At 39.6% G+C, this 115,343-nt stretch carries 101 protein-coding genes, 1 tRNA gene and 1 pseudogene (2 of these 103 running past the window's edge); 71 read left to right on the top strand and 32 right to left on the bottom strand.

Annotation, left to right across the window (positions count from 1 at the left end; genetic code table 11):
- The 9 genes from MED217_RS08670 to pelA all read left to right on the top strand — a co-directional run.
- Positions 1-3,289 carry the 3' portion of a SusC/RagA family TonB-linked outer membrane protein gene (locus tag MED217_RS08670; protein ID WP_009780131.1) on the top strand. Its footprint begins 32 nt before the window's first position, so only the last 3,289 of its 3,321 coding nucleotides appear in the window; its start codon lies beyond the left edge, outside the window; it ends in the stop codon at positions 3,287-3,289.
- Positions 3,290-3,312: 23 nt separating this feature from the next.
- Positions 3,313-5,427 carry a RagB/SusD family nutrient uptake outer membrane protein gene (locus MED217_RS08675; RefSeq protein WP_009780132.1) on the top strand — a complete coding sequence of 705 codons (2,115 nt, stop codon included), beginning with the start codon at positions 3,313-3,315 and terminating at the stop codon, positions 5,425-5,427.
- Between the two features lie 14 nt (positions 5,428-5,441).
- Entirely contained in the window at positions 5,442-6,680 is a 1,239-nt protein-coding gene (locus MED217_RS08680; RefSeq protein ID WP_009780133.1) for a glycoside hydrolase family 88/105 protein, read from the top strand.
- A gap of 49 nt (positions 6,681-6,729) precedes the next feature.
- A complete protein-coding gene (locus MED217_RS08685; protein WP_009780134.1) occupies positions 6,730-8,352 on the top strand; it encodes a glycoside hydrolase family 43 protein in 1,623 nt (540 codons plus the stop codon).
- A 1-nt stretch (position 8,353) separates the two neighbouring features.
- The gene (locus tag MED217_RS18750) at positions 8,354-10,222 is read left to right on the top strand and encodes a pectinesterase family protein (RefSeq protein WP_009780135.1); all 1,869 of its coding nucleotides are present in this window, start codon (positions 8,354-8,356) and stop codon (positions 10,220-10,222) included.
- A gap of 22 nt (positions 10,223-10,244) precedes the next feature.
- The gene (locus MED217_RS08700) at positions 10,245-11,876 is read left to right on the top strand and encodes a glycoside hydrolase family 28 protein (protein WP_230199252.1); all 1,632 of its coding nucleotides are present in this window, start codon (positions 10,245-10,247) and stop codon (positions 11,874-11,876) included.
- A 7-nt stretch (positions 11,877-11,883) separates the two neighbouring features.
- On the top strand, positions 11,884-14,505 hold the full coding sequence (locus tag MED217_RS08705; protein WP_009780137.1) for a glycoside hydrolase family 3 C-terminal domain-containing protein: 2,622 nt from the start codon (positions 11,884-11,886) through the stop codon (positions 14,503-14,505).
- Between the two features lie 121 nt (positions 14,506-14,626).
- Entirely contained in the window at positions 14,627-15,586 is a 960-nt protein-coding gene (locus MED217_RS08710) for a pectinesterase family protein (RefSeq protein ID WP_088124383.1), read from the top strand.
- Positions 15,586-16,668, top strand: a complete 1,083-nt coding sequence (gene pelA / locus MED217_RS08715) for a pectate lyase (RefSeq protein ID WP_009780139.1) — start codon at positions 15,586-15,588, stop codon at positions 16,666-16,668. The genes MED217_RS08710 and pelA overlap by 1 nt, the downstream gene beginning before the upstream one ends.
- A gap of 82 nt (positions 16,669-16,750) precedes the next feature.
- Here the strand turns inward: pelA and MED217_RS08720 are convergent.
- Positions 16,751-16,825 (bottom strand) — tRNA-Pro (locus MED217_RS08720).
- A gap of 232 nt (positions 16,826-17,057) precedes the next feature.
- Between MED217_RS08720 and MED217_RS08725 the strand changes: the two genes are divergently transcribed.
- Complete coding sequence (locus MED217_RS08725) at positions 17,058-17,504, top strand: hypothetical protein (protein WP_009780140.1); 447 nt, start codon at positions 17,058-17,060, stop codon at positions 17,502-17,504.
- Here MED217_RS08725 and MED217_RS08730 read toward each other — a convergent pair whose 3' ends face one another.
- A complete protein-coding gene (locus MED217_RS08730) occupies positions 17,505-17,960 on the bottom strand; it encodes a c-type cytochrome (protein WP_009780141.1) in 456 nt (151 codons plus the stop codon).
- On the bottom strand, positions 17,957-19,087 hold the full coding sequence (locus tag MED217_RS08735) for a PQQ-dependent sugar dehydrogenase (RefSeq protein WP_009780142.1): 1,131 nt from the start codon (positions 19,085-19,087) through the stop codon (positions 17,957-17,959). The genes MED217_RS08730 and MED217_RS08735 overlap by 4 nt, the downstream gene beginning before the upstream one ends.
- A 214-nt stretch (positions 19,088-19,301) precedes the next feature.
- Between MED217_RS08735 and trxB the strand changes: the two genes are divergently transcribed.
- A complete protein-coding gene (gene trxB, locus MED217_RS08740) occupies positions 19,302-20,258 on the top strand; it encodes a thioredoxin-disulfide reductase (protein WP_009780143.1) in 957 nt (318 codons plus the stop codon).
- Positions 20,259-20,428: 170 nt separating this feature from the next.
- Here the strand turns inward: trxB and MED217_RS08745 are convergent, their stop codons facing one another.
- Both MED217_RS08745 and aroB read right to left on the bottom strand, forming a co-directional pair.
- Positions 20,429-20,752, bottom strand: a complete 324-nt coding sequence (locus tag MED217_RS08745) for a hypothetical protein (protein ID WP_009780144.1) — start codon at positions 20,750-20,752, stop codon at positions 20,429-20,431.
- Between the two features lie 75 nt (positions 20,753-20,827).
- Positions 20,828-21,907 (bottom strand): 3-dehydroquinate synthase, encoded by a 1,080-nt coding sequence (aroB, locus tag MED217_RS08750; protein ID WP_009780145.1) that lies wholly within the window; start codon positions 21,905-21,907, stop codon positions 20,828-20,830.
- Positions 21,908-21,994: 87 nt separating this feature from the next.
- Here aroB and MED217_RS08755 point away from each other — a divergent pair, with 87 nt between their 5' ends.
- A complete protein-coding gene (locus MED217_RS08755) occupies positions 21,995-23,170 on the top strand; it encodes a proline dehydrogenase family protein (RefSeq protein WP_009780146.1) in 1,176 nt (391 codons plus the stop codon).
- Between the two features lie 102 nt (positions 23,171-23,272).
- Here the strand turns inward: MED217_RS08755 and MED217_RS08760 are convergent, their stop codons facing one another.
- From MED217_RS08760 to porX, 6 genes are all read right to left on the bottom strand, one after another.
- Positions 23,273-23,656: a DUF4258 domain-containing protein gene (locus MED217_RS08760; RefSeq protein WP_009780147.1), complete on the bottom strand. Its 384-nt coding sequence runs from the start codon at positions 23,654-23,656 to the stop codon at positions 23,273-23,275.
- A 15-nt stretch (positions 23,657-23,671) separates the two neighbouring features.
- Positions 23,672-24,868, bottom strand: a complete 1,197-nt coding sequence (locus MED217_RS08765) for an alanine dehydrogenase (protein ID WP_009780148.1) — start codon at positions 24,866-24,868, stop codon at positions 23,672-23,674.
- Between the two features lie 120 nt (positions 24,869-24,988).
- Entirely contained in the window at positions 24,989-25,561 is a 573-nt protein-coding gene (locus tag MED217_RS08770; RefSeq protein ID WP_195891558.1) for a hypothetical protein, read from the bottom strand.
- Positions 25,509-25,646, bottom strand: coding sequence for a hypothetical protein (locus MED217_RS19120; RefSeq protein WP_009780150.1), 138 nt, complete (start codon positions 25,644-25,646; stop codon positions 25,509-25,511). Before MED217_RS19120 ends, MED217_RS08770 begins: the two co-directional genes overlap by 53 nt.
- 255 nt (positions 25,647-25,901) lie before the next feature.
- Complete coding sequence (gene tsaE / locus MED217_RS08775; RefSeq protein ID WP_009780151.1) at positions 25,902-26,309, bottom strand: tRNA (adenosine(37)-N6)-threonylcarbamoyltransferase complex ATPase subunit type 1 TsaE; 408 nt, start codon at positions 26,307-26,309, stop codon at positions 25,902-25,904.
- Between the two features lie 15 nt (positions 26,310-26,324).
- Positions 26,325-27,878: a T9SS response regulator signal transducer PorX gene (gene porX / locus MED217_RS08780; protein ID WP_009780152.1), complete on the bottom strand. Its 1,554-nt coding sequence runs from the start codon at positions 27,876-27,878 to the stop codon at positions 26,325-26,327.
- A gap of 82 nt (positions 27,879-27,960) precedes the next feature.
- Between porX and MED217_RS08785 the strand changes: the two genes are divergently transcribed.
- The 16 genes from MED217_RS08785 (at position 27,961) to MED217_RS08860 (ending at position 44,940) form a co-directional block, all read left to right on the top strand.
- Entirely contained in the window at positions 27,961-29,190 is a 1,230-nt protein-coding gene (locus MED217_RS08785; protein WP_009780153.1) for an HD domain-containing protein, read from the top strand.
- A 25-nt stretch (positions 29,191-29,215) separates the two neighbouring features.
- Positions 29,216-30,244: a UDP-3-O-(3-hydroxymyristoyl)glucosamine N-acyltransferase gene (gene lpxD, locus MED217_RS08790; protein WP_009780154.1), complete on the top strand. Its 1,029-nt coding sequence runs from the start codon at positions 29,216-29,218 to the stop codon at positions 30,242-30,244.
- Entirely contained in the window at positions 30,234-31,643 is a 1,410-nt protein-coding gene (locus tag MED217_RS08795; protein ID WP_009780155.1) for a bifunctional UDP-3-O-[3-hydroxymyristoyl] N-acetylglucosamine deacetylase/3-hydroxyacyl-ACP dehydratase, read from the top strand. Before lpxD ends, MED217_RS08795 begins: the two co-directional genes overlap by 11 nt.
- Positions 31,644-31,647: 4 nt before the next feature.
- Positions 31,648-32,433 carry an acyl-ACP--UDP-N-acetylglucosamine O-acyltransferase gene (gene lpxA, locus MED217_RS08800; RefSeq protein WP_009780156.1) on the top strand — a complete coding sequence of 262 codons (786 nt, stop codon included), beginning with the start codon at positions 31,648-31,650 and terminating at the stop codon, positions 32,431-32,433.
- Between the two features lie 31 nt (positions 32,434-32,464).
- Positions 32,465-33,031 (top strand): elongation factor P, encoded by a 567-nt coding sequence (gene efp, locus MED217_RS08805; protein WP_009780157.1) that lies wholly within the window; start codon positions 32,465-32,467, stop codon positions 33,029-33,031.
- Between the two features lie 4 nt (positions 33,032-33,035).
- A complete protein-coding gene (locus tag MED217_RS08810) occupies positions 33,036-33,968 on the top strand; it encodes a UDP-3-O-(3-hydroxymyristoyl)glucosamine N-acyltransferase (RefSeq protein ID WP_009780158.1) in 933 nt (310 codons plus the stop codon).
- Between the two features lies 1 nt (position 33,969).
- On the top strand, positions 33,970-34,383 hold the full coding sequence (locus tag MED217_RS08815) for a nuclear transport factor 2 family protein (protein ID WP_009780159.1): 414 nt from the start codon (positions 33,970-33,972) through the stop codon (positions 34,381-34,383).
- Positions 34,384-34,443: 60 nt separating this feature from the next.
- Positions 34,444-35,316, top strand: coding sequence for a succinate--CoA ligase subunit alpha (gene sucD / locus MED217_RS08820; RefSeq protein WP_009780160.1), 873 nt, complete (start codon positions 34,444-34,446; stop codon positions 35,314-35,316).
- 162 nt (positions 35,317-35,478) lie between these two features.
- Positions 35,479-38,178, top strand: a complete 2,700-nt coding sequence (locus MED217_RS18510) for a DUF2846 domain-containing protein (protein WP_009780161.1) — start codon at positions 35,479-35,481, stop codon at positions 38,176-38,178.
- Positions 38,179-38,186: 8 nt separating this feature from the next.
- Complete coding sequence (locus tag MED217_RS08830; RefSeq protein ID WP_009780162.1) at positions 38,187-38,717, top strand: hypothetical protein; 531 nt, start codon at positions 38,187-38,189, stop codon at positions 38,715-38,717.
- 10 nt (positions 38,718-38,727) lie between these two features.
- Positions 38,728-39,219, top strand: coding sequence for a hypothetical protein (locus MED217_RS08835; protein WP_040532688.1), 492 nt, complete (start codon positions 38,728-38,730; stop codon positions 39,217-39,219).
- A 1-nt stretch (position 39,220) separates the two neighbouring features.
- Positions 39,221-40,180: a DUF6175 family protein gene (locus tag MED217_RS08840; RefSeq protein ID WP_009780164.1), complete on the top strand. Its 960-nt coding sequence runs from the start codon at positions 39,221-39,223 to the stop codon at positions 40,178-40,180.
- A gap of 7 nt (positions 40,181-40,187) precedes the next feature.
- Positions 40,188-41,168: a hypothetical protein gene (locus MED217_RS08845; RefSeq protein WP_009780165.1), complete on the top strand. Its 981-nt coding sequence runs from the start codon at positions 40,188-40,190 to the stop codon at positions 41,166-41,168.
- Positions 41,169-41,295: 127 nt separating this feature from the next.
- Positions 41,296-42,042: a 3-oxoacyl-[acyl-carrier-protein] reductase gene (gene fabG / locus MED217_RS08850; RefSeq protein ID WP_009780166.1), complete on the top strand. Its 747-nt coding sequence runs from the start codon at positions 41,296-41,298 to the stop codon at positions 42,040-42,042.
- A 27-nt stretch (positions 42,043-42,069) separates the two neighbouring features.
- The gene (locus tag MED217_RS08855; protein ID WP_009780167.1) at positions 42,070-44,106 is read left to right on the top strand and encodes a vWA domain-containing protein; all 2,037 of its coding nucleotides are present in this window, start codon (positions 42,070-42,072) and stop codon (positions 44,104-44,106) included.
- Between the two features lie 18 nt (positions 44,107-44,124).
- On the top strand, positions 44,125-44,940 hold the full coding sequence (locus MED217_RS08860; protein ID WP_009780168.1) for a prohibitin family protein: 816 nt from the start codon (positions 44,125-44,127) through the stop codon (positions 44,938-44,940).
- Between the two features lie 51 nt (positions 44,941-44,991).
- On the opposite strand, the gene MED217_RS18515 is transcribed toward MED217_RS08860, so the two are convergent.
- Entirely contained in the window at positions 44,992-45,579 is a 588-nt protein-coding gene (locus MED217_RS18515) for an NADH dehydrogenase-like protein (protein ID WP_009780169.1), read from the bottom strand.
- Positions 45,579-46,298: an OmpA family protein gene (locus MED217_RS08870; RefSeq protein WP_009780170.1), complete on the bottom strand. Its 720-nt coding sequence runs from the start codon at positions 46,296-46,298 to the stop codon at positions 45,579-45,581. Before MED217_RS08870 ends, MED217_RS18515 begins: the two co-directional genes overlap by 1 nt.
- Before the next feature lie 274 nt (positions 46,299-46,572).
- Between MED217_RS08870 and hisG the strand changes: the two genes are divergently transcribed.
- The 10 genes and pseudogenes from hisG (at position 46,573) to MED217_RS08920 (ending at position 55,613) form a co-directional block, all read left to right on the top strand.
- Positions 46,573-47,433, top strand: coding sequence for an ATP phosphoribosyltransferase (gene hisG, locus MED217_RS08875; RefSeq protein WP_009780171.1), 861 nt, complete (start codon positions 46,573-46,575; stop codon positions 47,431-47,433).
- A gap of 26 nt (positions 47,434-47,459) precedes the next feature.
- A complete protein-coding gene (gene hisD, locus MED217_RS08880) occupies positions 47,460-48,746 on the top strand; it encodes a histidinol dehydrogenase (RefSeq protein ID WP_009780172.1) in 1,287 nt (428 codons plus the stop codon).
- A gap of 3 nt (positions 48,747-48,749) precedes the next feature.
- Positions 48,750-49,802, top strand: a complete 1,053-nt coding sequence (hisC, locus tag MED217_RS08885; RefSeq protein WP_009780173.1) for a histidinol-phosphate transaminase — start codon at positions 48,750-48,752, stop codon at positions 49,800-49,802.
- Between the two features lie 9 nt (positions 49,803-49,811).
- Positions 49,812-50,969, top strand: a complete 1,158-nt coding sequence (hisB, locus tag MED217_RS08890; RefSeq protein ID WP_009780174.1) for a bifunctional histidinol-phosphatase/imidazoleglycerol-phosphate dehydratase HisB — start codon at positions 49,812-49,814, stop codon at positions 50,967-50,969.
- Between the two features lie 4 nt (positions 50,970-50,973).
- Positions 50,974-51,555 (top strand): imidazole glycerol phosphate synthase subunit HisH, encoded by a 582-nt coding sequence (hisH, locus tag MED217_RS08895; RefSeq protein ID WP_009780175.1) that lies wholly within the window; start codon positions 50,974-50,976, stop codon positions 51,553-51,555.
- Positions 51,556-51,588: 33 nt separating this feature from the next.
- Positions 51,589-51,804: pseudogene (locus MED217_RS19220) on the top strand (GIY-YIG nuclease family protein); the annotation flags it as partial.
- A 90-nt stretch (positions 51,805-51,894) separates the two neighbouring features.
- Positions 51,895-52,689 carry a 1-(5-phosphoribosyl)-5-[(5-phosphoribosylamino)methylideneamino]imidazole-4-carboxamide isomerase gene (gene hisA, locus MED217_RS08900; protein WP_050759354.1) on the top strand — a complete coding sequence of 265 codons (795 nt, stop codon included), beginning with the start codon at positions 51,895-51,897 and terminating at the stop codon, positions 52,687-52,689.
- A gap of 369 nt (positions 52,690-53,058) precedes the next feature.
- The gene (gene hisF, locus MED217_RS08910; RefSeq protein ID WP_040532690.1) at positions 53,059-53,814 is read left to right on the top strand and encodes an imidazole glycerol phosphate synthase subunit HisF; all 756 of its coding nucleotides are present in this window, start codon (positions 53,059-53,061) and stop codon (positions 53,812-53,814) included.
- Positions 53,815-53,838: 24 nt separating this feature from the next.
- The gene (gene hisIE / locus MED217_RS08915; protein WP_456237218.1) at positions 53,839-54,438 is read left to right on the top strand and encodes a bifunctional phosphoribosyl-AMP cyclohydrolase/phosphoribosyl-ATP diphosphatase HisIE; all 600 of its coding nucleotides are present in this window, start codon (positions 53,839-53,841) and stop codon (positions 54,436-54,438) included.
- A gap of 479 nt (positions 54,439-54,917) precedes the next feature.
- Positions 54,918-55,613, top strand: a complete 696-nt coding sequence (locus MED217_RS08920) for a C1q-like domain-containing protein (RefSeq protein WP_009780180.1) — start codon at positions 54,918-54,920, stop codon at positions 55,611-55,613.
- Here the strand turns inward: MED217_RS08920 and recQ are convergent, their stop codons facing one another.
- Positions 55,614-57,728: a DNA helicase RecQ gene (recQ, locus tag MED217_RS08925; RefSeq protein ID WP_009780181.1), complete on the bottom strand. Its 2,115-nt coding sequence runs from the start codon at positions 57,726-57,728 to the stop codon at positions 55,614-55,616. It abuts the gene before it with no gap.
- Between the two features lie 244 nt (positions 57,729-57,972).
- Between recQ and MED217_RS08930 the strand changes: the two genes are divergently transcribed.
- From MED217_RS08930 to MED217_RS08950, 5 genes are all read left to right on the top strand, one after another.
- Positions 57,973-58,860 carry a carbon-nitrogen hydrolase gene (locus MED217_RS08930; RefSeq protein ID WP_009780182.1) on the top strand — a complete coding sequence of 296 codons (888 nt, stop codon included), beginning with the start codon at positions 57,973-57,975 and terminating at the stop codon, positions 58,858-58,860.
- Between the two features lie 3 nt (positions 58,861-58,863).
- Positions 58,864-59,901 (top strand): agmatine deiminase family protein, encoded by a 1,038-nt coding sequence (locus MED217_RS08935; protein ID WP_009780183.1) that lies wholly within the window; start codon positions 58,864-58,866, stop codon positions 59,899-59,901.
- An 81-nt stretch (positions 59,902-59,982) separates the two neighbouring features.
- The gene (locus tag MED217_RS08940; protein ID WP_009780184.1) at positions 59,983-61,332 is read left to right on the top strand and encodes a DEAD/DEAH box helicase; all 1,350 of its coding nucleotides are present in this window, start codon (positions 59,983-59,985) and stop codon (positions 61,330-61,332) included.
- Between the two features lie 106 nt (positions 61,333-61,438).
- On the top strand, positions 61,439-62,008 hold the full coding sequence (locus MED217_RS08945; protein ID WP_009780185.1) for a gluconate 2-dehydrogenase subunit 3 family protein: 570 nt from the start codon (positions 61,439-61,441) through the stop codon (positions 62,006-62,008).
- Complete coding sequence (locus MED217_RS08950) at positions 62,005-63,714, top strand: GMC oxidoreductase (protein WP_009780186.1); 1,710 nt, start codon at positions 62,005-62,007, stop codon at positions 63,712-63,714. The genes MED217_RS08945 and MED217_RS08950 overlap by 4 nt, the downstream gene beginning before the upstream one ends.
- 52 nt (positions 63,715-63,766) lie before the next feature.
- Here MED217_RS08950 and MED217_RS08955 read toward each other — a convergent pair whose 3' ends face one another.
- Positions 63,767-64,345, bottom strand: coding sequence for a pseudouridine synthase (locus MED217_RS08955; RefSeq protein ID WP_009780187.1), 579 nt, complete (start codon positions 64,343-64,345; stop codon positions 63,767-63,769).
- Between the two features lie 141 nt (positions 64,346-64,486).
- On the opposite strand from MED217_RS08955, the gene MED217_RS08960 reads away from it, so the two are divergent.
- From MED217_RS08960 to MED217_RS08975, 4 genes are all read left to right on the top strand, one after another.
- Entirely contained in the window at positions 64,487-65,056 is a 570-nt protein-coding gene (locus MED217_RS08960) for a PepSY-associated TM helix domain-containing protein (protein WP_009780188.1), read from the top strand.
- Between the two features lie 17 nt (positions 65,057-65,073).
- The gene (locus MED217_RS08965) at positions 65,074-66,117 is read left to right on the top strand and encodes an MBL fold metallo-hydrolase (protein WP_009780189.1); all 1,044 of its coding nucleotides are present in this window, start codon (positions 65,074-65,076) and stop codon (positions 66,115-66,117) included.
- 1 nt (position 66,118) lies between these two features.
- Entirely contained in the window at positions 66,119-66,970 is an 852-nt protein-coding gene (locus tag MED217_RS08970; RefSeq protein WP_009780190.1) for a DMT family transporter, read from the top strand.
- Between the two features lie 116 nt (positions 66,971-67,086).
- Positions 67,087-68,136, top strand: coding sequence for an NAD(P)-dependent alcohol dehydrogenase (locus tag MED217_RS08975; RefSeq protein ID WP_009780191.1), 1,050 nt, complete (start codon positions 67,087-67,089; stop codon positions 68,134-68,136).
- A gap of 80 nt (positions 68,137-68,216) precedes the next feature.
- On the opposite strand, the gene MED217_RS08980 is transcribed toward MED217_RS08975, so the two are convergent.
- The 3 genes from MED217_RS08980 to treS form a co-directional block, all read right to left on the bottom strand.
- Entirely contained in the window at positions 68,217-68,591 is a 375-nt protein-coding gene (locus MED217_RS08980; protein ID WP_009780192.1) for a DUF3703 domain-containing protein, read from the bottom strand.
- A gap of 47 nt (positions 68,592-68,638) precedes the next feature.
- Positions 68,639-70,501 (bottom strand): mechanosensitive ion channel domain-containing protein, encoded by a 1,863-nt coding sequence (locus tag MED217_RS08985; protein ID WP_009780193.1) that lies wholly within the window; start codon positions 70,499-70,501, stop codon positions 68,639-68,641.
- Between the two features lie 95 nt (positions 70,502-70,596).
- Positions 70,597-73,911, bottom strand: coding sequence for a maltose alpha-D-glucosyltransferase (gene treS / locus MED217_RS08990; RefSeq protein WP_009780194.1), 3,315 nt, complete (start codon positions 73,909-73,911; stop codon positions 70,597-70,599).
- A gap of 321 nt (positions 73,912-74,232) precedes the next feature.
- Between treS and MED217_RS08995 the strand changes: the two genes are divergently transcribed.
- Complete coding sequence (locus tag MED217_RS08995; RefSeq protein ID WP_040532693.1) at positions 74,233-74,799, top strand: Crp/Fnr family transcriptional regulator; 567 nt, start codon at positions 74,233-74,235, stop codon at positions 74,797-74,799.
- A 615-nt stretch (positions 74,800-75,414) separates the two neighbouring features.
- On the opposite strand, the gene MED217_RS09000 is transcribed toward MED217_RS08995, so the two are convergent.
- Entirely contained in the window at positions 75,415-75,678 is a 264-nt protein-coding gene (locus MED217_RS09000) for a hypothetical protein (protein WP_009780196.1), read from the bottom strand.
- A 219-nt stretch (positions 75,679-75,897) separates the two neighbouring features.
- Here MED217_RS09000 and MED217_RS09005 point away from each other — a divergent pair, with 219 nt between their 5' ends.
- From MED217_RS09005 to MED217_RS09040, 8 genes are all read left to right on the top strand, one after another.
- Positions 75,898-76,431 carry an Hcp family type VI secretion system effector gene (locus MED217_RS09005; protein WP_009780197.1) on the top strand — a complete coding sequence of 178 codons (534 nt, stop codon included), beginning with the start codon at positions 75,898-75,900 and terminating at the stop codon, positions 76,429-76,431.
- Between the two features lie 130 nt (positions 76,432-76,561).
- Positions 76,562-78,124 (top strand): protein adenylyltransferase SelO, encoded by a 1,563-nt coding sequence (locus MED217_RS09010; protein WP_009780198.1) that lies wholly within the window; start codon positions 76,562-76,564, stop codon positions 78,122-78,124.
- Between the two features lie 4 nt (positions 78,125-78,128).
- Entirely contained in the window at positions 78,129-78,383 is a 255-nt protein-coding gene (locus MED217_RS09015; RefSeq protein ID WP_009780199.1) for a hypothetical protein, read from the top strand.
- Entirely contained in the window at positions 78,376-78,867 is a 492-nt protein-coding gene (locus tag MED217_RS09020) for a peptide-methionine (S)-S-oxide reductase (protein ID WP_009780200.1), read from the top strand. Before MED217_RS09015 ends, MED217_RS09020 begins: the two co-directional genes overlap by 8 nt.
- 65 nt (positions 78,868-78,932) lie before the next feature.
- Positions 78,933-81,806 carry a CHAT domain-containing protein gene (locus MED217_RS09025; protein WP_009780201.1) on the top strand — a complete coding sequence of 958 codons (2,874 nt, stop codon included), beginning with the start codon at positions 78,933-78,935 and terminating at the stop codon, positions 81,804-81,806.
- 187 nt (positions 81,807-81,993) lie between these two features.
- Positions 81,994-82,740 carry a hypothetical protein gene (locus tag MED217_RS09030; protein WP_009780202.1) on the top strand — a complete coding sequence of 249 codons (747 nt, stop codon included), beginning with the start codon at positions 81,994-81,996 and terminating at the stop codon, positions 82,738-82,740.
- 176 nt (positions 82,741-82,916) lie between these two features.
- A complete protein-coding gene (locus MED217_RS09035) occupies positions 82,917-83,591 on the top strand; it encodes a ferredoxin reductase domain-containing protein (protein ID WP_009780203.1) in 675 nt (224 codons plus the stop codon).
- A gap of 83 nt (positions 83,592-83,674) precedes the next feature.
- Positions 83,675-84,688, top strand: coding sequence for a zinc-binding alcohol dehydrogenase family protein (locus MED217_RS09040; protein WP_009780204.1), 1,014 nt, complete (start codon positions 83,675-83,677; stop codon positions 84,686-84,688).
- A gap of 70 nt (positions 84,689-84,758) precedes the next feature.
- On the opposite strand, the gene MED217_RS09045 is transcribed toward MED217_RS09040, so the two are convergent.
- Positions 84,759-85,316: a DUF4494 domain-containing protein gene (locus tag MED217_RS09045; protein WP_009780205.1), complete on the bottom strand. Its 558-nt coding sequence runs from the start codon at positions 85,314-85,316 to the stop codon at positions 84,759-84,761.
- A 262-nt stretch (positions 85,317-85,578) separates the two neighbouring features.
- On the opposite strand from MED217_RS09045, the gene MED217_RS09050 reads away from it, so the two are divergent.
- The 5 genes from MED217_RS09050 to MED217_RS09070 all read left to right on the top strand — a co-directional run bounded on the left by MED217_RS09050 (position 85,579) and on the right by MED217_RS09070 (position 90,074).
- Positions 85,579-86,178, top strand: coding sequence for a DUF6642 family protein (locus tag MED217_RS09050; protein WP_009780206.1), 600 nt, complete (start codon positions 85,579-85,581; stop codon positions 86,176-86,178).
- Between the two features lie 1,335 nt (positions 86,179-87,513).
- A complete protein-coding gene (locus MED217_RS09055; RefSeq protein ID WP_009780207.1) occupies positions 87,514-87,984 on the top strand; it encodes a nucleoside deaminase in 471 nt (156 codons plus the stop codon).
- A 1-nt stretch (position 87,985) separates the two neighbouring features.
- The gene (locus MED217_RS09060) at positions 87,986-88,192 is read left to right on the top strand and encodes a hypothetical protein (RefSeq protein ID WP_009780208.1); all 207 of its coding nucleotides are present in this window, start codon (positions 87,986-87,988) and stop codon (positions 88,190-88,192) included.
- 57 nt (positions 88,193-88,249) lie between these two features.
- Entirely contained in the window at positions 88,250-88,594 is a 345-nt protein-coding gene (locus MED217_RS09065; protein ID WP_009780209.1) for a hypothetical protein, read from the top strand.
- Between the two features lie 640 nt (positions 88,595-89,234).
- Positions 89,235-90,074 (top strand): hypothetical protein, encoded by an 840-nt coding sequence (locus tag MED217_RS09070; protein ID WP_009780211.1) that lies wholly within the window; start codon positions 89,235-89,237, stop codon positions 90,072-90,074.
- A 791-nt stretch (positions 90,075-90,865) separates the two neighbouring features.
- Here MED217_RS09070 and MED217_RS09075 read toward each other — a convergent pair.
- The 4 genes from MED217_RS09075 to MED217_RS09090 form a co-directional block, all read right to left on the bottom strand.
- The gene (locus tag MED217_RS09075; protein WP_009780212.1) at positions 90,866-91,414 is read right to left on the bottom strand and encodes a DUF4251 domain-containing protein; all 549 of its coding nucleotides are present in this window, start codon (positions 91,412-91,414) and stop codon (positions 90,866-90,868) included.
- Positions 91,415-91,455: 41 nt separating this feature from the next.
- The gene (locus MED217_RS09080; RefSeq protein WP_009780213.1) at positions 91,456-92,301 is read right to left on the bottom strand and encodes a formate/nitrite transporter family protein; all 846 of its coding nucleotides are present in this window, start codon (positions 92,299-92,301) and stop codon (positions 91,456-91,458) included.
- Positions 92,301-92,750, bottom strand: a complete 450-nt coding sequence (locus MED217_RS09085; protein WP_009780214.1) for a nucleoside deaminase — start codon at positions 92,748-92,750, stop codon at positions 92,301-92,303. Before MED217_RS09085 ends, MED217_RS09080 begins: the two co-directional genes overlap by 1 nt.
- Before the next feature lie 88 nt (positions 92,751-92,838).
- The gene (locus MED217_RS09090) at positions 92,839-94,806 is read right to left on the bottom strand and encodes an aconitate hydratase (protein WP_009780215.1); all 1,968 of its coding nucleotides are present in this window, start codon (positions 94,804-94,806) and stop codon (positions 92,839-92,841) included.
- Positions 94,807-94,997: 191 nt separating this feature from the next.
- On the opposite strand from MED217_RS09090, the gene MED217_RS09095 reads away from it, so the two are divergent.
- From MED217_RS09095 to MED217_RS09105, 3 genes are all read left to right on the top strand, one after another.
- Positions 94,998-95,978: a TerC family protein gene (locus tag MED217_RS09095; RefSeq protein ID WP_009780216.1), complete on the top strand. Its 981-nt coding sequence runs from the start codon at positions 94,998-95,000 to the stop codon at positions 95,976-95,978.
- 104 nt (positions 95,979-96,082) lie between these two features.
- The gene (hpf, locus tag MED217_RS09100; protein WP_040532695.1) at positions 96,083-96,388 is read left to right on the top strand and encodes a ribosome hibernation-promoting factor, HPF/YfiA family; all 306 of its coding nucleotides are present in this window, start codon (positions 96,083-96,085) and stop codon (positions 96,386-96,388) included.
- An 11-nt stretch (positions 96,389-96,399) separates the two neighbouring features.
- Positions 96,400-96,882 (top strand): arsenate reductase family protein, encoded by a 483-nt coding sequence (locus MED217_RS09105; RefSeq protein WP_009780218.1) that lies wholly within the window; start codon positions 96,400-96,402, stop codon positions 96,880-96,882.
- Between the two features lie 113 nt (positions 96,883-96,995).
- Here the strand turns inward: MED217_RS09105 and MED217_RS09110 are convergent, their stop codons facing one another.
- The 6 genes from MED217_RS09110 to MED217_RS09135 all read right to left on the bottom strand — a co-directional run bounded on the left by MED217_RS09110 (position 96,996) and on the right by MED217_RS09135 (position 102,471).
- Complete coding sequence (locus MED217_RS09110; protein ID WP_009780219.1) at positions 96,996-97,364, bottom strand: hypothetical protein; 369 nt, start codon at positions 97,362-97,364, stop codon at positions 96,996-96,998.
- A gap of 6 nt (positions 97,365-97,370) precedes the next feature.
- Entirely contained in the window at positions 97,371-97,967 is a 597-nt protein-coding gene (locus MED217_RS09115) for a nitroreductase family protein (RefSeq protein WP_009780220.1), read from the bottom strand.
- Positions 97,968-98,077: 110 nt separating this feature from the next.
- Positions 98,078-98,329, bottom strand: a complete 252-nt coding sequence (locus MED217_RS09120) for an acyl carrier protein (protein ID WP_009780221.1) — start codon at positions 98,327-98,329, stop codon at positions 98,078-98,080.
- Positions 98,330-98,354: 25 nt separating this feature from the next.
- On the bottom strand, positions 98,355-99,623 hold the full coding sequence (locus tag MED217_RS09125) for a beta-ketoacyl-[acyl-carrier-protein] synthase family protein (RefSeq protein WP_009780222.1): 1,269 nt from the start codon (positions 99,621-99,623) through the stop codon (positions 98,355-98,357).
- Entirely contained in the window at positions 99,616-100,065 is a 450-nt protein-coding gene (locus MED217_RS09130) for a 3-hydroxyacyl-ACP dehydratase FabZ family protein (RefSeq protein WP_009780223.1), read from the bottom strand. The genes MED217_RS09125 and MED217_RS09130 overlap by 8 nt, the downstream gene beginning before the upstream one ends.
- 3 nt (positions 100,066-100,068) lie before the next feature.
- Positions 100,069-102,471, bottom strand: coding sequence for a zinc-dependent metalloprotease (locus MED217_RS09135; RefSeq protein WP_009780224.1), 2,403 nt, complete (start codon positions 102,469-102,471; stop codon positions 100,069-100,071).
- A gap of 188 nt (positions 102,472-102,659) precedes the next feature.
- On the opposite strand from MED217_RS09135, the gene MED217_RS09140 reads away from it, so the two are divergent.
- The 6 genes from MED217_RS09140 to MED217_RS09165 all read left to right on the top strand — a co-directional run bounded on the left by MED217_RS09140 (position 102,660) and on the right by MED217_RS09165 (position 110,264).
- Positions 102,660-104,123 (top strand): circularly permuted type 2 ATP-grasp protein, encoded by a 1,464-nt coding sequence (locus tag MED217_RS09140; protein WP_009780225.1) that lies wholly within the window; start codon positions 102,660-102,662, stop codon positions 104,121-104,123.
- A 41-nt stretch (positions 104,124-104,164) separates the two neighbouring features.
- Positions 104,165-105,109: an alpha-E domain-containing protein gene (locus MED217_RS09145; protein ID WP_009780226.1), complete on the top strand. Its 945-nt coding sequence runs from the start codon at positions 104,165-104,167 to the stop codon at positions 105,107-105,109.
- A 56-nt stretch (positions 105,110-105,165) separates the two neighbouring features.
- Positions 105,166-106,164 (top strand): transglutaminase-like domain-containing protein, encoded by a 999-nt coding sequence (locus MED217_RS09150; protein ID WP_009780227.1) that lies wholly within the window; start codon positions 105,166-105,168, stop codon positions 106,162-106,164.
- 48 nt (positions 106,165-106,212) lie between these two features.
- On the top strand, positions 106,213-107,319 hold the full coding sequence (gene prfB, locus MED217_RS09155) for a peptide chain release factor 2 (RefSeq protein WP_009780228.1): 1,107 nt from the start codon (positions 106,213-106,215) through the stop codon (positions 107,317-107,319).
- Positions 107,320-107,322: 3 nt separating this feature from the next.
- Complete coding sequence (gene arsC / locus MED217_RS09160) at positions 107,323-107,667, top strand: arsenate reductase (glutaredoxin) (RefSeq protein WP_009780229.1); 345 nt, start codon at positions 107,323-107,325, stop codon at positions 107,665-107,667.
- A gap of 86 nt (positions 107,668-107,753) precedes the next feature.
- Positions 107,754-110,264 carry a TonB-dependent receptor gene (locus tag MED217_RS09165; RefSeq protein ID WP_009780230.1) on the top strand — a complete coding sequence of 837 codons (2,511 nt, stop codon included), beginning with the start codon at positions 107,754-107,756 and terminating at the stop codon, positions 110,262-110,264.
- A gap of 194 nt (positions 110,265-110,458) precedes the next feature.
- Here the strand turns inward: MED217_RS09165 and MED217_RS19125 are convergent, their stop codons facing one another.
- On the bottom strand, positions 110,459-110,629 hold the full coding sequence (locus MED217_RS19125; RefSeq protein WP_009780232.1) for a hypothetical protein: 171 nt from the start codon (positions 110,627-110,629) through the stop codon (positions 110,459-110,461).
- Positions 110,630-110,777: 148 nt separating this feature from the next.
- On the opposite strand from MED217_RS19125, the gene fumC reads away from it, so the two are divergent.
- Complete coding sequence (gene fumC / locus MED217_RS09175) at positions 110,778-112,172, top strand: class II fumarate hydratase (protein ID WP_009780233.1); 1,395 nt, start codon at positions 110,778-110,780, stop codon at positions 112,170-112,172.
- A gap of 188 nt (positions 112,173-112,360) precedes the next feature.
- On the opposite strand, the gene ccsA is transcribed toward fumC, so the two are convergent.
- Positions 112,361-115,343, bottom strand: partial view of a cytochrome c biogenesis protein CcsA gene (ccsA, locus tag MED217_RS09180; RefSeq protein WP_009780234.1) — the 3' portion only. 263 nt of this gene lie beyond the right edge of the window; the window shows 2,983 of its 3,246 coding nt (coding positions 264-3,246); the start codon falls outside the window, past its right edge; its stop codon occupies positions 112,361-112,363.

Consider the following 115,343-nt stretch of genomic DNA (forward strand, 5'->3'; position numbering starts at 1 on the left):
AGGCCGATTCAGGTCGGTCTGTATTGTTTTTGCACTGTTCCTTTTTCAAGTGGGCTTTGCTCAGGACATGCGTAGTGTAACCGGTTCGGTAACTTCAAAAGACGACGGAATGCCTTTGCCGGGCGTTAATATTTTTGTCGAAGACACCAATTATGCAGCGGTAACCGATTTTGACGGAAATTTTACTATTGAACTGCCTGCTTCAACAATGGTTCTTACGGTTTCTTCTGTTGGTTTTATTACGAAATCGATTGAGGTATCACCAACGCAGCAAAATTTGTCAATTGTTCTGGAAACTGATGTCGCAGCACTCGAAGAAGTTGTCGTTATTGGTTACGGAACTTCCTCCCGTCGTAATGTAACTGGTGCTATAGCATCAATTTCAGGAGAAGAGGTCGCAAAAGTACCGGTGGCCGATGCAACACAGGCCTTGCAAGGTAAGCTTGCCGGTGTTAACATCAGCACTCAGGATGGTCGTCCGGGGGCAGACGTTCGCGTTCGTGTACGCGGTGGCGGATCGATATCTCAAAGTAATCAACCTCTATTTATTGTAGACGGTTTTCCGGTAAGTTCAATTAGTAATATCCCGGGGAATCAGATTAAAAGTATTGATGTTTTAAAAGATGCTTCTTCAACCGCTATTTACGGTTCTCGAGGTGCAAACGGTGTAATTATCGTAACTACAAAGAGTGGTAGTGCCGGCAAAACGCGCATTACCTATGATGGTTTTGCGCAATACAGCTATATTCCCGAGTACATCCCCGTGATGAATGGCTATGACTATATCGCTTATAACTGGGCGTATGCCGATGCAATTGGTGATCAATATGCTGATGCCTGGGAACAACTTTGGGCAATAGGAAGATATCAAGAGGGTAATCCTGAGGGAATTGATTACTATAGAAATGTAGATAGCAAAGATTTTACTAAAGAATTGTTCAATTCTGCGTATACGCATAACCACAACTTGAACATCTCCAGTGGTACCGAAAAAACTAAATATCTTTTAGCCTTAAACCATATCGATCAAGATGGTAATAAAACTCGTTCTTTTTATAAACGAAGTAATGTGCAGTTCAAACTTGATCAGGAAATAAGCAGTCGTCTCGATTTTACCATTAACACGCGATTTGTTGATGTAAGAGAAGGAAACAATCAAGGTAATTCTAATGCATATTGGTTTAGACCCATTGCAAGCGACGATATTCTCGGAGAGTCTGATGTCACCGTGAATACTCAACTTGGAGATTATAACCAGGTTCTACAGGATTTTTACAATCCGGTGGCACTGCTGAACGATACCGATAGTGATCAGCGTTCCAGATCGCTTGTGGCAAATACCGCGATCAATTGGGAAATTATAGACGGTTTAACTGCAAAAACCAATTTCAGCATTAGTGCCAACTGGTCACGTGCTAAATATTGGGAGGGGGCGATCGTGAATAACTATCTTGATAATGCCGGGAATGTTACATATAGCGGAGATGCCCGTATTCGCGCTGCAGAAGGATGGAATTTAAGATGGATCAATACGTTGAACTACGAAGTTCAGGGCTTAGGTGAGGATCATCAGTTGAGTGTACTTGCCGGTATGGAAATTTCAGATTCAGGTTCAGAATTTACAGATATTCGTGGTAATGAATTTCCAGCGTCTTATGATGCTACCAGAGCCTGGGCAAATATGAATGATTTTTTACGCCGAGAGGATCAAGAAAACTTTCAGCTGGGATCACAGATCGGAATTCCTAATCGACTACAATCATATTTTGGAAGGTTTAATTATTCTTATCTGGACCGGTATTTATTTACAGGAACGTTCCGTGCAGATGGTTCATCGCGTTTTGCACCTAGCAATCGCTGGGGGTATTTTCCGGCGGGAGCTTTTGCTTGGAGACTTTCAGAAGAAGAGTTTTTAAGCAATACTTCGTGGATTGATGATTTAAAACTTCGATTGGCCTATGGTGCCGTGGGTAGTGATGCGATCAGTTCTGAACTATGGAAACAAAGCTGGGCATCAGCTACAGGAACCTATTCGATTAATGAAACGATTCAGCCGCTTTACAGACCGGCATCTTCGCTTATTGCAAACCCAGATTTGAAGTGGGAGACCACCATTACACGTAATATAGGTTTAGACTTTACGCTTTTTGACCGAAAAGTTTCCGGTAGTTTAGAACTTTATAAAAACACGGTTAAAGATTTATTACTCGTGCGAGATGTTTCCCCGTTAACCGGTTTTTCATTTACTCAGGAAAATATAGGTCAAACCAGTAATAAGGGTATCGAGCTGACTTTGAGTACAGATATTGTCACTTCAGAAAATTTCAACCTTCAAGGTGGTTTTAATATCAGTATTAACAGAGGAAATATCGATGAATTGGCTGAAGGTATTGATGGACAATACGGGTCTAACTGGGGGAGTGTAGCGCAAAACCCACGTGAAGATTATGTTTTCCAAGTTGGTCAACCGGTCGGACTTATTCGCGGTTATATTTATGATGGGTGGTATACTACAGATGATTTTAACTACGATCCTGATACACAAACCTACACGTTAAAAGACGGCGTTGCAGATTATGCGAGTGGTGTTTTAGGTAACGTTTATGGTACGGCAAGTAACAAGCCGGGAGCACAAACGGCTTATCCTGGTGTACAAAAAGTTAAGGATACAAATGGTGACGGTGTTATCGATGATTTAGATATCGGTATTATTGGAGACACCAATCCTGTACACACCGGTGGTTTCAATTTTAGTGGAAATTACAAAGCCATTGATTTTGCTTTAAACTTTAACTGGAGTTACGGTAATGATCTTTATAATGTAACGCATCAGGCAGCATATTTAGGAAATAAAGAAGCTGGGTTGTTTCGCAATCGATTTCAAGAGTTGGCCGGGCATTATAAAATCTATGATATTGTCGATGGCCAGTTGAATCAGGTTGTTGAGCCTGCCGCACTAGATGCTTTGAATGAGAATGCGACAACTTTCTTGCCTTATCCTGAAAATGCAGTGGTTTCAACTTTTGCGATAGAGGATGGTTCATTCTTAAGATTAAACACCTTAACGATAGGATATACCTTACCTAATCCAGAGAAATTGGGAATTACCAGATTGCGTTTTTACGGTTCGGTATTTAACGTATTTACCTTGACAGGTTATAGCGGTTATGATCCGGAAGTGAATGTAGATGAGACCGGTAGAAGTTCGTATTACCCAACACCGGGATTTGATTATCAGGCATATCCACGACCAAGAACAGTAACTCTTGGACTCAATCTTGAATTTTAAAAATTTTTAATCCAGTATAGATTATGAAAAAGCTATTAATACTATTAGGCGTAATTAGTTTTCTAATTACCTCTTGTGAAGATGATTATTTAGACGTTACGGCTCCTTCAAATGTAGATGAGGATTTTGTTTTTGCGTCTCCCGCAGATGCGCAAAAAGTAATGAACGGTATCTATGACCTGTGGTACGATTTAGATCGTAGGATGTATTATGATACTGAAGTTGTAGGTTCTGATTCAGAAAGACATCCTGAAAACTACAGTGCACAACAGCGGCATATTCCAGAAGGACTCTTTGCTTCAGAATTTGATATTGACTACGGAAGTTCAAAAGATACTTGGACTGAATGTTACCAGATCATCAATCGTTGCAATATTATGATCGAAAGTATTGAAGCTAAAGAAGAATATCAAAATGATGTTGCCGCAGGAGAGCCTAGCCCATGGACACAAGTTTACGGTGAAGCTGTTGCAGCACGCGCAACCTGTTATAAACTTTTGGTTCGGTATTTTGGGGATGTTCCTTATTTCAATTATGCGATACGTACCACAGCTCAAACCGATTCTTTAGGATTAAGTTCTAGAGATTTGATTTATGATAGTGAAATCGAAGCTTTACAAGCTGCAGCACTTTTGATGTATCGTTTAGGCGAAAATAACATCAACGCAGAGCGCTTTTCAGGAACCTATGCAGATGCGGTAATTGGTCGTATGGCTTTTGATGCTGCCGGATATCAGTTGCGTCGTACAGATTTTGATTACGGTAGTGTAACCTTTGATCAAATCGGAGTAGAGAATGGAACCTGGCAAGCCAAATACGTACGTCGCTCAGACTGGCAACGTTATATGGAACTCGCAAAAACGCATTACCTCAATGTAGTTAACAATCCGGGGTCTGCGCGATTGATCGAGAATGACGACCGTGGAGAAGGTTACAACAACCCATTTCAACGTAACTTTCAATACTTGATGGATTTAGAAGTTAGTCCGGAATCTATCTATGAATCTGGCTATACAAGAGGATTTAATTCAGATTTTCCATATTCATTTGGTAGACCTTCTGGTGGTGGTGGCTCTAATGCGTATCCAACAAAAAATTATGGTCAGGCCCGTATTTATGCAAGTTTCTATTATGGAGATTTCGTTCCTGAAGATAAACGAAGAGATGTTACAGCTTGTGTTACCGCCAATTCAGGTGCAGCTTCAGAGCGCCTAATTGATTTTTCACCGGGAAGTCGAGAAAAAGGTGGACTCGCATTAAACAAATTAGATGAAGCACGTTTTGCAGATCCGTATATCGCCGCACAGCGTAGATCAGGTTGTAACTGGCAACAGTTGCGTATGGCAGATGTAATGTTAGATTTAGCTTACGCTTCCGCAGCAACAGGAGATGAGGCTACAGCAAAAACCTATCTCACACAGGTGCGTAGCAGAGCTTTTGATGCAGAAGATCAAACTGAATTTGTCACCAATTATGTAAATGCGCTATCTGGAAATGCACTTCTTGATGCAATCGCTTTTGAGCGTAAATTAGAATTGGCCGGAGAGGGTAAAACCCGTTGGGATATGACACTTTATGGTGATATGCCAGAGCGAATAGTCGCCTTAAGAGATCGTCAAATTGCGATGGTTAATGGCTTAAAAACTGATGGATTCTACACGTTTCCAGAAACCGGAGTAACTATTTCAAGCTACATCTGGACCAAGTTTGTAGACATCAAGGATATAGATCCTACATTAAATTTGCTTACAACAGAAACTCCAGACGGCTTGGTTCCTTCAGATCCTACGTATCCGGTACTAGTTCCCGGGTGGAGAGGAACCAGCGATTTATGGACCGATTACATCAGCACGCTTCCTAGCGATGAAGTGAATTTAGCGATTAGAGGTTTATACGAGTATATCGATCCTGATGGCACTTTGGCTGCCCAATTGGAGGCTGAAGGTTATCAACGTTCTCCTTGGGGAATCAATATGATCGAAAATGAGAGTCACTATACCTCAGACATTTTTAAAGGCTACCCAGATTCTTATTATGCTTCTGGTGAACCACCTAGATATATCATGCCAATTCCTTCGGAAACCTTATCGCAATCCAATGGATTGATCACACAAGGTTATGGTCACGCATCTCAATAATTATTAAGAAAAAAATGAAGAAAAAGAAACTAATTTATTTATTAAATAGCCTTGCTTTTGTTTTCCTTACACTGCTTAGTGCGTGTAAGGAAAAGCAAAAGGAGATTGAAACTTCTACTGAAGAAACACAACTGGTAAGTGAAGACCTTAAATGGTCAGAACGTATGTTGTTATCAGAAATGCATCGATTTCCAGAAGCCTGGATGCTTGACTTTCACGATAAACCTAAATGGAGTTATCCTAACGGTTTGGTCTTAAATGCGGCGCGTCGGGTTTATGAAGAAACCGGAAACGAAAAATACTACGATTATATTTACGGCTACCCTGATACGATGGTAAATGATGACGGAAGCATTAGAACCTACGGACTAGAAAAACAAAATCTTGATATGCTGAAGTCGGGTGATGTTTTGCTCTACGTTTATGACAAGACTCAAGAAGAACGCTTTAAAAAAGCAATTGACGTACTTCGAAAACAAATAGACTCCCAACCCCGCACGAGTGATGGTGGTTTTTGGCATAAAAAACGCTATCCGCATCAAATGTGGCTAGACGGTCTTTTTATGGCAGAACCCTTCTACGCGGCTTACACGCAAACCTATGTTGACGGAGAGGAAGCTCAAAAAGCCTATGATGATATTGTGCATCAATTTGATTTGATTCAAGAACATAATTATGATGCAGAGACCGGACTTTTATATCATGGCTGGGATGAAAGTAAAGAACAGATTTGGGCAGATGAAGAAACCGGAACTTCTCCAAACTTTTGGTCTAGAGCGATGGGTTGGTACGGAATGGCTCTTGTCGATGTGTTAGATTATCTACCTGAGGATTACGAAGGACGAACACGCTTGATCACGTATCTCAATCAATTTGCCGAAGCAATTGCGAAAGTTCAGGATGAAGAAACTGGTTTGTGGTATCAAGTATTAGATCAGGGAGATCGAGAAGGGAATTATTTGGAAGCCACCGGCTCCTCTATGTTTACCTATACGCTTGCTAAGGGTGTAAACAAAGGCTATTTACCTAAAGACTATATGAATGTAGCAAAGAAAGGTTTTAATGGGATTACCCAAGAGCTTATTTCAGTTGAAGATAATGGGGTTGTGAATCTTAATCAATGCTGTGCCGTAGCAGGTTTAAGCGCAGATCGTGATGGCTCATTTGATTATTACATCAATGAACAAAAACGTTCTAATGATCCTAAAGGAACCGGCGCATTCATTTTAGCAAGTTTAGAATTAGATAAATAATTCTCGGGACATGCTCTGAGCCATTCGCCGTCAACAAATAAGAAATACAATGAATTACCTACGCTTACTTATTTTTCTATGTTCAAGTTGCTTAATCGCGCAACAAAAACCCTACGTTTCTGAAGTTTGGGTTGCAGATCAAGGAGATGGAACGTATAAAAATCCCATCATTCACGCAGATTATTCAGATCCTGATGTCGTGCAGTTGGGGGATGATTATTTTATGACTTCCTCAAGCTTTAATGCAGCACCGGGCTTACCCATTTTGCATTCTAAAGATCTTGTAAACTGGGAACTGGTTAATTATGCGCTTCCTAAACAAGTACCTGTAAAACATTTTAATACGCCACAACACGGAAATGGCGTCTGGGCGCCTTCTATACGGGTGCACAATAACGAACTCTATATCTACTGGGGCGATCCTGATTTTGGCATTTATATGGTTAAAACAGATGATCCTTTTGGCAATTGGGAGGAACCTGTTTTGATGATGGAAGCCAAAGGGGCAATTGATCCATCTCCTTTATGGGATGAAGATGGAAAGGCCTATTTAGTTCATGCCTGGGCAGGAAGTAGAGCAGGAGTAAAAAGTATTCTTACCGTGCATAAAATGAATGCTGAAGGTACAAAAGTGCTAGACTATGGCCGACACGTTTTTGACGGGCACGAGAACCATCCTACAGTTGAAGGCTCTAAATTTTATAAACGCAACGGATACTATTACATTTTTGCACCGGCTGGCGGCGTTTCTACCGGGTGGCAATTGGTGCTTCGGTCAAAGAATATTTACGGTCCCTATGAGGAGAAAGTGGTATTAGAACAAGGAGCAACCGCTATCAATGGTCCGCATCAGGGTGCTTGGGTAACAACAGATACCGGCGAGGATTGGTTTTTTCATTTTCAAGATGTTGATGCCTACGGAAGGATCGTTCACCTACAACCGATGCATTGGAAAAATGACTGGCCGGTTATGGGTAAAGATCAAAACGGAAACGGAATCGGAGAACCAGTACTTCAGCATAAAAAACCGAATGTTGGTGAACAATACGCAATTCAAACCCCTAGAGAAACCGACAATTTTGAACAGGATAGTTTAGGCTTACAATGGCAATGGAATGCAAATCCTAACGTACTTTGGTCGGCTAAATTACCCGGTAATGATTTTTTAAGGTTGTACAGTATCGCTCCTCCAGAGCTGATGAACAGTTTGTGGGATGTTCCCAATTTACTATTGCAAAAATTTCCGGCACCAGAGTTCAACGTGGCTACAAAAATCTCCTTAATTCCCGGCGATGGAAAAGAACAGCGCAAGACCGGTTTAATCATTATGGGGCGCGATTATGCAACGGTTACACTAACAGAAAAAGAAGGTGTTTTTTACCTTCAGCGTACTGAAGCTATAAAGGCTGATGCAGGTGCAAAAGAAGAGATTCTAGAAGAAATAACTTTGAAGTCAAATACCGTTTATTTAAAGGTAGCGGTAAGTGCTCCTGATGCTATGTGTCAATTTAGTTATAGTGAGAATGGACGGAATTTCAAAAAGTTTGGTGCGCCTTTTAAAGCCAGAGTAGGGAAATGGATAGGAGCCAAAGTGGGGCTTTTTAGTATCAGCACTCCCGAAGCTTCTCGTGGTGGCTATGCAGATGTAGAATATTTTAGAATTACAAAATAGTATGAACAGATTTTTCCACTTAACAATTCTAATTCAAATTCTTGCAACAACATTTGCCTATAGTCAAAAGGAAAAATTAAATCTGCGACCCTACAGTATTGAAACCACATATGAGCATTTAAAAAAAGATCATCCTTTTATTGAGAGTATCACCCCATTAAATGATACGCTTTACCAAGCTAAAACCGATGTGGTTTACAAGAAGACTGAAACTTCTGATTTAAAATTAGACGCATATTATCCTAAAGATGCGCTTGATCAAACTTATCCAGGTGTTTTGCTCATACACGGTGGGGGCTGGTTTTCAGGAAGTAAAGAGAATGAGCGTGTGATGGCACAGCATCTGGCTGCAAACGGCTATGTCGCAGTCACAGCATCTTACAGGTTGGGGAGAGAAGCGATTTATCCGGCCGGAGTCTTGGATTTAAAAGATGCATTGCGGTGGATGCAAGCAAACGCTGCACAGCTTCATTTAGATAAAAATAGAATTGCAACGCTGGGGGCTTCAGCAGGAGCGCAGTTGGCTATGCTTTTGGGAGTAACACCTAATTCCGAGGTCTTTAATGAAACCGAAGAACAGTATTCAACAAAAGTTCAAGCGATCGTTAATGTAGACGGAGTAACTTCATTTGTACATCCCGAAGCCGGAAAAGGAGCCTTGCTAGATGCCTGGCTCGGCCACACGTTTGAAGAAAATCCGGAGATTTGGGCAGAAGCATCACCGTTAGAATATGTAAGTGAGGCAACACCGCCAACGCTTTTTATCAACAGTGCACAACCTCGTTTTCACGCCGGGCGAGATGATTACACCGCGCAATTGGACGCTTACGGAATTTACAATGAAGTACATACATTACCTAAAACACCACATTCCTTTTGGTTGATGCATCCTTGGTTTGAGCCAACTTTGAGGTACACCTTAAATTTTTTAGACAAAACCTTAAAAGTACCTTTTAAAGATCCTTACCGAGTCATCACCGTTGGGAAAGAGGATCAGGCAGACTTTACTACGATACAAGAGGCGGTGAATTCTATTCGGGTTTTTGGGCCGGGCGAAGTGTTGATCTCAATAAACCCCGGAGTTTACAAGGAAAAATTGGTCATTCCTGCACATATGTCTAAAGTTACCTTACAAGGTTCAGGTGTTGGAGAAACAAGAATCACCTATGATGATCATTCCGGTAAACTGAATCCGGTAACGGGAAATGAACACGGGACATTTACTTCTCATACGGTAATTGTGCGGGGAACAGATATTCATTTTAAAAATTTAACCATTGCCAATAGTTCGTGTAATGAAGGGCAGGCAGTCGCTTTACATGTAGAAGGGGATCGCTTTGTTGCTGAAGATTGTGCTATCATAGGTTGTCAAGACACGCTTTATACGGCTACAGATGGTGGTCGCCAATTTTATAAAAACTGTTATATCGAAGGTACTACCGATTTTATTTTTGGTCAGGCGACTGTTGTTTTTCAAGATTGTGAAATTCACAGCACCGCAAATTCCTATATCACAGCAGCTGCAACTCCGCAGGATCAGGAGTATGGTTACGTGTTTTTTAACTGCGAACTTACGGCAGCAGATGACGTTGACCGTGTCTATCTTGGTCGGCCCTGGCGACCTTATGCACGCACAGTTTTTATCGATACCGAAATGGCTCAGCACATCGTTCCTGAAGGTTGGCATGCCTGGCCCGGCGATGCGATGTTCCCCAATAAAGAAAAAACAGCTTACTACGCAGAATATAAAAGTACCGGAGCTGGAGCAAACCCTGATAAACGCGTCTATTGGTCAAAACAGCTGAGCGAGTGGACTCGTGATCAATATACCTTTAAGAACACATTTAACGGGTGGGTGCCAAATCAGTAGAATTTATAAAATGAACAACGCTATGAGAATTTTAATATTCTTACTTATAACATTATCGGTAAATGCTCAGGAAATGCCCCTAGCGTCGCTTTATGATGACGTAGAATTTAAAATGGAACTTATCACCGAACCAAAATTCCAAGAGACAGAATATCTCATAACCGATTTTGGAGCTAAAGGTGACGGTCAGTTTAAAAATACAGAAGCTTTTCACAAGGCTTTTGCTAAGGCATTTTCTCAAGGAGGAGGTACCGTTGTAGTTCCGGAAGGCATTTGGTATACCGGTCCGATAACATTAAAAAGCAATATCAATTTACATTTAAAGCAAGGAGCACTTATTCTCTTTAGTGATCAATTTGACGATTATCCGCTGGTTGAAACCAGTTATGAAGGACTCAAATCGGCACGATCAACTTCTCCTATAAATGCTTTAGGAGCAAAAAACATCGCCATTACCGGTAAAGGAATTATAGATGGAAATGGAGGAGCTTGGAGACCGGTAAAAAAATCTAAAATGACCCAGCATCAATGGAACGCTTTAGTTGCGTCTGGCGGTGTGCTTTCAGATAATAAATCGGTTTGGTATCCTGATGAGGCAGCACTTAAAGGAAGCAAATCAGATTTGAGTGACTGGACGATTGAGCAACTTCAAACAGTGCGAAGCTTTCTAAGACCGGTTATGGTGAGTCTTGTCGACTGTGAGAATATCCTTTTAGATGGCCCGACCTTTCAAAATTCACCGGCGTGGAATATTCATCCACTAATGAGTAAAAATATAATTGTACGGAATCTTACCGTAAGAAATCCGTGGTATGCACAAAACGGTGATGGACTCGATCTTGAGTCTTGTGAAAATGTATTGGTGTATAATAACACGTTTGATGTGGGTGATGATGCGATATGCATTAAATCTGGAAAGAACGAAGATGGACGTAAACGCAATATGCCTACTCAGAATGTAATAATCAAAAATAACACTGTTTACCACGGTCACGGAGGTTTTGTCGTTGGGAGTGAAATGTCTGGAGGCGTTTCAAAAATTCATATATCGCACTGCAATTTTATAGGCACTGATACCGGATTGCGTTTTAAAAGCACACGTGGTCGCGGCGGCGTGGTCGAGCAAATCTATATTTCTCATATTTATATGAACGAAATTAAGACCGATGCCATACGCTTCAATTTGTATTATGGTGGTCAGGCACCCGATTTATCAAATGATTTAGCAGAAAATACAGAGGATCGTGACGTACCCGAAGTCACAATAGAAACTCCTTCTTTTAAAGATATTTATATATCAGATATTACTTCGGTAAAAGCGCATAAATCCGGATTCTTTATGGGGCTTCCTGAGATGAATATTCAAAATGTATCGATTAAAAATTCACTGTTTCACGGAGAGGAAGGTTTTACACTAATTGATACTGATCAGGTGTACTTCGATAATGTTCAAATAGAAGCTACGGAAGCGCCAATGCAATTGCACAACACCAAAAATTTGGTGTTGGAGCAGCTTCATTTTTTATCTGAAGAATCAACCAATATTCAGATTTCAGGAGCAAAAACAAAAAATATACGCCTGAAATATTCCGGAGCAACGCAGGATTATCAAATAAAAAGCGGAGTTGAATCTTCTGAAATAACAGTAAAATAAAAGGCTTATGACTAAATATGTTTATACGTTTCTTTTGGTTTTTTGCTGCTGTATACAGATTGAGGCGCAAAAGCAATTTCCTTTTCAAAATGAGCAATTGGATCTTGAAACCCGATTGAATGATTTGGTCAGCCGAATGACCTTAGAAGAGAAAATCTCGCAATTGATGTCAGACGCTCCAGCGATCGAGCGTTTGAACATCCCAAAATATAATTGGTGGAATGAAAGCTTGCACGGTGTTGCTCGTGCGGGTTATGCTACGGTTTTTCCACAATCTATAAGCATTGCTGCTTCTTGGGATGCTCAATTGGTGCGAGAAGTGGCTACAGCAATTTCTGATGAAGCACGTGCTAAACATCACGAGTATTTAAGACGCGATCAGCATGATATTTATCAAGGTTTAACGATGTGGTCGCCCAACATCAATATTTTTAGAGATCCGCGATGGGGAAGGGGCCACGAGACGTATGGGGAAGATCCATTTCTTACCGGCACTTTGGGAGCGCAATACGTAAAAGGTTTACAAGGCGATGATCCAGAATATCTTAAAGTTGTTGCCACGGCTAAGCACTTTGCAGTGCATAGTGGTCCTGAGGAATCTAGACATTATTTTGACGCCAATACTTCAGAGCGTGATCTTTGGGAAACATATTTGCCTGCTTTTAGAATGCTGGTTAAAGACGCTCAGGTACAATCTGTAATGACGGCGTACAATCGCTTTAGGGGAGAGGCGGCGAGTTCTAATAAGTTATTGTTTGATATTTTAAGAAACAAATGGGGATTTGATGGATATGTAGTTTCAGATTGTGGTGCAATCAATGATATTTGGGAAGATCATAAGATTACAGCAGACGCGGCTTCTGCTTCTGCTTTGGCTCTAGAAACAGGAACCGATTTAAACTGCGGAGCTACCTACAAATCCCTTAAAGAAGCCATAGCCAACGGATTGATTACTGAAGAAAAGATCAATATTGCTATTGAGCGCTTGTTTCGGGCTCGCTTAAAGCTGGGAATGTTTGATACTGAAGAAAACCTTAGTTATGCGACAATTCCTTTTTCAGTAAATACCAATGCTTCACATACCGCTTTAGCAAGAAAAGCAGCACAAGAAAGTATCGTGCTTTTAAAGAATGAAGCACATATGCTTCCGCTTTCAAAAGACTTAAAACAAATTGCGGTAATTGGTCCCAATGCCCATAATGTGCAGTCGCTATGGGGAAATTACAACGGAACTCCAAAAAATCCGGTGACGGTCGTTCAGGGAATTCGCAATAAAGTGGCACCACAAGTAAAGGTTGTGTATGAAGAAGGCGCTTCTCTCGCTCAAGGAATGCCTACGATGCAGGTAATTCCATCTATCTATTTTAGAACAGCTTCCGGAAAGCAGGGATTAGACGCAGCATATTTTAATAATTCCAAATGGGAGGGCGATCCTTTGTTTACACAAATCGATGATAAAGTTGATTTTACTTGGGACATCAATACGCCTGATCCACGATTGGCGCTTCAGCAATACAGTGTGCTCTGGTCAGGGTTTTTAAGTGTGCCGGAGACCGGAAGGTATTATTTCAGTGACTGGGGAAAGCCGTATTTAGATTTCCAGATTGAAGACTTGGTTTCAGGTGGAGGAAAGCATACACATCATCCTTCTGTTAATGCCAAAGAAGTATATCTAGAAGCCGGGAAAAATTATGCGATCACTATAAAATACAGCAACCTCTATGGTAATGCTGAAGCACGTATGCTTTGGTCAACTCCTGAAAAAAACAAGTTAGAACGCGCTGTGAATCTTGCTGAAGATTCAGATGTAACTATTTTGGTTTTGGGCCTTAATGAGCGACTGGAAGGTGAAGAAATGCGTATTGATGTTGAAGGTTTTTCAAAAGGCGATCGTACAGCCTTAGATCTTCCTCTAGAGCAACGCGAACTCATGCGCGCTCTTGTAGCCACCGGAAAACCAATAGTATTGGTTCTACTCAACGGTAGTGCGCTTGCGATTAATTATGCTCAGGAGCATGTACCCGCGATATTAAGTGCGGGTTATCCCGGGCAAGAAGGTGGTAATGCCATAGCCGATGTCTTGTTTGGAGATTATAATCCGGCGGGAAGACTTCCGGTTACCTATTACAAATCTGTTGATGATCTACCCGATTTTGAAGATTACAGTATGAAAGGGCGTACCTATCGTTACTTTGAAGGAGAAGCTTTGTATCCCTTTGGTTATGGCTTAAGCTATACGCAATTTTCGTACGATGCGATCAAGACTTCTGGAAGGCTTGCAGCGGATAAGGTTTTGAACGTCCAGGTAACTGTCACCAATTCTGGAGATCGCGATGGAGATGAAGTGGTCCAATTGTATTTAAAAGATGAAGTGGCCAGTACAACGCGGCCGCAAGTGCAGCTGGTTGGTTTTAAACGAATTCATCTTCAAAAGGGCGAAACACAAACCGTAGAATTTCGTCTTGATGCACGTCAGTTTTCAATGATCAATGATCAAGAACAACTGGTCGTAGAACCGGGATGGTTTACGCTTTATGCCGGCGGCGGCCAACCTAATAAAAAGCAAACCGAATCTAGTGTGAGTATGCGTTATGAAGTAACCGGTAAACCAATGTCTATAGCCTTTTAACACACTAGCGTTAATGAAAAAATAGAGTTCAATTGTGTGTGTATTGAATTTTTTAGGGTACGACTGCGGTCGTACCCTTTCTTTAAATTTTAAATTTTTAATTTATGAATCCAAAAGAAAAATGATGTCGAACACGAAAGACCGAATAGTTGCTTTATTTATTGGCGTGCTCTTGTGTAGCACGACTTTTGTAAAAGCACAAGAGACAACCTATGATTTTATTGTAACTAAAGATGGTACAGGCGATTTTAGCACGGTACAAGAGGCCATAATGGCTGTTCCTGATTTTAGAAAGTCAGAAACCCAGATTTTAATTAAAAATGGTATTTATAAAGAAAAGTTGGTTTTACCTGCATCTAAAACCAATGTAACCTTTGTAGGCGAATCTAGGGATAAGGTGTATTTGACTTATGATGATTATGCCAGTAAACAAAATAGGTTTGGAGAAGAAATGGGGACGACAGGATCCTCCTCCTTTTTTGTTTTTGGTAGTGATTTTACAGCAAAGAATATAACTTTTGAGAACAGTGCTGGTCCCGTGGGTCAAGCAGTAGCTGTACGCGTTGATGGCGATAACGCATTCTTTGAGAATTGTAGTTTTTTAGGATTTCAAGACACTTTATATGTGCACGGAAGGGATTCTAAACAATATTATAAAAACTGTTATATCGAAGGCACCACTGATTTTATATTCGGTTGGTCTCAGGCTGTATTTGAAGATTGTGAGATTTATTCAAAAGATGGAGGTTCTTATATCACAGCGGCCTCAACCGAAGAAGGAGCAGCTTTTGGTTTGGTTTTTATCAATTGTAAACTTTCGGGTGATGCTCCTATAAATTCGGTGTACCTGGGCAGACCTTGGCGTAATTATGCGCAAACCGTGTTTATCAATTGTGAAATGCAAGCTCACATAAAAACTGAAGGTTGGCATAATTGGTCAAAACCAGAAGCAGAACAAACAGTTTTTTATGCAGAATTTGGTTCAACCGGAGCAGGAGCCTCAAACGAACGTGTACCTTGGGCAACCAAATTATCTAATGAGGAAGCGCAGAAATTTCAATCAAAAAACTTACTCAAATAATGATATTTAGAACGGTAATTGCGATCATTTCAAAGCTCGTTGTTGTGTTTGTATTCGTACTCTCAAATCCTATTTTTGCCCAGAATATCTCTTGGGGAGAAATTCTAAGACAGGATCGTTCTTGGTATACTTCAGCAGAAGCTCAACGTATTGCAGACCAAGTGGTACAATTTCAATATGCCAATGGCGGATGGGCAAAGAACATTGATATGGCTCAAGATCTTTCTGATCAAGCTATAGACTTAATCAAAGAGAATCAACATACCACAATAGATAATGGCGCTACACATACGCAACTCCGTTTTTTGGCTAAGATACTTGAGCATAATGAAGATGTTATCTATAAAGAAGCGTTTAATAAAGGAATCGATTATTTACTGGAAGCACAGTATAATAATGGCGGTTGGCCTCAGTTCTATCCTTTGCGAGAGGGGTATTACAGCCACATAACTTTTAATGACAACGCAATGATCGGCGTGCTCGATCTATTTTATGATCTTGTATATATTCCCGATTATGCTTTGGTTACTTCTGCAAGAAAATTAAAAATAGAGCAAGCACTTTTAAAAGGAGTTGATGCAATTTTAGATATGCAAATAACGATAGATGATACATTGACGGTTTGGTGTGCGCAACACGATGAGCACACATTAAAGCCAGCAAAAGCAAGAGCATACGAGTTACCTTCTTTAAGTGGAGGGGAAAGCGTGGGAATTTTAAAATTTTTGATGCGTTTTGAAAAACCAACACTGCGGATGCAGCGTGCGATTAAGGCAGGTGTAACGTGGTTTAAAAATCATAAAATTGAAAATAAGCGTGTAAAATGGATCGATGTTCAAACAGACTCAGGAGTTGTAAAAGATAGAGTAGTGGTCAAAGAACAAGGAGCTCCGGCACTCTGGGCAAGATTTTATGATCTAGAAACACAAGAACCCATATTTGTTGGTCGTGATGGTATCATAAAAAGTAAACTGGCCGAAATTGAGCGGGAGCGACGTACAGGCTATAATTATATTTCAAGATACGCCGATGATCTCCTTGAAACCAGCTATCCGCAATGGCGCTCTAAATTGCAAAATTGATTCGTGGTAGTATTGAAGTTTAAAACTGGTAAATTCAACAAAAAAGGGTAATCAAACGATTACCCTTTTTTGTTGTTTATTGTCGGGATGAGAGGATTCGAACCTCCGATCTCGCGCCCCCCAGACGCGCACTTTAACCGGACTAAGCTACATCCCGAAAATTTTGCAGGCTGCAAATATAAATAATTGCAGCAAACCGCAAAGCCTTTCTCTCAGAATACACACTGACCCATTTTTGAGCTAGAATTAAAATCAAAATACACTTAAAATATTCTTTATGAATTAAGTAAAACGTTTAATTATAATAAAATTACAACGTTGTAGTTTATTGATATTATATTTTTTGTAACTTAAATGAAGTAAATCTTTAATTCTATAGCTTAAATATTATGAAACTTTCACTTCTTACCCTACTCTTAATAATTGGTACTTCTTGGAGTATCGATTCTGACGCTCTTAAACAATCTAATGATGTTTTATTACGAGGTACTTGGGAACTTCGGGATTTTTATCATTATGATGACAACCAAATCATAGATACCGTTGCAACTACAGATGGGTATCGTCAAATTAAAATGTATACCAAAGATCGTGTGATGTGGACGCGCTATGTACCCAAAGATTCCGTAGAATGGTTTGGTTACGGAAGTTATGTGGCATCAGAAGATCAGCTTATTGAAACACTGGAATATGGTTCTGAAAGCATGATGAATGTCATTGATACATTGCGCATGTTCACCTTTGAATTACAAATTTCAGAAAATGAATATAGTCAGATCACCACAGACGAAGACGGCAATCGTATTTTCTCTGAAAATTATCAGCGTATAGAATAGCTACTCTTCAACGGCTGCTACTTCTTCTTCGGTAACCAACTTATCACTTGTGTTACCCCAAGAATTTAAGATGTAATTCATTACATCAGCTACTTCATCATCATACAAACCTAGCGGAGCCATTACGCTGTTGTAATCGGTTCCGTTTACCGTTATAGGACCTTTTAAACCAAATTTGACCGCGTGAATGGCTTTGGTTCGATTTTTTACTAGATAGTCAGCTTTAGCAAGAGGAGGGAATGCGCCGGGGATTCCTTGTCCCGTAGCCATATGACATTGCATACAAAAATCCTCATACACCGTTTTGCCGCGTTCAATACTGTTTTGTAATGTAGTATCCTGTTGAATTCTATGGTACGCTACTTCAGTATTGACAAATGAAACATCAGTTTTAAGGCTTAAATAGCTGCCTACAAGAGCAACCGATCCTAAAATAAATAGACTTAGTGTTTTCAATTTTTTACAAGTTTTACGATTCCTACTCCTTCAACGCCAACATAAATATATCCATCAGGTCCTTCAATTACATTGCGCACACGGCCAATTCCGTCTAGAAGCTTTTCTCTTTTAATCACCTCATTAGCGTCATTTAGATAAAGCGCCTCGAGATATACAAACTTTAAAGAACCGACCAGAATATTTCCTTTTAATTCGGGATAAGTATCACTTGATACAAATGCCATCCCGCTTGGAGCAATAGAAGGAACCCAGTAATATAAAGGCTGTTCCATTCCTTCTTTTTGAGTTTCATCTGTAATTTCGGTACCGCTGTAGTTTATACCATAGGTGATCACAGGCCAACCGTAATTGGCTCCTTTTTTAATTACGTTGATTTCGTCTCCACCACGAGGTCCGTGTTCGTGTACCCAAATTTCATTGGTCTCAGGGTTGACGATCATTCCTTGCGGATTGCGATGTCCATAGGACCAGATCGCTACTTTAGCATCAGCCGTATTCACAAATGGATTGTCTGCAGGAATGCTTCCATCTAAATTTAATCGGTATACTTTTCCGTTATCACGCGTGATATCTTGCGGATTGATGTCGCGTTCCCCGCGCTCTCCGGCAGTGAAAAAGACGTGACCCGCATCGTCAAATACAATTCGACTTCCCCAGTGCTGACCTTTAGTCGTATTAGGAGTGGCTTTATAAAGAACCTCTTGGTCTGTAAGTGTAGTTCCTGAAAGTTTAGCGCGCATTAATGCGGTATTACCACCTTTGCCATCACCTTCAGTAGAAGAGTAAGTGATATAAATAAAGCCGTCCTCAGCATAATTAGGACTCAATTGAATGTCGAGCAAACCTCCTTGACCACGGTTATATACTTCCGGAACACCCGTGATTTCTTGCTTGACTCCATCTTTAAAATGAATGAGTTCTCCTGATTTTTCGGTGATAAGAAGGCTGCCGTCAGGTAAAAAAGCCATTCCCCAAGGATTGATCAAATCTGCAACGACAGTCTCGTAGCCGTATGCTTCAGAGACTGAAATAGGTACGTCATCCTCTTTAACCTCTTTTGGATTTTGTGCACAAGCCATTAATGTGGTAAATACACAAAGTATAAGTAAACTGCGCTTTTTCATATAAAAAATTTTGATCTAAAAATAGTGAAAACCTAACAATCCTAAAGTATTGAATTTAAACATCCTTGTAAATTTGCATTGTTGATAACGACTTATAAGTAGCGATTAGGTTCCTTTTTATAAGAGCTAAGAATCGACTATTTTTGCTCTTGTAGCATACTTAATAAGTAAAACTAAAGTTGAATTCCACATTGTGGATTTAAAAATAAATTAAATGGCAGTAGAACGTATTAAATGTTTAATTATAGGCTCTGGCCCTGCAGGATATACTGCAGCAATTTATGCATCGCGCGCAGATTTGAAACCGGTGGTTTACACAGGTATGGAGCCTGGCGGACAATTAACTACTACCACTGAGGTTGATAACTTCCCGGGATATCCAGAAGGTATCGACGGACCAACGATGATGGTACAGCTTCAGCAGCAAGCTGAGCGTTTTGGTACTGAAGTGCGTATAGGAATGATCACCAATGTTGAATTTTCTTCGGAAGAAGGAGGTATTCACAAAGCAACTGTTGACAATACTACAGAAATCGAAGCGGAATCTGTTATCATTTCTACAGGTGCAACGGCAAGATATCTGGGACTTCCAAGTGAGCAGCGCTTACGTGGTGGTGGCGTTTCGGCTTGTGCCGTTTGTGATGGATTCTTTTATAAAAATCAGCGTGTAGCAATTGTAGGTGGGGGAGATACCGCAGCAGAAGAAGCAACCTATCTTGCAAATATCTGTGAGCACGTGACTATGCTGGTAAGAAAAGATGAAATGCGCGCTTCAAAAGCGATGCAGCACCGAGTGAATTCTAGAAAAAATATTACGGTACTTTATAATACTGAAGTAGAGGAGGTGATAGGTGAACAAGTAGTTGAAGGTTTGAAAATGATCAACAATCAAACTAAAGAAACTTCTCAAATTGAAATTACCGGTTTATTTATTGCTATTGGACACAAACCCAATACCGATATTTTTAAAGGACAGTTAGAAATGGATGATACCGGTTATATCATCACTGAAGCCAAATCTACAAAAACTGGAAAGCCGGGAGTTTTTGCAAGTGGAGATGTGCAAGATAAAGAGTATCGTCAAGCGATTACAGCTGCAGGTACCGGTTGTATGGCTGCACTGGATGCAGAACGTTATCTAGCTTCAATAGAAGAAAAAGTAGAAGCTTAGGTTTTTGCGACTAGATTGATTTCAACTATTTAGGGAACGCCTTCAAAGTATTCCCTATTAGAATAAATTTTCAATACAAGCCTTAGAGATAGTATAACCTTTGGCGATGTCAATAAAAAAAGCTCTCGATTTCGAGAGCTTTTTTTATTGCTTATAAGTCCAAGATGAATTTAATCTTCATCTTCGGCATCATCTTCTTCAAGATCTTCGTCTTCTCCTTCCATTTTTTCTGGAATTTCAGCGATTGGATCGTTTAGTTCATCATCTTCATAATCATCAACATCATAATTTTCCATAGATGTTTCTAATTTCTTGCTCACTTTAACAAGATAGATGGTATCTGCTGTGCGTACTTCAACACACTCGATGAGTTCGTTTTTAGCATTTTTAAAAGATATAATGTGATCATCATCATATCCGTAGGGGTACTTATCTACTAACAGAGCCAAAATCTCTGGTGTAAGTTTTTTAAAATCAACTATTACGCGACGCATAAATAAAATTTAATAATTGGTGCAATTTGTGGTTAAATCTAAAAAAAAACGGTTGGGTTGTGCAACACTATTCGCTTAATTCTTATTTAAATTTTTATAGTATTCAAAAGCCTTATAAATGAGTTCGTTTGATACTTCTTGATTGAGTACAACTTCTCCTATGTTATTTAAAAGTACAAACAGGACTTTACCATGACTATTCTTTTTGTCATATTTAAGCAACGTGATGATTTGCTCAATGTCTTTGTCATCAAATTGAACAACCTGATAAAAACTCATGATTGCTAACGAGACCTCATTACATACTACTTCTTCTAGATCACACAACTGGGTAGAAAGGTAATTTGCCAAAATCATACCAATGGCGATGGCTTCGCCGTGAAGCAGTCGCTGTTTTTGATCACTTTCCATAAAATAAGATTCTATAGCGTGACCTAAAGTATGGCCGTAATTAAGGCTTTTTCTACGATTTTGCTCAAAAGGATCCTCGAGAACTACTTCGTTTTTAATAGCGATCGATTGTCTTATTAAATCACCTAAGCTTTCAAAATCACTATAACTTGCCTCTTTTACGGTATTCCAATAGGCTTCAGAACTGATGATGCCGTGTTTCAACATTTCGGCATAACCACTTCGTAATTCTTCGATAGACAGTGTTCCTAGAAAATGGGTATCTACTAAAACGAGTTCCGGGTTACTTATGATCCCAATTTGATTTTTTAAAGGCCCTAGATCTACGCCGGTTTTACCACCTACCGAAGCATCTACCATAGACAGCAGGGTCGTAGGAATATTGATAAAATCGATTCCGCGTTTGAAGCAGCAAGCTACAAATCCACCCAAATCGGTAACTACGCCACCACCTAAATTGATCAAAGCACTTTTACGATCGGCATTCAATTCTGACAACACATTCCAAACACCTTCACAAGTCTCAAGGTTTTTGAACTCCTCTCCCGGATCAATTTCAATAATCTCGATGGTTGTTTGAGTCACCACATTTTGAAGAAAAGGGGCCAAACAATGTTCGTGAGTATTGCTGTCAACAAGTATAAAAAGGATGCTGTAGTTTTTTTCCTTTAAAATAGCATTAAGATTTGTGTAGCCGTCTGTTCCAAAAACCACCTGATAATCTTTAGCTTCAATCGCTTCCATGTTAAAGTTTTTTGAGGTTGTGAAATTAATATTCTTTTATAACAATCCCTTTGCGATTTGGCTATATTTGACGCCTAATTTCAGAATATGTTAGAACAAAAAATCTTTGATGACACAAAGACTGCATTTTCCTTAAAATCAGATAGCGAACTCAACCGAGCTTACTTTTTATTCAAGATGATCTCGTTGCAACCTCTGGTTAAAGTGGGTTCTGCACTTACTAATTTTGCACTCAATATAAACTTACCCATTAAGGGAATCGTCAAGGCGACCGTATTTGATCATTTTTGTGGCGGCGAAAGCGAAAAGGATTGTGTCTCAACAATAGATGCGATGTACTCAAAAAATGTACATTCAGTGCTTGATTTTTCTGTTGAAGGGAAAGAAACCGAAGCTTTATTTGATGCAGCTTTAAACCGTGTTTTAAGCGTAATTGATTTTTCGAAGAACCGACCCGGGCTGCCGTTTGCAGTTTTTAAACCTACAGGTTTTGGACGATTTGAAGTTTGGCGCAAGGTTACCGAAAAAGAAAAGCTTACAGATAAAGAACATAAAGAATGGAAACGTATTCAGGAGCGTTTTCACGAAGTGTGTGCCAAGGCAAAAGCTTGTGATCTGAAACTACTGATTGATGCCGAAGAAAGTTGGATGCAAGGCGCTGTTGATGATTTGGTTCTGGAGATGATGCAAACCTATAATAAAGAGAAGCCTATTGTTTTTACAACGCTTCAATGTTATCGTTGGGATCGATTGGCTTATCTTAAAGAACTTCACCTTGACGGAATTGACAAAGGATATCATCTAGGGGTAAAAATCGTTCGTGGTGCTTATATGGAAAAAGAACGCGCACGAGCAGATAAATATGGTTACGATTCACCTATTTGTAAAGATAAACCAGAAACTGATGCGCACTTTAACGCGATGTTGGTATACATTTTTGATCATTTAGATGATATCTGGGCGTTTATTGGGACGCATAATGAAGAGAGTAATTATCTCGCTATAGAAATTATGTCGCAAAAAGAAATTGCTCCAGATGATGGTCGGGTATGGTTTGGTCAATTGTACGGTATGAGTGATCATATAAGTTTCAATCTTGCAAAAGAAGGGTATAATGTTTCTAAATATGTTCCTTTTGGTCCTGTAAAAGATGTGATGCCTTACCTTATTAGAAGAGCCGAAGAAAATACGTCTGTCGCAGGTCAAACCAATAGAGAATTAACGCTTATTCAAGAGGAGCGAAAGCGTCGTAAATCTGAATAACCAGAAATAATACGAATTGATATAAAAAAGAGGCTAAGTATTTACTTAGCCTCTTTTTTATTTAACTACCCAAGTGAATAGGAATCTTGGTTTGTTTGCTTTCTATTTTTTGGTTACGGTCAATACTTCAAACTGCTCATCACACAATTCGAGCGTTGTTGTAATTGGAGTAGGCATGGTTTCTTGGGAATGAATCGTATAAAAACCACAAGGTTCTTTTCGGGTATCGCTCTTATCAAAATCAACTTCGCCTTCAAGAAAAACAGTATTCAAATAGGACGTGTCAAGCTTTAATTCTTGCAATTGCTTTTCAGCTTGATTAGAAAGAATATACCCATTATTTCTAATGGTTTTTAAAACCCGAGCATTGGGCATATAGTCACAAGAAGGAAGTTCGACACCACTTCCTTTGACAAAAAAGGCTAGCAAAATAAGACCAATGGCAAAACCTCCTAAATAATAACCTAAACGGTATAAAATTTTCATAATTAAATGTAAGCGCTAAAAAAATAAAAGATTGATATCTCTAAACGGAAGATCAAACCAATCTGCTACAGATTTGCTGGTTAAAATTCCGCGGTAAAAGTACAATCCATTTTTTAAACCCTTGTTGATTCTTAGGCTATTTTCGAGTCCGCCGTGTTCCCCAATCTCTAATAAATAGGGTGTGAAAATATTGCTTATCGATAGCGACGAAGTTCTGGCGTAGCGCGAAGGGATATTAGGAACCCCATAATGAATGACGCCGTGTTTTTTAAAGGTAGGCTCGTCGTGAGAGGTTACTTCACTCGTTTCAAAACAACCGCCCATATCAATACTTACATCAATAATTATAGAGCCGGGCTTCATATATTCAATCATCGTTTCGGTTACAATTACCGGAGAACGATCTTTACCTCGTACGGCTCCAATGGCGACATCGCAACGGCGTAAAGCTTTGAGTAAGTTTTTTGGCTGAATGGTTGAAGTATACAAAGGGCGCCCAACATTTACCTGAAGGCAGCGTAATTTGGTCAGGGAATTGTCAAATACTTTTACATTGGCCCCCAGTCCTAAGGCAGAGCGTGTAGCAAATTCGCCAACAGTCCCTGCACCAATGATCACCACTTCGATAGGTGGAACCCCGCTGATGTTCCCGAACATCAAACCGTTCCCTTCATCCTGGCGAGACATGATTTCTGAAGCGATCAATACTGAAGCAGTACCGGCGATTTCACTTAAGGCGCGAACGGCAGGGTAGGTGCCGTCTGCATCTTTAATAAATTCAAAGGCTAACGCAGTAATGCGTTTGGCGGCAAGTATTTTAAAATATTCTTTTTTTTGTGTTTTAAGCTGTAATGCAGAGATGATCACCGTTTGCGGATTGACCATTTCCAGCTCTTCAAGAGATGGTGGTTCTACTTTTAAAACCATTGGGCAGCCAAAAACTTTATTGCGATCTGCGGTTATTTCTGCACCGGCTTCAGAGTAGTCGTGATCTGTAAATCGCGCATCTTCGCCAGCTTTAGATTCGATTAGAACATGGTGACCGTGCGCTACGAGAGCCCCCACTGCATCTGGAGTAAGGCAAACCCGCTTTTCCTGAAAGTGATTTTCTTTGGGAATCCCTATAAATAATGATCCTTTACGTTGTTCTATTTCAAGCTTTTCTTCTTGAGGAATAAGCTGTTCTCTTGTAAACGGACTGTTTTGAATCATCTGAGGATTAGTGTAAAATTAGCCTCAAATTAAACATAATATTTAAAGGAAAAAAAAGGTTTTGACTAAGAATTCTAAATGCTTGTAGTACTTAGCGATAAAGAAGATTCAATTCTGGATTTATCCCATAAAAAGAGGTTCGTCATCGTCATCCTCTTCAGAAACTGTTGTAGAGTATAAATTGTTATTGGTTTCATTTGCCTTTATATCGCCCTTTAAGGATACACGTTGGAGTTCTGAAAGATCAATATTGTGAATACGATCAAATATTTTCATTCGGATTGTATAAATAAATATAAGAGCAATGAGTATAATAGGAGCCATATAATAAATATCCACACTATCTGTGAAGGTCAGATCGTCATTAAATGCACTTATAATTTGAAAAAAATACATACAAACAGGAACTAAAATGGCGTGATACCACCAATGCTTACATGTCAAAAACCAAATTATTAATAATATAAATGGAATCAATTTACTGAACACAACCCAAGCCAATACATCGACAGTTCCAAAATTTATAGTTTCATAGCTGACATTTAAACCAAAAAAAGAGGTTTCCCAAACCTTAACGGCTGGGAAACCTTCATATAAGTAAAAAAAGTAAGGAGATGCAACTATAAAAGCTGCAATAAGACTACCCGTTAGAAGGGATGACGATTTTACTTTTTTCGATTTTCTTTGCTGCATAATCTGCGTTGCTATCTTGTACTGTGTAAGTAACTGCTGTTGCACCTGCAATTATAAGGCCTAGGAGTAATGCTTTGATTTTCATAATAAAATGTGTTTGAGTATTAATGATTTGTTGGTTCAAAGATGAGCAACTTTTCACACGATATCACATTTTATATTCTTTCTATATTTGCTTTACGTCAATAGTCTTTAACACATTTTGTCGATTAATATTAAGTGTTGAATTTACCAATTATTCTCTTACTCGAAAAAAAAATCACTATAACTTTTTCGTAATTTTAGACTTGTAAGAAAATACTTCAAATTTAAAAATTCCCTTTAACAATATATTAACATTTTAAATAAATTCTAATTTTCGTTTTGCTTCGTTTATCGAAGAAATTTTCGCCGAATGGACGTTATCATCAATCAAATTGTTAATTTTTTGAGGCCATTCAATAAATTTTAGGCTTCCGCTATCAAGAATTTCTTCAATCCCGATATCATACGCTTCATTTTCTTCTTTTAGACGGTACAAATCCAGATGATAAATAGTATCTCCCGCATGAGTTTTGTACTCATTTATTAGTGAAAATGTAGGACTAGAAACGCTATCGTCAGATCCTAAAGCTTTAACTAAGGCTTTTATCAATGTTGTTTTACCAGCACCCAGATCACCATAGAATAAAATGGTAGGGTATTTCAATTGCACGATTATCTGTTGTGCGACTTCATCAATTTGATTCAATTCATAGATATATTCCATAAATAAAGGCAAAAATTATCTAGGGTTTAAAACGATAAATGGAATGATGACTTCTTCTAAAGAAACACCTCCATGTTGATAGGTATTTCTAAAATAGCTTACATAATGATTGTAATTGTTAGGGTAAGCAAAGAACAAATCACCTTTGGCAAAGATAAATGAGCTACTCATATTAATAGTGGGCAGGTGTATGCTTTTTGGATCTTTGGCTTCGAGTACATCTTTTTGTTCGTAAGTAAGACTTCGGCCGGTTTTGTAGCGCAAATTGAGACTGGTATTTTTGTCTCCTATTACTTTAGACGGGTTTTTGACATTTATGGTACCGTGATCTGTAGTAAGCACAATTTTGAAGCCGAGCTGTTGCGACTTCTGAATCATTTCTAATAATGGAGAATTTTTAAACCAGCTTTCAGTTAAGGAACGATAGGATTTATCATTAGAAGCTAGTTCTTTAATAACTTCCATTTCTGTTTTAGAATGACTGAGCATGTCAACAAAATTATAGACTAAAACCGTAAGGTCATTCTTTTTAAGAGAATTGAAATTCTCAACGAGTTTCTTTCCGCTTTTTAAATTGGTGATCTTGTGATATTCCCAAACCAAATCTGTCAAGCCTAAGCGCTTGAGCTGTGCGGCGAGGAATTTATCCTCATTAAGGTTTTTACCTCCATCATCGGTATCATTGAGCCAAAGGTCTGGGTGTTGTTTTTCCATCTCACTTGGCATCAGCCCAGAAAATATCGCGTTACGTGCGTATTGTGTTGCTGTGGGGAGAATACTATAATAGGCACTTTCACTTTCTTTTTTATAATAGTTACTTATAATAGGTTCAAAAGATTTCCATTGATCATATCTCAGGTTGTCGATCACTATGAGTAATACAGGCGCATCGTCTTTCTTAATTTGAGGTAAGATTTTGTCTTTAAATAAGGTATGAGACATGGTTGGCCTATCTTCGTCACTAAACCAATCTTCATAATTACGCTCGATGAATTTAAAGAACTGACTGTTGGCTTCCGTTTTCTGAGATTCTAAGATCTCGTGCATGCTTTGATCTTCGATATTCTCTAATTCGAGCTCCCAATAAATAAGCTTTTGATACAATTCTGCCCACTCTTCATATGTATTTACCTGAGCCATATCCATGGCTATTTTTCTAAATTCCTGCTGATAGTTGAGCGTTGTCTTTTCAGAAACCAAACGGCTGGTGTCAAGATTCTTTTTGAGACTTAGCAAAATCTGGTTGGGATTAACCGGTTTGATAAGGTAGTCTGCGATTTTAGAACCAATAGCTTCTTCCATAATATATTCTTCCTCACTTTTTGTGATCATAATTACAGGAAGCGTATCGCGCTTTGCCTTGATCTCACTCAGAGTTTCTAATCCGGTGAGTCCGGGCATATTTTCATCAAGAAAAACAACATCAAAGTTTTGTTCTTCAACAAGGTCAATCGCCTCGGTACCACTTTGACACGTGGTTACTTCATAGTTTTTCTTTTCTAAAAAAAGGATATGTGGTTTGAGTAAATCGATTTCATCATCTACCCATAATATTTTTATCGTACTCATAATAGTATATTTGTGATGCTTGGTTTTATAAAAACCACATGCTTACGCATTTTGCGTTATCAAATTTTAAAAGCCTTTCGCGTTGAAGACCGCTAACAAACTTACGATAATTAACGACCCTATATATGGGTTTATTACCATACCCAACGGACTCATATTTAACCTTATTGAACATAAATACTTTCAGCGTTTACGCAGGATTTCGCAAATGGGTTTGTCTTATTTAGTATATCCCGGGGCGCATCATACTCGTTTTCATCATGCAATAGGTTGTGTTCATATAATGCAAAAGGCACTTGAAAAGCTTGAGCAGAAAGGTGTTAGAGTTTCTTCAGAAGAAAAAGAAGCTACAATGGCTGCGATTTTATTGCATGATATTGGTCACGGCCCATTTTCTCATGCTATGGAAAATAGTATTGCAGAAGGGGTGCATCACGAGCAAATATCGCTTCAATTTATGGAGCAGCTCAACGATGAGTTTAACGGAAATTTAACCCTGGCTCTTAAAATTTTTAAGGGAACGTACCACCGTCCTTTTTTACATCAGTTGGTCTCAGGTCAGCTTGATATGGATCGTACCGATTATCTCAAGCGCGATAGTTTTTATACCGGGATGGCTGAAGGGAATATTAATACAGATCGTATTCTGGCAATGCTTAATGTCAAAGATGACGAACTGATGGTAGAAGAAAAGGGGATCTATACAATAGAGAAATTTCTTGTAGCCCGCCGTCTGATGTATTGGCAGGTGTATTTACATAAAACCAGTCTTGTTGCCGAGCAAGTATTGGTAAAAGTTTTAAAGCGTGCAAAATATCTAACCGAAAGTGGTCAGGTTTTGCCGGCCAGTAAGGCGTTAAGTTATTTTTTGAAGAAAAAAAATGCTGAAGGTGTTTTTGATCAAGAGGCGCTAGAAGTTTTTTCAAACCTTGATGATTATGATATCATATCGGCTATGAAATCCTGGTGTGATGCCGATGACTTTGTTTTGAGTACCCTTTGTAAGATCATCATTGACCGAAAATTACCTCGCATTAAAATCAAGAAAAAACCCTTTAAGAAAGAATTTATACAAGAAGAGCGTGAACGTGTAAAAGTGCATTATGACATTACTGATGAAGAAGTAGATTATTTTGTATTTACCGGTACACTTACCAATCAAGCTTATACCTTAAAAAAGGAAGCTATAAATATATTGACGAAAAAAGGAAAGGTTATCGATGTTATTTCGGCTAGTGATCAGTTGAGTTTAAAGGCCTTATCAAAGGTGATCACAAAAAACTATATCTGCTATCCGAAGCACTTAAATTAAACCCTTTTTTTCTATTTTTGCGATGATGAAATTTACAGCTGAACAAATTGCTGGAATTTTAGAAGGCTCTGTCGACGGAAACCCCAATGCAGAAGTTTCTAAACTTTCAAAAATAGAAGAAGGTACACAGGGATCGCTTACTTTTTTGGCGAATCCAAAGTACACACCATATATATATAAGACTAAAGCTTCAATCGCTATAGTTGATAAAGATTTTCAACCAGAACATGATATTGAGGTTACTTTAATTCGTGTTGAAGATGCCTATAAATCATTTTCTAAGCTACTTGAATATTATAACCAAGTAAAACTGAACAAATCAGGGATAGAACAACCCTCATTCATTTCGGATACGGCTGAGTACGGTGAAGACCTATATTTGGGTGCTTTTGCCTATATAGGAAACAACGTTAAGATTGGGAACAACGTTAAAATCTATCCTAATGTTTACATTGGCGATAATTGTAAAATAGGAGACAACTGTGTGCTTTTTCAAGGTGCTAAGGTCTATTCAGATTGTGTTCTTGGAGAAACAGTTTATGTGCACAGTGGTGCTATTATAGGCGCTGATGGTTTTGGCTTTGCTCCTGATGAAAATGGTGAATACTCGCGTATTCCGCAAACCGGTAATGTGATTATTGAAGACAACGTAGACATAGGAGCGGGTACTACGATAGACCGTGCAACACTGGGTTCTACGATTATTCGCAAAGGTGTTAAACTTGACAATCAAATTCAGATCGCACATAATGTGGAGATTGGAGAACATACAGCAATAGCCGCACAAACCGGAATCGCAGGTTCTACAAAAATTGGTAAAAACTGTATGATTGGAGGTCAGGTAGGAATCGTGGGGCATATTACCATTGGGGATCGTGTACGTATTCAAGCACAGTCTGGTATTACCAGAAATCTTAAAAATGACGAGGCCGTTCAAGGTTCTCCGGCATTATCATATAATGACTTTAATAAGTCATATGTACACTTTAAAAACTTGCCGAGTCTGGCAGAACAATTAAATAATTTGGAAAAACAAAAATCCAATGATAAGTAAAGCTGAAGGAAAGCAAAAAACAATCGCCGGTGAGGTTTCCTTAACCGGCGTTGGTTTACATACAGGTAAAAATGTTACACTTACATTTAAGCCGGCTGATGAAAATAACGGTATGTTCTTTAAGCGCGTAGATCTTGAAGGACAGCCAATTATTGAAGCGAATGCAGATTATGTGGTGAATACCCAGCGTGGGACAAACCTTGAGAAATCTGGAGTTCATATTCAAACAAGCGAGCACGTATTAGCTGCTTGTGTAGGTATGGGAATAGATAATATTTGTATCGAACTTGATGCTTCAGAACCTCCTATTATGGATGGTTCTTCTAAGTTTTTTGTTGAAGCTTTAGAAAAAGTAGGGCTGAAGGAGCAAGAAGCTTGTAGAGAAGAATATGTGGTTACTGAAGTGATTAGTTATGTTGATGAAAAGTCAGGAAGCGAAATCATGCTCATGCCTGCTGAAGAATATCAACTGACTACAATGGTAGACTTTGGAACAAAGATTCTAGGCACGCAAAATGCAAGTATCAAAAGTATCACCGAGTTTAAAGATGAAATTTCAGATTCAAGAACGTTCAGCTTTTTGCACGAGATAGAAATGCTGTTGGAAAACGGCTTGATCAAAGGAGGGGATCTTAATAATGCTATTGTTTATGTAGATAAAGAGTTATCTCCAGAAACAATGGATAAGCTGAGACAAGCTTTTAATAAGGATAATATTTCAGTTAAATCAAACGGTATTCTTGATAACCTAACCTTGCATCATCCTAATGAAGCAGCGAGACATAAATTGCTTGACGTAATTGGTGATTTAGCTTTGGTTGGTATGCCAATTAAAGGAAAAGTGATTGCGAATAAACCGGGACATTTTGTAAATACACAATTTGCAAAAAAACTGAAGAAAATAATCAAATTAGAAAAACGTAATAACGTTCCTTCTTTTGACTTATCAAAACCTCCGGTTAAAGATGTCAATGAGATTATGGCAATGTTGCCCCATAGACCACCTTTCTTGCTTGTAGATAAAATTCTAGAAATCACAGATACAGGCGTTATAGGTCTTAAGAATGTGACGATGAATGAGCCATTTTTTGTTGGTCATTTTCCGTGTTCGCCAGTAATGCCGGGTGTACTTCAGGTAGAAGCCATGGCACAAACCGGTGGGATTTTAGTATTGAGTACTGTTCCCGATCCCGAAAATTATCTTACGTATTTCATGAAGATTGATAATGTACGCTTTAAACAACAAGTACTTCCCGGAGATACGCTTATATTTAAACTAGATTTACTATCGCCTATTCGTAGAGGAATTTGCCATATGCAAGGTAGCGCCTATGTTAATGGTAAATTAGTTTCAGAGGCTGAGCTCATGGCTCAAATAGTAAAAGTAAAGAAAGACTAGATTTATGAATCAACCCTTAGCATACGTACATCCTGGAGCTAAAATTGCCAAAAACGTGGTGATCGAACCGTTTACAACCATTAATAATAATGTTGTAATTGGGGAAGGCAGCTGGATAGGATCAAACGTTACGATTATGGAAGGTGCGCGCATCGGTAAAAATGTAAATATTTTCCCCGGGGCCGTAATATCTGCAATTCCGCAGGATAAAAAGTTTGACGATGAAGATACGGTTACGATCATTGGCGACAACACAACGATTAGAGAGTGTGTGACCATAAATCGTGGTACTACAGACAGAATGAAAACCCAAATAGGAAACAATTGCTGGATTATGGCCTACAGCCATATTGCACACGATTGTATTGTGGGAGATCACTGCATATTTTCAAACAACAGTACGCTTGCCGGGCATATTGTTGTAGGTGACCACGTTGTTTTAGCGGGTATGGCTGCGGTGCAACAGTTTTGTACCATTGGTAGCCACGCATTTGTTACCGGTGGATCATTAGTACGTAAAGACGTTCCTCCTTATGTAAAAGCAGGACGCGAACCGTTGTCTTACGTCGGAATCAATTCTATTGGTTTGAGACGTAGAGGATTTACCACTGAGAAAATCAGAGAAATTCAAGACATTTATCGTATTCTTTATCAGAAGAATTATAACAATACCCAAGCTGTGAATATTATAGAGGCTGAAATGGAAGCTACTCCAGAACGAGATGAGATTCTTCAGTTTATACGTAATTCACAACGTGGTATTATGAAAGGGTATTTTACCGCTAATTAATTTCAGTAAAAAAATAGATTAAAACATACATATGGCAACTACATCAGATATTCGTAATGGGATGTGTATTCACTACAACCATGATATTTATAAAATAGTTGAATTTTTACACGTAAAACCAGGTAAAGGACCTGCTTTCGTAAGAACAAAATTAAAAAGTGTAACTAACGGAAAAGTTTTAGATAATACCTTTTCTGCGGGTCATAAGATCGAAGAAGTACGTGTTGAGACCAAAGGCTATCAGTTTTTATATAGTGATGGTGAGTGGTATCACTTTATGAATACAGACGATTACACTCAGATACGTCTTCTAGAATCTGCTTTAGATCAACCCGGACTTCTAAAGGAAGGGGAAGTGGTTTCTATTGCTATTAATACCGAAGACGGCCTGCCGCTATCTGTAGATATGCCTGCGCACGTTATTCTGGAGGTTACTGCAACCGAACCTGGTGTAAAAGGAAATACTGCAACCAATGCTACAAAACCTGCTACTGTAGAAACAGGTGCAGAAGTAAACGTTCCTTTATTTATCAATGAAGGAGATAAAATCAAAGTAGAGACTGAAAAAGGAACCTACAAAGAGCGTATCAAAGAATAAGTAATTGAAGTTTCCTCAAAAACATACTTTAGAACAAATTGCTACAATTCTCAATGTAGATTATGTTGGCGATGCTGATTTTCCGGTTTTGGGAATGAATGAAATTCATGTTGTAGAACCCGGAGATATTGTTTTTGTTGATCATCCTAAATATTACGATAAAGCTTTAGCTTCTGCAGCGACTGTTGTTTTGATAAACAAAAGAGTAGATTGCCCAGAAGGTAAAGCTTTACTTATTTCTGAAGATCCGTTTGCCGACTTTAATAAGCTCACAAAATTCTTTAAACCTTTTCAAAAAGCGACTTCTTCGATAGCTGCTTCAGCAACAATTGGTGAAGGAACCCATATTCAGCCTAATTGTTTTATAGGAAACAATGTGCGTATAGGTAAAAATTGTTTGATACACGCAAATGTCAGTATTTATGATAATGCGGTGATAGGCGATGGGGTTACCATTCATTCTGGAGTCGTTTTGGGTGCTGATGCTTTTTATTATAAAAAGCGGGAAACAGGCTTTGATAAATTACTTTCCGGTGGACGAGTTATTATCAAAGATCACGTTGATATTGGTGCTTTATGTACTATAGATAAGGGCGTTTCTGGGGACACGATTATTGGAGAAGGTTCAAAACTTGACAATCAAGTGCACGTAGGTCACGATACACAGATAGGAAAACGTGTACTTATTGCGGCGCAGTCAGGAATTGCGGGTTGTGTAGTGGTAGAAGATGACGTTGTCATTTGGGGGCAAGTAGGAATCGCTAGCGGAATTACCATCAAAGAGAAAGCAGTGATTTTTGCACAGAGTGGAGTAGGCCGTACTTTAGAAGGAGGGAAGTCCTATTTAGGAACTCCTGCTGAAGACAGTAAAAAGAAGTTTAGAGAATTGGCTTCCATTCGTCAAATTCCTTATATTTTAGAACAAATAAAAAAATAAAATGAGTCAATCTGCAAAGGACCTCGTTAGAGGTTTATATGAATCTGATTTTTTTAATGATTCAAGTGTTCTTAAAAAGTTTTTACATCAAGATGCAGAATTGTATTGGAATGCCTCTACGGGATTTTCTAAGATGACTTACGATGATCTTGCCGATATGTCTTCAGAAATGGGTAAGTCGTTCATATCGTTGCGTTGTTCAATAAGTCATTTGATCTCTGAGGATGACAAAGTAAGTGCACGGTTAACCTATTACATAAAAACAGTTGAAAATCCTGATGAAGAAGTAGGTATCATTCATTTTATGGCAATTTGGGAGCTTAAAGACGGATTGTTGTATCGCGGTTATCAAATTAGTCAACCTAGCGACGATGACCCGCAAAATAATGATGCACACATTCGTATAAAGTCCTAAAATTCCTTTAGCATTCAGCTTTAAAAAATTATTTTTGTTACCACAAAATTCAAACAACTCATGAGCGTTTTAGTAAATAAAGATTCCAAAATAATTGTACAAGGTTTTACCGGAAGTGAAGGTACCTTTCACGCTGGTCAAATGATTGAATACGGCACTAACGTAGTTGGTGGTGTAACACCGGGAAAAGGTGGTCAAACGCATTTAGAAAAGCCTGTTTTTAATACTGTAGAAGATGCAGTTAAAGAAACCGGAGCTGATGTTTCAATCATCTTTGTACCGCCGGCATTTGCTGCTGATGCGATTATGGAATCTGCTGATGCAGGGATCAAAGTGATCATCGCGATTACTGAAGGTATTCCTGTAGCAGATATGATTAAAGCTGCTGATTATATTAAAGATAAAGATTGTCGTCTTATCGGCCCTAACTGTCCTGGTGTAATCACTCCGGGTGAAGCGAAAGTTGGGATTATGCCTGGTTTTGTTTTCAAAAAAGGTAAAGTAGGTATTGTTTCAAAATCAGGAACTCTTACTTATGAAGCTGCAGATCAAGTAGTAAAACAAGGCTTAGGTATTACTACAGCAATTGGTATTGGAGGTGATCCAATTATCGGGACTACTACTAAAGAAGCTGTTGAATTATTGATCAATGATCCTGAAACTGAAGCTGTGGTTATGATTGGTGAGATTGGAGGACAATTAGAAGCTGATGCTGCAAAATGGATCAAAGCAAGCGGAACTACAAAACCGGTAATTGGTTTTATCGCAGGTGAGACTGCACCGGCAGGTAGAACAATGGGGCACGCAGGGGCTATTGTTTCAGGAGAAGGAGAATCTGCTGCAGACAAAAAGAAAATCTTAAAAGAAAACGGAGTTCACGTTGTTGACTCTCCTGCTGAGATTGGTAAGAAAGTTGCCGAGCTATTGAGCTAAGAGCATTTACATAATAATATAAAAAAAGCCTGGCTATTGATAGTCAGGCTTTTTTATTCTCGAAAATCACATATTCAATTTCAAAATATACCGGATATTGGGTATTGAGGACTGTTAAATTTTATAGCATTTTTAACAATTATAAATTTTAACAGTTCCCTTATGAAGATAAAACTACTTGTACTTTTAACCTTATTTAATTTTTCAGCGGCGCTTTGCCAAACAAGTCTTGGACTATCCGCTGCAGAAGAAAAGGAAATAAAAGATTACAAAAATTCCCAGAAATATTTAGTTACTACCATAGATAACATGAGTAGTTTGGACGATGAATCAAAATGGTCTGTCTTGCTTAACGCAAACAAAACGTTGAAGCTAAAAACGCCTAAAGTTGCTTTTGAAGATGATTTTTTAAATAATCTTCAAGCCATTGACGCATTGGATATCAGCAACGCTGAAAAATTCCAAAAATTAAAACAAGCTCAGGAAGAGGCTGCAGCGAAGGAGCGTGCACTTCGGGACGAGACTATGCTTGCTCTACAGGCTTTGAATGAAAACAAAGCCGAATCGGCAAATACTAAAGCTGAAACTACAGTATCAGAGGCTCCTCAAACAGAAATTGCAGTAGCTGATTCTGAATTAGATGCTGCACCAAATACTGGCAATACAGTAGATACTAAGGAAACAGCTCCATTGACTACAACAGATCCTCAGTCAAACGTTTTGGATAAAAAATTACAAGAAAGCTCTGCAGTTATTGCTGTTGAAGAAACTTCGGAAGAAACACCTGAAGTAATTGCCACTGCTGAGACTACTCCGGAGGATCAACAAGCTGCAACTCCTGATTCAAACCAAAACCTTTTGACATCGCTTGCAGAAGTTGCCAAGGAAAGTCAGACAGAATCACAGGAGTCAGCTCAACCAGAAGAAGTATCAAACACTCCGGCAACTGTATATTTTATAAGAAATAATGGTTTTGCGGGAAGTGGTACCAAATTTCACATTTTCATCGACACTGATTATAAAGGTATGATCAAAGGAAAAGATGTTATTAAAACTGAAGTTAGTCCAGGACAATACAAAATAAGTGGTGTTTCAGGAACAGCAATAATTAAATCAGCTTATCAGTTACCGGTTACTTTTAAGGCGGGTCAAACCTATTATTTTTCAGCAAATAATAGTGGCATGGAATATCTTGAATTAGCCACTAAGAATACAGGCGTTTACGATGAGCTCCAGAAAAAATTGAATAAAAATATTGATTATGTTGAAGTAGATCAAAAAGATATTGATAAGTATACAGAGCGATTTCAAGAAACCCTTCAAGAAGCTGAACAGTTCCCAAGTCAAGTTGTCATAAACGGAAAACCTGCAGCAGGAAGAAGAAATACTTCTTTTCAAGAAGACTATCCGTTGCATAAAACAGGATTGAGCATTAACGATCTTCCTTCAAGCACAGCTCTTACAGCTGCCCATGATGCTTCAATAAATGAATATATTGATGATATAGCTGCTGCTAAATCTTCAGAAGAAATGGTTGCAATAGCACAAAATATTGCAGGGATTGACACAGAAGCACCTTTGCTTAATCTTAGAGATCAGGCTTATAAAGAGATTCTAAAGCTTAAAGAGAAAGAAGGGTTTAGAGCGGTTAATACTTCCACCTCAAATGTATTGATGGGAAATGTTGAAGCCAGAGACAGGGTTAAAAATTCTGAAGTGAATGAAACTACAGGGTTAAAATATCGAAGAAGTTCTTTGTATACGCTGATGATTAATGATGATTCTCGAGAGCATTTTGGTCACATTAGAAACACCTTTGGAAATATTGAGCTTTCAGAAAAATTTAATAACCACAATATAGGACCTTACCTAATCAATACTGCAGGAGGTATTGATGATCAAACCGAAGCGATCAATCAATTTTTTATTCAAAATCAAACGGCAAAAGAATTGGTTGCAAAGTGGTTTAATAGAGATGTTGACGGCAATTTTGATATGGAAGTCATAGCGAATCGCGGTTCATATAATGCTTCAGACTTGGATGTATTGGTAGCACAGGACAGTCAAAGAGGTCAAGCGCTTTTAGAGGATGCTGGTGAAGAACTCATTAAAAATACCTTTGTTATTGTCTATGATTTTAAATACACCAATAAGGAAGAAAAAGCCAAAAAGACTGGAGGTTTTCTATCGGCCCTGAGCACAGCTGCGTCTTTTGTCCCTGGAATGGAAAACGTTTCAACTGTAGTAGATGGGGTGAACTTGGCTCAAACAGCATTAGGTAAAGGTTATTTTGTGAAGACTACTGCTTATCTCTATCAATTAGAATGGAATGAGGAGGTCGCTAGCAGATTCTATAATGAGATGTGGATGGACGAGAATTCCTACGATCCCAATAGAAAGGCCGCTTTTGATAATACTGATATTTTCAAACTCAAATTTATAGGAACGCAAATAGCAAGAAAGAACTTACAATCCACCATTTTTTCTAATAAAACCAATAAAGATTTAATTGGTATTGCTACAGTGAGGGCCTCAGATAAATCTATCGCACAATTACAACGAGAATTTGAAGATTTCCGAGTAAAAACTCCTTTGCTTAGCGGGGATCCCATCGCTGCAAAAATTGGTACTAAAGAAGGTATCGAGAAGGGAGATAAGTTTGAAGTGCTTGAACAAGTTTTAGGTGAGGATGGTAAAACGTACTATGAGCGAGTGGGAACTATCAAAGTAGATAAAAATGAAATCTGGGACAATAGCTATTTAGCCGAAGAAGATACCAGTGCCAATTTATCTGGACAAACCTTGTTCAAAGGATCTTCAAACAAATACTACTCAGGTATGTTAATAAGACAAATCAATTAGAATCAATTATGAAGAATAAAATAAAAGTATCCTTAATCTTAATTCTTATTGGGATTTCCTGCTCATCCCTCAATGCGCAAAAACGGTTTGAAGATAGAGCAGATGAAGATACAGCCAATTGGCGTTATGAGATAGAGTGTGTAGGCACAGGAAAGCAAGGAACGACTTTAATTAAAGTTTGGTCTTATTCAAAAAAGCCTCAAGTTGCTGCAGAACAGGCAAAAAAGAATGCTATACATGGTATTATTTTTAAAGGAGTTCCTCAAGGAGAACGCGGCTGTGTAGCTCAACCTGCTTTAGCCCGTAACGCTAATATTGAACAGGAAAAGGCCGATTATTTTAACGCTTTCTTCAATAACGGAGGGAAGTTTCAAAAATTTGTAAGCCTTACTACAAACGGAGCGATAGCTGCAGGTGATCGTATTAAAATAAGCAGAAAAGAATATAAAATTGGAGTTATAGTTTCTGTGAATAAAAAGCTTTTACGCGATGAGCTTGAAGCTGCTGGTATAATAAGAGGCCTATCATCAGGATTTTAATTGGAATATTATGAAGAATATAAAAATACTACTTGTACTCGCAGGAGTCGTTTTCTCAATGATGAGTTCGTGCAAAACACCCGAAACCATTTCAGGGTACTATTCCTATGAGACCCAATGTTTGGGAAATCTAGGGGATGGAACGCAACTGGTTAAAAGTTGGGGTACAGGTTTAGATCGTAAACAAGCCGAGGCACAGGCACGTAAAAATGCGCTGCGCGATATAATGTTTAAAGGAGTTCGTAATGGAAATTCTTCTTGTGAAATTCGTCCTTTAGTGGTAAAACCTAATGCGCTTGAAAATTACGAGACCTATTTCAACAGATTTTTTTCAGAAAACGGAAAGTATAAATCGTTTGTTTCCTTACATAGAGAACCCTTTTTAGACAGAAAGTTTAAAAGTAATCCCAGAAGCGACGCCAAGGTTGCCTATGGATTGGAGCTTAAGGTACGCGTAGATGACTTAAGACAATTATTAATCAAAGATGAAATAATAGAGTAAAATGAAAAAGATTATTACAATACTTTTTTTGGCATTTTTTATTGGGCATATTCAGGCTCAAGCCAAAAAACCCACTTTAATGGTTGTACCTAGTGATAACTGGTGTATAACTAATGGTTATATGATGCAATTTGCAAATCAAGGTATGATCGAGACCATACCTGATTATAAAGCGGCCTTTCAACAGAGCTCAGATTTACTACTTGTGGTGAGTAAATTAAACGGCCTTATGGCAGACCGTGGATTCCCTTTGAAAAATATGGAATCTGTGATTAAATCGCTCAATTCGTACGCAGCAGAAGATGCACTTCGTTCTTCTAAAGCAGGTTCTGAGGTTGCAGAAAGTCCGGTTGATCGCTTAAAATCTATAGCAAAGGCCGATATAATTATGCAACTCACATGGACGGTGAATCAAACCGGACCTAAAAAGTCGATCACATTTAATCTTCAAGGTATAGATGCCTATTCTAACAAGCAAATAGCAACAGCGGCAGGAACAGGTGCACCGTCTTTTTCAGCAGAACTTCCTGTTCTTTTAGAAGAATCGGTACTTTCTTACATAGATGAGTTTGCAAATAGTCTACAAGATCATTTTGACGATTTGTTTGAAAATGGTCGTGAGATTACCATAAGAATCAAACGATGGGATGACTGGGGAGATGATTTAGAATCAGAATTTGGTCCTGAGCAAGAGGAGTTAGGCTTTATTATAGAAGATTGGATTGCAGACAACACCGTAAAAAACAGATTTTCTACGACAGATGCAACCGAAAACATGATGATTTTTGAACAAGTAAGAATTCCGTTATACTACACGAGAAACGGTCGTGAGCGAGCGATGGATACGCGTCGTTTTGCTAAAGGTTTAAGTGATTACTTAAAAGACACTCCATTCAATATCGTGAATAAATTAACCACGCGAGGATTGGGTGAGGCAACCATATTTTTAGGAAGTAAATAAAAAAATTATGAAAAACAGTATAAAATTCTGCTTTGCTTTAGCAGCAATGCTTTCAGTTACAAGAGTTGCTTTTTCGCAAAATACACTTTCTAGTTATGACGACTTAGGACGTTTAGAATTAACAAGCTATGTTTCTGATCAAATCGAATATTTACCCGTAGTAGCGCGTAATAATTTACAAAGTAAATTAGCGAGAGCGGTGAATCAATATGGCCTTGGCGGAAGTACGTCAAACGGAAGATTTATCATCACGCCTAATGTTTCGGTTTTATCAAAGAATGTCATTGCCAGTGCTCCCGCAAGTATAGCGGTAGTGCTAGACATTGGTCTTTTTGTAGGGGATGGTGTTTCAGGAACAAAATTTTCTTCAGGTTCTATTACCGCTAAAGGTGTAGGGAGAACAGAGGCTAAAGCCTACATCAATGCGTTTAAACAAATTAGCCCTGAGAATAAGGAGTTTAAGCGCATAATTGAACAGGCAAAACCCAAGATCCTAGAATACTATAATACAAGGTGTGATTTTATTTTAAACGAAGCTAAAGTTGCAGCAGCACAGAATAAGTTTGATTTGGCTTTACTTCATCTAACCACAATCCCGGAGGTGAGTAAAGACTGTTATACTCAAGCTTCTGCATTAATCCCTGAGCTTTATAATCAAAAAATCGATAACGAGTGTCTGCAAAAAGTTAATAAAGCTAGAAATGCCTGGGCAACAGATCCTTCTTCTGCAGGAGCAGCTGTAGCGGGTAAAATACTCGCTTCAATTAATCCAAATGCTTCTTGTTATAAGGATGCAGTAAAGCTATCAAAGGAAATTGGTGACAGGATGTATGAACTTACAGACAGAAAATGGGATTATATTTTAAAACAACAAGAGTTAAATGCCGAAGTGCAAAAGGCTTCGCTTGAAACCACACGAGAACTAATGAATGCCTATTTTTCAAATCAGCCACAAACGATAATGTACAACGTGCATGGGTGGTGGTAAGTCTATGATTTAAAAAGCTTCAGTAAAAACCAACGCGTAATGTGTTGGTTTTTTCGTTTGCATACACCGCAAGTTTCCTATATTTACGGCTATTCAAATGAACTTACATTAGACATATCAATTTAGAATGAAACTTTTAGAAGGAAAAAATACAATCATCACCGGCGCTAGTCGCGGAATTGGAAATGGCATAGCCAAAGTTTTTGCTCAAAACGGTGCAAATGTGGCCTTTACTTATAGTTCTTCAGCTGGTCCCGCAGAAGAGTTAGAAAAGGAATTAACTGCTATGGGAGTGAAAGCAAAAGCCTACAAATCTGATGCATCTTCTTTTGAAGCTTGTCAAGATTTGATCAAACAAATAAGTGAAGATTTTGATTCTATAGATGTTTTGGTTAACAATGCAGGAATCACAAAGGATAACTTGTTGATGCGTATGGGCGAAGAGGATTTTGACAAAGTACTCGAAGTGAATCTAAAGTCTATTTTTAATATGACCAAAGCTGTTCAGCGCACCATGCTAAAACAGCGCCACGGAAGTATTATCAATATGAGTTCTGTTGTCGGAATAAAAGGAAACGCAGGTCAGGCGAATTATGCTGCTTCAAAAGCAGGAATCATTGGTTTTTCAAAATCTATGGCTCTTGAATTAGGATCGCGAAATATTCGTACTAATGTTGTTGCTCCTGGATTTATCGAGACAGAAATGACAGCAAAACTTGATGAAAAAGTGGTTGCAGGATGGCGTGATGCAATTCCGTTAAAAAGAGGTGGTACACCTGAAGATATCGCGAATGCTTGTGTATTTTTAGGAAGTGATATGAGCGCATATGTTACAGGTCAGGTTTTACAGGTTGATGGCGGAATGTTAACCTAATTCTTCCTTAACAAAGACTAATCATTTATGACGGCATCCACAGGTATTTACATCATCCTCTTAGGGATAATAGCTTTGGGTGCCGCTCTATTTTTATACTTCTACAAGCCGGAGCGGTCAAAAAACTTAAGACTGTTACTGAGTGGCTTACGTTTTATAAGTGTTTTTTCGGCTTTGCTTCTTTTGTTAAATCCTTCATTTAAGCAAGTCAGCTACCTTACAATTAAACCCAAGCTTGTTTTAGCTGTAGATAATTCAGCATCGATGCGTCTATTAGGCGACACTTTGCAGCTTAAACAGGCAGTACGTGATATCCAGAATAATAAAGCGCTTAAGGAACGTTTTGATATCGATACTTATACATTTTCTACAGATGTTGCAACACATAATAGTCTGACGTTTGACAAAGAACAAACCAATATTGCCAAGAGCATTACAACATTCGATAAGGTGTATAAAAATCAGGAATACACCACGGTTTTTATCACTGACGGTAACACCAACTTAGGAGCCAATTACCGCTATGTAGCAAAACAATCTGCCGATGTCGCTCGTAATTTTATTGTGGTGGGAGATACTGCAGCCTATGAAGATTTGCGTATAGATCAGGTAAATGTTAATCGATATGCATTTATAAATAACCAATTTCCGGTGGAAGTAAACGCCTCGTATTTAGGGACCAACACGGTTGATGCTAAGGTTAATGTTTATACCAAGGGTCGTGTCGTTCACAGTGCGCGCACCACTTTTTCTGAAACGGAAAATACGCATCAATTCAGTTTTTATTTAAATGCTGAAACGCGAGGTGTACAAACCTATTCGGTAGTTATAAACGAGCTTCCCGAAGAGCAAAACACCACGAATAATAGTAAAAGTTTTGCTACTGAAGTAATCGATCAGCGTTCTGAAATTTTGGTGGTTTATGGCGTATTGCATCCAGATCTTGGCGTTTTAAAAAAGAGTATAGAAAGTAATGAACTAAGAGAAGTAAAGCTTCAGTCTATTGAGAAGGTTACTGATGAAATGCTTAATACTTCTGATTTAGTAATTCTTTTTCAGCCTGATACTTCTTTCAGCAATATTTATGAACAACTCAACGCAAGCAACAAAAATAGGTTTACGATTGTTGGCTTAGATAGTAATTTATCTTTTTTAAACAATGTTCAAAATACGTTCATTCTTCCTCGAAGCAGGCAGTCTGAAGCTGTTCAACCGCTACTGAATACTTCGTTTTCTGCATTTCAATTGAATGGAATAGCGTTTAGGAATTATCCACCGCTTGAATCTATTTTTGGCGAAATCACACTTTCAGGCGCAAGCGATGTGCTTCTTTACCAGCGCATAAATGGTGTTGAAACAGGAAATCCCTTACTCGGAGTGACAGAGATTTCCGGCCCCCGTGAAGTGTTTTTATTTGGGACAGGAATATTTCAATGGCGCAGTCAGACCTATTTAGATCAAGGTGATTTTGAAGCATTTGACACCTTTATTGATAAATTAATTCAGTATTCAGCCAGCGATCAAAAACGCACCCGACTTGATGTAGATTATGAGCGCTTTTATTACGGCGGAATTTCAACAGTGATCACTGCACAGTACTTTGATAAGAACTATGTTTTTGATCCGGGAGCTCAGCTGCAGATTCAAGTGTTTGATCAGGAAGGGCTGGTGTATGAATCACCAATGGTTTTTAATGGAAGTACTTACGAAGCTCAACTCACTAGTCTTGAACCCGGCGATTATACATTTGAGGTGCGTGCATCAGCAGATAATTTGACTGTTGAAGGAAGCTTTACGAGTATTCCGTATGCTATTGAAGAGCAAAATTTGAACGCCGACTATGCAACTATGCAAATTGTCTCTGAAGAAACAGGAGGTCAAATTCAAACTATTGATAAAGCGAATGAAGTTATAGATAGCATTCTGGAAAGTTCAAAATATAGCATTGTAGAACGAGCCATTGAAAAAAATGTACCTTTGATAGACTTTACTTGGTTGCTGATACTCATCGTAGTAAGTTTAACAACCGAATGGTTTATAAGAAAATACAACGGACTTATCTAATAAATAAAAAATCATATAATGGAACGATTACCTAAAATTGGAATACCCATAATCATCGGAGTTATTATTCTGGTGGTCATAATCGCAAAATCTGCGGTCACCATAGAATCTGGAGAAGCAGGAGTACTTTATAAACCTTTTGGCGGAGGAGTAGTTACCGAGCAACCACCGCTTGGTGAAGGTTTTCACATTGTTGCACCGTGGAACAAAGTTTTTATCTACGAAGTTAGACGCCAGGAATTAAAAGAAATTATGAATGTGCTTTCTTCTAACGGTCTTGATATCAAATTAGAAGCTTCGGTATGGTACAAACCAGATGCAGCCAACCTTGGGAAATTGCATCAGGAAATAGGAGAAGATTATCTTAACCGAATTTTATTACCTACCATTAGATCGGCTGCACGATCTGTGGTTGGTCGTTATACTCCAGAGCAGCTTTATTCTTCTAAAAGAGATGCCATACAAGCTGAAATTTATGATGAGACTAAAAAAATTGTAAAGAATCAATACATCGTGTTGGACGAAGTCTTGGTTCGAGATGTTACGCTACCGGCAACAATAAAGCAAGCAATCGAGCGTAAACTGCGTCAGGAACAGGAATCTTTAGAATATGAATTTAGATTGATTTCTGCGCAAAAGGAGGCAGAGCGTCAGGTTATTGAAGCGCAAGGTAAAGCAGATGCAAATAAGATCTTGAGTCAGTCGCTTAATGATCAAATCCTAAAAGATAAAGGGATTGAAGCTACACTTAAACTTTCGGAGTCAAACAATTCAAAAGTAATTGTTATCGGTTCTGGAGACGGCGGACTGCCAATTATTTTAGGAAACAACTAGGGATAATTTTAAAGAACTAAAAAGGCGAATCCTAATCAGATTCGCCTTTTTTTATGCTTTTTTCATGCGTACTTCTCGGTCCCGTCTTAATTGCGCACGTTGCTTTGATTGAAGCAGTAGTTTCGCTTTAGCAACCCAGTTGTCGTTAACGATACGATCGGGGAAGAAATGAATCAGATCCGTTACAATTTCAATATCCCGAGCATTGAATTTGCTTATTTGGTCATAGGTGTAAATGCCAATGGTATTCAATTTCTCTTCAGTATAAGGTCCGATACCAATAATTTTCTGAAGATTATCTGCATCATCAGCGCTAGCGGCTCCTATTCTTGAAAAATCCAGGTCTGTTCGTAGCGCTTCGTCTTCCTCAGGCTTGGTGATTTCAGTTTTCCTTTCGGCTGCGACCTCATATTCATCTTCTAGGAAATCATCTTCCAGTTCAATGGCCTCATTTTCGGGTTTATCAGAATATTTTTGACGCAGTAAGTTTACTTTTTTAACATAGCGGCTTTTTTGATAATAATAAGCAAAGAAGTAGCCGATCATAAAAGCACCAAACATCAATACAGCAACCTCTATATAAATAAGAGGCACCGAAAGGTTGTCGTTATTTGCTTGAATTATAGCTAGTAGCATCATTACTTAAATATCAATTCATAGCGATTATTGAGCTCTATTTTATCCTCCATTTCTCGAGGATATAAGGGGTCTGCTTCTCCTTTAGAAGTTGCAATAACTTGATTTTCAGGTAAATTAAAGCTTTTAATTATAAACTGCCTAATTTTTTGAGCCTGTTCTAATGCTATTTTATAATTATCGCGATCATCGCCTATATGATCTGTATGGCCTATAATTTCAATTTGTGTCAGTGGGTTTATTTTTAGCTGTCGCTCCACTTGAGCTAAGAATTCCGCTGCTTTTTGATCGTGTACCAGACGTGCCAGTTTAAAAGAAGGTCTAAAGGTGAGGTCTGCTTCAGGTCGAGGTGTTTTAGATGCTTTAGATTTTTTATTGAGTTTAGCCAGGCGTAAACGCTCTTCATCTTCTTCAATGGCCCGCTGGTTACGTTCTAAGCGTTCTTGAATATTGTTTATTAAAGCATCATAATTTCCTGTTTCAGCAAAACTACTATCTTGGTAAATCCCTCTTTTTTTAGATGCATCTTCAGATTCTTTAAACAGGGTATCGGTTAATTCTAAAGTGTTTATCCTTTTGGTAGCATTTATATTGGATTCTACAGAAACAGAAGCTGCTTTAAATAAGCTTTTACGATTGGAAGCTCCGGTAGTGTTTAAAAAATATAGACCTACTACACACCAGCAGGTAAATACAGAAAACGCTATAAGAAAATTCTTCATCGCTAATCAATTTGCTCAAAAATAAGGTATTGTAACAAAATGATCATCATGTTGTTAAATCTATTCGATATAATGCACGCAAAAAGTATTTTTTTTATAAATTCGTGCCGCATTATGAGAAGAACAGTATTACATCATCATCATTTTTATTCACGCACTCAAGCGAGGTAAAGATGTTGTATATGTAATTTATATATAAAATAACAATAACCCGTTTGAGCCGTTCAAACGGGTTTTCTGTTTAGAATGGCTTAAGCCAAACAAACCAATCACAATGACTAAAAAAATTAGAATCGCCATTCAGAAGTCAGGAAGACTCAATGAAGATTCACTACAAATCCTAAAAGATTGCGGCGTGTCAATAGACAATGGTCGTGATCAGCTTAAGGCTAATGCTGCCAATTTTCCTCTGGAAGTATTCTATCTGCGTAATGGTGATATTCCTCAATATTTGAGAGACGGTGTTGTAGATATTGCTATCATAGGCGAGAACGTACTTATTGAAAAAGGCGACGATATTGCAATTGCACAAAAACTTGGGTTCTCAAAATGCCGCGTTTCTCTTGCCGTGCCTAAAAGCACAAAATATGATTCGGTCAAAGATTTTGAAGGAAAAAAAATCGCTACTTCTTATCCCAATACGGTTATGAACTATTTAAACCAATTTGGTATCAAAGCCGATTTACATATCATTAATGGTTCTGTTGAAATTGCACCTAACATTGGTCTTGCAGATGGTATTTGCGATATTGTTTCTAGCGGAAGTACGTTGTTTAAAAACAACCTGAAAGAGGTTGAAGTGATGCTAAAATCTGAAGCAGTACTTGCTGTTTCACCTAAAATTGATACTGAACGTCAAGTAATTTTAGACAAACTTTTATTTAGAATACGGGCCGTTTTAAAAGGAAGGGATTACAAATATGTGTTGCTTAACGCACCTAATGATCGCTTGGAAGAAATTATAGGTTTACTACCGGGAATGAAAAGTCCAACGGTGCTCCCTTTGGCTGAAGAAGGCTGGAGCAGTGTGCATTCTGTGATTGATAAACATGAATTTTGGGAGGTTATCGATAAACTAAAAGACTCTGGAGCACAGGGCATTTTAGTAAGTGATATTGAAAAAATGGTGTTGTAATTTCATTTTGATAAAACTTAGTTTTTATGAATAAAGTTGAAAATCCTGATCGCTCCACTTGGGAAGGTTTATTAAAACGTCCTACACAAACCTATGAGCAAATCGAGGGCACCGTTCTAGAAATTTTTGATGCAATTAAAGCGGAAGGAGATATTGCGGTTAAACGCTATACTGAGAAGTTTGACGGTAGCGCACAAGACGAACTTCAGGTTTCACCACAAGAGCTTGAAGAGGCTGGCGCAGTATTAAATTCAGAATTAAAAGAAGCTATTGCACTCGCTAAAAAGAATATTGAAGCTTTTCACGAGGCTCAAAAAACAGCTCGTGTTGAAGTGATTACCGCACCGGGTGTACGTTGCTGGCAAGAAAAAAGACCCATTCAAAAAGTTGGTTTATACATTCCAGGGGGTACAGCTCCTTTGTTTTCTACTATTTTAATGTTGGCGATTCCTGCGAAAATTGCAGGTTGTAAAGAAGTGGTTTTATGTACGCCTCCTGACAAAGAAGGAAAGATCAATCCGGCAATTTTGTTTACCGCAAACCTATGCGGAATTGATAAAATATATAAAGTTGGAGGGATTCAGGCCATTGGCGCGATGACTTTTGGTACGCAAAGTATTTCTAAAGTATACAAGATTTTTGGTCCGGGCAATCAATTTGTTACGGTTGCAAAACAAATGGCAACCAAGTTTAACGTGAGCATAGATATGCCTGCCGGACCTTCAGAATTGCTCGTGGTTGCAGACGATACAGCAAATCCGGCTTTTGTTGCTTCAGATTTATTGAGTCAGGCAGAGCACGGTGTTGACAGTCAGGTGATTTTGGTTTCGACCTCCAAAAAGCTTATCGCTGCTACAGAACAAGAACTTCAAGAGCAGCTCGAGCGCCTTCCGCGTAAAGCGATCGCAGAAAAGGCAATTGCCAACAGCAAACTTATTTACCTTGAAACAAAGGAAGAAGCGCTTGATCTTATTGACGCTTACGGTCCAGAACACTTTATCGTATCTACAGCAGACAACGCGTATTACGTTAACAACATTTCAAATGCAGGATCTGTATTTATAGGTAATTTTACCCCAGAAAGTGCCGGCGATTATGCTTCTGGAACCAATCATACCTTACCCACAAACGGATATGCTAAACAATACAGCGGGGTAAACTTAGATAGTTTTATGAAGAGTATGACCTTTCAGGAAATTTCTGAGCAAGGGATGCAGCATATTGGTAAAGCCATCGAACTTATGGCAGAAGCCGAAGGTTTACATGCACACAAAAATGCAGTGAGTTTACGCCTACAATCATTAGATAATTAAGCCATGAGTACCCTAAACTTTCACTTAGAAAAATTAGTGCGTGACAATGTAGCACGTCTAAAACCTTATTCTTCGGCTCGGGATGAGTTTAAAGATTTTCACGAGGATATGGTGTTTCTTGATGCTAATGAAAATCCGTACAATAACGGCGTTAACCGCTATCCAGATCCGCAGCAAGTGACGCTGAAGCAACATTTGTCTTCGTTAAAACGTGTGCCGGTTGATCAAATTCTTTTGGGGAACGGAAGTGATGAAGTTCTTGATTTGTTATTTAGAGCATTTTGCGAACCTAAAACAGACAATATCATTACACTGCCACCAACTTACGGAATGTACGGCGTACTGGCAGATACAAACGCGATCGCCAACCGCGAAGTCTTGCTATCTGATGATTTTCAGCCGCAAGTACATCAAATTTTAGAACAGGTTGATCATCAGACGAAGATGCTCTTTTTGTGTTCGCCTAACAACCCTACAGCCAACAGCTTTGAGGGGGAACGCATTATTCAATTGCTTGAAAATTTTAGAGGTTTAGTCGTTGTTGATGAAGCTTACATTGATTTTTCAACAGAAGAAAGCTGGGCATCAAAGCTTCAGGAGTACCCCAACCTTGTGGTGACTCAAACTTTATCTAAAGCGTATGGTTTGGCAGGAATACGTTTAGGTATTTGTTATGCTTCCGCAGAAATAATAGCGATCTTAAACAAGATCAAACCACCGTATAACGTAAATGAACTAACACAAAAACGCGCTTTAGAACGTGTTCTTGACAACACTTCAGTTCAGAACGAAATCACCGCTATTTTAAAAGAAAGAGACGCTTTATCTAAAGTATTACTTGAAGTATATTTTGTAGAAAAAGTGTATCCTTCCGAAGCTAATTTTATCTTGGCAAAAGTAGATGATGCAAACAAGCGTTATGAGCAATTGATCAAAAGAGGAATTGTTGTTCGTAATAGAAGTACCCAAGCCCTGTGTGAAAACACCCTGCGGTTTACAGTGGGCACTTCTGAAGAAAATCAAAAACTAATCTCAGCTCTTAAAGAACTGGTTTAACCAAAATACATGACTACCGAAACTACCACCAAAAAACAAAAAGTGTTGTTCATCGATCGTGATGGAACGATAATTCAAGAGCCACCGGGGTATCAGGTTGATGCTTTTGAAAAGGTGACTTTTTACCCAAAAGCATTTACCTACTTGAGTAAAATTGCTCAGGAACTCGATTATAAATTAGTGATGATCACCAATCAAGATGGTTTGGGAACTGATATTTTTCCCGAAGATACCTTCTGGCCGGTGCACAATTTCATTTTAAAATCTTTTGAAAATGAAGGCGTTGTTTTTGACGATGTCTTTATAGATAAAACCTTCCCTGAAGATAACGCAGATACGCGCAAACCGGGCACAGGAATGTTAACGAAGTTTTTTTCTGAAAGCTATGATTTGGAAAACAGTTTTGTTTTAGGAGACCGCATTACAGATATTGAACTTGCTAAAAACCTTGGAGCACAAGGTATTTTTATCAGCGATCATACCGATCTTGGAGCTGATGAAATTACTACAGAACGTGAGGAACTTGAAAAGTTCATTGCGCTTGAGACTACAGACTGGCAAAAGATTTACGAATTCTTAAAGCTGAAAGAACGCACGGCTTTCATCTCTAGAAAGACCAACGAAACCGATATTGAGATCGAATTGAATCTGGATGGTACTGGGAAGAGCGATATTAAGACCGGTTTAGCCTTTTTTGATCATATGCTCGATCAATTGGCGCGTCACGGTGCGATGGACCTTAAAATTCACGTTGATGGTGATCTGGAAGTTGATGAGCATCACACGATTGAAGATACAGCGATTGCTCTTGGAGAGGTGTTTTCTAAAGCGTTAAGTAACAAACTAGGTATAGAACGTTATGGTTTCTGTTTACCAATGGATGATTGCCTGGCGCAGGTTGCCATCGATTTTGGTGGACGTAATTGGTTAGTTTGGGAAGCCGACTTTAAACGCGAGAAAATAGGAGAGATGCCTACTGAAATGTTTTATCATTTCTTCAAATCTTTTACAGATGGTGCTCGTGCAAATCTCAATATAAAGGCAGAAGGAACAAACGAGCATCATAAGATCGAAGCTATTTTCAAAGCTTTTGCAAAAGCGATTAAAGTGGCTGTAAAACGCGATCCTGATAAAATGGTTTTGCCGAGTACAAAAGGAATGTTGTAAGCTTATGAAATTAGTAATAATCAACTACGGAGCAGGAAATATTCAAAGTATCAAATTTGCTTTTGAACGTTTAGGAGTTCACGCGATATTGTCTGATGATGCAGATGTAATCAAAGCAGCTGATAAAGTGATTTTTCCGGGTGTTGGAGAGGCGAGTAGTGCAATGGCAAAGCTGAAAGCCACCGGGTTGGATAAAGTCATTCCAACATTGAAGCAACCCGTTTTAGGGATCTGTTTGGGAATGCAATTGATGTGTAATCACTCAACTGAAGGAGACACCACCGGTTTAGGAATTTTTGATGTTGATGTAGTTAAATTTTCAAATAAAGTCAAAGTTCCACAAATCGGTTGGAACGAAATCGAAAGTTTAAAAACTCCCTTGTTTAAAGACATTCCAGAGCATAGTTTTATGTATTTAGTGCACAGTTTCTACGCTCCAAAATGTGATGCAATGATCGCTTCTACAAATTATGAAGTAGATTATGCATCAGCTTTACAAAAGGATAACTTTTACGGTGTACAATTTCACCCAGAGAAAAGTGGTAAAGTTGGACAGGAAATTTTAAAAAATTTCTGTCAACTTTAGCACTTTTCTGAACTAGTTTCAGAAACTGCCACTATGGAGTTCTTTTGTTACATATTATCTAATAAAAACCGTACGGTGCTTTATGTTGGGAAAACCAGAGACTTGCGCACACGATTACAACAACATAAGAAAGGTGTTGGAGCGGTTTTTACAAAAAAATATAATTGTTACGAGCTTTTATATTTTGAAACGTTTAAAACTGGCAGTGAAGCCTGGCAAAGGGAGCAGCAATTAAAGAGGTGGCATAAGGAATGGAAGTGGAATTTGATTAAAGATAAAAATCCAGACCTGAAAGAAATTAAAATTGAAACTATAAAATTGGAAATAGATGCTAACAATATGAGATACAATGGATCGAAAGACCCTGAAACAAGTTCAGGGTTAAGAATAATCCCGGCAATAGACATAATAGAAGGTAAGTGTGTGCGCCTTTCCAAAGGTGATTACAACACTAAAAAGATATATAATGAGAATCCGTTGGAGGTTGCGAAGGAGTTTGAAGCCCACGGAATTCAATATTTACATTTGGTTGATCTGGATGGGGCTAAAAGCAAACATATTGTCAATCATAAAGTCTTGGAGCAAATCGCTTCCCAGACCAGTCTAAAAATTGATTTTGGAGGCGGACTTAAAACTGACGATGATTTGCGTATTGCTTTTGAAAGTGGTGCCAATCAAATTACAGGCGGAAGCATCGCAGTTAAAGATCCTGAAACTTTTAAAAGTTGGTTGACAAAATTTGGCGCTAATAAAATCATTTTGGGCGCAGATGCTAAAGATGAAAAAGTCGCGGTGAGCGGCTGGCTTGAAGAGTCTAAAGAAGAATTGATCCCATTTATTCAAAGCTATCAAAAGGAAGGAGTTTCTTATGTGATTTGTACCGACATCAGTAAAGACGGGATGTTAGAAGGCCCTTCTTTTGATTTATATAGAAAAATTCTTGAAGATTGTCACCCTGAGCTTGTCGAAGGGGAAGTTGGCAATCTAAAACTCATCGCTTCTGGAGGAATTTCAACGTTTGACGAACTGCCCAAATTAGCTGAATTAGGTTGTGAAGGGACGATCATAGGTAAAGCGATTTATGAAGGTAGGATTTCAATGAAGCAGTTGGAGGGATTTATATTAAATAATTGAAAAAACGAATTAGCATATTAGGTATTTATGTTTCAATATATTATTTAGTTATAATTCTCTTTTCCCTATGGTTTAGTTTCTTTAGTGATGATCCCTGGGGGTTTGGAATCTTTGGAATTTTGGGATTATTAGTTTTAGGTTTGCCGCTTTTGCTAATTGAATCCCTATTAATGCTTATTGATAATCTAATTCTGAAGAATGCTATAGGTTTAATCATAAGTTTGATTTTTTCCTATTTCATTTTTATAGAAATGGAGCTTTTGAAATTTTAATTAATAAACTAGTATTCAGTTTACTGAAGAATTGAAATAACAATAGAACTTATAATAAGTTTTCCGTCTTCACGGAAAAGTAAAAAAAATAAAAAACGTGCTAACTAAACGTATAATACCCTGTCTCGACATCAAAAACGGAAGAACCGTAAAGGGAGTAAATTTCGTGGATCTACGCGACGCCGGAGATCCTGTGGAGCTTGCAGCGAAATATGCAGAAACCGGTGCAGACGAACTCGTTTTTCTTGATATTTCGGCTACAGAAGAACGTCGAAAAACCTTAGCTGACCTGGTTTTACGCGTAGCGGAAAAGATAAATATTCCGTTTACTGTGGGTGGCGGTATTTCTTCGGTTGAAGATGTAGACGTGTTGCTTCAGAATGGTGCAGATAAAGTTTCGATCAATTCTTCCGCAGTTAAAAATCCGCAGCTTATTAATGATTTGGCGGCAAAATTTGGTTCCCAATGTGTGGTTGTAGCCATTGACGCCAAGCAAATTGAAGGAAAATGGACCGTGCATCTTGTAGGTGGTAAAGTGCCTACCGAACTTGATCTATTTGAATGGGCAAAAGAAGTAGAGCAACGCGGGGCTGGTGAGATCTTGTTTACATCTATGGATCACGACGGTACCAAAAATGGCTTTGCAGACGAAGCGTTAGCCAAATTGAGTACTATGTTGAATATTCCGATTATCGCTTCAGGTGGTGCGGGAACGATGCAACATTTTACAGATACGTTCAAGAATGGAAAATCCGACGCAGCACTTGCTGCTAGTGTTTTTCATTTTCACGAGATCGACATTCCGGAATTGAAACAAGTTTTAAAAAAGAATAATATTCCGGTTAGAATTTAAATACCTAACCAGGAAATTAAACACATTATAATGAAAATTAAATACGACGCAAACGGACTCGTACCGGCGATAATTCAAGATGCTAAGACCAAAACCGTTTTGATGCTGGGCTATATGAATGAGGAAGCTTACTTAAAAACCAATGAGACTAAAAAGGTTACGTTTTATAGTAGAAGTAAGAAGCGTTTATGGACCAAAGGGGAAGAGAGTGGTAATTTTTTGAATTTGGTAGCCATCAAAAACGATTGTGATAACGATACACTTTTAGTAACTGTGGATCCCGTAGGGCCTACGTGTCATAAAGGAACAGACAATTGCTGGGGAGATACCAATGAGCAATCCTTTGGTTTTTTATCAGAATTGGAACAAACAATTGAAGACCGAAAGCGTAATCAAGATAACGACGACAGTTATGTGGCAAGCCTTTTTAGAAAAGGAATCAATAAAATCGCTCAGAAAGTAGGAGAGGAGGCTGTAGAAGTAGTGATTGAAGCCAAAGACGACGATGAAGGACTGTTTTTAAATGAAAGTGCAGACTTGCTCTTTCATTATTTGATCTTGTTGAAGGCGAAAGGGTATGGTTTAAATGACATCGAACAAGTGTTGTTGAAGCGTAAAAAATAGCTTTTTCACAAAATAAATAGCACCACACAAAAGCGACTTATTCTTACAGAGTAAGTCGCTTTTTGGGTTATAAAAATCATTTAAAAGATATAATTTGCCGTTTTAGCGCTAACAACTCTGCTTAGCCAAAATCTATTAAGGCTTATTTGAGAGTTATTTGTAGTTTTTTTCTTAAAAAATACATAATTAGTGATTTTTTACTAGTTTAAAAAAATTAATAGACTGAAGGATATCGTTTTTATTCAAACTAAAACGAATAAACTTACGTATTAACAAGTATAAATATACATAAATCAACATCTGCTATTTATAATCATTCTTAATTTTAAAATTAGTCTATAGTTTTAATACAAGTACTTCTTTCTGATTAATGGATTTAGCAGATAAATTTAAGTTTCTATAGCTTTCACTTAGCCGAAAAACCTTGCACTTAATCCTGTTTATCAGGAAATTAGAGTATCAATCAAGCAGATGTCAATATGCTGAAACAAATACTCTTTTCAATATTATTTCTTACAACTTTTTCATTACAAGCACAAGTTGGTGTCGGCACGACAGATCCTCATCCTGATGTCATGTTGGATGTTAATGGCGGATTACGAATACGCAGTCACAATGAAGGAAGTGATGATGCCGCAAAAGATTCTTTGGTAGTTCTAGACGGTAGAGGAGTAGTACATCGCATTGCTAAAAGCACTTTGCTTGCTAATATGGATAAGTCATTAGTACGCGCCGGAGTTTCAACCAGTTCTGGAGCTCTAGTAGACATAGGCGTTAGCGGAGAAAAAAGAGTGAAATTTGATAATGAAAGTTTTGATGTAAAAGGTGAATATGACAATTCTACCGGAATCTTTACCGCAGCGGCTAGCGGTATTTACAGAATTACAGCACAACTAAGATCAAGTAGCTCTTTACTTTCTGCGGGAGATTTTGGCATTGCGATTTACAAAAATGACTCAGGTAGAACAACCTACACAAAAATAGCAGAAGAACGCTATCTCAACGTAGAAGTAACTCTTATAAAAGTTTCACCTCCAGTAAGATCGGTTTCTACGCTTGTACAGTTAACCGCTGGTGAAGAAATAACCTTTAGAAGTATAACTGCACTATCACTTACACTGGCTGGTACTACAAATGGTAACAGTACGTTTATGACCATCGAGCAAGTGCGTTAACTAACCTTCCATTTCGATCAAGGTTAAGGCAAGTCGTATTTTATAATACGGAATCTTTTCTTCAAAATGCTCAAAATAAGGTTTTAAACCCTCAGGATGTTCTAATTCTTTTTGTGCCGCTTTAATCCGGGAAACTTCCTCTCTACTTACATAGGTGTACAAATCTAGATCGGCACCATCTTGGGCGAGTTTGGCCAAATGGGAATATACTGTCGTTTCCTTCAAGTCTCTTTTAGAGGCTATTTCTTCAATACTTAGCCCATCTTTGAGCATTTGGAAAGTAACCTGATGTGTAGCGCTTTTACTGCCTTTCTTTTTGATTTTAGACTTTTGAAAATCAAGAATAGCTTCAATGAAGGCATCTCCGTAAACTTCAAGCTTACGTTGACCCACTCCGCTAATTTCAAGAAACTCCATTTCTGTTGTGGGGCGGGCACGTTCGAGTTCCTTGAGCGTTTTATCACTAAATACCAAATAAGCAGGAATTTCTTCCTCTTTAGCAATTTCAGCACGTAAGGCGCGTAGTTTTTCAAAGAGTTCGTTGCCTTTTTTGATCTTAGGCTTTCTGGCTTCTACCGGTTCTTGTTTTAAAACTTCGGTAGGTGCAGTAAGGCGTACCTTTTTTCCATTAAAAAGAACCTCTTTACTGGATTCGGTCAGATGTAAATTGTTTCTCAAATGAAAGGCGATCTCGCAATAGCCTTGATTGATGAGCTGTAAAACATAATGCTGCCAATCCTTCCAAGAGACGTCTTTCCCGATTCCGTAAGTGCTTACCTGATCTAATTGATGATCTAGGATGTGCGCATTTTTAGCTCCTCGTAAAATATCGATAATTGCTCCAATAGGCTCTTTGCCTTTAACACGAGCAATGGTGGAGAGTGCTTTTTGAGCAAGAATGGTTCCGTCAAAAAACTGGGGTGGATTTTTACATACATCACAATTACCGCAGTCTTCTGCCAGGAATTCGCCAAAATAACTCAGTAAGATTTTACGCCTGCACGTAGTCGCTTCAGCGTATTGCTTCATACGGTCTAACTTGGCGTTTTGCACTTCTTCATTGCCTGCTCCCTGGGTAAAACGCCGCAGTTGCAACACGTCAGCATAACTGTGAAAAAGCAAGGCGTGGGATTTCAGTCCGTCGCGCCCGGCACGCCCGATTTCCTGATAATAACCTTCCAGGTTTTTTGGCATGTTGTAATGAATTACCCAGCGTACATTAGATTTATCGATTCCCATTCCAAAGGCAACCGTGGCACAAACTACTTGTGTTTTGTCGTAGATAAAATCTTCCTGTACCTTATTGCGCTCATCAAAACTTAAACCTGCGTGATAACAGGTTGCTTTGATACCTTCTGCCGCTAAAGAAGTTGAAACACTTTCGGTGGTTTTTCGGCTCAGGCAATAAATGATTCCGCTCGTATCTGGTCGCTTTTCTAAAAAGCGTTTGATTTGATCCAGACGTTTATCTGCAGCACGTACTTCTAAGGTGATGTTCTTACGATCAAACGAACTGATAAATTGTTTTGCATGGGAGATGTTCAGTTGGTTGGCAATGTCCTCCCGTGTGGCCTTGTCTGCTGTCGCTGTAAGCGCGATCATAGGAATTTGGGGCAAGGATTTTTTCAGAAAACCCAATTGCTGATACGAGGGTCTAAAATCGTGTCCCCAGGAAGAGATACAATGCGCTTCATCAATGGCGATACAACTGATGTATGTCTTATTTAAAATAGGATTCAAGCCCGCAAGACTTTCAGGAGCTACATACAACAGCTTTAAGTCGCGATTGGCAACTTGATCGATGATCGCCTGCTGGTCTTCGGCACTTTGACTGCTGTTGTAAAAATCAGCCGCAATCCCGTTAGCTTTGAGTCCGTCTACCTGATCTTTCATCAATGCGATCAAGGGGGAAATCACGAGCGTCAATCCTTCAAATAAAACTGCCGGAAGTTGATAGCATATTGATTTCCCACCACCGGTAGGCATAATTACAATAGCATCTTCACCGTTGAGCACAGTCTCAATAATGGCACTTTGCTCATTTCTGAAACTGTCATACCCAAAATAAGTCTTGAGCGTGGTAAGCAAGGTGTTTTTATCGATTGAAGTGCGCATAGAATTTCCTTTACTGCAAAAAACGGAATTTTTAACTGAAACTCCTCGCTTTCGAAATTCGAATCGAGAGGAATTATAACTTCTAGCTACAGCGTTGTAAAAACCTTAAAAAGCCTATGCTGTTTTTACACAAAATTCAATTTAATATTTTAAAATTGGCAATTGCATAATTCTTACATTTCATCTCTATAAAAGCTAATGCAGACGGGCGTTGGCTTTAAATTTATTACTAAAATTGTTCTACATGAAAGCACGAAAATATACCATTGCGGTACTTCAACTCGCCTTAAATAACACTCCGGAAAATAATCTCGCGAAGTGTAAAAAATGGGTCAAGGACGCAGCTGAAAAAGGAGCTGAGATCATTTGCCTTCCAGAACTCTACAGCAGTCATTATTTCTGTCAGGATGAGGACGTAGACAATTTTAAATATGCCGAACCGCTATATGACGTTTCATTTAATGAGTTTAGTGCCTTGGCTAAAGAATTAGGGGTTGTGATCATTGTTCCGTTTTTTGAAAAACGAATGAGCGGAATTTACCACAACAGTGCTTACATTATTGATACCGATGGGGCCGAAGCGGGGCTTTACCGTAAAATGCATATCCCTGATGATCCTCACTTTTACGAAAAATTCTATTTCACCCCGGGTGATTTAGGTTTTAAAACGATCAAAACGCAAAAAGCCAACTTAGGAACATTGATTTGTTGGGATCAATGGTATCCGGAAGCAGCTCGACTCACCGCTTTACAAGGTGCCGAAGTCTTATTTTATCCAACTGCCATCGGCTGGCATCCTCAGGAAAAAGAGCAGTTTGGTGTAAATCAGCACGGTGCCTGGATGAACGTGATGAAAGGCCACGCGGTCGCCAATGGAGTTTATGTAGCGGCTGCTAACCGTATCGGACTAGAAAAATATGTACCCGACACCAACGGAATTGAATTTTGGGGGCAATCATTTATTTGTGGTCCGCAAGGGGAGATTCTGGCTCAAGCTTCAGCAGATCAAGAAGAAATACTCCTCGCAGAGATCGATTTGGATCTACAGGAAAATGTACGCCAAAACTGGCCATTTTTCAGAGATCGCCGTATTGATTTCTATGGAGAAATAACCAAACGCGCATTAGACTAACCAATGAAAAGCAACAGACGTTTACCTGCAGAATGGGAAAAGCAACAGGGAATTTTATTATGTTTTCCCAGTAATGGAAACGACTGGCCCGGTAAATACCAGGCAATTCAATTTGTTTTTATTGACTTCATAAAAAAAATCGCAGAAACTGAAACGGTCTTTTTACTTGTGGGTCGTGAAAGTATAAAAAACAAGGTGATCACTTTGCTTGAAGCGGCGCACGCCAACTTAGGTAAAATCATTTTTATTCTGCAAAAGACCAATCGCAGCTGGATGCGTGATTCGGGACCAATCATTGTTAAGCACAATGGTGCTCGAGAAGCTTTAAACTTCAACTTTAACGGCTGGGCAAAGTATGGGAATTACCGTTTAGACAAACAGGTTCCTAAACGTATGGCAGATTTTTTGGGTATTCCTTTACAGCAGGTAATGTACAATGAAGAGCCTGTGATTCTTGAAGGCGGCGCTATAGATGTTAACGGTAAAGGAACTTTGCTTACTTCAGAAGAATGTTTGCTTGACCCAAAAATTCAAGTGAGAAATCCCGGTTTTACCAAAGAAGATTATGAGAAGATCTTTGAAAAATACTTTGGGGTTACCAATACCATCTGGTTAGGAAAAGGCATCGCCGGTGATGACACCCACGGTCATATTGACGATCTATGCCGCTTTGTCGATGCAAAAACGATCGTGACCGTCGTAGAAACCGATCCCAGTGATCCTAACTATGCAGTATTACAAGACAATCTGGCCCGTTTAGAATTGGCAAAACTAGAAGACGGAAGCACTCCCAGAGTTGTGACCCTGCCTATGCCTAAACGTATCGATTATGAAGACCTGCGCCTTCCTGCGAGTTATGCTAATTTTCTTATTCTGAATAAAACGGTTTTAGTCCCAACCTTTAATGATCTCAATGACAGTGTGGCTTTAAAAACACTTTCTGAACTTTTTCCAAATCGTAAAGTCATTGGTATTTGTGCGCTTGACTTGGTTTGGGGGCTAGGCACACTACACTGTTTGAGTCAGCAGATTCCTTCTTAAAAGCTTTCAGAAGTTACGCCATTTAAAACCGTACATTTGCAGCGGTTATAGCAACACCTTTTTGCTGCTAATATTAGACTTATGGCATCTTTTGAAGATTTTAAAATAAATAAACAACTGCGCTACGCAATTGAAGATTTAGGTTTTACAACTCCTACACCTATTCAGGAGCAAGCATTTGGCGTGGTAAAATCGGGTCGTGATGTGGTAGGAATTGCACAGACCGGTACCGGAAAGACCTTTGCATATATGCTTCCGGTTCTGGAGAATTTAAAGTTTTCAAAACAGATCAATCCACGCGTGCTTATTCTGGTTCCCACGCGCGAACTCGTGCTGCAAGTAGTAGAACAGATCGAAGCTTACGGGAAATACAGTTCCATTCGTGTGGTTGGTGTTTATGGAGGAACCAACATCAATACGCAGAAAGAAGCCGTGATACAAGGTTGTGATATCCTTGTAGGTACTCCAGGAAGATTATACGATCTGGCTGTGAGCAGAGCGCTTCAGTTGAAGTCGGTTAAGCAACTCATCATCGATGAAGTTGATGTTATGCTTGATCTTGGTTTTCGTTTTCAGCTGGTTAATATTTTTGACTTGCTTCCGCAGCGAAGACAAAACATTATGTTCTCGGCGACTATGACCGATGAAGTTGACGAACTCATGGACACCTTCTTCACAACGCCAGAGCGTATACAGGTGGCGCTTAGCGGAACTCCTTTAGATGCGATTGAGCAGCACTATTATGAAGTTCCTAATTTTTATACCAAAGCAAACTTGTTGAATATCCTTCTCAAGGATAAAAAAGAGTTTAAAAAGACACTCATTTTCGTTTCTAATAAAAAGCTAGCCGATCGCCTATTTAAAGAGTTGGAAGAAGTTTTTGGTAACGAAGTAGGCGTGATCCACGCCAATAAAACCCAGAATTACCGCATTAACGCGATCGAGCAATTTGATGCCGGTACCTATCGTATTCTGGTCACTACCGATGTGATGGCCCGCGGACTCGATCTTGACGAAGTGACCCACGTTTTTAATGTAGATGTGCCGCGTTTTGCTGAAAACTATATGCACCGTATAGGCCGTACGGGTAGGGCAGGAACTACAGGTAAAAGTTATTTGCTGGGAACTCCCGATGAGCAGGAACGTAAAGAAGCCATAGAAAAGCTGATGGATATGCAACTTCCACAGGCTGATCTACCTGAAGGACTTGAAGTCTCTAAACGATTGATTCCTGAAGAGGAACCCAATTATGTTGAAATAAATAATCCTACCAAACGCGATGAAACGCGTGGTGCCAGTTTTCACGAGAAAAAAGAGAAAAATAAAAAGGTTAATTTGGGAGGAAAATACAGACGTGAATTGGCCAAAAAGTATAAAAAACCGAAAACCCGAGGCGATAAAAACTACAACCGCCGCAACAAACGCAAATAAGATTTTGTGTGTGTTACTTACACTTAATTGCGTATTTGATAAATAGTTTCTTATAAAATTTCGTACTTTTTAAACTTTAAATGCATTTTTAGTTTAATTCTCACGTATGAAACGCAGAAATACGATTAAACTGCTCACTCTGGGAACAGGAGCAGTTTTTGTCACGCCTTTGGTGAGCGGACTCTTATCAAGCTGTAAAAGCGAACCGGACTACCCTAGTTTTGAACCTGAATTTTTTGATGCTGAAGAGCTTCCGTTGCTCAATGCAGTGATCGATACGTTGATTCCGGAAACCGATAGTCCTTCGGCAGTTGCTGTGGGAGTACCGCAAACTTTAGATCATATGATTTCCGGTCTATATTGGCCAGAACAAAAAGCAGCTTTCAAAGCAAATTTTTTGGCTTTAAAAGAGTATCTCAATACGGTTAAAGGACAGTCTTTCATTAACCTAAAACCGGAAGAAAAAACTACGGTACTACACGAGCTGATCGATTCTAGAGAAGATTCAACTAAAACTGCACGTAACTCCCTTCTAGATATTAAAAACCAGTCTATTGCTTATTATTTAAATACAGAAAAAGTAGCTAAAAATCATTTGAATTATTTACCGGTTCCGGGGCCGTTTTTACCCTGCATACCACTAGACGAACTTAACGGAAAAGCCTGGGCGATATGAGCACTCAAGATAAATTACCAGATACCTTTGATGCCATTGTCGTAGGCTCTGGAATAAGCGGCGGCTATGCCGCGATGGAGCTGTGTAAAAAAGGATACAAAACCCTTATTTTAGAACGCGGTCGCGATGTAAAACACATCGAAGATTATGATACGGCAAACGACGATACTTGGGATTTACCCTACAACGGTAGGGTGCCTAAGGAAGAAATCAAAAAGCATTACTTTAAACAAGATCGGCTCAATTGGTGGGTGAATCAGGATAACAAAGCTTTTGTCAATAAAGATGATGAATATCCCTATGATGAGATCGAACGCTTTGATTGGATACGTGGGCATCATTTAGGTGGTCGATCTATCATGTGGGGAAGACATTGTTATCGTTGGAGCGATATCGATTTTGAAGCCAATAAAAAGGAAGGCGTGGCTATTGACTGGCCCATACGCTATGCAGATATTGAACCTTGGTACGATCAAGTAGAGACTTTTGTAGGCGTGAGCGGTCAGGCTGAAGGGTTAAAGCAAGTGCCTGACGGAAAGTTTTTAAAACCTTTTGAACTCAATTGTGCCGAGCAGGATTTTAGAGAAAAAGTGAATGCCCAATATCCTGAGCGTGTGGTCACTCCAGGGCGCATCGCCAATTTATCTGAATACGATCCTGAAGTGCATCTGGGTACCCGTGGGCAATGTCAAACTCGTAACCGTTGCTGGCGTGGGTGTCCGTTTGGGGCGTATTTTAGTAGTCAGTCTGCGACCTTACCGGTGGCTCGAGAAACGGGCAACCTTACCGTAAGACCGTTTAGTATTGCCGCAGAAGTACTTTATGACGACGCTACACAGCGCGCTACCGGCATTCGAGTAATTGACGCCAATAGCGGCGAGGAGCATATTTTTAAAGCGAAAATTATCTTTTGTAATGCCAGCACCGTAGGAACCACGGCTTTGCTATTAAATAGCAGATCACGACGTTTTCCTAATGGTTTGGGGAACGACAGCGGCGAACTAGGCCACAACCTGATGGATCATCACTACGGAATGGGCGCAGGAGCAGAATTTCCCGGTTTTGAAGACACCTATTATCAAGGCCGAAAGGCTAACGGTTTTTATATCCCAAGATTTAGAAATATTGATGAAGGAACCAAGCGTGAAGATTATTTGCGCGGTTTTGGCTATCAAGGAAATATCTCCCGAGGCCGAAGCATTCCTGACGAAAAAATAGGAGCAGACCTTAAAGAAGACATTTTTAAACCGGGGCCATACACCGTTTCTGTGGCGTGCTTTGGTGAAATGTTGCCGTATCATGAGAATCGGATGTTCCTCAATTTTGAAAAACACGATCAACACGGAATGCCCATCATTACCTTTGATGCCAAATTGCGTGATAACGAAATGAAATTACGGGAGGATGGCGTGCAATGTGCTGTCGAAATGCTTGAAGCTGCCGGTTGTAAAAACATATGGACGTATAATGACCTCACCGCTCCCGGAGCCTGTATTCACGAGATGGGAACTGCAAGAATGGGCAATGATCCTGAAACCAGTGTGCTTAACAAATGGAACCAAATTCACGCCGTTCCTAACGTTTTTGTAACCGATGGTTCCTGTATGACCAGCAGCGGTACCCAAAACCCAAGCATCACCTATATGGCGCTTACCGCACGAGCAGTGGATTATGCTGATAAACAGATGAAAGCTGGAGTGTTGTAAGTATTTTATTTTTAATTGAAGAAATGGATATTAAAAATGCATTGTTGAAATTTTAAACCTCCCCATCCCAAACTAAAACCTCTCCGGGTTGTATAGCTTTTAATTTTAAACTCCCAATACGGATGCGCACTAATCGCAAGGTGGGACAATCGATCGCTGAAGTCATCTTGCGTACTTGTCTAAACTTGCCTTCGATGATGGTGATGCTTAACCAGGTGGTTGGTCCGTGGCGCGCATCGCGTATTTTTTTTCCACGGTCGGGTAGTGCGGGTGATGTTTCTAAAATTTTGACACCACAAGGTTTAGTTCGGTATTTTTTACCATTGATCCCGATTTCAATCCCCTGACTTAATTGTTCCAATTGGGCTTCGGTAGGTATCCCGTCAACCAGGGCATAATATTCTTTTTCGATCCCACTTCGGTTGATGTGATCGCTCAATTTGCCATCGGTGGTCATCAGCAACAAGCCTTCAGACTTTTCATCTAAGCGACCAATAGGCATAATTCCGTCAGGCCAGGAATACAATTCTGCAAGAAATTTTTTCTTTCGTTTTTGATGTAAATCATTGCTGCTCAATTGACTTAAATAGCCGTAAGGTTTAAAGAGTAAATAGTGTTGATGTGTTGCCAAGCTGCAGTTTTTTCGCTTTGCAAACCTAAGCAAACACGAGCAAATTTAGGCCCAAAGCTTTAGCATTCAATACAAGCAGTTTAGCCCGCAATAGCTTATTTTTGGATACTTCAACGCAATACAGATTCTTTATTTGCTTTTATGACAGGAAACCAAAAGCGCAAGCAACAAGCCAAAATTCTTAGACAATTCAGAAGCGTTCACAGAGCGATGGGGGCAGTATTATTTGTGTTCTTTTTTGTGATCTCGGTTTCGGGACTTTTACTCGGAGTCAAGAAAAACAGCGGAGATTTATTATTACCCAAAACACAGAAAGGCACTACGACCGACTTGACGCAGTGGCTTCCGCTTGAAGAGCTCAAAGAAAAAGCCATCAACGTATTGCACGATTCGGTTTCCCCCGATTTAGAGACCAAATTAGACCGTATTGATGTAAGGAATGAAAAAGGAATCGTCAAATTTATCTTTGATGCGCATTATTACGGCATTCAATTAGATGGGGCAACTGGCGAAGTTTTACACATTGGTAAACGGCGTTCTGATGTGATCGAGAACATTCATGACGGTTCGATTCTCGATAATTATTTGGGAACCGGCGGCTATATCAAATTGGTTTATACGGTAGTGATGAGCATCGCCTTGTTGCTGTTCACCATCACCGGATTCTGGCTGTGGTACGGCCCAAAACAGATGCGTAAAGGCCGCAATTAATTTCATAAACCCTAAAAATGCTGAAACAATTTGGTGGTAAAATCACGCCCGAATTAAAAAAACGCTACGAGCAATCTCCCAATTGGAAGGATGGATGTTTCCAGAATCTGGAAGAAACCACGATGGACGTTGGCCTTGCTGAAATGCCGGGGATGCTTTGGAAAATGTTTTTTGGTAAAGGAAATTCTATTCCTGATCAAAATTTACCCATCGAGAGTTTTGATAAATCGGCTTTCTTGGAACCTGATGATGCTGTTAAATACATCTGGTACGGGCACGGCGTTTATTTACTACGTATCGCGGGCAAAACGATTTTGATCGACCCTATGCTGGGTCCCGATGCAGCACCTATTGCGCCCACAAAATCCAAACGTTTCTCAGAAAACACGTTGAATTTGATCGATGACTTTCCGCAGATTGATTTGATGTTGTTAACCCACGATCATTATGATCATCTGGATTACGCGAGTATCAAAAAACTACTTCCAAAAGTCAAAAACTATTATGTGGCTTTGGGTTGTGGTCGGCATCTCGAAGCTTGGGGCGCTGCAAAACAAAGCATCACCGAGTTTGATTGGTGGGATACACATACTTTTGACGGACTCGAAATCACATTTACACCGAGCAGGCATTTTTCCGGTAGAGGATTACGCGACAGAGCTAAATCACTTTGGGGTGGATGGGTTATAAAATCTTCTGAAACTTCTATTTTTCATACCGGTGATGGTGGTTATGGGGCGCACTTTAAAGAAATAGGGGAGCGTCTTGGCCCGTTTGATCTCGGTTTTGTAGAATGCGGGCAGTATAACGTACGCTGGCAGGCGATTCATATGTTGCCCGATGAGGCGGTTAAAGCTGCACTTGACTCCGGAGTAAAAAGAGCCACACCGTATCATTGGGGCGGTTTTAAGCTCGCTTTTCACGACTGGACAGAGCCTGCTGATCTTTTTACTGCCGAAGCCAAAAAACAAAACCTTGAAGTTACGCTTCCGCGATTGGGGCAGTTGATGCATTTAAATCAAGAGCCTCAGAAGCAATCCTGGTGGAAAGTTGAGTCTTAATATGGAGAAAAAAGCGATCTATGCGGTAGTCCTTGCAGCGCTTATAGCAGGAAGTAATGGGATTTTGATCAAGGCGATGCCCAGTTTGACCACTGGAGCCATCGGTTGGTTTAGAGCGGGAGTTCCTGTTTTGTTTTTACTTCCGGTATTGTTGCGCACAAACCAACTACGCGTAAAGGGAAATACTAAAATGCTACTGTTTGCCTCGGTGATCAACGCGGTACGTACCTATTTTTTCTTGATGGCTTTTGTATATACTTCTGTAGGCAATGCAATAGTATTATTTTATGTATATCCACTCTTCATCACTATTATTGAAACTACCGTTTATAAAGCGCCCATTAGCAAAAAGCAAATTCTTTATATGCTTTTAGCCTTTGCAGGAATTGCATTTACCTACGCCGATAAAGAATTCAGTTTTGAGTCTCGGGATTTTATAGGAATGCTGGCCGCAATTCTGGCTGCCGTTGGATATGCGTTCTTTGTTTCCATTTTCAAGCGGCAAACGCAAGACTGTAACCGCAATCAATTGCTTTTTTACCAAAACCTGGCAGGAGCCGTTTTATTCATTCCTTTTTTATTCGGTTTGAAAGACGTTGAGCTCACGCATATGGGAATTGGAATTTTTTATGGCTTACTTATCGGAATCGTGCAATTTGGTTTGTTTTTCTTCGGCTTAAAACATTTAAATGCCACCACAGCAGCTTCCTTGATGTATTTAGAGGTATTAAGTGCTGTAATCCTAAGCTTTTTTATACTGAAGGAACAATTGAGCTGGAATACCTACATCGGCGGCGCCTTGATTTTGATAAGCAGCTTCTTTATTTCCCGATTGAATAGAAAAACATCTTAGCTTCTAAAAGTTCACTGTGCTCGGTCTTGCCAAGATTGCGTTAAACTTTAGCCAATCCTGTTTCAATCCCTTGACAAAAGGGCGTTCATCGCTTATTTTGTGTTAAAACAAAAACTATGAGCGAAGTTAAAGCATATGGTGCTGCTGACCCTAAAGCAGACCTGAAACAAATCAACATCGAGCGTCGTGAGGTAACTCCACGTGATGTAAAAATTAAAATTACCTATTGCGGCGTGTGTCACAGTGATATTCACACCGTACGCAACGACTGGGGCGGTTCTAAATACCCAGTAGTTCCGGGACATGAGATCATTGGGAAAGTACTTGAAGTGGGCAGCGAAGTTTCTGATTTTAAAGTTGGAGATACCGTTGGCGTAGGTTGTATGGTAGATTCATGTAGAGAATGCGAACCATGTAAACATGACCTGGAGCAATTTTGTGAGCAGGGAATGGTAGGCACCTACAATGGAAAAGACAAACATTTAGGCGGACATACCTACGGAGGATATTCTGAAGAGATCATTGTAGATAAATATTATGTGTTAAGCGTTCCTGAAAATTTGGATGAGAATGCCGTGGCGCCACTTTTATGTGCGGGAATTACAACATTCTCTCCTTTAAACCACTGGAAGGTAGGTAAAGGAGATAAAGTGGGTGTCATTGGTTTAGGTGGTCTTGGCCATATGGGAATAAAATTTGCTCACGCGATGGGAGCACACGTGGTAATGATCACCACAAGCCCAGGCAAAGCCGAGGATGCTAAGCGTCTGGGAGCAGACGAAGTTTTGATCTCTAAAGATGAAGAGGCGATGAAAAAGCACGCCAATTCGTTCGACTTCTTGCTGAATACTGTTCCGGTAGGTCACGATATTAATCCGTATTTAAGTTTGTTGAAAATAGACGCTACAATGTGTATGGTAGGCGCAGTAGAGCCACTGGAACCTGTTCATGGGGGCAGTCTTATTATGGGGCGAAAAAATGTTGCCGGTTCGTTAATTGGTGGTATAAAAGAGACTCAGGAAATGCTTGATTTTTGTGGAGAGCACAATATTGTAAGCGATATCGAGATGATCGATATCAACACCATTAATGATGCCTATGATCGCGTCGTAAACGGAGATGTAAAATACCGTTTTGTAATTGATATGGAATCCTTACGAAACTAAGTAAGCTCTTGAAATTACTATTATAAAAAAAATCCGTTAGAGAATTCTAACGGATTTTTCTATTTTATAAACTACTGATTTTAGGAAGCGATACCGGCGTTTTTAAAGAGTTGCTGAAGATCTTCAGCAATAGGAAAAGGCTTTAGAGGCGGAACATTAGCACCACCTGGATTGCCCACCGGAACTTTACCTACAAAAGACTTAACTCCTCCAAAAACCAATCTTGGAATCTGCCCAAAAACTTCCTTTGCACTTTTTATTTTTAAACCAAATTGAAGCATTTTCCAATGCACATAACTATGCGCAAAAGGATACCGCTGACCAATAATATGAGCGCGTTCCAGATGTTGCCACGCGATTTGTAAATGCCCTTTGCTATAAGCTTCAGTATAGTGTTGCAGTTCCTGATCGTAATAAGGCTTTAAAGATTGAGGTAAACGCGTATAAAACTTCATATGGTGTAATTTTCGGTTTCAGTCTTCTAAAGATAACCTAAAATCTGTTACTTTTTAGATTTCACATTAAAACCGGGAGCCTCATAATCTTTAGGTAAATAATCTGCAGGAATCGTGCTCTGGTTTCCATCACGGGCAGCGCGGTAATGTGGAGAAAGAATCTCGATTCCGTTCTCATTACAAACATCCTGAATATTCTGATGTAAGTTTGAATAGATCGTCGCTTGCTTATTGGCTTCCCGAATATAGGCGTTGATCTGATAAGCCACATAAAAATCCTCGAGACTGGTTTGTAGCACAAAGGGTTGAGGATCTTTTAAAACTAACTCGGTGCGCAAGGCTGCATCAATTAAGGTTTGGTGCATATCTTTCCACGGAACATCATAACCAATGGTTACGGTCGTATGAATGATCAATCCTTTTTCGGGAGCGTCACTGCTGTAGTTTATCGTATGACTGCTCATTACTGTAGAATTGGGTATGGAAATGATCTCGTTCTTGGGTGTGCGTACACGGGTAACCAAAGAAGATTTTTCGATCACATCGCCTACGATATCACCAATTTTTACACGGTCGCCAATTTTGAATAAACGCATGTAGGTAAGTACCAAACCAGCAATGACGTTTGACAACGAACCAGCAGAACCAAAGGTGAACAAGAATCCTAAAAACACCGAAATTCCTTGAAATACCGGCGAATTACTTCCCGGTAAGTAAGGGAAGATCACCACAAAGGCAAAAGCAATTACCAATACACGCACCAGTTGATAAGTAGGATTAGCCCAATCTGGATAAAAACCATTAAAACTGAGTCGGCCTTCAGCGATTTCCACTTTAAGGAAGTGAAGGAATTTCAGTAATAACCTAAATACAACAATGATGACCACAATGGCAAAAATGTTGGGTAAATAGTTCCAAACAGCTAAAAAGATTCCTTTGATCGGATTGATGATGTATCCAAAAAGTTCGTGAGCAAAAGATTCTGTCTGCGGGAAAAAGCCGAAAATGACTGGTAATGCCACATAAATGGCCACAAGCACGGTAGTCCATTTTACAATTCTGTTAAGCAGTAATAAAACGTGTACTTGACGCTCGGTATCCAGTACCGTGTAATTTTTAATGGTTAAAGTTTTTAACCGCTTGTTCTTTTGTCGCTGAATTTTTAAGGCTGTCCATCGGAATAAGCGGAGAACATATTTCACAATAAGTCCGATGACGATCAATACCAAAACCGCCAGACCAATACTTTTTAAAAGATTGGTCAAACTGTGTTCTTCTTTGTAGGCAACCACTGCATCGCTTATAAGTGTTTTATAACCTGTGGCGAGTTCAAGGGGCGTGGTTTCAAACCACAAGGCATCAATATCGGTAACGCTCACGATATTCTGGTTGCCATAAACAACATCTACAGTAGCCTCGCTTACCGCAACTTTTAAAGAATCGGCATAGAACTCAATATTATCAGGAAGCCGTTGAATTCTAGCAGTAATCGCATTGGCACGTTCTTGAGGAGAAAAACTCCCTAAGCGATTGTAGATCAAAAACAGCGTATCTTCTTCAAAACCGGTTACAGGAAACCCTCTTGTAGTACGCTTAAGGTTGGCGATTTGTTCTTTTTTCTGTGCTAAAAGTGCATTCTCGTTTTCTTCAAACTGCTTGAGTTGTGCTTCCAGTTCGCTACGTTCCCTGTTATTTGTGGTACTCACTGCGTTTAAACGAGCTTCAAGATCTGCACGTCGTATAGAATCTGCAAAGCGCTGTTTTTCTAATTCGGCTAATTTCCGAGCCAAATCCGTTCCGGTAGTTGAAGCTACGGAGTCAGTAATTATAGTTGTGCTGTCGGTTTGCGCGTAAACAACTACCGAAAGCATTAGGGTAAAAACAAAAAATAGACGTTGCACTAAAATCATGTCAATGACGCTTAAATAAGGCAGGAAATGTAGTCAATTTACAAGAATACAATTCTGGTTTAAGCAAAATTTTATCTAAGCATTGTGAAAATGAATTAGTCTTTATGAGCTCCGTCAAGTACTGCCTGAATTCCTCTCAATGCCACTAAGGCAAACAGAGGTCTATGATTTAATTCAGTATTCAGTTCGCCTACGGCTTTCTCCAGTAAGAAAGTTTCTAAAAGCACTTGGTAATCTCGTTCCGTATCCGGGATAAGATCAGAACCTTTTAAGGTCGAAATATAGCCGTCGAGATAAAAACGCGAAACATAATAATACCAGGCTTCGGCCCAAGCTTCTAAATGGGTTTCGCGGTAATCCTCGGCATAATTCTGTTGCATTAAAGGACTATACGCTGCATAATGAAAGGAACGGATCATCGCCGCTACATCACGCAATCCCGAGCGTAAAATGCGGCGTTCACTAAAGGGACGTGAAGGTTCTCCTTCAAAATTAATGATCACAAAGTCTTTACCCGTCCAGAGCAATTGCCCCAGTTGGAAATCACCATGTGTACGTATTTTTACCGTATTGATCTTGTGTTTAAACACCCGCTTAAAGCAGTCTAAAACTTCATTTTTACGCTTGAGTACGGCTTCAGCTTCAGCCTGAATGGTTACAGGCAAGCTGGGTATAGAACGTCTCAAATTCTCAAAAGCTTCTCGAGTAACGCTTTGCAAGGAAGAATATAAAGAACGCTGGTAATGTAGAGAGAATGCTTCGTGCTCAAAGCCTTTCAATTCTTCATGGCTTGCCAGCGCTTGATGCATTTGTGCGCTACGTCGCCCTAACAGACTTATGCGCTCTGGGAATAAGCTTTCTACCAAATCACTTTCGGGCTCTTTTAGGTCTTCAAATAATAAGGGTCTAGTGCGTAAGCCTTTGTCATAATCAGGCTCTAATTCCTGAGCTTGCGTTTCAATACGTTCCATATAGCGATGGGCCGCATCTTTAGCATTTACCCAACCTGTGCCAACATTGGTCACAAGGTCCTGCATCATACCTAGAACGGCCTCGTTGCGTTTCTGTGTATAGTACACCAATTTCCCCATATAATCCGGTGTGTTGGCAAATTTGACTGTCTCTGTCAGGTATTGTGAAAGCTCAGCATCAGGGTTTACTGTGCTATCCAAGCGACGATACAGCTTTAAGAAATAACGATGGTCATAAATGATGGAGGTATTGCTTTGTTTGGATTCTATAATACGCGAACTCACTTCTTCAATATCCGAATCGGGCGTGATGTTTCCACGTTCAAACGCCAGTTTTTCTTTACCAAATTTTAGCGTAGCCCCGGCTTGTAAACTGTAAAATAATTGCGCACGGAAGGGTTCGACATACACCGAGTCTACCAGAATACCTGAGCTTTCTTTAAAATGTACTTCGGCTAAAATACCTTTTTGAGGTACCGCTTCCGTAAGGCTTTCGTATGAATTTGCGATATAACTCACCGGCAGCTGATACATTTCAGGAAGTCCCTCGTTAAAATGTACTTCAACGATCAGGTTTTTGACTAAAAGATCGTCTTTGGAAAGATCCAACATATTGGTGATTTCCATCGACTGAATGATGCGGCTGGTGTCACCAAACCAGTATTTACTTTTAAAATAGGCCGGCAAAATTTTGCGTTCCAGCAACTTGATGTTTTTGGCATCAAAAAGCCGTTCCCAGTCAATAGTTTTCACTTGAGGAAGTGGTCCGTCTTGCGATTCACTCTCGCGTTGCGTCAGGGAGAACCAGTAATAACCGTGTGGAGCAAGTGTAAACAGGTACGGTCTGTTAGTTATTCTAGGAAATTTATTGTGACTGAAAACTTCGACAGGAATATAGTCGATATAGTCATCCAATTCCAGTTCTACAGCTTGAGAGAAACGCGATAAATTGGCAAGTACCAAAATGGTCTCGTCTTCATAGCTACGTGTAAAAGCCAGAATTTTTGCATTAGAAGGCGATAAAAACTGAATGTCGCCGCGACCAAAAGCTTTAAAGCTTTTACGCATATGCATCACCCGTTTCATCCACCACAATAAAGAGGACGGGTTCATTTGCTGTGCTTCAACATTTACCGATTCTGATCGGTACTGCGGATCAATGATCGTAGGTAAATATAGCTTTTGCGGATTGGCCATCGAGAAACCGGCGTTTCGGTCTGCTGTCCACTGCATCGGCGTACGCACGCCATCTCGGTCTCCCAGATAAAAATTATCACCCATCCCGATCTCATCACCATAATACAATACCGGAGTTCCCGGTAGCGAGAACAGCAAGACATTCATCAGCTCGATCTTGTTACGGTTGTTGTCGAGTAGGGGAGCCAGACGACGTCTGATCCCCACATTGATCTTTGCCTTAGGATCTTTAGAATAAACCTTATACATATAATCCCGTTCCTCATCGGTCACCATTTCTAGAGTGAGTTCGTCATGATTTCTTAGGAAAATCGCCCACTGGCAAGATTCCGGAATGTCTGGCGTTTGGTCAATGATATCCATAATAGGATAGCGGTCTTCCATTTTTACTGCCATAAACATACGCGGCATAATGGGGAAGTGATAATTCATATGACATTCATCGCCATCACCAAAATACGCTGCAGAATCTTCAGGCCACATATTGGCCTCTGCTAACAAAAGTTTATTATCGTGGTTTGCATCAATATGTGCTCTTAACTTTTTGAGAAACACATGCGTTTCCGGAAGGTTTTCACAATTAGTGCCATCGCGCTCAAAAAGATACGGGACAGCATCCAGTCTAAAGCCATCAACTCCCAGATCACACCAATAATCCATAATATTGAATACTTCTTGCTGTACATCGGGATTGTCAAAATTCAGATCGGGCTGATGTGAGAAGAAACGGTGCCAGTAATAGGCTTCGGCCTCTGCGTCCCAAGTCCAGTTGGAGGGTTCGGTATCGGTAAAAATGATACGTGCATCTTTATATTTTTCCACATTATCGGTCCATACATAATAATCTCTGTATTTTGAATCCGCAGGTGCTTTACGTGCACGTTGAAACCATTCATGTTGATCTGAAGTATGGTTGATGACCAATTCGGTAATGACTTTTAGACCGCGTTTATGGGCCTCTTCAATAAAGCGCTTAAAATCTTCAACCTCCCCGTATGACGGATTGATGCTGTAGTAATCTGCGATGTCATAACCATCATCGCGTAGAGGAGACGGGTAAAAGGGCAATAACCAAATTGCGGTAACTCCTAAATCTTCGAGGTAATCTAATTTTTGCAACAGACCTTCAAAATCACCTATACCATCGCTATTGCTGTCAAAAAAGGCTTTAATGTGAAGTTCATAAATGATCGCGTCTTTATACCAATTTTTCTCATCATCGATAAAGGGAGTGATTGCCATGAAATGTCGTTTATTTTGGTTTGTATGTGGTTAATGGAGTTTCGCAAATAGGCGAAAATGTTAAAGTTAACGAAGTCAATCTAATTCTCTCGTTAAATAATAATTAAAGCCTAAAAATTAGCATAAAGACAAACGAACTTCGGCTTAAATTTGAACTATTCAAACCTTGATTTTGGGTGTTTAGATTTTTGTGATGGCATGAAATCCCCTTTAAGTATTGAATAACAAAAGTTTATATAATTTTTTCAAAAACCGGTTGCTTAAGATTATCGTACATTTTGCAGTAGGAATTGTATCTTGCTGCCGTATTTAAATTTCATTATGCTAGACGCTTACTTTAGAGCCCTTGAAGAATTCAGTCCGTTAGATGCCAACGCTAAGAAACAGTTGGAGGAGTATATCGTGGTAACCAAAGTTGCGAAGAACGATTTTATCCTTGAACAAGGCGCGGTTTGCAATTATATCTATTTTTTAGATCAGGGTTTTGCCCGACAATTCTATTACAAAAATGGAAAGGAGATCACCGAATGGTTTGCGGCAGAGAAGGAGTTTTGTTTTTCGATAGAGAGTTATTTTCACCATACACCAAGCAAATTAACGATTCAAGCGCTAGAAGATTCGGTGGTCATCGGGTTGCATAAAGACGCTTTAATGGAATTGAGTAAAGAACATAGCCAAATAAGCCAATTGGCTTTAAATATGCTTTCTACTTCACTGGTATATTCTCAACAGCGAATGGAAACCATTTTATTTGAAAGTGCCAAAGATCGCTACAGGCATTTGCTTGAAACTAAACCAAAGATCATTCAAAAAGTACCGCTCGCCCATATCGCATCCTTTTTAGGAATTACGCAAGAAACCCTAAGTCGAATACGTGCAAAACTGTAAATTTTTCTTAAAAATGGACTTAGAATGATTATTTGATAAATGTCAAACATATTCTGTATCAAACACTTGATATTTGTATCACAATTATGAGTTAAGATAATTGAGTGTTTGTTGAAACTCTTTCACCCCTTTGAGTTTAATATTGATAAAAATAATTAGGTGTCCCCTAAGACCTAATTGTTTATTGTGGAAAGCAGTTCTAAAATAGAGCTGCTTTTTCCATTTAAAGTGGAAAGCGATACACAAGCTCCAGTTTAAATAAAGCCCCTTTTTGAAGTGGGATATTCAATTGATTGCGATCATCTCCCAAAAAGAATAAACTTAGCCCTAAAGCTACTTTATCACTTTATTCAAAAACCTTGTAGCTTCTTGTTATAGCATAGCCGGCTTTGGCTTTTAAAAAGAGATGTTTAGCCACAGTATAGCGTACATACGCAAAAAATTCAGTGGTATTCTTAGCAAAATATGCTGCAGTAGATCCAAAATAAGGGTTTTCTTTAAACGCATATAAATAAGTAAATTATCTCTGGTATGTCTGGAAGAATTAAAACCTATAGCAAGACCCATAAAAAAAGCGACCCATAAGGTCGCTTTTCAATACTATAAATGGAGATTTTAGCTAGCTATTTGCTCTATTTCCTCTTCCACTTTTGCTTGTTCCTTAGCAAGTTTATTTTTTAAGGTTGCAACATTGTCAGATACGGTATCTTCTACTTCAGTATAGGTATCTTTTAATTTAGTACCCAATTCATTGACTTTGTTTTTTAGGCGCTCTTTTTCTTCTGGGGTTGCATTATTATATCTCCACCATGCAAAAAGTCCTCCTGCTAATCCTAAGAGTGCTGCTGCGATTCCTGCATTTTGATTTCTAGTTGTCATAATTCTTTCTTTTTTAGTTTATACCTCTAAGGTACGCAAAGCCTGTTCCACTGTCAATTAACCTAACTACTTTAATATAAGTTTAATACTAAGTATTAAGATTAAGTGAAAGGGAATCCCTCCATCTAAATTTCATGAATTTAACCCTGCGATTAGGGGAAAAACCCTGACTCCACGAGCTTTTATTCTCTCTACCTTGGCAGCATTAAAACATCTACTATGAAACGTGTAATAGTCACCTTGATATTCGTATTTATTTTAGCCTTTGCGACTTTAAGTGCGCAAACAACAATGTATCTTAAACTTCCTGATATTGACGGGGAATCGCAACAACAAGATCACGAAGATGAGATCATTGTAAGCGGTGTTTCTTGGGAAGTTAGTATCCCAGATGCTGCACTTTCAGGGAGAATGCGCGCACGCACTTCCTTCTCTGGAATTACAATAAGCAAAGAAACCGACCTTGCAACCAATGCGATGCTGGATTGTATTGCTAAAAATAAGAAGCTTGGAAACGTTGAATTGACCTTTGCGTCAAGCGCTTCAGACGGTATCAATGAATATCTCATTTATAACCTGAATAATGTACGCATCACTTCGTATAAAATGGAAGCTTCTGAAGCTGCTCAAAAACCTAAGGAAGTATGGACTTTAAACTTTGAAAACATCTCCAGTGTGTATAAGAAATTTGACGACCGGGGTCGATTAGATGAGGAATCAGAATTTGAATATTCTGTTTTGAGAGGAAATTAAGTATTAGCCATAATACATTGAGTTGAAAGCTCGGCAGCATCTATTGTTGCCGGGCTTTTGCATTTAGCATTCATTTTGATAAGTTTCATCTTTAAAACCGACTGAATACCTACACGTAAAATCCAGACGTATGCATTTCAACCTGAATAACCTTTTTACCGATCAACTTCCGGCAGATCCTAATTTCGAAAACTCGAGAAGGCAGGTGATGCAGGGTTATTATTCCTTTGTTACTCCTAAAGAAACAGCAAAACCAGAATTAATACATATTTCTGATGAAATGCTTGAAGCCTTAGGAATTTCAAAAGAGGAAGCACATACTGAAGAATTTCTCAACGTGTTTACCGGAAATGCCGTTTGGCCTGAGACGCATCCTTATGCGATGCTGTATGGCGGACATCAGTTTGGGCATTGGGCCGGTCAGTTGGGAGATGGGCGTGCGATCAATCTCTTTGAGATCGATCATAACGACAAGCATTGGGCGGTGCAACTGAAAGGAGCAGGGGAGACCCCGTATTCCCGATCTGCTGATGGTCTGGCCGTTTTGCGCTCGAGCATTCGGGAATATTTGATGAGTGAAGCGATGCATCATTTGGGTATCCCGACTACACGTGCATTGTCTCTGGCTTTGACAGGAGATTCGGTTTTACGGGATGTGATGTATGACGGGAATCCCGCATATGAAAAAGGAGCAGTGGTGTGTCGTGTGGCGCCGTCGTTTCTTCGGTTTGGAAATTATCAGATTTTTACCGCACGCAATGACGTCGCAGGGTTACAAAAGCTCGTTGATTTTACAATTAAAAATTACTTTCCAGAGTTAGGCGCTCCTTCTAAAGAAACCTATTTGAAGTTCTTTGCTGAAGTTTCAGCGCGCACGCTCGAGATGATCATACACTGGCAGCGCGTGGGCTTTGTGCACGGTGTGATGAATACCGATAATATGTCGATTCTCGGCCTAACGATCGATTACGGACCTTATGGTTGGTTAGAAGGTTTTGATTGGGGCTGGACACCCAATACAACCGATAGGCAGCACAAGCGGTATCGCTACGGAAACCAACCAAACATTGGCTTATGGAATTTGTATCAATTAGCCAATGCGCTTTTCCCTCTCGTAGAGGATGCCGAAGGTTTTGAAGAAATTTTAGATCGGTATAAAGAAGATTATGCTCAGAAATCTTTTCAAATGATGGCTGATAAACTGGGGCTGGAAGCACCACAGGAAACCGATTTAAAGCTCATTGCAGATTTGGAAGACTGCCTCTTGGCAACAGAAACCGATATGACGATTTTCTTTAGGAAATTGGCAGCATTTAAAAAGGATGCTTCCGTTGATGGATGGAACTTGATTGAAGATGCTTTATATGATCTAGAAAATACTTCGGAAGCTGTTAAAACCCAATGGAAACAATGGTTTGAGGCTTATGCAGCGCGTTTGCAGCAAGATCAACAAAATGATGAGGCACGTAACAAGAGAATGAACGCGACCAACCCTAAATATGTGTTGCGTAACTATATGGCGCAGCTGGCGATCGATGCCGCTGAAAAGGGAGATTTTAGCTTGATCGACGAATTATATCAAGTATTAAAAAAACCATACGATAACCAACCGGAGTACGAAAAATGGTTTGCCAAGCGCCCGGAATGGGCACGGGATAAAGTAGGTTGCTCTATGCTTTCTTGTAGTTCGTGATCTTATGATTCAACTTTTAAATAAAATCCTTCCTGGATATTCCTATGGAATCTATCACGGCAAAAAATACGGTATTACGCGCAGCGATTTCAACAACGGAAAAAGTACAAAGATCTATGCGGAAGAACTCGCGGGTACCGATTTTGTGAGTCTCAATGTATACGTTACCAATACCGAAATCTTGCTAAAACCCTGTGAAATGCCAGAGGAAAAAGTACTTGATTTTCTCCAAAATGTCAGCATTATAAATGATGAATAAACGCTTTCATAAAATAGCCCTTGGCGGCGGTTGCCATTGGTGCACCGAAGCAGTCTTTCAAGCCTTGAACGGAGTTGAAAAAGTAGAGCAAGGCTATGTGGCTTCAGCAGTACCTTATGATGCGTTTTCAGAAGCAGTCATCGTTCATTTTGAACCTGAAATAATTCCGTTAGAGATGCTGATCGAGATTCATTTGCACACGCATAAAAGCACTTCAAATCATAGTTTTCGATCCAAATATCGTTCTGCAATCTACTTTTATTCCGAAGCACAAAAACGGGATGCCCAACGCATACGAGCACAGTTGCAAGAACACTTTGAGCAACCTCTAATTACTCAGGTTTTAGCTTTTAAACATTTTCAAGCTTCGAGGGAAAGTCTGCACGATTATTACAAAAGCGATCCGGAGAAGCCCTTTTGTAAAACCTATATTGTTCCAAAACTACAACTGCTGATGCAGCAATATGGTAAGCATCTTAAATAGGGCAGTTGCCGTATTGATAGTACACAATGTCTAATCTTACCTTGAGATCGTAAAAACTACGATCTATGAGAATACTTATACTAGTACTCGTCTTTAGCTCCTCGCTATGGGCACAGGGACCTTATGACATCACCAGGAATCAAAGTTATACCCAATTTACAGCCTTAAAAAAAGCAGGCAATCATAAGGAAGCTTTTAATGTTGGTTTTAAGTTGATCGATAGGTATTACACGAATACCGACCTCTATTTTGATGTGGGAATTAGTAGAGCAGCTTTGCCTCAAGAATCGCTTATTGGAGTAGAACTCATTCAGACGGCCTATGATATGGAACCGATTTATGATCGTCTGGCACAGTCGGCTATTGCGTATGCATTTTTTGCAAAAGATCTACTTCGTGCAAAACAGTTGTTTTGGGAATACAGTTATTTCCCACATCCACCGGAAGATTTCAAAAGATCTGTGACCTATTTGGAAGGTGCACTTGACTATTATAAAAAATCGTTCACTGCTTCCCAAGCGCAGCAGGCTCAAACTATGTTCGATGTTTATAAAACTGAGGCTTCTCAGAATATGTTGGTTTTTTGGGAAAAGTTTAATCCTATATACAGCGCTTCTTCAAAAGATATTATACAAAAAGGGCCAGAACATTATTTGAAGGTATTAGAACCGGTAAAACAGGAAATGAATGCCGGTAACTTTCCCGTAAGCTATTACAATGTAGCCTTAGAAACCCTTGCCATTCTTACATTTTGGAATAATTGGCAACAAGCTCATGTTTTAATTCCGGAGCTTAAACAACAATTTTTGAATCCACAAACTGCTCCGATGATGAAATTTAAACTCTATGATATCCTTTCAAAGATCAATGAGGTTAACAGAAATTATGAGGAGAATATTACACTTGCGGTCATCATGCGCAATGAGTTGCCCCAATTTACCTATTCCAATTCGACCTTAATGCTTGCATTAAACAATCAGCTGTTTTCTTTAGTCCAATTAGAGCGTTATAAAGAGGCGTTTACGCTGGCAAAAAGTGGCCAAAATTTTATAGACAAGGTGACAAATCCTGATGTAAAAATGAATGCCTACTACAATGTATCTCGCGCATTAGCCTATGGTGGAGACAGAGAGAAAGGACTTCAATATGCTGAAGCTGGTGTCAATTATATGAAACAAAACGGCTATACAGAACATCCTCAGTTTGGTAAAACACTGCCTAGCAATCTTCAGACATTGAAATTTTATATGGATAAATCATCAGCAATTGAAACCAATATAAATTCAACAGACATTATTGAGCTATATAATTATGGTTTGCAGTTGGGAATGAAGAAAGAATATGCTGAAGCAGTTCCTTTTTATGAAAAAGCTTTTAAACTTCAAAAGCCAAAGGTGGTCTCAGCAAAGGGAACACAACGTACAGCACAGCTTGATCTTTTTACTAAAATAGGCGGAAACTTGATCGCTTGCCTTTTTGAAAGTAATCAGAAGGAAAAAATCTTTGCTGTTATGGAGGAGTTAAAAGCAAACGGACTCCTCGCTACACAAAATCAAATGCCTCCATTAAGTCTTAGCGAAATACAGAGCGTTTTAGAGGCTGACGAAGCCTTGATCTATTATGTAGATGTGATGCGCGGTAATATCAATGAAGGCGTTTATATGGCTGCGGTGATTACGAAGAACGACATTAAGTATAGGTACATCAGTACCAATGGAGCATTAATGCGGGTTTATGTAGAGCGTAATGCAGAAATTGGAGCTATCGAGGAGGTTATGGCACGACGCGAACTTCGTCAACCGGAATATACCGTATACCGAAATCAGGATGAAGCAGGGTTCAATCAATACAAGAAGGGGGAGTTTGTTCTTCTGGCAGAACTCTATCGCAATTTCTTAAATCCTAACGAAGGCGGAGAAGTACGTGAAGAATATACTGATGCGGCCTATCGAGATTACATTGCCAATTCCTTTTATACCGATTTGTTCAGCCGAATAGAACCTTGGTTTAAAGACAAGAAGCGTATTTATATTGCGGCAGACGCAGTACTTCATTTTCTGCCTTTTGAAAGTTTTAAAAACGCTGAAGGGCGCTATCTCGTTGAAGATTATGAAATTGGCTATATTCCTGCCGGGAGTACGCTTGTCGCATTGCGCAAGCGGCCTAAAACCAATTATGAGAAGAATGTGCTAGCCTTTGGCGATGCCAAATATCAAAAGCGTGCAAATTCCGGGCGTCAACTAAAATCAGCGGCAGACATAAAACGTCTGGAACTCGATGTAGAAGCATCTTTACAGAAAAACGAACCTTTAGATTATGCGTTTGCAACCTTTTCTAGCGAAGCGATGAATTATCTGGAAGGAGCAAAAGCCGAAGTGCTTGCCATAAATGAATTGGTGCCAAAAACCGATTTGCGTCTGGATACTCAAATGACCGAAAACGAATTTAAAAAAATGAGTAGGGAAGGAGCATTACACCACTACCGAAGCATTCATTTATCAAGTCACGCAGTGACACATCCGTTTGTTTTTAACTTGAGTGGGATCGCATTTTCGGTGTATTCTTATCCAAAAGATGGTGAGGATGGAATGCTCACGGTAAAAGAAATGGCTCAACTAGATATCAAAACCGATTTTATGTTTCTTAGTGCTTGTCAAACCGGTTTAGGAAAGTTAGTTCCGGGAGATGGAGTTCAAGGACTCAATCAGGCTATGTTAATGGCCGGAGCAAATTCAACCTTAACCACACTTTGGTCTGTAAATGATTATGGTACCAGTATTTACACAAAAAGTCTGTATTACAAGATCTTTCAAGAAAATAAAGACTACCTCACCGCCAGCACCGAAGTTAAACGCGAATTCATTAACGGAGTCTATAATAAATATGCAGATCTGTCGAGTCCGCAATATTGGGCACCCTTTATCTACACCGGTAAGTAAACTACCTCAAGGAAGGCCCAAGAGGCATTGATTGAAAATGAATATCGAGGCAAGCCTCGGAGTATTAAACCCTTTGGCGGCGCCAATAAGGCAATTGCCGTATTGAACAGTGAGGACAGAGTTTCTAGTTTTAAAACGTAAAAACTAAAGAATCTCAACCTCGTTTACCGAGTAAAAAATCTCAATTATGAAAACATTTATTCTAAGCAGTTTATTTTTTCTATGTACAGTAAGCTTTGCACAAGAAGCTCCTTGCACCAAAGGCGATTGTCAAAATGGCTATGGCTTTTATTACAACAAAGCAACCGGCGATGTGTATCACGGTTTCTATCAAAATGGGTTGTATAACGGAGTGGGCTACACCCAGAATAAAGCCAGTGATTATTATTATTCCAACTTTAAAGAGGGTAAACCGGACGGATTTACGGTGTATGATGAGGGAGAAGGACGAACCTCAGGCCTGTTTGATAAAGGAATTAAAATAGGAGATCACATCAGAGAGGTGCGCTCCCCACAAGGATTTTCAAGAGAATTGATCAGCTACGATAAGGGGCAGGTGTTTAGTCGTAAAACCTTTACACCACAGGATATTGCAGATGCTACGTGTATTTCTGGAGATTGCATAGACGATTACGGGATCTATTTTCAGAATAACACCATTATTTCAGGTAAGTTCGAAGGCGGAAGATTTACCTATGGTGAAATGATGCACATCGATACCAAAACTTCAGACTTTTTTATGCCACCGGTAGAGACCGAACAACAAACGCCATATTTCAAATTCAGTATCACAATGACCGACAATGGCGCAAACGAAGCGGCTTATATTTCGGTAGGTCCAAAAGCAAACGGGCAATACATTCTCGTAAATATGAAACAGAATAATTTTGTTGGAGCCTTGTTTAAAGACAATCAATTGGTGGAAAGGTATTAGTTGGTAAAAACTCAAGAATGCCGATTGGAAGGTTGAATGCTATTAAAATGTTCAACCTTTTTTTTGTGTTCAAACCTATGCTTCCTAACAAAACATTAACGACAACCTTAAGAAAACCTTGGTAGTACAAAACCTTAGTTCTTGTTAACTTTAATGAAAACCAACTAAAGTTAACTATGAGTTACACCGTAAAGATCAATGAAATTCACTTTATCAACCACGATGTTTTGTACATCGAGACCCAAAAACCCGAAGGCTATAGCTTTAAACCGGGTCAGGCTACAGAAGTAGCGATCAATAAAGGTAAATGGAAAGAGGAGAAGCGGCCTTTTACGTTTACCAACCTTCCTGAAGAAGAAGTTTTGCAATTCACCATTAAAACCTATCCCGAGCATAACGGGGTGACTGAAAAATTGGGAACGCTCCAAAATGGTGACGAGTTGATCATTGGAGATTCCTGGGGCGCGATTTCTTATAAAGGAACCGGAGTTTTTATTGCCGGGGGAGCCGGGATCACACCCTTTCTTGCAATCTTCAAACACTTAGAGCAAGAGGGGAAAGTAAACGGGAATAAATTGTTGTTTGCCAATAAAAAGGAAGAAGATATCATCTATGCACCTGAACTCGAAGCACTTTTAGAAGAGAATTTTATCAATATTCTTTCTGATGAAAAAGACACGAACTATGCTACAGGGTACATAGATAAAGCTTTTTTAAATAAACACATCAACACCACAACGCTTAAGAAATTCTACGTTTGCGGTCCGCCACCTATGATGGAATCTGTGATCAATGATTTAAAAAAAATGGGGATTACCGAAGAACGCATCATTCAAGAAGCTATGGAGTAATTTTACCTATATAAATTGCCACTGGGCAAGCCTTAGCCTACTAAAGGCTTTGGCACGCCAATAACCAAAAAAAATACAATTTGATGAAAGCGATTGGATTTAAACAATCATTACCTATTACAAAAGAAGACAGCTTTATAGCCTTTGAAACAGAGGTTCCAAAGCCTGAAGGGCGTGATCTGCTCGTAAAAGTTCAAGCCAATTCGGTGAATCCTGTGGATTATAAAATACGTCAGAATGCTGTAAAAGATCAGGTTTTAGATACGCCTAAGATCATTGGTTGGGATGCGGTAGGCATCGTAGAAGCAGTAGGAGCGGAGGTCGCTCTTTTCAACGTGGGAGATGCGGTATTCTATGCAGGTGATTTAACGCGAAGCGGAAGCAACGCCGAATATCAATTGGTTGACGAACGTATCGTGGGAAGAAAGCCTAAGAATCTGAGCATCGCAGAAGCCGCAGCGATTCCTTTGACGGGATTGACGGCCTATGAAACCCTATTTGACCGCTTTAAATACAATCCGGCTACAGACAAAGGTAAAAGTTTACTCATTTTGGCCGGTGCCGGAGGTGTAGGTTCTATAGCAATTCAATTAGCAAAAAAACTAACCGACCTTACCGTGATCGCGACAGCATCACGTGAAGAAACACAAGACTGGTGTAAACAAATGGGTGCCGATTATGTGGTTGATCATTACGAACTCAAAGACCAACTCGCAGCAGAAGGGTTTGAGCAGGTAGATTTTATTTTTGACTGTGTAGATCTTAAAAGCTACTGGGAAACTGCTGCCGAACTGATCAAACCCCAAGGGCATATCGTAAGCATTACAGGAAGCAGCGAACCCCTAAATTTGAATCTGCTCAAGAATAAGAGCGTTACCTTCTCTTGGGAATTGATGTACACCCGATCGATGCATCAAACTGAAGATATGCAACGACAACACGATATTTTAAATCATCTTGCGCAGCTCTTAGAAGATGGAACTTTACAGACCACGCTGACTACCACCTTTGAAGGCTTTAGCGTTGAGAACCTTAAAGAAGCACACAAGCTTCAGGAAAGCGGAAAAAGCATCGGCAAGAATGTGATCGTTTTCTAGATTACGTTAGAATGAATTATAAAAAAGCGCAGGAGACTCTCTTGCGCTTTTTCTATTTTGTGATGTGAAGTTACTCTGCTTCAGTCAAAGAATCTTCCAGCGCTAAAGCTTCATCTTCTGCATTATCGGCAGGAACCGATTCTTTTAAACGCATAAATTCCTCCAGACGTTCTGAGTTTTCTTCCTCCCCGGTAAAATACGGGAACACATCAACGATAGGAGACTCGGCAATAGACGGGATATTAAAATCGCCCATCGTGTCCTTCATCGCATGCATCGTATTCTCATAAGCCTCTTTGACATCATTGGCCTGAACAAGTAGATATTCATTGGTTTTGCGCTCTTTTCCACTTTCTTCATCAAAAGCGATCAAAGAAATTTTAGCTTTAAACCAACGGTCTGCATTTTCAAAAGGATGGATCTCTGCATAATTGGCCACTTTAATGTTGGTGATCAAGATGCCTTCGCCATCACTCAGGTATAATTGCATTTCTTCGGTAATGCGCTTTTCTGCTTCGGTATAAGAAACCGCATCTACCAGAAACGGTTCTGTTTTTAATTTTTTAGTTCCTGAAACTTCATCGAGTTTAGGATATTTCACTTTGCATTCGTACCAGATTACACTCATAAATCAAATTTTTGGACGCCAAAAATAATTGTTTAGCAAGGTCAGACCCTTCTAAAATCCAGATAGATATTCACAATCTGAATGGCTTACGCATACCGCACTAATCCCGAGAAGGTTACAGGTTTTATCGCATGTTGTAGTTTTTGATCCAAGAAAATTGAGGTTTCAAAAAGCTCACGACACCCACAATCTATTGATCAGGTTATGGAGCAAGCCACATCGTAAATACTAACTTTGCACAAATTCCTATAAGACGCTAAAAATGCTGGAAAAAAGAACGCAAGTACCCCAAAACTATGATCAGGATCCTGAAAAGTTCATCTATTGTTTAGAAGGGGTTGCAGATGTCGAGATCGACCAATTTACCGAAGTTCAAAAAAGTCTGGAAGAGTTGGCGCTTCAGTTTGGTGTGGCCAGTATTTATCAAACCTGCGATACGATTGAAGGTCTGGAGGAGAGCTTAAACACGCTGATTATGGACGATCATTATTTTAAGGAATATGAAATAATTTATCTCGTTATGACCGGCGAGGCCAACAGTATTTCTCTAAACGGATATAACTACGATCTTCAGGAGATCGCAGAACTTTTTGAAGGAAAATTGAGAGGTAAAATCGTTCACTTTTCTAATGCCAAAGTCTTGGATCTAGACGAGGAAAAAGCCCAATATTTCTTAGATATTACCAATGCAAAAGCAGTTTCGGGTTATGGCCACGCTTTTAACGGATTAAGCAGTGCCAACCTCGACAAAGTCTACTTCAACTTGTTTAACGAAGACGACGACCTCGTGAATGTCGTAGAGCTTCTGCACGAAAAACACTATAAAGCCTGTAAATACTTAGACTTTAGAATGTATTATTAGTAGAAAAGCATCGGCCTGTTTTTGTCATGCTGAACTCGTTTCAGCATCGCAACCAAGCTTTTCAAAAGGCTTATACAGCATCATTAATAATAGATGATTGAGTAATAGTTACTCCTTATGATGTTCATTCATTTTCTTTGCTTGAAATAATTCTACTAAAATCATTACATAGCACAACAGATGCATTCCTCTCCCTGCGGTCGTCGGATGCAGAAAAGAAAAGACCCTTTTTAATCTGTATTTCTTATTGTTTGAAGAGGTCAGATTGAATATGCTCATAGTAAGCAGAATTAAAATAATCATTAAATTAAAGCACATTTCTTAGGTATTTTTCGCCTTAGGGCGAAAACCGCAAGAAGACTCCTAAATTTTCTCCAAGGCTTCAAAAATTTTTAACGAAGCCTTCTCACTATACTGAAGAAAAAGAACAGGAAACTCTTCGGGTATGAATATTTAATACAGAAAACCGTAAACTGAAAACTAAAGACTGCTATTGCCAACTGTTACTGCTTACTGAATTAAAACCGGCCTACTTTTTACATCTGTAGCAAAACAAGTAAAACCTGCAGCGGTGGGTGCGGAGGATAGCCTAGCGCAGCCGTTTGCTATCCGCAGGATAAAGGATTTGCATAGTTTTCAAAGATGTAAAAATAAGCCTTGATTTTCCTGCCTGCCGGCAGGCAGGTTGGTTCTTTGGCATCAAGTCAAAAGAACAGAATACAAATAGAAGTTCAAGTTTAATTAAACTTTAGCAATGGCCTACCTTTTAGAACTGTAGTAAAACAAGCAACGCGCACTGCCAACTGTGACTGCCAACTGCTACTGCTAAAGCCAACTACAAACTAATCACTTCGTATTTCCTATTTTGTATCTCAATCCCTGTCATTTCTATTTATTCTCTTATCTAACATCTCAATTCTGGAATCTAAAGTCTCTTAGAACGTCAGCAGCGGCCTGTCAGAAGATTCTTGTTAAATTTGCAGTGAGCGTAGCGTAGCAGGCGGTTCTGTTTGAGGCCTGCGGCCGAGTTAAGCGCATGCAGCGAAGTGAACATGAAATTTAGAGAAGCTTCTGTAAGCCTAGACTTTTTTGTTTCTTTTTTGGGCGATGCAAAAAAGAAAAGGAATACAAATAGAAGTTCTAGTTTATTCAAAATCAGTACCTGCCTATCTTTTGATCTGAAATAAAACAAGTAACGCGCAAAGCCAACTGTGACTGCCAACTGCTACTGGCAACTGTGACTGGCGACTGCAAACTAATACCTTCGTATTTCAACTTTCGTATTTAAATTAGTCTCCCGTCTAAAAGCTATCTTTACCTAAAACAACACTAATAATGGATCATAAACACTATATGCAAGAAGCCGTAACTGCGGCGCTTAAAGGAATGCAAAACAATGAGGGCGGACCTTTTGGATGTGTGATCGTCAAAGACGGAAAGATCATAGGCAAAGGAAACAACAAAGTTACGTCGACCAATGATCCCACGGCGCACGCCGAAGTCACGGCCATACGCGATGCGTGTAAAAACTTAGGTTCGTTTCAATTAGAAGGTTGTATATTATACACCTCCTGCGAGCCTTGTCCTATGTGTTTAGGAGCGATCTACTGGGCACGGCCGGAAAAAGTATATTACGGAAGCACCAAAACAGATGCAGCCCACATAGGCTTTGACGATGATTTTATTTACGAAGAATTGAAATTACCCTACGCCGACAGAAGCATTCCTTTTGAACAATTGGCTCCCGAAGTTGCGATCACACCGTTTCAGGAATGGGCAACAAAAGAAGATAAAACCGAGTATTAAAATGAAATCAAGACTAAAATCACTTTTAATTGGTGGATGCGTAGGAGGAGGGGTCTACGCCGCAATGATGGCCGCATTTGACTATTATAATGGGCAGCAATTCAGTCTTTGGAAATTTGGATTTAACTTCTTGATTTTTGGTGGTTTTATGACGTTGACAACGTGGTATACCTTAAAGAATGCCGATAAAAAAGAGCATGATGAATAAGATTTTTAAAAACCACTTAATATTGTGTACGGATTGCTCAGAAAATAGAACTTACAGATGACCTTAGAACAATTAAAATCAAATATCAAGTGGTGGGAATCCAAAAGATGGGTTTATAATATTCTTGTGGGCCTCTCGGGAGGCTTGGGTTTATTCAAGATGTTGACTGCCACAACTTATGACTGGTCGTATTGCGATACCTTAGTGATTATCATCTGGGGGATCGGAGCTAATCTATTTTATTCCTTGGGTACTTTATTAGAGCTTTTTGACTGGTATTATTTGAACAATAGGTTACGTCTTCAACGCTTTAGAGAGCTTCTTTTGGTTTTAGGCACTGCCTTCAGCTGCCTATACACTTATGGAAGTGTGCTAATTTATTTTATAGGTTCGGTATTTTAGTTATACATGATTTTTTGCATCCAATAAGGAATGATTTCAATAAAGAGAACCTTCAGAACCATAAAACAACTAAGCTGGACGCAAAGATTTGCTGCGCTTATATGTTTTCTTTTTCTGTTGAGCATCGCTCTAAACCTATTTACTGAAGGCTTTCGATTAAATCCCAGATTTAGGTTGATTTATCAATATGGTCAGCTTATATCGATAGTTTTGTTCTACGGTACTTTTTTGGCTTCGTTGATCAATTCTCTTTTAATGACCGTAGCGGGGGCAAATAGGAAAAAAAGCTTAGTTTGGACACTTATTAGTTCTGTCCCTATCTTATTTATGATAGTGTCCTTTGTAGCTTGGTATTTTGAAGTGTAATTGGTCAAAATTATTTAATAACTTTTCTAGTTCTCAATCATGAAATAGTTTTTTACTTTTTTCGTTACCGCGCGATTGTATCGCGTGTTCCAACAACAATATAAAACCAATACATTATCAGCAATTTACCCCTATTCTAAATCACAAGTTTTCAAAAGCGCTGGCACTCCCATTGCTAGATTCCTAAAAATTAATATAAGTTATTTAAATTCAATGGATTACACTTGACTTTAGCCGAATTTGACTATACCTTAGGGTTTTAAAACTAAAGGTCATGGCAAAACCAACAAGCAACATCGGCGCATTTAAAGGAACGATTGACGGGATTACCTATTACACCCTCAATGGAAAATGGGTATGTAGAAAAGCGGCACCGCCCACCGAAGAACGCATCAATACCGACCCGCGCTACGAGGAGGTTCGTAAAAACAATAAAGAGTTTGGTGGAGCTTCTTCCTACGCCAAGGCCATTCGTATGGGGCTATTGCCATATGTACACCAATTTAAAGATCATAGCTTCAATAGCCGACTCACAAGCCGCTGTTTGGAATTGGTAAAAGCGGGTAGGGGAGTTAAAGGCGAGCGCAGCCTCAATGCCTGTAATGCTCCGGAAACCCTAGTGGGTTTAGAATTGAACAAACACAACAAGTTAAGCGATAGACTGCGTTTTCAACCGAAACTAGATGCGGATGCCATCAGTGTGTTGGTCGATTTTGCCGGCCTAAAAAAAGAGCATCTAGTTGTACCCGAGCACGCTACACATTTTGATTTGTTGTTGATTCGTTACAATCTTATGCCGTTCACTTATGATCAAAAGCGGCAGCAATACACTTCAGAATTAGATCCTGAAGCGCTCGAAATTGTGCGTATGCTCACACCGCCGATAGCCATTGACGACATCCCGCAACCCTTAGAATTTAACCTGCCGTTTTACAGCAGCGATCAATATACCTGGGCGTATCTGGAGGATCCAAATCCTATGTTTTCGATGAAAACATTAGATAAAAAAACAGCACATACTGTATGGTTAGGCATTCGTTTTGGTCAGGAAAGCAATGACATCCTAGAAGCTTTTCCGGCACATAACGCAATGCAGTGCCTTGCGATCTACTAAGTGCTTCATAAAGCGGCTGTGCTATCAGTTACTCTCAAGAAAACCCTGAAATCCATAGAGGTTCACCCGTAGTTTACCCGAGGTTCACTCAAGCTTGATCCGTAGTTCACACGTATCAAAGCCCAGGTAAAGCGCATACAAAGCCAGGCAGAATACGTTGTAAAGTCCATGACACACCCTATAAACTATATTTTTAGTTTATAGGGTGTGTTGAAAATAGGCTATGTATTATATTAAACCTTGTTTATAATAGTTTTCTACTGGGCACGATCGGACAACGCAATTTTATGCAAATGAGCATACTGAACCTTGTTGGGCTATAAAACAGATATTTTCACACGGTAAACCTTTCCAAACAAGAATACATTTTCACAGATCATTGGTATTTGAAACATCTGAAATCCTAAGCTAAACTTTAGATTCAAAGCTTCAGAAAAAGTTCCGTCTAAATAAAAACGCCATCAGTATGGTTTTTATACAGCAACTCATCTTAAATTTTCAGTTTTAATACTGAATTGGTCGATCGCTGAGAATCGCGTATTTGAAAATTACCGGACCTTTGTGCAGAATAAACGATTTATAAGCCATAGCCAAATAGGATATTTCAGCCCTAATTCGCATATTCTATAATAGCACTAATTGAATTATAATTTACATTATGTAAAATAGAATATTTCTTTAGTCTACATAGATTACCAAACCCATTGTTATAAAATTTAACGTCAAGCCCTTCTCGTATCTATGGCTTTATTGTTAGTTCCTTTTGTGTTGAAAAAACGCTAAGGACAATACTATTCTTCTTCTTTAGCATCCGGATCAAAGGCTATTATAGTTCCCTGATAACGTATGGCCGCACGCTGACTGCTATTAACGGCAATGCTTGCCGTTTCGTTCGGAAATAGATTGAGGATCACATTATAAGATTCGGTTTTATCACTAGCGACAAACTTGATTTGGTAAAAACCATTCTTGGTAGTTACTTCATAATTCTTCACTGGCGCCTTAAATTGGATCCCGGCATTGTTTTGATTGTATCCTGCGCCCATAAAGCGTTCGCCAAAGAACGGCAAATCTACATCAATACTGTCGTTATAAATTCTTAAATGATTTGGGTTTCCTATCAAACTGATTCGGTTTCCCGTATTTCCGGGGCCTAGAATATTCGTATTGGCGACTGCCATAAATGCTTGTGTTGCCATGGGTGATGCCCATTGCGATTCAATTTCGTAGCTTCCTTCAGTGATCCATTGGTTCAAGGCTTCGTTGCTGTCCGCTGCTTGTCGGCTTCCGGAACATCCGGTTATCATCAAAGCCAGTATTAAAAATCCCAGATATTTCATAACTTCTATTTTACATAATGAGTGCAATAATCTTACCAGTATCAGTTCACATTGTTTACAAAAGCACGATACTTCAATAAAGCTACAAAAAAGGCTCCACCTATAGCATTACCAATCAAGGCCGTGCTTTGTACCCATAAATACCGTCCCAAGCTTATATCGGTTCCCAAAAGATACGCACCAAAGACTTCGATATTCCCAATAATACTGTGATGCAATCCTACAAAAGCCATCGTGGCTGTGATCAAGAAGATAATAATAATGCGGCTTACGGTATCTTTTGACGAGGTCACTAACCAGGATAGCAATCCCATCATCCATCCTGCTAGAATGGCGCTGACTAAGATAACCGGCAAACTAAAATGAGCCACGTGCTCACCAATGGTAACAACGGTTTCAGCTTCAAAGATGCCCAATTGAGGACCGATCCAAAACAACACCAAACCGATGAGCCATCCTCCTATAAGGTTGCCCAGAATCACCAATCCCCAAATGCGTAACAAGCTCATCAAGCTGTGTTTACGATTGAGTACCGGTAATGTGAGCAAGGAAGTTTGCTCAGTAAATAGAATAGATTGCCCGAGCACCACAAGAATAAATCCGAGCGGATACACCAAGGCGATCAATTTAAACAAAGTGTCTTCGCTAAAAGAATCAGAAAAATGAAAAAATACGCTGCACAACATCATATAACTGAAGCCCAGCTCCAGTCCGGCAGTTAACGAACTTATAAGAACGCTGCTCTTACTAAGCGTATAGATCTTTTTTCCTTCACAGATTTGTTCTTTAAGAATTTCCCCATGACTTTTTGCCTGAGACTCTTCTGAAGTTTCAGACTTTTCCAGTTCCTGGTCAATGTTTTGTTGTTTTTTCTCTTCTTCGCTCATTAGTTGTTCCAAACAGCCACGGCTTCTGCGCGTAGCAATTGTATTAAATTAAACTCTTGGTGTCGTTTTCCGGTATGCGAATTGTAAAAAAGTTGGCTATACACATAGCCGGCTTCTTTAGCATCTGCGGCAGAAGCTCCATAATAAACCGCATCAAGGGCTGCCCAGCGGCTTGCTCCTAAACACATTAAACAAGGCTCGCAACTGGTATATAAGATGCAACCTTTTAAGCTTTTAGATCCAAGCTTTTTACAGGCTTCTTGAATCATAGCCAGTTCTGCATGCTGGGTACAATCGGTATTCTCCCCTACCCGATTGTGTCCTTCGGCGATAATGCTTCCGTCTTTGACGATCACGGCTCCAAATGCTCCTCCGCCTTCAGCTGCTTTCCCGCGTTTCGCCCAGTCGATCGCACGCTTTAAAAAATCTTTGTGTTGTTGTAGTTCCATAAGTTAAAAAAAGGACGAATACCAAAAATACTATGCGTACCCGAGCATTCGTCCCTAAATTTTGTTATAAAATGTAGTTTCAGTGGTTTTATGCGGAAAGTTTTTCTTTAAAGTCATTGATGATTCCGCCTTTAAGCAATACGCGTATCTGGCGATCGCTTAACGAGTGCTTCGTGGGTATTGAAACTTCGCCGGTTTCTTTCTTTATAAGCACTTCTATAGTTGCTCTGTTTTCTACCAACTGACGTAAATTTTTAAATTCCACGGTATCTCCTTGCTCTATTTTTTCAAGATCATCAGGATTTTCAAACTCTAACGGCAGAATCCCGAAGTTCACCAGATTTTGCCAGGCGATTCGTGCATAGCTTTTAGCGATCACCGCTACCTGACCCAGATATTTAGGTGCTAAAGCTGCGTGTTCTCTACTACTTCCTTGTGCATAGTTATCACCGGCAACCACGATATGGCCTCCTGTTTTTTCTTTGGTTTCCATCGCACGATCGTAAAACGTCTCATCGATCACCGTATAGCTGTATTTACTGATCTCCGGAAGGTTGGAACGAAATGGAAGTACTTCTGCTCCTGCTTTGAGAATTTCATCTGTAGAAATATTGTCCTGCATTTTCAGTAAAACAGGTACTTCATAGTCACTTTTCAAGGCTTCAATTTCAGGAAGCGACTTGATATTAGGTCCTTTTTTCAGTTCAACCTTACTGCCATCTTCCGCCGGGGCTACCAGCATATCTTCATTAATGATGTGCAATTCAGGATCTTCAAATTGTGGATATTCCATAGCGTAAAGCGAAGCGATATCCCGAGGATCTGTAATTTTTCCGATCAATGCCGAAGCTGCTGCGGTTTCCGGACTACACAAATGCACCTGATCGTCTTTGGTTCCTGAGCGGTCAGGGAAATTACGAGGCATCGTACGTAAACTTATCGTACCACTTGCGGGCGCTTGTCCCATCCCAATACAACCCATACATCCACTTTGATGAAAACGGGCACCCGCCGTGATCAAATTGGCAAAGGCTTTGGTATCGATCATATTCTGAATGATTTGACGGCTGGTAGGATTGATATCAAAAGAAACATCAGGATTGACCGATTTTCCTTTTACAATGGCGCCTGCGATCCAGAAATCACGCAATCCTGGGTTTGCAGAAGACCCGATCACCACTTGAGAAATGGGTTTACCGGCTACTTCGCTTACAGGTACTACATTTCCCGGACTCGTAGGCAGTGCGATCAACGGAACAAGCTTATCCAACTCAATATGCTCGTGCAAGTCATATTCACAACTGTCATCAGCCAGAAGTTCAGTCCAATCTTCCTCGCGTCCCTGAGATTTTAAAAAACGTTTGGTTTCCTGATCACTAGGGAAAACAGTCGTGGTTGCACCTAATTCAGCTCCCATATTGGCGATCACGTGCCGATCCATCGCGCTTAATTCTTGTAAACCTTCTCCATAATATTCAATGATTTTTCCCACACCACCTTTTACATCGTGACGGCGTAGCATCTCAAGGATCACATCTTTGGCACTCACCCAATCGGGTAACTTACCGGTAAGTTTAACACCCATCACTTGTGGCATTTTTACAAAGTAGGGTTGCCCGGCAATGGCTGCAGCAACGTCTAAACCACCGGTACCAATCGCCAGCATTCCTAAAGAACCGGCAGCACAGCTATGGCTGTCACTACCTACCAAGGTTTTTCCCGGTTTGCCAAAGCGTTCCATATGTACAGGATGACTAACGCCATTTCCCGGGCGGGAAAACCAAAGTCCGAACTTTTGCGCTGCACTGTGTAAAAAGGCGTGATCGTCTGCGTTTTTAAAATCGGTTTGTAGCAGGTTGTGGTCTACATATTGTACCGCAACTTCAGTTTTGGCCTGATCCAGATTCATCGCTTCCAATTCTAATTGTACCAGCGTTCCGGTTGCATCTTGAAGCAAGGCCTGATCGATCTTTAAACCGATTTCCTCACCGGGTTGGAGTTTCCCTTCGATGAGATGATCATTGATTAATTTTTGAGTAACATTTAAAGCTTTCATTGCAATTTTTTTGGTTTTTTAAAAGTTAGACAGAATCAAAAAACACCACAATTATTTAACAGCAATTTAGAATCCAGGCGCCCTAAAGCCTTGGTAACTATGCTAACTTTACACTTAAATTAGAAATGCTATCTTAGCACGTGTTCTTGCAAAATGCAGAGCTCGCTTCTTATAGTAATCAATAATAGTTTATGCTCGTCTGGGGAATTTTTATCGCTTTTATTTTAGTTTGTTTAGCTCTTGATCTGGGAGTCTTTAATAAACACGACCATGTGATCAAAAGTAAAGAAGCCGGTATTTGGACCGCCGTTTGGTTTACAATTGCAATGGCCTTTAGCGGTGTGATCTATTGGTTATTTAATACAGATTTGGTAGAGAATCCTACCGGTATTTCTGCAAATACCGCAGTGCTGAAATACATTACGGGCTATTTGATCGAACTTTCACTAAGCATCGATAATGTTTTTGTGATCGCTGTGATCTTTTCCTCTTTTAAAATTCCGCCAAAATACCAACACCGTGTGCTGTTCTGGGGAATTCTGGGCGCTATAATCTTCAGAGCTTTAATGATCGTCTTTGGAGTCGCCCTCATCAATAAATTTGAATGGATCATCTATGTTTTTGGTGGATTCTTATTATTTACCGCCTATCGTATGCTTAAGTCTAATGGCGAAGAAGATTATGATCCACAAGATTCTACGGTTTATAAAACGGTAAAAAAGATGTTTCCTGTGACCACTAAGATGGAAGGTCATGACTTTTTTATTACAGATCAGGGAAAACGGGCAGCCACTCCCCTTTTCCTGGCTTTAATAGTTATCGAACTTACCGATATCTTGTTTGCGCTAGACAGTATCCCCGCGATCCTGGCGATTACAGCCGATCCGTTTCTCGTGTTTACTTCAAACATTCTGGCGATCTTAGGACTGCGTTCGATGTATTTCTTGATTTCGCGTATGCTACAAAAATTCAGATACATTCATTATAGTCTCGTGGTGATATTAGCATTTGTAGGTCTTAAAATGATCTTCTCTCATATGATCGAAGTGCCCGAATGGTTATCGCTGGGCGTTATCGTAGTATCGCTTGTTGCAGGAATTCTGGCATCGATCTATTTAAAAGGCGGTCAGGAACCAGAAGCTGAAACCGCAAAAGCAGAAGAACTTCCGTAGATTTTAAGTTACATTAACGTATAGGTGTCAAAGAAAGCCTAAAGTGTATGGAAGACTTTAAGGCTTTACTTAACTTTAAGGTAATACTTAAAATACAGCTATATATGAACTATAATTTTGAATATCATGATGTTGCCGCTAGTGCAGCATTAGAGGACTTTACCAAAGAGCAGTTAGACAAACTGGTTAATAAATATGATTTTATCGTACGTGCAGATGTCTTCTTTAAGACTGAAAACACGTCTAGCGATGAAACCGGTAAAATCGCGGGAATTCGCCTAAGTGCTCCCGGACCAAGACTTTTTGCAGACCACAGTTCAAAGAGCTTTCACGAGTCTGTAAAAGAAGCTACGCGTGAATTGAATATTCAATTGAAGAAGCGCAAGGATAAAATGAAGTCTCACCACTAAGATTAAAAACTATGAAATCAATAGCAAGAGATGACAATCAGGTAACCTTAATTTACAGCAGTACCACCCGCACCGGTGAACGCACCTACGGGCATATTTCTGCAGTAAAGGATAAGGAATTACAAACTATAGATATTGCCAAAACGCCCTTAACCGGAACGCAATGGGCAGAGCTCGCTGAAGAATTAAATAAACCCCTCAAGAGTTTGTTGAGTTTTGAAGACATTAGCGACGATGATGAGTTAAAGACGGCAGATTATGACGAGAATGATTACATCAATATCATTAAAAACCGTCCGGAGCTGCTGGCACATCCTATTATCATTCATCAGGATGAAGTGAAGCAAGTAACCAACCCTACACAAGCACAAGAATTCTTAGGAGTTGACAGTGCCGGTCTTGACAAAAAAATGATGTATGATGAGCCTACGATAAGCAGTACTACCAAGAAAGAACACTTTATTGAGAAGCCTGAAAACGGCGAACACAATTAAGCAATAAGGTCTTGACCATAAAAAATCCCCGAAATAACATTTCGGGGATTTTTTTGTTGATTGAACCTGCTAAATGGTATAATACCTTGAGGTAGTTTATTGATGAAAAGTTGTTAATCCTGATCTACTTTAGCCAAGGGTTGTATGCTTGGTTTTATTTTCTCGTAGAGCTCAAATTGATATTCCGTAAGCACCTCACTCATAGAACCACTTTCTTCTTTACTAACGATATACAGCCGATCGAGCATCTTTTTGCCTTTATAATTCTTCTTGATCTCTTCACGCTTGATTAAGTAATCTGCAACATTCGATTTAAAAAGCAAATCCTGCTTAGGCGTAAGTCCCAACTTCTTGGTGTAGATCTTGGTTAAAGAATCGGCTTGTTTTTCAATATACTGAGGTTTTTCTTCAATGTATTGAATTTGAGCCTGAGCGGTCAAACCCAAAACTGCGAAAGTAAGTAGTAGGATTAGTTTTTTCATCGGTGCTTATTTTGATTCAAAATTTCCGTTAAAAGCAAAATCGGTTATGCTCATACGGCTACGCTCTTGCTCTAATTCCTGTTCTTGCAGTCCTTCTGGAAGGCTTTCAACAGCGCCTCCATAACGACCAAATGCAACAGCAGTAGCAACTTCAAAATCTTCAGAAAAATCAAATTCCTGATGTGCCTTTTCCTGATCTAAACCGCCCATATGATGCGCCGCAATCCCATTATGGTTGGCTTGTATCACCACATTGCCCATAAACAAACCCAAATCGTGCATTGCGTGATAGTAAGGTTCACCATCTTTATTGGTCTTCTTAAATGCAGTAATGAATAAAGCCTGAGCATTTTTTGCCCAATCCTGATTAAAAGGAATCAAACAGCTTAAAATGCGCTCATAGACCGCATCTCCTTTGAGTCCGTAAATAATACGCCAAGGTTGTTGATTGTACGAACTAGACGCCCAGCGGCCTGCTTCAAGCAATTGCTTGACTTCAGATTCACTTAAAGGCACGTCATCAAATGCACGTGGACTCCAGCGTGATTTGATTTCGTCCATAATGTCAAACTCGGTAGGTGTAATTTTGGTAATTTTTTCCATAAAGTAATTTTCAAGGCTTACAGTATGCAAGCAATTTTTGATTGAAAATAAAACTTTACCGAAGTTTTTTACCCGGCTTTAACGAGTATTAACGTGCGCAAGATCTATTTTTAACGCGCTGCTAACTTTTGCTCGATGAGACTAATAGAAGCCGAAACGGTTTCCATTTTATCAAGCTCGTCGTCTTCTATGGTAATATCAAAAGCATCTTCTACATCAAGAACAATATCAACAAGATGTGTAGAATTGATGTTGAGATCAGTTACAAGATGGCTTTCTGGGGAGATCGCGTCAGGGTTAACATCTTCAGGTAAATACGGTTGAATGATCTCTTTTAATTGGGGATAAATATCCTGACTCATATATAAATTTTACTGAATTATATTTTTAAAAAGATTTAAAAATAAGACAACAGTTTACATCTCCAAAACCAAAACTGGCTTTTGCCAAATAATTAAAAGCTAAAGGCGTCTTTTTCTTTGGAATACGACTTTCAGAAATATGCTCTAAAATTTCTGGATGTACTTCATTCAGGTTCACATTCGGAAATAAAAATTGTTGCTTAAGCTCTAATACCGAAGCCACACTCTCAATACTTCCGGAAGCCGCCAGACAATGCCCGGTCATCCCTTTCAACGAATTGATATAGGGAAAGTCAACACCAGAGCGCCCTAAAGCTTTACTCCAATTCTCGATCTCTAGTCCGTCTTTGGTAGTCGCGGTAAGATGCCCGTTGATCACTTCGATCGCTGAAGCTTCAATTTCTGCATCGCTTACAGCGTCTTCGATACAACGTCTTACCGCTATGGGATTAGGCGCGGTCATGGAGCCTTCATTACGTTGACCACCGCTATTGCTCGAGCCACCTAAAATTTCAGCATAGATGGTTGCGCCGCGTTCTTGAGCACTTTCAAGACTCTCGAGCATAAGTGCTCCGGCTCCACAGCCGGGAACAAAACCTGCTGCATCTGCCGCCATAGGTCTGGAGGCCTGAGTGGGTTGGTCATTAAATTTTGAAGGTAATATGCGTAAAGCATCAAAGCCACCCCAAACATACGGCCCGCCGTCGCTAGAGCTTCCTGCCAACATACGTTTGGCCTTACCGTATTTAATACGTTCATACGCCATCAAGATCGCTTCGGTTCCTGTGGTACAAGCGGCAGAATTAGAAGTTACCAAATTACCCAGTCCCAGCATTCCGCCTAAGTACGCGCTTACGCCGCTACTCATCGTTTGTTGCACGCTGGTACTGCCTAACCTTCGCGTATTCCCTTCATCTATTTTGTAGATGCTTTCGCGGTACTTATCCACTCCCAAGGAACCTACGCCAAAAATGGTTCCACTATCAAAATCGCAAGTTTCCTCGTCAATGGGAAGCCCTGCATCTTGCCAGGCTTCAACGCCGGCTACGACGCCGTATAAAATACCGGCAGAATTGAAATTACGCAGTTGTAAGGGCGTAAAATAGTTTGATTTGATGGTCTCTGAAATCAAAGGCATCCCACCGATCTGACAGGAAAATTTGAGTTTCTCGAGTTCGCTAAAGAATCTAATCCCGCTCTTTCCTTGCATTAAAGCTTCGGTAAATGCGTCAATACCCACACCATTAGGCGCACAGACGCCCAACCCGGTAACCACTACCCTAGTTTTACTCATCACCAGGTTTTAAGATTCCGGAGAAAATACCACTGCACACCACTTCTTCAGCTTCATTAAGCATCTTAACTTTAGACTTTAGCTTATGAAACCTAAAATACTCTAAATCAGATACAACAGTAACTTTTTCGTTTGGAAAAACCGGTTTATAAAAACGGGCTTCATTGTCAACCATCGCTACGGTAGAATTGCTTTTGAGATCAAAATTCTTATCGCGTAATAAGTAAATGCCCAGACTCACCAAACCTATTTGCATCATACATTCTAAGAGGATCACCCCCGGAGTTACGGGGAAATTCACAAAATGACCTTTATAAAAGTCATGGCTTTCATCAAAGGTATAATGCCCTACAATATGATTCTGAGACACCTCGGTGATCTGATCTACAAATAAAAAAGGATCAGAATACGGGAGTTTGTTTACGATTTCTGCTTTGGTCACGTTTTAGTTATTAAGGCACTGAAAGCTTCCGATAGGCGAACCGTCTGGAATTTTAGGAGCTGCAACTTCCTCATATTCTTCAGGATCTTTCATAAATCGGCCCAATTCCTGAGCGATATATCGGTCATTAGCTTCTTGTGATAATGCCAATTTCATACTCAAATCTAAGAATTTTGAGAACGTCACCGCCTTAACTTGCGGAATTGCTTTTTTAGAAACTGAAAGTTTTTTTAAATGCTCCAACACTCTGTAATTGATAGTTTGCTGTACTTCAGAAAGATAGCTGTCTGCAGTTTTCTTGTATACCGTTTCTTCAAGAAGTGCTTCTAAAATGACATCAAATGAAGGAAGCGCATCATCCCAAGCGTGTTGAGCTACGATACGATTTGCACGTTCAGGATTTAACAAAAAGTCTAGCGTCATATCGGCTGCAGTTTCCGGAGCTGCCAATGGATCAAAGGTGATGCCGGTGTTCCCTTTAAAACTTTCACGTGTGCGACGATAACCAAAAGCTCGCGGAGGAAATAATGCTAACTTATCTTTAGGAATCGCTAAATAAGACGCGTCTAAAGTCATCAACACGGCAGATAGGGCCTGTTCTTGTTCTTTTGCTGAAAGTGGCGTTACGATCTCCTGCTGCTGATCTCCTTTTACAGCATAATTGTACCGCTGGCCACCTATACTTTTGATTGCTGCTTCGGTTTGATAACGGTGATAGAAATATAGCGGAACAAATACATCTTCTAAAGTACTGAAAGCCTCTCCCGTTTTAATATTATCTTCAGAAAAATTACTGATCGCTTTTTTACGCAATGCTAAAACATCTTCCAGTTCTTCAGCGGCATTTGCGCCATTGTCCCAAAGATGCGCGTCAGGATGTGCGCCTGTAGCTGCCCGTGCATCGCTATCTGTTATAAAACGCAAGCCCTCTTTTTCGGCAGTTTCTAAAACATCATTAAGATACCAGGATTCAGTCATTCCTTTCGGAACAGTTCCATAGCTGTAAGCCACAGTTACTTTATCCCAATCTCCAATTCCCACCGCATAGGCATCGCTAAAGTCTATTTTTCCATTTTTTAATCGAATGGTTGGATGTGGATAATCCATCACCGAAGCACGATCTGCTACACTGGCAGCAAAATTATGTGCAAAGCCTAAGGTATGACCAACTTCATGCGCCGATAATTGTCTTATACGCGCCAAGGCCATCTCAAGCATAGGTTCATAATTGTCATCAGAATCAGCAAAAGGCGCATTCATTAAAGCCTGAGCGATCATAAAATCCTGACGAATACGCAAACTACCTAAGCTTACATGGCCTTTTAAAATTTCGCCGGTACGTGGATCAACAACACTCGCGCCGTAGCTCCATCCTCGTGTGCTGCGATGTACCCATTGAATCAAATTGTAGCGTAAGTCTAGCGGGTCTGCATCTTCCGGAAGCATTTTTACCTGAAACGCATCTTTGTAACCAATACTTTCATAAGCTTGATTCCACCAGCGGGCACCTTCTAAAAGCGCTGAACGCACAGGTTCTGGTGTCCCGGGATCTAAATAATAGATGATAGGTTCTACCGGTTCACTAACCGCCAATTCCGGATTTTTCTTTTTTAAACGATGTCTAACGATGATGCGTTTATCTATTGGATCTTGTACCGGAGTTGAATAATCTTTATAGCTGCGGTGAATCGCTCCCGATCTGGGATCAAAAGCACGCACTTCATACCCATCCTCTGGCAATGCGACAAAGGAATGATGCTGCACCACACTAACCGATGAAGCATCTGGAGCCACAGATCTTAGATTACGTCCTTGAGGATCTCCAGTAAACGTCAATAAGGCTTCAAACTCGGTGTTTTTAGGAAAAGCTTTGGTGTTTTTAAGCGCTAGAGCACTTCGAGATTTATCTACTTTGTAATTACCTTCTTTATTTGCTTTCAGTCTTCGGGCAACACCATGGGCATCTTCCATCAAAAAAGGAGTAAAATTGATCACATAAGTATCCCCCTGAGTTTCTTTGATCTCAAAACCGTAGAGTACCGACTTCGCAAAGGCCTCCTCCACCGATTCTCTTTCGGCAGCATTATCGGTGATCGCGCGATAGTCTTGATTGGGTTGTACTAATAAAAGCTTATTCCCGGCTTTTACAAACTTTACGATCGCGGTACCGCCTAACTGGCCGCGGTCTAAGCCAATATCATTAGAGCCTAAACCACTTTTTAATGCGTGCACATAGATAAACTCTTGATCTAGCTTGTCAACTTCAAGGTAAAGTTCATCTTCAGATTCATTATAATGAAAATTGAAAAAGCCATTATAAGCTTTAAGGTCTTTCTTTTTCTCAAGAAATTGCGCAGAGGCTAGCGAGCAGCACAGTAAAAAAAGGAGGGTAATGTTCTTTGTCATGGAATTAGCGTTTTAGGAGAAGCTAGTTACTTAAAATAAGATGAATTTGAAAAGCCGGAATCTAAAATTCAAATAAAATTAAAAATAGCCAATAAAACTGACGATAACGCACTTTATCGTCTTATAATTAAGAATTAATTATAGACTTTTAGTAAGTAAATTCTTAATTTACCTAAAACTAATCGTCCATGTCAACTACCCAACAATCTATCTTTTCATCTTATGAAAAAGATCCTAAATTTTATGATGAGATTTTTGATGAAAAAGGTAATGTAAAACAGGTTTATCAAACGCTTTTTGATTTGTATAGCGGGCATTCTAGTCAGGATTTTGCTAAACTAAATGAAAAAGCAAAAGCTTCTTTTTTTAATCAGGGAATTACCTTTCAGGTATACAATGACCAAGAAGCCAAAGAGAAAATTTTTCCCTTTGATCTTTTTCCGCGCATTATAGATCCCGAAGAATGGGAGACTATAGAAAAGGGTGTACTGCAGCGTAGTAAAGCGCTTAACCATTTTATTTGGGACATCTATCACGATAAAAAGATCATCAAACAAGGCATTATCCCCTTAGACTTGATCAGCACTTCTGCCAACTATCTTGATCAGATGATTGGTATTGACCCGCCAGGTGGAATTTACAATCATATTTCTGGAACAGACTTGATCAAACATTCTGATGGCAAATACTATGTGCTTGAAGATAACATTCGTTGCCCTTCTGGGGTAAGTTATGTGATTTGTAATCGTACGGCTTTAAAACGGGCGCTATTTGGCGTATTCAACCATTACAATGCACACACGGTTACCGATTATGCACAGAATCTTTTAGAAATAATGGAATCGGTAAAACCACGCGGTGTTGATGAACCTAATTGTGTGGTGATCACGCCGGGAGTGTATAATTCTGCCTACTATGAGCATTCCTATTTAGCTAAAGCCATGGGTGTCGAGTTGGTTGAAGGACGCGATCTTTTTGTGGAGAATGATTTTGTTTATATGCAAACCATTAAAGGTCCTGAAAAAGTAGACGTGATTTACCGCAGAATAGACGATGCCTTTCTCGATCCTTTAGAGTTCAGGCCGGATTCTGCTCTGGGAGTTCCGGGATTGTTTTCAGCCTATAAAAAGGGAAATGTTTGCCTCGTAAATGCACCGGGTACCGGTTTTGCTGACGATAAAGCCGTGTATACCTATATGCCCGAAATCATCAAGTATTATCTTGGTGAAGAACCCATTCTTAATAACGTACACACCTATCATTGCAGCCGTCCTGATGAATTGAAATATGTTCTTGAAAACATAGATAAACTGGTTATAAAACCGGTTGATGAGGCTGGTGGCTATGGAATTTCTATTGGAAACCGCTTGACAAAAGAAGAGATCGAAAAAGTAAAGCAGACGATAAAAGCAAGTCCACGCAAATACATCGCACAGCCTATTATGAGCCTTTCGGTGCACGCGACCTACATTGAAGACAGCGAGTCTTTTGAGTCGCGACACGTTGATCTTAGAACCTTTTGTTTGTTGGGTGCAGATAAAGAGTTTGTGCTCAAAGGCGGTTTGACCCGCGTTGCACTTAAAAAAGGAAACCTCATTGTAAATTCTTCTCAGGGAGGTGGTTCTAAAGATACTTGGGTACTGAAAAAATAATTGGGAAGCCAACAAATCAATAGTTAAGAAAAACAACTTTTATGCTTGCAAGAGTAGCAAATAACTTATTCTGGATGGGCCGCTATATAGAGCGTGCAGAACATATCGCCCGGTATTTAAATGTAAACTACTTTTCTTCTTTGGATGCTCCCAATGAAAAGTCTCAGTCCCGAGACCATGTGCTGCATTCCTTGCTGTTTATGGCCAATGGGCCGGTGGATGATGATTACGAACTCACAGAGAAAAATGTCTTTTTTGATATTGGTCTTAATTCTGAAAAGCAATTCTCTATTCTGAATTCGATTAAGTACGCACGTGAAAATGCCAATGGCGCGCGAGATTTGATCTCAACCGAACTTTATGAATCGATCAACAAGTTTTATCACTTTGTGCTCAATTATGATAAGGACTTTTTTATAACCAAAGGGCTTTTTGATTTTACCACTCAAGTTGCAGAATCTACTTCGATCATCAGAGGGAAAATACGTGGAACTTTATTACATGACGAAGTCTATGCGATAATTATGTTGGGCGTCAATATCGAACGAGCCACACAAGTCGTACGCATTATTCAGGCTAAATATTATGATGCGCTGAATGCGCAGGGTGGTTATGATAAGAAATTCAGTAAAAGTTATGAATGGACCACTTTATTGAAGTGTATCGAAGCCTATGATATGATGCGCCGCCATTATAAAAAAACACCTACCAGCCTGAGTACCTTGGAGTTTTTAATCTTGAATCCGGAGTGTCCACGCTCGGTGATGAATAGCTTAGTACAAGTAAACAATCACATTTCGGTGTTAAATGAGGATAAATTTCCGGGGAAAGATACAGCCGCCTTTCTCATAGGTAAAACGCACGCAGAATACAGGTTTAAGACCGTAGATACTATAGAAGGCAACGTCGAGGATTTTATCGAAAAGATTCAGGACACGCTAATTGAGATTGCCAAGAAGATCGAAAAAGAGTACTTCAATTATTAGACTATTAAAAGTATCGGTTTTTAGTCTTATTTTTGTCAAGTTAAACCCCCTATACATTGGAATACACTATTAAATACAAAGCGGTCAATACCTATGACGCTTTGATCGACGAAGCCTTCTGGCAATTTTTATTGAGACCGGAAGAAAACACGACCCAAAACGTACGTATGGCGCGATTCACAAATTCAGCAAATGCCATCGTTGACACCTCTACAAACACCTTTGGTTTTCCTATTTGCCGTGTGCATCTTAAAAAACCTTTAGATAAGATAAGTTTTGAGGCCAGCTATATCATCAGTAAACAAATTGAAAATCCCTTTTCTGCTTTAGATAGTGTGGTAAATAGCGTGCATCAAGACCAGATAAGAAGTATCGATTTTAAAATAGAGCACGAGCGTTTCCTTAGCGCTACCCAATTGACACAACTTTTAGCGGACCAAGCTCCATTTTCTTTTGATCAGTCGCGTTCGCTATTTGATAACCTCAATGATTTAAACAGTTGGTTATATCATAATTTTAGTTTTAAAACCAAGGTAACCGATGTGAACACCACTCCCGTGGAATTTATAGAAAAAGGAGCTGGTGTTTGTCAAGATTTTACCCACTTGTTTCTGGCAATTGCACGTTTAAATCATATTCCTGCACGCTATACCTCGGGCTACTTGCACCAAGGCAATGGTTATCAGGGAGACTCACAAATGCACGCCTGGGCAGAATGTTATATCCCTGAAAAAGGCTGGATAGGCTTTGACCCTGTAAACAATTTGATTGCTTTAGAGAACCACATAAAAGTGGCTCATGGAAAAGATTATACCGATTGTGCTCCTATTAAGGGAGTGATTTACGGCAACTCTAAGAAGAATGAAACTACCTACACCGTAGAAGTTGAAGCGCGGGAAGCGAGTGATCCTGATGTGATTCTCACTTCAGAGACCTACGCACCTATGCCGTTTAAACAACAATTGGCTTTTCAAGCACAATGGCAACAGCAGCAATACCAGCAGCAACAGCAACTTAGGCAGCAGCAAAACACTACAGACACTTCTCAGAATTAATCCGTCGCTTTACGCAGAAAATAGTAACTTTCGGCCAAACGGTTAAGCATGATAACGAGCGATCAGATCAAAGATCTTGTGCAGCGCCTTGATGCGCTTAAAATGCACTTGGGAATAGATCAGAAACGAGTAGAAATACAAAACGAAGAAGAAAAAACCTTTGATCCCAACTTCTGGAATGATCCTAAAGAGGCAGAGCAATTTATGCGTATGCTTCGCGAAAAGAAGAACTGGGTAAAAGACTATGAGCAAGCGGTTACCCTTACCGAAGACCTAGAAGTGCTTCTGGAATTTCATAAAGAAGGTGATGCCTCTGAAGAGGAAGTTGATAAGCAATATGATAAAGTCACCCGACTTGTTGAAGCTATGGAATTTAAGAACATGCTTTCTGATGAAGGTGATGATCTGAGTGCAGTATTGCAGATCACTGCAGGAGCCGGCGGTACCGAAAGTTGTGATTGGGCTTCTATGTTAATGCGTATGTACTTGATGTGGAGCGAGAAAAACGGCTTTAAAGTAAAAGAACTTAACTATCAGGAAGGCGATGTAGCCGGTATAAAAACCGTTACCTTAGAGATCGAAGGTGCCTATGCTTTTGGATGGCTAAAAAGTGAGAATGGCGTGCATCGTTTGGTGCGTATCTCTCCTTTTGACAGTAATGCAAAACGCCATACCTCGTTTGCTTCGGTTTATGTGTACCCATTGGCAGATGACAGTATCGAGATCGATATCAATCCGGCAGATATCAGTTGGGATTTTGCCAGATCTTCAGGAGCAGGGGGTCAAAATGTAAATAAGGTAGAAACCAAAGCAATTCTTACCCACCACCCTACCGGAATTGTAATTCACAACAGTGAGACGCGCTCTCAGCTCGAAAACCGCGAGAAAGCTATGCAAATGTTGAAATCGCAACTTTATGAGATTGAACTTAAGAAGCGACAAGCGGCACGAGACGAAATTGAAGCGGAAAAGAAAAGTATAGAATGGGGCTCACAAATACGCAATTATGTATTGCATCCCTATAAACTCATCAAAGATGTGCGCACCGGCGAAGAAACCGGTAATACCGATGCCGTTCTCGACGGAGACCTAGATAATTTCTTAAAAGCCTATTTGATGATGACCGGCCAAAAAGAAACCAGTAACGAATTATAGAGTATGCTTAAAATATATCACAATCCACGTTGTAGAAAAAGTCGCGAAGGACTTGCTATTTTAGAAGAATCAGGAAAAGAATATGATGTTGTGAAATATCTAGACAACCCACCTTCTTATATTGAATTGGCGGCGATCATTGGCAAACTCAAAATTCATGCTATTGACCTGGTAAGAACGACCGAAAAAATCTGGAAAGAAGAGTATAAAGGAAAAGAACTCACCGATGAAGAAATCGTTCAAGCAATGGTTGAGAATCCTAAATTAATCGAGCGTCCTATTGTAATTCTTGACAATGAAGCGGTTATAGGCAGGCCTCCCGAAAACATTAAGAGGCTGTTAAGATAAATCGATTTACTTTAACACAATTTTAACCGAAGCAGATTAAACCAACTTTGTTTTTCTAGTCTAACAATTGAAACCTTAAAACGACTATGAAAAATAAATTTCTACTAAGCTTATTTTGTCTTTTTACGACACTAGCTTTTTCACAATCTTCTAACTATGCAATTACCGGTAAGGTAACCGATAAGGATGCAGGTATTCCTCTGGAATATGCAACCGTTACCGTTACCGATGTTAACAATGCCCAAGATGTTGAAGGAGGAATTACCGATATGGAAGGTAATTTCCGCGTTGAAGTTCCTCAAGGGGAATACAACATCAAAATAGAATACATCTCTTTTCAGCCTATTACGTTAAAGCGAACGCTTAATGCAGACCTTAATTTAGGAACTATTCAATTAGAGTTTGCTGCTTCAGATCTTGACGAAGTTACCGTAGTGGCAGAAACGACTACCGTAGACATTCGTCTTGATAAAAAGATCTACAACATTGGTAAAGATTTAACGACTGCCGGTGGTACAGTAAGTGACGCACTTAACAATGTGCCGTCAGTATCTGTTGATGTTGAAGGCGGAATTAGCCTTCGTGGAAACGAGAACGTACGTATTTTAATTAACGGAAAACCTTCGGCACTTGCCGGTTTTGGTTCTACCGATGTATTGAGACAACTTCCTGCAGATGCGATTGAGCGTGTAGAAGTGATCACCTCTCCTTCTGCGCGTTATGATGCTGAAGGTACTGCCGGTATTTTAAACATTATCCTACGTAAAGAGAAAACATTAGGATTCAACGGTTCGATCAACGGAAGTTTAGGAAATCCTGATCTAGCTAGCATTTCTGCTAACTTAAACCTGCGTACCGATAAATTCAATGTTTTCAACACGACTTCTTATAGATATTCAAGTTCACCGGGTAACGGATACTTCGACACCCGCTACAACACAACAGATGATATCACGCCTACGTACGAGCGTATCATTGAAGATCGCGATATCCAGCGTTTAAATCGCGGATTCAATACTAACCTTGGTTTAGAATATTATTTAACCGATAGATCTTCAATTACAGGTTCTGTATTCTATAGAAATGGTAATGATGTAGATGAGACTACAAACCTTACCCAAAGTTTTAATAATTCAGCTCCTGTTTTAGAAACTTCGCGTATTGAGCGTCAAAAAGAAAAAGACGATCGTTATCAGTTCGCCTTAAACTACATCAACCGCTTCAATGATGAAGGGCATCAGTTAACTGCAGATTTGCAATACACTACAAGTGATGAAACTCAAAATACGTTCATCAATGAAGATATAACCCTAAATACAGAAAATACAGATCCTATAATCGCAGAGCGTTTATTGAGCATCGAAAAGCAAGATGAGTATTTGGTTCAGGCAGATTATGTACTTCCTTTTGGTGAAGGTTCACAATTTGAAGCAGGATATCGTGGTACTTTTGAAAATGAAGTAACTGATTATCGTGTAAATCAAGAGCAAATTGCTAATTCAAATAATTTTGTTCAAAACGATACCTTGACAAACGTATTTGATTACACAGAAAATGTAAACGCGGTATATACACAGTTAGGAAGTAAATTTGGTAAATTCTCTGTACTTGCCGGTTTACGTCTGGAGAATACCCAATTAAAAGGACAAATAGGTTCTGCTTTAACTGAAGCTGAATTACAAGATATTTACGGGTTTGAGATCAACACCGATTTTGACAACAATTACTTAGGACTTTTCCCTACGCTTAACTTAACTTTTGAGTTGAACGAAAGAGAAAATGTGACTTTAGGATATAACCGCCGTATTAACAGACCTAGAGGTTGGTTCTTAAATCCGTTCCCGGATAGAAGCAGCCGTAACAACGTATTTCAAGGAAATCCTAACCTGCAACCTGCATTTGCAAATGCATATGATTTGGGGTATTTAAAGCGTTGGGATAAATTAACCCTTACCTCTTCTGTTTATTTCCAAAGAGAAACCGAATCTTTTGAAGTGGTTCAAGAGATCATTGAACTACAAGGACAAGGGTCCAATACAAACGGAAACACGGTAATTCGTAGCATCCCTGTAAACCTTTCTTCAAATGAGCGTTTAGGTGCAGAAATAGGTTTACTATACAACCCGGCAAAATGGTTACGTCTTAATGGTAGTTTTAACTTCTTTCAGTTCAATACTGAAGGGTTCTTTAATAACGTAGATTACAGCGCTAAGAACACCAGCTACTTTGCGCGTTTCAGCTCTAAAGTTTCACTACCTTGGAGTATCGACTGGCAAACCAATGCTTTTTACCGTGGTGCTGCCCAAAATGCACAGTCTGACACAGACGGAATTCTATCTGTAGATCTTGCTTTAAGTAAAGACTTATTTGATGATAAAGCTACGATCTCGATGAACGTGAGCGATTTATTTAACGGTAGAAAACGCAGTCAGGTAACAACAAACGACTTGTTTACCAGAGACAGCGAGTTTCAGTGGAGACAAAGACAAGTCAACTTATCATTTGTGTATCGCTTCAACCAGCGTAAAAACGATAGACAGAATAACAGACAGCCTTCTATGAATGACGATGATGACGGTGGAGATTTCCAAGGATAATTTTGAACACCCTTTCATTCCTTTATAATGACGCAAAGCCATTTCGATAAGAAATGGCTTTTGCTTTTAGTAAAAAGTTCACGCTAGAAATCTGGGAGAAAAGATTCAAAGTATTGCATCTAGTAAATACCAATAAAAAAACCTGCTTTAAAAAAGCAGGTTTTTGAACTTAAAATTATATAGAGTAATACTTATTAATTTCCGCGCTCTAATTTTTTCTTTTCACGAATTTCTTTCATTCGCTCTACAAATGCTCCACCAATCCAATAAGGTAGAATAGATACTAAAAAAATCATTAACCAAAATCCCATGGTTGCGATGGTTAAAAATGCTAAAAAGCCTAAGTATTGATCAAATTCAAACATAATATGGTTTTTGTCTGATTGCAAATTTAAGTATTCTTAATTAAAAAACACAAGAGTTTTTTTAAGTTATAAACATATTTATAACAGCTGCAATCGATAGTAATTACACGCAATCCATTATTTTTGTAAGACTACTAAAATAACCGAAATGGAATATAGAATTGAGAAAGATACGCTGGGCGAAGTGAAAGTTCCGGCAGATAAAATTTGGGGCGCTCAGACGGAGCGTTCTCGCAATAATTTCAAAATTGGCAATCCGGCTTCTATGCCGTTAGAGATCGTTTACGGTTTTGCCTACTTAAAGAAAGCAGCAGCGTATACCAACAATGAGTTAGGGGTGCTTTCAGAAGAAAAAAGAGATTTGATCGCTCAGGTTTGTGATGAGATTTTAGAAGGAAAACACGATGATCAGTTTCCATTGGTGATTTGGCAAACTGGTTCTGGTACGCAAAGTAACATGAACGTAAACGAAGTGATCGCAAACCGTGCGCACATTCTTGCCGGAAAAAAACTGGGAGAAGGAGAAAAAACCCTTCAGCCTAATGATGATGTGAATAAATCTCAATCTTCAAACGACACCTTCCCTACCGGAATGCACATCGCCGCCTACAAGAAGGTTATGGAAGTAACGCTTCCGGGAGTGATTAAACTTCGCAATACGCTGAAGAAGAAATCTGATGATTTCCGTGAAGTGGTAAAAATTGGTCGTACGCATTTAATGGATGCCACTCCCCTAACCTTAGGTCAGGAATTTTCTGGCTACGTATCTCAATTAGATCACGGCATCAAAGCCTTAGAACATACTTTAGACCACTTGTCTGAACTCGCTCTTGGCGGAACTGCTGTAGGAACGGGTTTAAACACACCAAAAGGCTATGCAAAATTAGTAGCCGATTATATCGCTAAGTTCACCGAGCAACCTTTTAAAACTGCAGAAAATAAATTTGAAGCTTTGGCAGCACACGATGCGATCGTAGAATCTCACGGTGCATTGAAACAATTGGCAGTTTCTCTCAATAAAATTGCTAATGATATTCGTTTGCTTGCCAGCGGACCGCGTTCAGGAATTGGCGAGATCACAATTCCGGCAAACGAACCGGGGTCTTCTATTATGCCGGGTAAAGTAAATCCTACGCAATGTGAAGCGCTTACAATGGTTTGCGCTCAGGTTGTAGGTAACGATATGGCGATCGCTGTAGGCGGAATGCAAGGACAGTACGAACTCAACGTCTTTAAACCGGTGATGGCAACCAACTTTTTACACAGCGCGCAACTTATAGGTGACGCATGCGCTTCGTTTGAAGAGCATTGTGCTGCGGGTATTGAACCTAACCATCCACGTATTAAAACCATGCTTGAAAATTCGTTGATGCTGGTTACCGCCTTAAATACCAAAATAGGATATTATAAAGCTGCAGAAATCGCAAATACTGCGCACCAAAACGGAACCACGCTACGCGAGGAAGCTGTAAATCTTGGTTATGTTACTCCTGAAGAATTTGATGAGTGGGTAAAACCTGAAGATATGGTAGGTGAAATGTAAGCACCTCAATTTCAACAGCAAACTGACTTTGGGTAGCAAGTGAACTGCCTCAGAGCAAGCTCATGAAGAATTGGTAGGAAACGAATTTTTAATTTCGAAGCAAGCCTAAGTGTATTAAACCCTTTGGCGGTGCCAATAAAAAAAGGAGAAGCATTTGCTTCTCCTTTTTTATTTAATCGAACTACAATTTATTTCTTATAGAATTTTTTGTACTTAGGATATGCGATGAGCGCAAAAACAATCACACCGGCAAAAATACCGATCGCTTTATTCAAATTGAGAATGTTATCTCCACTCGCATAACTGTGTAATCCCGAAAGCCAGAAGTTCACACCAAAATAGGTCATCAAAATACTTCCGTAAGCTAATATGGACATCAGGTTGAAAAACCATCGGCCGCGTAATCCCGGAACCAGACGCATATGAATTACAAAAGCATATACCATAATGCTGATGAGCGCCCAGGTTTCTTTAGGGTCCCAACCCCAATAACGTCCCCAGCTTTCGTTGGCCCATTGTCCGCCCAAGAAGTTACCTATGGTAAGCATTACCAATCCAACGGTAAGTGCCATTTCGTTGATGATCGTAAGTTCCTTGATGTTGAGATCCATTCGTTTTTTATTCTTAGAATTGGTCAGAAGCATCAACAGCAATGACACAATTCCTAAGATCATTCCGAGGGTAAAAGGACCGTAACTCGCCACGATCACCGCTACGTGAATCATCAACCAATAACTATCAAGAACCGGCTGTAAATTTGAAATCGCCGGATTCAACCAGTTCATACTTGCTCCCCATAAAATAAAACCGGCAACAAAGGCGGTACTCGCAATAGTAAGCGAACTCTTTCTACCAAAAGCCAATCCAAAGAACATCGTTGCCCAACCTACATATAAAATAGACTCATAGGCATCACTCCAAGGTGCGTGACCCGAAATGTACCAACGCCAGATAAGTCCGGCAGTGTGTAAGGCAAACAAGATCCCTACAGCCAAACCACTCAGCCTAACCATCGTTTTAATAAAGCGGTTGTCTTTAAAAATGCGAATGATCACAAAAACAAACATCACGATACTTGCCAGTAAATACATCCAGTAGAGCTTGGTAAAAATATCGTGCTTGTTGTAGAAAACTTCAGCATCAATTTTATTCTCAGAAGGCATAACTTCACTTCCGTATTTTTCCTGAAAGCTTTTTATACTGTTCAGAAAGGTATCGGCTTTAGAAAAATCACCAGTTTCCTTTCCTTCACGCAAAGCGGAAAAGTAAAGCGGTAAGATCTGTTTCGTATACAAAGAATCCATACCCTTATATCCAGACTCATTAAGTTCAGGATAAGAGACCCATTTGTTGTTTTCATCATTGATGAGTGGGAATATTTTGAGAATTTCGCCACTTACAGCACGATTCAAAAGCCCTAGACGTTCAGCAATATCTATAAAGTCTTTATCAAAACTGTTTTTTACTTCCGCCTGATAGGCTGCAGTAATGTAGGGATCAAGTTTGTTACGTCCCATATCATCAATAAAGTCAAGCGCACTGAGATACTTTTGTTCCTTTGGGACGCCAATAATTCCACGCAAACTATCATTTGCCGGTTTTACATAGATCAGGTCTACATTGTACCAGAAAAACGGGGTTTCAACCATCGAAAGAAAAACCTGATCTGCAGTAAGCCCTTCGTACGTATCGCTACGGCTAAGTTTTCTAAGAAGTTTACTTGAAAATGTATTCACCGGCATCATACGCCCACCATCATCCTGAATGACCAGTTTTCCAAATTTCGCAGCTTCTTCCGCAGGAACTTTATTTGCAGTAAGCATAGAGTCTATTTGCTGTGCAGTTGGCAACGTATGCTGTTGCTCTTCGACTACCGTAGCAGACCCCGGAATAAAATCCTCAGGTTGCTCTTCTACAATTTCAGTATTTCCATTTTCAACAATAACTTCCTGCTCCTGCGCTTGAAGTTGCATTCCGCTAAAAGCTATTAAAGCAATCACTGCGGAAAGCTTAGCTTTTCTGGCTTTCACTTTATCCAGACGTACTTTTAAGTCTCCAAAACGACTTCCTTTGTCAAAAAGAATGATCATCAAGCCTAGATACAGCAAGAAATAACCAATATAGGTAATCCACGTTCCTACCATATCGTGATTTACTGAAAGTACGGTTCCCAATTCATCAGGATCAAAACTCGCCTGAAAAAAGCGATAGCCTTGATGATCCAAAACGTGATTCATATAAATATCATATTCAAACGACTGCTGCGGGCCATCTATCACCGTCACTTTACTTTCGTAAGAAGAATAAGCGTTTGTAGTACCCGGATAGCGCTCTGCAATAAAGTCTTTCAGTTTAATTGAAAAAGGTAATTCTTCGGCCAGACTACCATAAGCCATATGGAATTTAAGGTCACCAACATCTGTAGAAACCATTTCGTTATTAAACCCTTTTCCTCCTAAAAGTCCTACCGTTTCCTGACCTTCAGCGGTGGTTATGGTCACAAAAAGCGCATCTTGCTGTCCCTTTTGCTTAGGGAAAGCTTCAACGATTCCATTTTTACCTTTGATCACCGGATCAGGAATAACGAATTGCATTCCGCCTAACTGATACAAAGCACGCAGTTTAAGCTCTTGAACACTGTCTTTTGCAACTTCATAATCGGTTTGTGTTGCCATCACGCGCGTACTTCCTTCAAAAGGTGTGTTGATGGTGTAGTTCTCTCCGTCATAACCTATGTTGATTGCGCCTTCGGTAGGTTTGTTAAGCGCAAAAAGCATATTGTGAATACTTGCTACAGTACCATCTTCAAGATAATGCTCGTGACGTTGCCCATCACCGGCTTCTACGATCTTTAATTGAGCTTTACCATCTGTGCTCTCGATCAGTCCTTCTTCTGCCCCGTCAATAAATTTTGAAAAGGAAATGCTTACTGGCTTTCCGTCAAAATCGGTTTCCCAAGTAAAGCTATTATCTAATCGCGTAGACAGGTTAAGACGTTTGGGTTCTAGTTTACGACGCATAGGTGCACCATCGCGCTCGCCATCAATAAAAACATTTAAATAGGTTTTCTCGGTAAGAAAAGTGTTTTGAGTCTCGCCTTCTCGTATAGGCATCACCCCTTCAAAACCTACATAGCGCGTCCAGGCAGCACCAAAAATGATCAGGATAAAA

This window comes from Leeuwenhoekiella blandensis MED217, from assembly GCF_000152985.1.
GTDB classification, from domain to species: Bacteria; Bacteroidota; Bacteroidia; order Flavobacteriales; family Flavobacteriaceae; genus Leeuwenhoekiella; species Leeuwenhoekiella blandensis.

What these genes read in the sequence shown, in the direction of transcription:
- MED217_RS08675 (WP_009780132.1), top strand. Translation starts at nt 3,313, where the DNA reads ATGAAAAAGCTATTAATACTATTAGGCGTAATTAGTTTTCTAATTACC.
- MED217_RS08680 (WP_009780133.1), top strand. Translation starts at nt 5,442, where the DNA reads ATGAAGAAAAAGAAACTAATTTATTTATTAAATAGCCTTGCTTTTGTT.
- MED217_RS08685 (WP_009780134.1), top strand. Translation starts at nt 6,730, where the DNA reads ATGAATTACCTACGCTTACTTATTTTTCTATGTTCAAGTTGCTTAATC.
- MED217_RS18750 (WP_009780135.1), top strand. Translation starts at nt 8,354, where the DNA reads ATGAACAGATTTTTCCACTTAACAATTCTAATTCAAATTCTTGCAACA.
- MED217_RS08700 (WP_230199252.1), top strand. Translation starts at nt 10,245, where the DNA reads ATGAGAATTTTAATATTCTTACTTATAACATTATCGGTAAATGCTCAG.
- MED217_RS08705 (WP_009780137.1), top strand. Translation starts at nt 11,884, where the DNA reads ATGACTAAATATGTTTATACGTTTCTTTTGGTTTTTTGCTGCTGTATA.
- MED217_RS08710 (WP_088124383.1), top strand. Translation starts at nt 14,627, where the DNA reads ATGATGTCGAACACGAAAGACCGAATAGTTGCTTTATTTATTGGCGTG.
- pelA (WP_009780139.1), top strand. Translation starts at nt 15,586, where the DNA reads ATGATATTTAGAACGGTAATTGCGATCATTTCAAAGCTCGTTGTTGTG.
- MED217_RS08725 (WP_009780140.1), top strand. Translation starts at nt 17,058, where the DNA reads ATGAAACTTTCACTTCTTACCCTACTCTTAATAATTGGTACTTCTTGG.
- MED217_RS08735 (WP_009780142.1), bottom strand. Translation starts at nt 19,087, where the DNA reads ATGAAAAAGCGCAGTTTACTTATACTTTGTGTATTTACCACATTAATG.
- trxB (WP_009780143.1), top strand. Translation starts at nt 19,302, where the DNA reads ATGGCAGTAGAACGTATTAAATGTTTAATTATAGGCTCTGGCCCTGCA.
- MED217_RS08745 (WP_009780144.1), bottom strand. Translation starts at nt 20,752, where the DNA reads ATGCGTCGCGTAATAGTTGATTTTAAAAAACTTACACCAGAGATTTTG.
- aroB (WP_009780145.1), bottom strand. Translation starts at nt 21,907, where the DNA reads ATGGAAGCGATTGAAGCTAAAGATTATCAGGTGGTTTTTGGAACAGAC.
- MED217_RS08755 (WP_009780146.1), top strand. Translation starts at nt 21,995, where the DNA reads ATGTTAGAACAAAAAATCTTTGATGACACAAAGACTGCATTTTCCTTA.
- MED217_RS08760 (WP_009780147.1), bottom strand. Translation starts at nt 23,656, where the DNA reads ATGAAAATTTTATACCGTTTAGGTTATTATTTAGGAGGTTTTGCCATT.
- MED217_RS08765 (WP_009780148.1), bottom strand. Translation starts at nt 24,868, where the DNA reads ATGATTCAAAACAGTCCGTTTACAAGAGAACAGCTTATTCCTCAAGAA.
- MED217_RS08770 (WP_195891558.1), bottom strand. Translation starts at nt 25,561, where the DNA reads ATGCAGCAAAGAAAATCGAAAAAAGTAAAATCGTCATCCCTTCTAACG.
- MED217_RS19120 (WP_009780150.1), bottom strand. Translation starts at nt 25,646, where the DNA reads ATGAAAATCAAAGCATTACTCCTAGGCCTTATAATTGCAGGTGCAACA.
- tsaE (WP_009780151.1), bottom strand. Translation starts at nt 26,309, where the DNA reads ATGGAATATATCTATGAATTGAATCAAATTGATGAAGTCGCACAACAG.
- porX (WP_009780152.1), bottom strand. Translation starts at nt 27,878, where the DNA reads ATGAGTACGATAAAAATATTATGGGTAGATGATGAAATCGATTTACTC.
- lpxD (WP_009780154.1), top strand. Translation starts at nt 29,216, where the DNA reads ATGAAATTTACAGCTGAACAAATTGCTGGAATTTTAGAAGGCTCTGTC.
- MED217_RS08795 (WP_009780155.1), top strand. Translation starts at nt 30,234, where the DNA reads ATGATAAGTAAAGCTGAAGGAAAGCAAAAAACAATCGCCGGTGAGGTT.
- lpxA (WP_009780156.1), top strand. Translation starts at nt 31,648, where the DNA reads ATGAATCAACCCTTAGCATACGTACATCCTGGAGCTAAAATTGCCAAA.
- efp (WP_009780157.1), top strand. Translation starts at nt 32,465, where the DNA reads ATGGCAACTACATCAGATATTCGTAATGGGATGTGTATTCACTACAAC.
- MED217_RS08815 (WP_009780159.1), top strand. Translation starts at nt 33,970, where the DNA reads ATGAGTCAATCTGCAAAGGACCTCGTTAGAGGTTTATATGAATCTGAT.
- sucD (WP_009780160.1), top strand. Translation starts at nt 34,444, where the DNA reads ATGAGCGTTTTAGTAAATAAAGATTCCAAAATAATTGTACAAGGTTTT.
- MED217_RS18510 (WP_009780161.1), top strand. Translation starts at nt 35,479, where the DNA reads ATGAAGATAAAACTACTTGTACTTTTAACCTTATTTAATTTTTCAGCG.
- MED217_RS08830 (WP_009780162.1), top strand. Translation starts at nt 38,187, where the DNA reads ATGAAGAATAAAATAAAAGTATCCTTAATCTTAATTCTTATTGGGATT.
- MED217_RS08835 (WP_040532688.1), top strand. Translation starts at nt 38,728, where the DNA reads ATGAAGAATATAAAAATACTACTTGTACTCGCAGGAGTCGTTTTCTCA.
- MED217_RS08840 (WP_009780164.1), top strand. Translation starts at nt 39,221, where the DNA reads ATGAAAAAGATTATTACAATACTTTTTTTGGCATTTTTTATTGGGCAT.
- MED217_RS08845 (WP_009780165.1), top strand. Translation starts at nt 40,188, where the DNA reads ATGAAAAACAGTATAAAATTCTGCTTTGCTTTAGCAGCAATGCTTTCA.
- fabG (WP_009780166.1), top strand. Translation starts at nt 41,296, where the DNA reads ATGAAACTTTTAGAAGGAAAAAATACAATCATCACCGGCGCTAGTCGC.
- MED217_RS08855 (WP_009780167.1), top strand. Translation starts at nt 42,070, where the DNA reads ATGACGGCATCCACAGGTATTTACATCATCCTCTTAGGGATAATAGCT.
- MED217_RS08860 (WP_009780168.1), top strand. Translation starts at nt 44,125, where the DNA reads ATGGAACGATTACCTAAAATTGGAATACCCATAATCATCGGAGTTATT.
- MED217_RS18515 (WP_009780169.1), bottom strand. Translation starts at nt 45,579, where the DNA reads ATGATGCTACTAGCTATAATTCAAGCAAATAACGACAACCTTTCGGTG.
- MED217_RS08870 (WP_009780170.1), bottom strand. Translation starts at nt 46,298, where the DNA reads ATGAAGAATTTTCTTATAGCGTTTTCTGTATTTACCTGCTGGTGTGTA.
- hisG (WP_009780171.1), top strand. Translation starts at nt 46,573, where the DNA reads ATGACTAAAAAAATTAGAATCGCCATTCAGAAGTCAGGAAGACTCAAT.
- hisD (WP_009780172.1), top strand. Translation starts at nt 47,460, where the DNA reads ATGAATAAAGTTGAAAATCCTGATCGCTCCACTTGGGAAGGTTTATTA.
- hisC (WP_009780173.1), top strand. Translation starts at nt 48,750, where the DNA reads ATGAGTACCCTAAACTTTCACTTAGAAAAATTAGTGCGTGACAATGTA.
- hisB (WP_009780174.1), top strand. Translation starts at nt 49,812, where the DNA reads ATGACTACCGAAACTACCACCAAAAAACAAAAAGTGTTGTTCATCGAT.
- hisH (WP_009780175.1), top strand. Translation starts at nt 50,974, where the DNA reads ATGAAATTAGTAATAATCAACTACGGAGCAGGAAATATTCAAAGTATC.
- hisA (WP_050759354.1), top strand. Translation starts at nt 51,895, where the DNA reads ATGAGATACAATGGATCGAAAGACCCTGAAACAAGTTCAGGGTTAAGA.
- MED217_RS08920 (WP_009780180.1), top strand. Translation starts at nt 54,918, where the DNA reads ATGCTGAAACAAATACTCTTTTCAATATTATTTCTTACAACTTTTTCA.
- recQ (WP_009780181.1), bottom strand. Translation starts at nt 57,728, where the DNA reads ATGCGCACTTCAATCGATAAAAACACCTTGCTTACCACGCTCAAGACT.
- MED217_RS08930 (WP_009780182.1), top strand. Translation starts at nt 57,973, where the DNA reads ATGAAAGCACGAAAATATACCATTGCGGTACTTCAACTCGCCTTAAAT.
- MED217_RS08935 (WP_009780183.1), top strand. Translation starts at nt 58,864, where the DNA reads ATGAAAAGCAACAGACGTTTACCTGCAGAATGGGAAAAGCAACAGGGA.
- MED217_RS08940 (WP_009780184.1), top strand. Translation starts at nt 59,983, where the DNA reads ATGGCATCTTTTGAAGATTTTAAAATAAATAAACAACTGCGCTACGCA.
- MED217_RS08945 (WP_009780185.1), top strand. Translation starts at nt 61,439, where the DNA reads ATGAAACGCAGAAATACGATTAAACTGCTCACTCTGGGAACAGGAGCA.
- MED217_RS08950 (WP_009780186.1), top strand. Translation starts at nt 62,005, where the DNA reads ATGAGCACTCAAGATAAATTACCAGATACCTTTGATGCCATTGTCGTA.
- MED217_RS08960 (WP_009780188.1), top strand. Translation starts at nt 64,487, where the DNA reads ATGACAGGAAACCAAAAGCGCAAGCAACAAGCCAAAATTCTTAGACAA.
- MED217_RS08965 (WP_009780189.1), top strand. Translation starts at nt 65,074, where the DNA reads ATGCTGAAACAATTTGGTGGTAAAATCACGCCCGAATTAAAAAAACGC.
- MED217_RS08970 (WP_009780190.1), top strand. Translation starts at nt 66,119, where the DNA reads ATGGAGAAAAAAGCGATCTATGCGGTAGTCCTTGCAGCGCTTATAGCA.
- MED217_RS08975 (WP_009780191.1), top strand. Translation starts at nt 67,087, where the DNA reads ATGAGCGAAGTTAAAGCATATGGTGCTGCTGACCCTAAAGCAGACCTG.
- MED217_RS08980 (WP_009780192.1), bottom strand. Translation starts at nt 68,591, where the DNA reads ATGAAGTTTTATACGCGTTTACCTCAATCTTTAAAGCCTTATTACGAT.
- MED217_RS08985 (WP_009780193.1), bottom strand. Translation starts at nt 70,501, where the DNA reads ATGATTTTAGTGCAACGTCTATTTTTTGTTTTTACCCTAATGCTTTCG.
- treS (WP_009780194.1), bottom strand. Translation starts at nt 73,911, where the DNA reads ATGGCAATCACTCCCTTTATCGATGATGAGAAAAATTGGTATAAAGAC.
- MED217_RS08995 (WP_040532693.1), top strand. Translation starts at nt 74,233, where the DNA reads ATGCTAGACGCTTACTTTAGAGCCCTTGAAGAATTCAGTCCGTTAGAT.
- MED217_RS09000 (WP_009780196.1), bottom strand. Translation starts at nt 75,678, where the DNA reads ATGACAACTAGAAATCAAAATGCAGGAATCGCAGCAGCACTCTTAGGA.
- MED217_RS09005 (WP_009780197.1), top strand. Translation starts at nt 75,898, where the DNA reads ATGAAACGTGTAATAGTCACCTTGATATTCGTATTTATTTTAGCCTTT.
- MED217_RS09010 (WP_009780198.1), top strand. Translation starts at nt 76,562, where the DNA reads ATGCATTTCAACCTGAATAACCTTTTTACCGATCAACTTCCGGCAGAT.
- MED217_RS09015 (WP_009780199.1), top strand. Translation starts at nt 78,129, where the DNA reads ATGATTCAACTTTTAAATAAAATCCTTCCTGGATATTCCTATGGAATC.
- MED217_RS09020 (WP_009780200.1), top strand. Translation starts at nt 78,376, where the DNA reads ATGAATAAACGCTTTCATAAAATAGCCCTTGGCGGCGGTTGCCATTGG.
- MED217_RS09025 (WP_009780201.1), top strand. Translation starts at nt 78,933, where the DNA reads ATGAGAATACTTATACTAGTACTCGTCTTTAGCTCCTCGCTATGGGCA.
- MED217_RS09030 (WP_009780202.1), top strand. Translation starts at nt 81,994, where the DNA reads ATGAAAACATTTATTCTAAGCAGTTTATTTTTTCTATGTACAGTAAGC.
- MED217_RS09035 (WP_009780203.1), top strand. Translation starts at nt 82,917, where the DNA reads ATGAGTTACACCGTAAAGATCAATGAAATTCACTTTATCAACCACGAT.
- MED217_RS09040 (WP_009780204.1), top strand. Translation starts at nt 83,675, where the DNA reads ATGAAAGCGATTGGATTTAAACAATCATTACCTATTACAAAAGAAGAC.
- MED217_RS09045 (WP_009780205.1), bottom strand. Translation starts at nt 85,316, where the DNA reads ATGAGTGTAATCTGGTACGAATGCAAAGTGAAATATCCTAAACTCGAT.
- MED217_RS09050 (WP_009780206.1), top strand. Translation starts at nt 85,579, where the DNA reads ATGCTGGAAAAAAGAACGCAAGTACCCCAAAACTATGATCAGGATCCT.
- MED217_RS09055 (WP_009780207.1), top strand. Translation starts at nt 87,514, where the DNA reads ATGGATCATAAACACTATATGCAAGAAGCCGTAACTGCGGCGCTTAAA.
- MED217_RS09060 (WP_009780208.1), top strand. Translation starts at nt 87,986, where the DNA reads ATGAAATCAAGACTAAAATCACTTTTAATTGGTGGATGCGTAGGAGGA.
- MED217_RS09065 (WP_009780209.1), top strand. Translation starts at nt 88,250, where the DNA reads ATGACCTTAGAACAATTAAAATCAAATATCAAGTGGTGGGAATCCAAA.
- MED217_RS09070 (WP_009780211.1), top strand. Translation starts at nt 89,235, where the DNA reads ATGGCAAAACCAACAAGCAACATCGGCGCATTTAAAGGAACGATTGAC.
- MED217_RS09075 (WP_009780212.1), bottom strand. Translation starts at nt 91,414, where the DNA reads ATGAAATATCTGGGATTTTTAATACTGGCTTTGATGATAACCGGATGT.
- MED217_RS09080 (WP_009780213.1), bottom strand. Translation starts at nt 92,301, where the DNA reads ATGAGCGAAGAAGAGAAAAAACAACAAAACATTGACCAGGAACTGGAA.
- MED217_RS09085 (WP_009780214.1), bottom strand. Translation starts at nt 92,750, where the DNA reads ATGGAACTACAACAACACAAAGATTTTTTAAAGCGTGCGATCGACTGG.
- MED217_RS09090 (WP_009780215.1), bottom strand. Translation starts at nt 94,806, where the DNA reads ATGAAAGCTTTAAATGTTACTCAAAAATTAATCAATGATCATCTCATC.
- MED217_RS09095 (WP_009780216.1), top strand. Translation starts at nt 94,998, where the DNA reads ATGCTCGTCTGGGGAATTTTTATCGCTTTTATTTTAGTTTGTTTAGCT.
- hpf (WP_040532695.1), top strand. Translation starts at nt 96,083, where the DNA reads ATGAACTATAATTTTGAATATCATGATGTTGCCGCTAGTGCAGCATTA.
- MED217_RS09105 (WP_009780218.1), top strand. Translation starts at nt 96,400, where the DNA reads ATGAAATCAATAGCAAGAGATGACAATCAGGTAACCTTAATTTACAGC.
- MED217_RS09110 (WP_009780219.1), bottom strand. Translation starts at nt 97,364, where the DNA reads ATGAAAAAACTAATCCTACTACTTACTTTCGCAGTTTTGGGTTTGACC.
- MED217_RS09115 (WP_009780220.1), bottom strand. Translation starts at nt 97,967, where the DNA reads ATGGAAAAAATTACCAAAATTACACCTACCGAGTTTGACATTATGGAC.
- MED217_RS09120 (WP_009780221.1), bottom strand. Translation starts at nt 98,329, where the DNA reads ATGAGTCAGGATATTTATCCCCAATTAAAAGAGATCATTCAACCGTAT.
- MED217_RS09125 (WP_009780222.1), bottom strand. Translation starts at nt 99,623, where the DNA reads ATGAGTAAAACTAGGGTAGTGGTTACCGGGTTGGGCGTCTGTGCGCCT.
- MED217_RS09135 (WP_009780224.1), bottom strand. Translation starts at nt 102,471, where the DNA reads ATGACAAAGAACATTACCCTCCTTTTTTTACTGTGCTGCTCGCTAGCC.
- MED217_RS09140 (WP_009780225.1), top strand. Translation starts at nt 102,660, where the DNA reads ATGTCAACTACCCAACAATCTATCTTTTCATCTTATGAAAAAGATCCT.
- MED217_RS09145 (WP_009780226.1), top strand. Translation starts at nt 104,165, where the DNA reads ATGCTTGCAAGAGTAGCAAATAACTTATTCTGGATGGGCCGCTATATA.
- prfB (WP_009780228.1), top strand. Translation starts at nt 106,213, where the DNA reads ATGATAACGAGCGATCAGATCAAAGATCTTGTGCAGCGCCTTGATGCG.
- arsC (WP_009780229.1), top strand. Translation starts at nt 107,323, where the DNA reads ATGCTTAAAATATATCACAATCCACGTTGTAGAAAAAGTCGCGAAGGA.
- MED217_RS09165 (WP_009780230.1), top strand. Translation starts at nt 107,754, where the DNA reads ATGAAAAATAAATTTCTACTAAGCTTATTTTGTCTTTTTACGACACTA.
- MED217_RS19125 (WP_009780232.1), bottom strand. Translation starts at nt 110,629, where the DNA reads ATGTTTGAATTTGATCAATACTTAGGCTTTTTAGCATTTTTAACCATC.
- fumC (WP_009780233.1), top strand. Translation starts at nt 110,778, where the DNA reads ATGGAATATAGAATTGAGAAAGATACGCTGGGCGAAGTGAAAGTTCCG.